Consider the following 111,918-nt stretch of genomic DNA (forward strand, 5'->3'; position numbering starts at 1 on the left):
AAGCGGCGGCATCTACAACAACGCCGCGCAGATCTGGAACCACACCTTCTTCTGGAACTGCATGAAGCCGCAGGGCGGCGGTGCACCGACGGGCGCGCTGGCCAAGGCCATCGACGCCAAGTGGGGCAGCTACGACGCGTTCAAGGAAGCTTTCGTGAAGTCGGCCGTGGGCAACTTCGGTTCGGGCTGGACGTGGCTGGTGAAGAAGGCCGACGGTTCGGTGGACATCGTGAACACCGGCGCCGCCGGCACGCCGCTGACCACTGCGGACACCGCGCTGCTGACCGTGGACGTCTGGGAACACGCCTACTACATCGACTACCGCAACCTGCGCCCGAAGTTCGTCGAGACCTTCCTGGCCAAGCTGGCCAACTGGGACTTCGCGGCGAAGAACTTCGGCTGATCGATCAGCCGTTGATCAGGTTCAGGATGTTCCCATCGGGGTCCTTGAACCACGCGACCTTCATGTCGCCCATGACATGGAGGTCGCCTTCGAGCTTCGTATCGGGCATGTCGTAGTGCTCGAAGCGCACGCCCTTGGCCTTGAGCGCAGCAACGAGGCGCTCGATGTCCGCGCCGACCTGCCAGGTCACTGCCGTCGCCTGGTTCGTGCCGGCGAACGACGAACGGTACACGTTGATGCGCGTGGTGCCGCTGCCGTAGACCACGACTTCGTCGCCTTCCGCGCCGACTTGCGCAAGGCCCAGCGTGCCTTCGTAGAAGCGGCGGGCCACCGCGAGGTCTTTCACCGCGAGGTTGGCCACCGCATCGATGTTTGCGAGCATGGTTGTCTCCTTTGTCTGGATCGACATTTCATGTTCGGCGCCGAAACGGCCCTGTCAAGTCGCCGCCGTCTGATACGGGACCCATCGCGAACCACGAAAACACCGCCGCGGCGCTTGCGGCACACTGCACCCTTGGTGCAGTGAGGCCCAAAGACCTCCATCGCCGCTGCTGCAACCCCGATCCGTCCAGACAAAGAGACAAACCCATGATCCGCAAACTCACCCGCACGCTGGCCCTTGCGCTGGCACTCCCCCTCGCGTTCGCCGCGGCCGCCGCGCATGCGCAGAGCTACCCCGCCAAGCCCATCCGCATGATCGTGCCCTTCCCGCCCGGCGGCGGCACCGACATCCTGGCGCGCCTGGTGGCCCAGAAGCTCACCGAGACCAACCACTGGACGGTGGTGCCCGACAACCGTGGCGGAGCCGGCGGCACCATCGGCATCGCCGAGGCGGCGCGCGCCGCGCCCACGGGCTACGACATCGTGATGGGCCAGAAGGACAACATGGTCGTGGCGCCCTGGCTCTACAAGAACCTGAGCTACAACCCGGTGAAGGACCTGACCGCGGTGGCCCACGTGGCCTACACGCCGGTGGTGATCGTCACGCAGGCCAACTCCAAGTTCAAGACGCTCGACGACGTGGTGAAGGCCGCGCGCGCCGCGCCCGATACCGTCACCTACGGCTCGCCGGGCAACGGCACCACCATCCACCTGGCCGGCGAGATCTTCGACAGCGCCGCCAAGATCAAGATGCGCCACGTGCCCTACAAGGGCTCCAACGCGGCCATGATGGACGTGCTCGCGGGCAACGTCGACCTGATGGTGTCGTCGGTGCCTTCGGCCATGGCGCAGATCAAGTCGGGCAAGCTGCGTCCGCTGGCCGTGACCTCGGCCAAGCGCAGCACCTCGCTGCCCGACACGCCCACCGTGGCCGAGCTCGGCTACAAGGACTTCGACGTGAGCACCTGGTACGGCATCTTCGTGCCGGCCGGCACGCCCAAGGACGTGGTGACCCTGCTCAACGCCGAAATCAACAAGCTGCTGGCCACGCCCGAAATGAAGGCCGCCATCATCGCCCAGGGCGCGGAGCCGCAGAGCATGACGCCGGCCCAGTTCGGCACGCTGCTGAAGACCGACTACGACAAGTGGAAGGGCATCGTGCAAGCCTCGGGCGCGACAATCGAATAAGCCTGCGCACCGCAGAATGGTGTCTCCAGAACAAGCCGCTCCGACGGCATGGAGACACCCATGGTTCATTCGATTTTCCTGAAGACAGCCGCCCTGGCAGCGGCTGTCGCTTTCTTGCAGGGCTGTGCGCAGACGCCTGCCCAGTCCTCTCTTCAGCCGCCTTCCAACGCCAGCGTCGCCGCCCACGTCGCGGCGGCCACCCAAGCGGCGGGCACCGACCTCGGCCCCCTGCTCACGCTGTGCAAGCCCGCGCCCGCCGCGCAGCCGCCGCAGGCCGAGCTCGACAGGGGCCTCACCGCCCTCATCAACCAGCCGGCACCGCCGCCCGGCAAGGCCTTCGACAACCTCTACTTCGTGGGGGCCGACTGGGTCAGCGCCTGGGCGATCACGACCTCGGACGGCATCATCCTCATCGATGCGCTGAACAACCAGGTGGAGGCTGCCGCGCTCATCGAGGGCGGCATGCGCAAGCTGGGCCTGGACCCGGCGCAGATCAAGTACGTGGTGGTCACCCACGGCCACGGCGACCACTACGGCGGCGCGCCCTACCTGGCGCAGAAGTACGGCGCCCGGGTGGTGATGAGCGACACCGACTGGCAAATGACCGAGACCAGGCTCGAGTTCGCCACGCCGATCTGGGGCGCGCCGCCCAGGCGCGGCGCCAACGACATCTCGGCGAAGGACGGCGACCGCGTCACGCTGGGCGACACCACGGTCGCGCTCTACCTCACGCCCGGCCACACCATGGGCACCCTGTCGCCGGTGTTCGACGTGACTTCCGGCGGGCAGAAGCACCGGGTCCTGCTCTGGGGCGGCACGTCCTTCAACTTCGGCAAGAACGTGCCGCGCCTGGACAGCTACATCGACGCCACGCGGCGCATGTCCACGGTGGTCGCGGCACAGAAGATCGACGTGCTGGTGTCGAACCACTCGGCCATCGACAGTTCGCAGGCCAAGCTGGCGGCGCTGCGGCAGCAGCCGGCAGGGGCGGCGAATCCGTTCGTGCTCGGCACGCCGACGGTGGCGCGGGCGTTGAACCTGATGGGGGAGTGCGCGCAGGCGCAGCGCGACCGGTTCACGATGCAGTGAGGCTTACCGTCTTGCTCCTTCCCCCTTTGGGGGAAGGTCGGGATGGGGGCTGACGGCAATCGACAGGCCGACCGCCATTGATACGCCGCTTGCCCCCATCCCTGCCCTCCCCCAGAGGGGGAGGGAGAAATCTCCCCGCTCAGTCCGGCACGAACTTCGTATTGAAGATGTCGACGTCCGACGCCAGCTCGAAGGTCACCACCTGCCCCATCTTCCCGTCGCTCATGCGGCAGGCCGAGAACAGGCTGCTGCGCCCCTTGAAGTAGAACTCGTCCAGCACGATCAGCGCGTACGGGTACGGCACGAAGACCTGGTGTTCGAAGATGACGCGGTGCACGTTGCGCGGCGACGGAAAGAGCTTGTAGTCGTTGGTGTCGATCGACTTGGCGGTGGCCATGGTGTGCTGCCGTTTCTTCTTTTGAGGCTCAGGCCGGGTCGCGCACGTCGGCCACGGGGTTCATGCCGAAGTCCGCGCGCGCCAGGTACTTCAGCACCTTGGCCGCGGCCGTGGCCGGGCTGTCGAGCAGGCCTTCGTTCTTCATCTTCTCGAAGCGCGTGCGGTCCGGGAATTTCTCGGCCGTGGCGCCGCGCAGCTGTACCTGCATGTCGGTGTCGATCACGCCGGGCGCCAGCGAGACGATGCGCGCGCCGTTCGGCGCATGGGCTTCCTCGAGCGCCACGGCGCGCGAGAAGTGGTCCATGCCGGCCTTGGAACCGCAGTACGGCGCCTGGCTGCCCATGGCGTTGCGGCCCAGGCCCGAGGAGATGTTCAGCACCTTGCGCGCGCCGCGCCATTCGCGCGTGGCGCCCAGGAAGGCGGAGGTCAGCAGCATCGGCGCTTCGAGGCCGATGCGCAGGGCCAGCGACAGCTCGGCGGCCACGGCGCCCGACAGCGGCGCGGGGTTGCCGACGGTGCCCGCGTTGTTGATGAGCGTGACGCTGTCGAAGCGCTGCGCATCGACGGTCTGCAGCCAGGCCGACAGGCGCGCCGCGGCGGCGACCGGGTCGGACAGGTCCTGCTCCCATTGCGTGAGCTCGGCGCCCGCGGCCTTGGCCGCCCCGGCCAGCGCGGGGCTTTGCTTGCGCGAAATGCCCAGCACCGTGTGGCCGGCCTGCAGCAGCTGTTCGGCCATGGCCTGGCCCAGGCCGCGCGAGGCGCCGGTGATGAGGGTGAGGTGGGAAGAAGCGGTCATCTGGAAGAAAGTCTTTCTGGAAAGAAGGCGGGAGGTTAAGGGGTAACGAAAAGCCTCGCGGCTCAACCGGTCCTGAATTGCTTGCGCAGGAAAGCGCGATGCCTGGCGATGTGCTGCAGCTGCGCGGGCGCCACGGTGCCGCCCAAGTCGATTTCATCCGCGCCGTTGAGCACCGCGTTGGCGTTCGTCATGGCGCGCGCCACGACCTCTTCCTCGCTCACGCCGAGCTGCGCCGCCAGGTCGAGCGCCACGCGGCGCATGGCGCGCTGCGACAGCATCCACATGGCGCCGAAGCGGTCCCAGGCGAGCGCGGCCTCTTCGGACTTCTCGCGGTCGGCCAGGATCTCGCTGAGCGGCTTGGCAAGCACCGCGTCCAGTTCCTCGAGCCTTTCGGCCAGTTGCTCATTGCGCGCGAGGGCCTCTTCGAGCGTCGGCCCGGCCTCTTCGGCCTTGGGCTTCTTCGATGGCTCCGGCGGGGGAATGAACGCGGCCTCCGCGTTCGCGGGCACGATCTGGATCTGGTCTTTGAGCGTCATGGGGTTTCCGTTTCCGCGGAGGGTTGGCTGTTCTTCTTGTTCGACATCGCGCTCACGCGCAGGCCCGGCAGGTCGAGCACGCGCAGGCCACCGTACTCCACGCGGATCAACCCCTGCGCGGAAAGGCCGTTGAGCGCCTCGTTCACGCGCTGGCGCGACAGGCCGACCAGGTAGGCCAGCTCCTGCTGCGTGATGCGCAAGACTTCGCCCACGCCCGGGTACAGCACCGGGTTGAACAGCGACACCAGGTTGCGCGCCACGCGCGCGTCGGGGTTGTTGAGCCGGTCGATCTCCAGCGCCGCGATGAACTGGCCCAGCCGCTCGTTGAGCTGGTTCATCACGAAGCGGTTGAAGCCGATGGAGTGGTCCAGCAGCCAGTGGAAGCTCTCGATCGGCAGCCCCGCCACCACGCTGCGGCGCAGCGCCTGGATGTTGTAGCGGTAGGGCTCGCGCTTCATCACCGTGCCTTCGCCGAACCAGCCGCCGGGCGGCACGCCGGTGTAGGTGACCGAGCCGCCGTCGGCGTTGTCGTTGCTCATCTTGAGCAGGCCTTCGACCACGCCGAACCAGTAGGTGGGCGAGCGGCCGACGCGGCACACCAGGTCGCCGGGCTCGGCCTCGCCCACCACGAGCGCGGCCTCGGCGCGGCGGCGCTCGGTGGGCGTGAGCGTGAGCAGCCAGGGGATGCCGCCGAGCTCGGCGGCGTTGGCGGGGCGCACGCGGTCCTTGATCGAACCGCCGAGCACGCTGTGAGAACCGCCATGGGAAGGACTGCCTTGAGGCATCGGGAAACTCCGGGGAGTAGTGTCCCTAGGATTGTCGTTGGAACGACACCCGGGCGTCAAAGTGAGACCTACGATCCGCCCACTGTGCAAACAACCGCCCCCACCTTCCCCCGTCTGCTGCTCGCGCATGCCGAAGCCCGACCCGAGTCGCCCGCCGTGCGCGAGAAGGACCTCGGCATCTGGCAAACCTGGACCTGGAACGCCGTGGCGCAGGAGGTGCGCGAGATGGCCTGCGGTCTCGCGAGCCTCGGCTTCAAGGTCAACGACCACGTGGCCATCGTGGGCGCCAACCGCCCGCACCTGTACATGGCGGTGGTCGCCGCGCAAAGCCTGCGCGGCGTGCCGGTGCCGCTGTACCAGGACGCGGTGGCCAGCGAGATGGTGTTCATGCTGGAAGACGCGGGCATCGAGTTCGTCTTCGTCGAGGACCAGGAGCAGGTCGACAAGCTGCTGGAGTGCCGCGAGATCCAGAAGGAGCGCTACCCCGCGATCCGCCACATCATCTACGACGACCCCAAGGGCCTGCGCCACTACGACCAGCCCGGGCTCATGAGCTACGAGCAGCTGCGCGCGCTGGGCCGCGAGTTCGACAAGGCCAACCTGGGCTACTACGACCGCGCGGTGGCCGCCGGCGAAGCGACGGACGTGGGCGTGATCCTCTACACCTCGGGCACCACCGGCCGCCCCAAGGGCGTGTGCCAGACGCATGCGAGCTTCATCGCGGCGGGCCGCGGCGGCGTGGAGACCGACCGGCTCGGCCCCGGCGACAACATCATGAGCTACCTGCCGATGGCGTGGGTGGGCGACCACCTGTTCTCGGTGGCGCAGTGGCTGGTGGGCGGCTTCACGCTGAACTGCCCCGAGTCGGCCGAGACGGTGATGAACGACATGCGCGAGATCGGCCCGAGCTACTACTTCGGCCCGCCGCGCACCTTCGAAGGCCTGCTCACCGCGGTGTCGATCCGCATGGAAGACGCGGCGCGCCCGAAGCGCTGGCTGTATGCGAAGTTCATGGCGCTCGCGCAACGCGTGGGCGCGGACATCCTCAACGGCGCGCCGGTCAGCACGGGCGACCGGCTGATGTACGGCCTGGGCAACCTGCTGGTCTACGGCCCGCTGCGCAACGTGCTGGGCATGAGCCGCATCCGCGTGGCTTACACGGCCGGCGCGGCCATCGGGCCCGACCTGTTCCGCTTCTACCGCTCCATCGGCGTGAACCTGAAGCAGTTCTACGGCCAGACCGAGACCTGCGCCTACGTGTGCCTGCAGCAGGACGGCAAGGTCAAGCTGCAGACCGTGGGCACCGCGGCGCCGGGCATCGAACTGAAGATCGCCGAAGACGGCGAGGTGCTGGTGCGCGGCGTGTCGGTGCTCAAGGAGTACTACAAGCGCCCCGACGCCACCGCCGAGGTGCTCGATGCCAACGGCTACTTCCACACCGGCGACGCGGGCGTGCTCGACAGCGAAGGCCACCTGCGCATCATCGACCGCGCCAAGGACGTGGGCAAGCTCGTGGGCGGCGCGATCTTCGCGCCCAACTACATCGAGAACAAGCTCAAGTTCTTTCCGCAGATCAAGGAAGCCGTGTGCTTCGGCAACGCGCGCGACGAAGTGTGCGCGGCCATCAACATCGATTTCGAGGCCGTGGGCAACTGGGCCGAACGGCGCGGCCTGTCCTACGGCGGCTACGTCGACCTGGCGGGCAAGCCCGACGTGCTGGCGCTCATTGCCGAGTGCATCGGCAAGGTCAACGCAGACCTGGCGGGCGAGGACGGCATGGGCGAGACGCAGATCGCGCGCTTCCTGGTGCTGCACAAGGAACTGGACCCCGACGACGACGAACTCACCCGCACGCGCAAGGTGCGCCGCGGCTTCATCGCCGAGAAATACGCGGTGCTGCTCGAGGCGCTCTACGGCGGCAGGACCGAGCAGTACATCGAGACCCAGGTGAAGTTCGAGGACGGACGTACCGGGGTGGTGAATGCCACGCTCAAGATCGTCGAAGCGAAGACGTTTCCCATCGTGAAGGCCGCGGCATGAGCACTCGCAAGACCGGAGAGGTCATCCTCGACGTGCAGAACATTTCGCTGAGCTTCGGCGGCGTGAAGGCGCTGACCGACATCAGTTTCGACGTGCGCGAGCACGAGGTGCGCGCCATCATCGGGCCGAACGGCGCGGGCAAGAGCTCGATGCTCAACTGCATCAACGGCGTGTACTGGCCGCAGCAGGGCTCCATCACCTTCCGCGGCCAGACCTTCAAGCACATGAACTCGCGCCAGGTGGCCGAGATGGGCGTGGCGCGCACCTTCCAGAACCTGGCGCTGTTCAAGGGCATGAGCGTGCTCGACAACATCATGACGGGGCGCAACCTGAAGATGAAGAGCGGGCTGCTGGCGCAGGCCTTTCGCTGGGGCCCGGCCGAACGCGAAGAGCTCGCGCACCGCGAGTTCGTCGAGCACATCATCGACTTCCTGGAGATCCAGGCGCACCGCAAGACACCGGTGGGCCGCCTGCCCTACGGCCTGCAGAAGCGCGTCGACCTGGGCCGCGCGCTGGCCATGGAGCCGCAGGTGCTCTTGCTCGACGAGCCGATGGCCGGCATGAACGTGGAGGAGAAGCAGGACATGAGCCGCTTCATCCTCGACGTGAACGACGAGTTCGGCGCGACCATCGTGCTGATCGAGCACGACATGGGCGTGGTGATGGACATCTCCGACCGCGTGGTGGTGCTGGACTACGGCAAGAAGATCGGGGACGGGACGCCCGATGAAGTGCGCAACAACGAAGACGTGATCCGGGCGTACCTGGGTGTGGAGCACTGACGCGATGCCAACCGTCGCCAGGAAGCATTGCTCCTTCCCCCTGTGGGGGAAGGCTGGGATGGGGGCACGACGGCCCTTGAGACACAGCAGCACCTCATCGAGCGCCGCGTGCCCCCACCCCAACCCTCCCCCAGCGGGGGAGGGAGAAAAACAAGAAAGAAACTGACCATGGGCTTTTTCCTCGAAACCCTCTTCGGCGGCCTCATGGTCGGCATGCTGTATTCGCTGATCGCCATCGGCTTCGTGTTGATCTACAAGGCCTCGGGCGTCTTCAACTTCGCGCAGGGCGCGATGGTGCTGTTCGCGGCGCTGGCCATGGCGCGCTTCTCGGAATGGTTCCCGCTGTGGTTCGGCTTCCAGAGCCTGGTGCTCGCCAACATCCTGGCCTTCATCGCGGCCATGGCCGTGATGATCGCCGTGGCCTGGCTGATCGAGCGGCTCGCGCTCAGCAAGCTGGTGAACCAGGAAGGCATCACGCTGCTGATGGCCACGCTGGGCATCGCCTACTTCCTGGACGGCCTGGGCCAGACCATCTTCGGCAACGACATCTACAAGATCGACGTGGGCATGCCCAAGGAGCCGCTGATGGTGCTGCAGGGCACCTTCGAAGGCGGCCTGCTGCTGAGCCAGGAAGACCTGGTCGCCGCGCTGGTGGCGGCCGGCCTGGTGGTGGTGCTGGCCATCTTCTTCCAGAAGACCGCCACGGGCCGGGCGCTGCGCGCAGTGGCAGATGACCACCAGGCGGCGCAGTCCATCGGCATTCCGCTCCAGCGCATCTGGGTGATCGTGTGGTCGGTGGCCGGCTTCTCGGCGCTGGTGGCCGGGATCATCTGGGGGTCGAAGCTGGGCGTGCAGTTCTCGCTGTCGCTGGTGGCGCTGAAGGCGCTGCCGGTGGTGATCCTGGGCGGACTCACCTCGATACCCGGCGCCATCATCGGCGGCCTCTTGATCGGCGTCGGCGAGAAGCTGTCTGAAATCTATCTCGGCCCCATGCTCGGCGGCGGCATCGAGATCTGGTTCGCGTACGTGCTCGCACTGGTCTTCCTGCTGGTTCGTCCGCAGGGCCTGTTCGGCGAAAAAATCATCGATCGGGTCTGAAATGAAAAGCCCCCACGCTCATCACTTCGTGTATCGCTGCCCCCCGAGGGGGCGCTCAATGCCCTTCGGGCGGCCGGACGGGCATTGATATGTTTTATAGAGAAAACGGCCAGTTCAAGTCGAGCTACCGGGCCGATCAACAGATATTCCCGATCGCGCAGGACCGCATCGCAATGCTGGTGCTGCTGCTCGTGGCATTCATCGTGGTGCCGCTGGGCGTGTCGGACTACTGGATGCGCGCCATCCTCACGCCCTTCCTCATTCTTTCGCTGGCCGCGCTGGGCCTGAACATCCTGGTGGGCTATTGCGGCCAGATCTCGCTGGGCACCGGCGCCTTCATGGCGGTGGGCGCCTATGCGGCCTACAACTTCCAGGTGCGCATCGAAGGCATGCCGCTCATCGCCTCGCTGCTGCTGGGCGGCCTGTGCGCCACGGTGATCGGCGTGCTCTTCGGCATTCCGAGCTTGCGCATCAAGGGCCTGTACCTTGCGGTGGCCACGCTCGCGGCGCAGTTCTTCACCGACTGGGCGTTCCTGCGCATCCAGTGGTTCACCAACAATTCTTCCTCGGGCTCGGTGAGTGTGGCGGGGCTCAACGTGTTCGGCGTGCCGATCGAATCGCCGGTGCAGAAGTACCTGTTCTGCCTGGCCTTCGTGGTCGTGTTCGCCCTGCTCGCCAAGAACCTGGTGCGCAGCGCCATCGGCCGCGAGTGGATGGCCATGCGCGACATGGACGTGGCCGCCGCGGTGATCGGCATTCGCCCGGTGTACGCCAAGCTCACGGCCTTTGCGGTCAGCAGCTTCATCGTCGGCGTGGCCGGCGCGCTGTGGGGCTTCATTCACCTGGGCGCGTGGGAGCCGGCGGCGTTCAGCATCGACCGCTCGTTCCAGCTGCTGTTCATGGTGATCATCGGCGGGCTCGGCTCGATCATGGGCAGCTTCTTCGGCGCCGCGTTCATCGTGCTGCTGCCGCTCTTTCTGAACCAGCTGCCCGCGTGGCTGGGCTTCTCCATTTCCACCGCGCTGGCCTCCCACCTGGAGACCATGATCTTCGGCGCGCTGATCGTGTTCTTTTTGATCGTCGAGCCGCACGGCCTCGCGCGGCTGTGGTCCACGGCCAAGGAGAAGCTGCGCCTCTGGCCCTTCCCGCATTAGTTCGTTTCCAGCGTTCCCGTTCGTTCGTAAAAAACCCGGCACCGAGGTGCCCACATAAGGAGACAGGCATGAAACTGAAATCGCTCGCTCTGACCGCCGCCCTGGTGGCCAGCACCCTCGGCGCCATGCTCGCGCCATCGATGGCCAGCGCGCAGGCCAAGGAGCAGTTCTTCCCGCTGCTGGTGTACCGCACCGGCCCCTACGCACCCAACGGCACGCCATGGGCCAACGGCAAGCAGGACTACCTGAAGCTGGTCAACGCGCAGGGCGGCATCAACGGCGTGAAGATCACTTTTGAAGAATGCGAAACCGGCTATGCCACCGACAAGGGCGTGGAATGCTACGAACGCCTGAAGGGCCGCCCCGGCGTTGCGTTGTTCGACCCGCAGGCCACCGGCATCACCTTCGCGCTGACCGACAAGGTGCTCGCCGACAAGATCCCGCTGGTCACGCTGGGCTACGGCCTCGCGGCCTCGCAGGACGGGGGCGTGTTCAAGTGGAACTTTCCGCTCATGGGCAGCTACTGGACCGCGGCCGACATCCTGATCCAGCACCTGGGCAAGAAAGAAGGCGGCCTGGACAAGCTCAAGGGCAAGAAGATCGCGCTGGTCTATCACGACTCGCCGTTCGGCAAGGAGCCGATCCCGCTGCTGCAGGAGCGCGCCAAGATGCACGGCTTCGACCTGTCGCTCATTCCGGTGACCGCACCGGGCGTGGAGCAGAAGTCCGCCTGGTTGCAGGTGCGCCAGCAACGGCCCGACTTCGTGCTGCTGTGGGGCTGGGGCGTGATGAATTCCACCGCGCTGAAAGAAGCCGTGGCCACCGGCTTCCCGCGCGAGAAGATGTATGGCGTGTGGTGGGCCGGTGCCGAGCCCGACGTGAAGGACGTGGGCGCCAACGCCAAGGGCTACAACGCGCTGGCGCTCAACGGCTCGGGCACCGAGAACAAGGTGATCCAGGACATCCTGAAGCAGGTGCACGACAAGGGCCAGGGCACCGGTCCGAAGGACGAAGTGGGCTCGGTGCTCTACACGCGCGGCGCGATCATCTCGATGCTCGGCGTCGAGGCGGTCAAGCGTGCGCAGGAGCGCTTCGGCAAGGGCAAGGTCATGACCGGCGAGCAGGTGCGCTGGGGCCTGGAAAACCTGGCGCTCGACCAGAAGAAGCTCGACGCGCTGGGCTTCGCCGGTGTGATGCGCCCGGTGAGCACCTCATGCCAGGACCACATCGGCTCGACCTGGGCGCGCATGGAAACCTGGGACGGCGCCAAGTGGAACATCGCGCCCGAGTGGTACCAGGCCGACGAGCAGATCATCAAGCCGATGGCCAAGGCTGCGGCCGACAAGTACGCCACCGAGAAGAAGCTGACGCGCCGCGAGGCAGCGGATTGCCAGTCTTGATGCACTGACGCACTCGGTCACGGTGGCGGCTCGCAGGAGCCGCCATTCGACAGCGCGGCGCCTTTGCCGCGCTGTCGAATGCTTCGGACCACACCATGAGCGAACCCAACATCCTTCTCAACGTCAACGGCATCGAGGTCATCTACAACCACGTGATCCTGGTGCTCAAGGGCGTGTCGCTCTCGGTGCCCGAAGGCGGCATCGTGGCGCTGCTCGGGGGCAACGGCGCGGGCAAGACGACCACGCTGCGCGCGGTGAGCAACCTGCTCGCGGGCGAACGCGGCGCCGTGACCAAGGGCACCATCGAGCTGCGCGGCGACCGCATCGAGGCGCTGTCGCCGGCGGAGCTGGTCAAGCGCGGGCTGATCCAGGTGATGGAAGGCCGCCACTGCTTTGCGCACCTGACCATCGAGGAGAACCTGATGACGGGCGCCTACACGCGCACCGACGGCAAGGCCGCGGTGCAGCAGACGCTGGACAAGGTGTACGCGTATTTCCCGCGCCTGAAGACGCGGCGCACCTCCCAGGCGGCCTACACCTCGGGCGGCGAGCAGCAGATGTGCGCCATCGGGCGCGCGCTGATGGCCAACCCGACCATGGTGCTGCTCGACGAGCCCTCGATGGGCCTGGCGCCGCAGATCGTCGAGGAGGTGTTCGAGATCGTGAAAGACCTCAACACCAAGGAGCGCGTGACCTTCCTGCTGGCCGAGCAGAACACCAACATGGCGCTGCGCTACGCCGACTACGGCTACATCCTGGAGAACGGCCGCATCGTGATGGACGGCGAGGCGAAGAGCCTGCGCGAGAACGAGGACGTGAAGGAGTTCTACCTCGGCGTCGGCGGCGCGGACCGCAAGAGCTTCCGCGACGTGAAGAGCTACAAGCGGCGCAAGCGCTGGCTGGCCTGAAGTCCCCACCCCACAGACAACGAATCGATTGATGAAGGGTCCGGACATGACCGACCACTACGACCACCTCGAGATCCGCGACCCCGCGGAGCGCGAACGCGACCTGCTGGCCGCGCTGCCCAGGCAGATCGCGCAGGCGCAGAGCGCCGCACCAGCGTTCACGAAGATCCTCGACGGCGTCAAGCCCGCGGACATCACCACGCGCGAGGCACTGGCCAGACTGCCGGTCACGCGCAAATCGGAATTGCTCGACCTGCAGAAGGCACGCCGCGCCGACGATCCCTTCGGCGGGTTTTCGTCCATCGTGCGCGGGCCGCGCATGCCGCGCGTGTTCGCGAGCCCCGGCACCATCTACGAACCCGAGGGCGAGGCGCGCGACTACTGGCGCACGGCGCGCGCGCTGCATGCGGCAGGCTTTCGGGGCGGCGAGCTGATCCACAACAGCTTCAGCTACCACATGACACCCGCCGGCTCCATCATGGAAAGCGGCGCGCATGCCATGGGCTGCAGCGTGTTCGCGGGTGGCACCGGCCAGACCGAACAGCAGCTCGAAGCCATGGCCGACCTCAGGCCCGACGGCTATGCGGGCACGCCGAGCTTCCTGAAGATCCTGCTGGAGAAGGCCGAGGAAAAAGGGCTGACGCTGCCCTCGCTCACCAAGGCGCTGGTCTCCGGCGAAGCCTTTCCGCCCAGCCTGCACGACTGGATCGCCGCGCACGGCGTCAAGGGCACGCAGTGCTATGCCACCGCCGACCTCGGCCTGATCGCGTACGAGACCAGCGCGCGCGAAGGCCTGGTGATCGACGAAGGGGTGCTGGTCGAGATCGTGCGGCCCGGCACCGGCGACCCGGTGCCCGACGGTGAAGTGGGCGAGGTCGTCGTGACCACCTTCAACCCCGACTACCCGCTGGTGCGCTTCGGCACCGGCGACCTGTCGGCCGTGCTCGCGGGCACCTGCCCCACCGGGCGCACCAACCGGCGCATCAAGGGCTGGCTCGGGCGCGCCGACCAGACCACCAAGGTGCGCGGCATGTTCGTCCACCCCTCGCAGGTGGCGCAGGTCGTGCGGCGCTTTCCCGAAGTGCAGCGCGCACGGCTCGTGGTGTCGGGCGAGATGGGCGACGACCGGATGACCTTCAGGCTCGAATGCGCAGGCGCGCCCGAAGGACTCGACACACGCATTGCCGATGCGGTGCGCGAAGTGACCAAGCTGCGCGGCACCATCGAGCTGGTGGCGCCGGGCAGCCTGCCCAACGACGGCAAGGTGATCGAGGACGCGCGCAGCTACAAGTAGCGGCGGTACAGCACGCGCGTGGCGGCGCGCGCAAGCACGACCGCCATCGCCGTGTAGAGCAGCACCACGGCCAGCACGAAGCCGATGATGCCGCCCCCGCTGTAGAAGCTGAACGAGGTCTTCGCGGCCACGAACAGCCATGCGAGCGCCACGACGATGCAGCTCACCTGCACCAGCAGGAAGGCCGACACCGCGGCCGCCACGGCCCTGAACGGGCGCGCGAGCAACAGCCCGGGTCGCGTGCCGAGCCAGCCGCCCCAGGCCGCGAGCGCGAAGGTCACGAGGGCCGGCAGCACCCAGGTCAGCAGCAGCATGCCCACGCCCAGGTCGCTGGACGGCGGCGCCCAGCGGGCCACGGCCAGGCCGCTCCAAAGCTGCAGCGCCGCGAAGAGCGCGCCCACCAGCAGCGCGACGGCGCGGCGCGGCGACCCGGGGACCGGCTCCCCGGCTGCGCCCTCTTCCTGCGCGGGTGCCCCTGCAACGCGGCTCTTCATCAGCGCGATGCGTGCCGCCAGCCACAGGCCGAGCACCAGCACCACCATCTGCACCAGCGACTGCAGCATCATGGCCACGCCCATGTACATGCGAGGCGAATAGGCGAAGACGCCCTCCAGCCGGCCGCCCGGCATGAACATCACCTGGAGCTCGTAGAACAACGGGGTCAGCGCGTAGTAGTTCAGCACCATCGCCAGCACCCACACACCGCCGAAGCGCAGCCGCGCATCGTGGGCCAGGGCCACGCGGGCCGCGCCCTGGCGCTCGAGCGCATGGCGCCCGTGGCTCCACGACAGCGCCGCGGCCAGCAGCCAGGACATCGCCATGCCCGCGAGCAGCGTGACCCAGACGCCGGGCATGGTGTACGCGCCGCGCATCTGCTCGGCCTCGGGCGTGGAAGGCGCCAGCAGCAGGGCCATGTTGATGACGAACATGACCGCGTCGAGGCCCACCGCGATGAGCGCGAAGTCGCGGGGCAGGCGCAGTGCGCGTTGCAGGGAGGGATTCGCCGTCATATTGGAGTACTTTCGTTGATTCGCGCATGCCGCAGCGGCATGCGAAGACAGCGAGGGTATCGGATGACGGCGCGCGCGCCGTGCAGGCTCAGTGCGCGAGCGCGGCTTCGGCCGCCTCCCTGGGTGCGGGGCCCACATACACCGACTGCGGCCGGATCAGCCGCCCCTTCTTCACCTGCTCGCGCGCATGCGCCAGCCAGCCGCCCACGCGGCCCGCGGCGAACACGCAGGTGAAGCTCTCGCGGCCGAAGCCCAGGGCCTCGAGCAGCAGCGCCGTGTAGAACTCGACGTTGGTCTCCAGCGCGCGGCCGGGCTTGGTCTCGCGCAGGATCGCGAGCGCGGCCTGTTCGGCCGCCTCGGCCAGCGCGAACCGCGCGACGTTGACGCTGCCTTCGTCGCCCAGCCTGCGCAGCGCCCCCTTGAGCGCGTCGGCGCGCGGATCGCGCACGCGGTAGATGCGGTGGCCGAAGCCCATCAGCCGCTGTCCGCCGGCCACCGCCTCCTCCAGCCAGGGGCGCGCGTTGGCGGCCGTGCCGATGGCGTCCAGCGCGTCGAGCACCGGTCCGGGTGCGCCGCCATGCAGCGGGCCCTTGAGCGCGCTGATGCCCGCGAGCACGGCCGAGGCGAGCCCCGCGCCGGTCGATGCCACCACGCGTGCGGCGAAGGTCGAGGCGTTGAGCCCGTGGTCGCACACGGTGACGAGGTAGGTGTCGAGCGCGGCGGCCTGCACGGGCGCGGGCATGCGGCCGTGCAGCATGCGCAGCATGTCGGTGGCGTGCGGCAGGGCCTCGTCGGGCGCGAGCGCCTGCACGCCCAGGCGCCAGCGCATGACGGCTGCGGTGTAGACGGCGGGTGCGGCCACCAGGCGCAGGGCGGTGGGCAGGTCGTCGCCGTCGGGCAGGCGCGCGAGCAGCGCGCGCACGGCCTCGATGGGCGGCATGCGGCGCAGCACGGCGTCGTCGTTGGGTTGCAGGCGCTCGAAGGCTTCGCGGCGTGCGCGGCCGATGGCGGCACGCAGGCCGTCGGCGGGCGGCGGCGTATCGAAGAAGCCGTCGAACAGCAGGGCGACCACGTCTTCATAGCGCCAGCGTTGCGCGATCTCGTCGAGCTCATGGCCGCGGATCACCAGCCGGCCGGCGGCACCGTCCACCTCGGACAGCACCGTGCGTGCGGCCACCACGCCTTCGAGGCCGCCATCGTCTTCGTTCATCGTCTTTGCTCCTGGGTTTGTCACGATGCGATGGATTCTGTCCCTTCGAATATTGACGTCAATCTTGATCTATTCTGTCAACATGACCTTGACGAAAGCACCGCTTTGGCTGCCCGCCGCCGACGCCCTCGAACTGATGCAGGTACGCCCGCAGACGCTCTACGCCAGCGTGAGCCGCGGGCGCATCCGCGCCAAGCCCGATGCAACGGACCCGCGTCGCAGCCTCTACCACCGCGACGACGTGCAGCGCATCGCGGCGCGCACGCGCGGGCGACGCAGCACCGAGACGGTGGCCAGCGAAGCGATCCAGTGGGGGGAGCCGGTGCTGGCGTCGGGTGTGTCCACGGTGGCCGGGGGACGGCTGCTCTACCGGGGGCAGGATGCATGCGAGCTGGCCGAACGCGCCACGCTGGAACAGGTTGCCGGGGTGTTGTGGGAGAGCGCGGTGGTGAGCTTTGCCGCCGCCACGCCTGCGGCGCCGGCACCGAAGGACTCGGCGCCGCTCCAGGCCGGCCTGGTGGCGCTCGCATCGCGCGCCACGACCGACCTCCCCACGCGCGGCCGCTCGCGCACCGCGCTGCAAGCCGAGGCGGCCGACGTCATCGGCACGCTGGCCGATGCACTGCTGGTCGGCGGCGGCGCGCCTGCGCGCGCGATGCCGCTGCACCTGCGCATGGCCAACGCATGGCGGCGCCCGCGCGCAGCGGACGACCTGCGGCGCGCACTGGTACTGCTGGCCGACCATGAACTCAACGCGTCCACCTTCGCGGCGCGCGTGACCGCATCGACCGCTGCTTCGGTGGCCGCCTGCCTGCTCACGGGCCTGTCGACATTGACGGGCCCGCTGCACGGTGGCGCTTCCGCCGCGGTGCAGGCGCTGATGCGCAACGCGGCAGCCATCGGCACCGAGGCCGCCGTGCGCGAATGGCTCGCGCACGACAGGCCGTTGGTGGCCTTCGGTCATCCGCTCTATCCGAACGGCGACGTGCGCTGCGGCGCACTGCTCGCCGGCATCGAGCTGCCCGCGGCGTTCACCGAGTTGCGCGCCATCGGGCAAAAGCTGTTGGGCGAGGCCGTCAACATCGACTTCGCACTCGCCGCCATGGCGGCCGTCCACAGGCTGCCCGCGGGCGCACCGCTCATCCTGTTCGCGCTGGCACGCAGCGTCGGCTGGACGGCCCATGTGCTGGAGCAGCAGGCCACGGGGCAGTTGATACGCCCCCGCGCGCGCTACACCGGGCCTGCCGCCGCGGTCACTGAAGCTGAGCCTCGTGCGCCACTTCGAAGAGCTTCGTCATCTCGCGGTTGAAGGCCGGCAGGTCGTCGGGCTTGCGGCTGGTCACGAGCAGGTGATCGACCACCACGTCCTGGTCGCTCCAGGTCGCACCCGCGTTCTGCAGGTCGGCGCGCAGCGATGGCCACGAGGTCATGTGCCGGCCCTGGACGCCGCCCGCGTCGATGAGGGTCCACGGTCCGTGGCAGATGGCGGCGATGGGCTTGCCCGCATCCACGAAGGCCCGCACGAAGGCAACGGCCTTCTCGTCGATGCGCAGCGCGTCGGGGTTGACGACGCCACCCGGCAGCAGCAGGGCGTCGAAGTCTTCCGCGCTGGCACTCTGCAGCGGCACGTCGACCGTGAAGCTGTCGGCCTGGTCGTGGTGATGCCAGCCGCGCACGCTGCCGTCCATGGGCGAGACGATCTGCGTCTGTGCGCCGGCGGCGTCCAGCGCCTTGCGCGGGTCGGTCATCTCGACCTGCTCGAAGCCGTCCGACACGAGGATGGCGACCTTCATTCCGTCGAGGGAAGATGAGGTGATGGGCATGGGTGGTTCACTCCTGGGTTGGTGGTTTCATGGCAATGAAGACCCACCCTAAGCCCCGCCCTCGCGAGACGCATCGTCCTGCGCCGGGTCCGCCTGTCGGACAAATCGACGGGCAGGCCCGAACCCTGAAACCCTACTTGCGGCAGCCCTTGGGCAGCGCCTTCTCCGGCAGGTCGTCGCCCGCCACGCAGTGCCAGGCGATGCCGCTGTCGGCCTCCGAGGGCTCCATGCGCAGGGTGCCCTTCACGCCCTTGGGCAGGGTCGCCTCGACGACCATGCTCTGCGGGTCGAGCGTGAGGGTGGCACCGCCGGGCAGCGTGTCGGGCAGGCGGGCGGCGGCCAGGGACTCGGGCGTCTCTTCCTTCTCGGTGTAGTAGTTGCCAAGCGCCTCGCGCACCGAAGCGCCTTCGTACCAGGCCTGCGCCACGACCGCGCGGCTCGTGTACTCCTGGTAGGCCGGAATGGCCACGGCCGCCAGCACGCCGATGACGGCCACCGTGATCAGCGCGCCGAGGGCGCCGCCGCCGGCACGCCCGGTGTAGGGCACGAAGATCGCCAGCACATAGGCCAGCGGGTTGCGGCTGGGCAGCCGCGCTTCCCGGTCGAGCACGCGCGCCACGCGCTTGGTGAGCCAGGGGTAGCCGGCGATCAGCTCGTGGAACGAGGCCCAGAAGCCGCTGTTGCCCACCGACTGCGCCGCATAGGCCTGCAGGTTGACGTTGCGCCACTGGTGCGCGCCGGCAGCCAGCGCCACGAGCGCGCGCGGCGCGGAGTCTGGCTCTTCGCAGCAGGCCTCGCCGTGCAGGTCGCAGGTGTATTCCTTGGCGCGCGCATAGGCCGCGCCCAGCAGCGGCAGCCACAGCACGGGGGCGCGCCAGATGTGGCCCGTGAGGTGGCCGCGCCGGATGTGGCCGAGCTCATGGCCGATATAGAAATTGACGCCGTCAGGCTGCCGCTCCATGGCGTCGACCACGTCGGACAGCAGCACCACGAAGTTGCGGCCGAAGAAGCGCGTGGCGAAGGCATTGAACATGCCGTCGCCGTGCAGCAGGTAGGCCTCGGGCGGCTTCTCGATGCCCAGGAAGCCGCAGCATGCCTCGAAGCGCGCATGCAGCTCGGGCAGCTGGGTGGGCGAGAGCTTCACGCCCGTGCCCTTGATCCAGGCGATGACGGCCGACTGTGCGAACACATAGCCGATGAAGCCCAGCAGCACGTAGACCAGCGCGATGCCCAGCGTGCCGACGACCAGCAGCAGCCAGACCAGCAGGCCGAGCCACAGCGTGATGTTGCCGAGCCAGCGCTCGCGCGGATAGACCCATGGATCCATTGGAATTTCCTCCTCGTTGCGGCCTGGAAGACCGCTTGGTTTGTGGTTCTTTTTGCGCGCCCCCCGGCGCGGCCTGCAGGCGTCGATCATGCCCCAGCACTGTGCAGATTTCGATGCAGCTCTAAGGGCTATTCGCTATAGGTCAGGTCGTGGTCAGCCGATAAGATCGCGGCCGTTTGATACCCCCATCACGGAAATCGGAGACCCCATGAAGAAACTGTTCGCCCTCGCGGCGATTGCCGCCGCAGCTGCCGGAGCCCACGCCCAGGACTTCCCTGCGGGCAAGACCGTCACGCTCGTGGTGCCTTTCGCAGCCGGCGGCCCGACCGACCGTGTCGCGCGCGACCTGGCGGAAGCCATGCAGAAGACGCTCGGCACGACGATCGTGGTGGACAACACCGCCGGTGCGGGCAGCTCCATCGGCACGGCCAAGGTGGCGCGCGCCAACCCCGACGGCTACACGCTGCTGCTGAACCACATCGGCATGTCGACCATGCCGGCCCTCTACCGCAAGCTGCCCTTCAACGTGGAGACCGACTTCGAGTACCTGGGCATGGTCAACGAAGTGCCCATGACGCTCATCGGCAAGCCCACGCTGCCGGCCAACAACTACAAGGAACTGACCGCCTGGATCGAAGCCAACAAGGGCAAGATCAACCTGGGCAACGCCGGCCTGGGCGCCGCGTCCCACCTGTGCGGCCTGCTGTTCCAGAGCGCGCTGAAGGTCGAGATGACGCCGGTTCCCTACAAGGGCACGGCGCCCGCCATCGCCGACCTGCTGGGCGGCCAGATCGACCTGCTGTGCGACCAGACCACCAACACCACCTCGCAGATCGAGGCCAAGAAGGTCAAGGCCTACGCCGTGACCACGGCCAAGCGCCTGACCACGCCGGCCCTGAAGGACCTGCCCACGCTCCAGGAAGCGGGCGTCAAGGGCTTCGAAGTGTCGATCTGGCACGGCGTGTACGCGCCCAAGGGCACGCCGGCACCGGTGCTGAAGAAGCTCAACGAGGCCATCAACGCCGCCATGAAGGACCCGGGCTTCATCAAGCGTGAAGAGGCGCTGGGCGCGGTGATCACCACCGACAGCCGCACCCAGCCGGCGGACCACAAGAAGTTCGTCTCGGCCGAAATCGCCAAGTGGGGCCCGATCATCAAGGCCGCGGGCGTGTACGCCGACTGACCTTTCGGTCGCGAGGCAAAAAACCCGCCGGTCCTTGCGACCGGCGGGTTTTTTCATGGCGGCGACGCCAACAATGTTCAAGGCAGCGTGACGGTCCAGGCCTCGAAGCTCTTGCGCACGTCGACCTGGCGCGCCGTGCGTGCCGAGAAAGTGAAGGTGCTGATCGATGCCCCTTGCACGTACTGGAAGCCGTTGTTGCTCGCCGGGGCGCAATGGGCATCCTGCTGGGACACGGGCACGCAATCGACGATCGCCTTTCGATTCGTGGTGCGCACCGTGACGGTTTCGCTGAAGCGGGGACCGTTCGCTCCAGCCTCCCGACCGAACACGCCGAACGAGGTCGGCGCCAGCGCGCCGTTGGGAACCACCCAGGCGTCCATATCGCCTTCGGCGCTGAAGTCGATGCGGTTGGGGCCCGTCAGGCTCGTCGGCCCGAAGACGATGCCGCGCGGGCTGCCCTGGGCGGCCGAGAGCAGCTCTGCGCGCATGGCGGGCACGAGTTCGACGAGCGGCGTCTGCACAGCCTCGGCGATGGTCGGCACGCGCGAGAACGTGCGCACGTACTGCACCACGTTGGGCGAAGCGTCGGCATGGAAGAACTCGAGCCGCCAGACCGACTGGTCGGGGATTGCCGACAGATCGGCGTCGCTGAACTGCGGTGACGCGAACAGGTTGCCGGTTTCGAACGAGCTCGGGTTTCCCGATTGGGCCGGGTCCTGGTAGCGCGCGGCCATGCGCCAGAGCGGCGAATTCAGCTTGGTGCCGCCTGCGGTGCCGTCCGCGGTGAGGACGAGCGAGGTCAGGTTGCCATTGGGCACGAGCACCAGCGATTTGCCCGGGAGCGCGTCGGTGGTCGCCACCACCTTCGTGAAGATCGGCGTGCCACCGCTCAGCACGTTGTCGACGGACAAGGTGTAGCCCACCGACTGGTAGACCAGGTTCTGGTGCTTCAGGAAGTCTTTCTTGTCCAGCTGGGGCCGCACGAAAGCACGGTAGGCGTTGGTGTTCCCTGTGAGCTTGAGCGCACCGTCCACCACCCTGGCGTTGAACACGTCGTTGTCGGTGTTGCCCAGCACGTCGGTCCAGCGGTAGGTCAGCGCGATGTCGCCGTTGGCGTAGAAATACTCGAAGTTGCCGCGGTCGTGCTTCAGGTTGGTGGGACCGAAGCGGAACAGGCTTTCGAACGAGCGGCGCGCGCCGTTGCTCGCGCGCCCGATGGGCACGCCGGCCGCCAGGAAGGCCTCGGGGCTGTCGCCCACGAACAGCGTGCGGCATTCGGGCGCGACCACGTTGGCCGCGGTGCCGAAAGCGTTGCCGTCCGGGTTGATGGGGCTGTTCACGCGCTGTCCGACCGGCAGCGCGTAGCAGGCGTTGATGCGCTCCAGCAGCGCCTGCACCATGGCCGGCGTGGGCGGCTGCACCAGGGCCGCCGCATCGACGGCGGGCAGCGGCGTGATGCTGGCGTCGCCGCTGCGGAACACGATGGACACGGGCGCGCTCTGCTCGCTGGCCGGCTGTGCCTTGACGGTGATCTCGATGTTGGCGGCCGCGCCGTCCGGGCGCACCGAAACGTTGATCGTGTCCAGCACGCGGTCTTGCCCCGTGCCGTTGGCCACGAACACGCCGCTCATCGGGTCGATGCTGAGGTTGAGCGCGTCCAGCAGCGGCTGCAACGCGGCCACGAGCTTGCTGACCTGCGCGCTGATGGAGCCCTGCGTGACGGCACCGGCGTCGGCCTGGATCGCCGCGGCCAGCTTCGACGGGTCGCCGTTGGGCGAGAGCTGCGCCACGATGACGGTGGTCAGCGGCGTGACGTTGGTGGTGCCGGTGGCCGTGCTCGCGGTGGTGCTGTAGAGCGTGAGGTCGTCGCGCACGGCCTGGATGACCAGCGGCGCCTTGGTGCCCGCGGGCAGCGAGCAGGTGTAGGTGCCGTCGGGGTTGGTCTTCACCTCGCAGACCTTGGCACCGGTCTGGTCGAACACGGTGAGCGTGGCGTCGGCGAAGGCCGCGCCGGTGGCGGCGGTGCCGCTCAGCATGGTGGCCGGCGCCGCGGGCTGGTCGCCGCCGCCACCGCCGCCCCCGGTCGAGGTGGCCGGAACGAACCCGAAATTGCCGCCGCTGCCGCCGCCGCCACCTCCCCCGCAGGCGGCCAGGAGCGCCAGGGTGACGATAGACAAGGCATGGGGAATTTGCTTCACGAAGGGGGTCATGGATGGGCTCTCTGAAGAATGGGCCTCGGGCAACCGGGGGCGTGCTGCAAACGATATCTTTCGTTCACAGAAATAAAATGATGCAAATGCATCATTCGCACGCCGGTGCGCACAATCACGGAAAGAGGGGATGCGGTACCCCCCGGCAGGTGAAAGACTGTGTCGATGCGCAAGCCCGACCTGCCCGACTTCAGTGCGCTGCTGCTGCAGCTGTACCGGCTGTCGCACGAACTGCCCATCCAGGCCTTCCAGGACGCCGCGCTCGACCTCATCAAGCCGGTGCTGCCCTTCGACTCGTCGATGTGGGGCACGGCCACCACGGCGGCCGAAGGCATCGACGTGCACACCCTGCACCTGCACCGCAAGACGCCCGAGATGATGGCCGAGTACGACACGTACAAGCACCTCGACTCAGCCGCGGCGAGCTTCTTCGGCAAGGGCCACGGCACCCGGGGCTTCAACTCAGCGCAGTGGTGGAGCGGGCCCAAGTACGCGCCCTTCCTGGACTACGTGCGGCGCTACGACCAGAACAACATCTTCATCACCATGGACAGCGACCCGCGGTCCAACTTCATGCAGTGGGTGTCGCTGTTTCGCGCCGACCCCGACGCGCATTGCAAGCCCGAGGAAGAGCACCTGCTGGCCAGCCTGTCACCGCACCTCATGCAGGCGCTGGCGCTCAACCGCGTGATGCACCTGGACCGCACGCTGGCGCCGGCACCCAGCACGCAGCGGCGCGGCGCGGCCATTGCCGACCTGCGCGGCGCCATCTACCACTGCGACGTGAACTTCGTCGCGCTGATGCAGGAAGAGTTCGCCGGCTGGGCGCGCCAGTCGCTGCCGCCGCCGCTGCTCGAGCATTTCATGACGGCGCAGTCGGCCTTCCAGGGGCGGCAGGTCGTGATGACGTACCGGCTCGAACAGCGCCTGCTGTTCCTGAGCGTGCGCCCGCGCTGCCGCGCCGACGGCCTCACGCCGCGCGAGCGCACCATCGCCGAGCTGCTGGCCAAGGGCGACACGCACAAGGAGGTCGCTGCGCTGCTGAACCGCTCGCCCGCCACGGTGCGCAACCACATCCAGTCGATCTACGACAAGCTGGAAGTGGGCAACGTGGCCGGGCTGATCCACGAGCTGCGGCTGGCGGACTGAGCGGCCGCGCCGCGCCGCCCCGCGCCCATGTGAACTCAGGGCGCAGGCACCCTGAGCCGACCCGCGATCAGCGGCTCCTCACCCCGTCACCCGTCACTTCGGCCGCACGGCGTCCGCCGTTCCCTGGATGAAGGCCTTGATGCTCTCGATGTCGTCGCCCGAGAGCTTGCCCGTGAAGTCCGGCATGCCGCGCGCCATGGCAGGGCCCTTGAGGATGAACTTGTCCAGGTTCTCGATGTAGGCCGCGTCCATGTAGCCGAGGTTGGGAATGTTGCCCCCGCGGTCCACGCCCGGCACGCCGTGGCAGAACACGCAGTTGCTCACGTAGAGCATGGTGCCGGCCTGGACCTTGGCGGGGTCGTACTTCACGCCCTGCACCAGCTTGTCCATGCGGTACTGCACGAAGTCCGGCATCTTGGCGGTGCCGCCCACCGCGAAGGTGTAGACCGTGCCCGGGCCCTGCTTCTCGGTGGCGCGCTGCGCCAGGCCGTACACGCCGCCCCAGCCCACGGCCACCGACACGTACTGCTTGCCGTCGACCATGTAGGTCGAGGGCGCCGCCACCACGCCGGTGCCGGTGGGCGTTTCCCAGAGCTTCTCGCCGGTCTTGGCGTTGTAGGCCAGCAGGCGGCCGTCGGCCGTGCCCTGGAACACCAGGTTGCCGGCGGTGGTGAGCGTGCCGCCGTTCCAGGGCGACACGTAGTCCACGCCCCAGGCCTCCTTCTGCGTCACCGGGTCCCAGGCCACCAGCCGACCCGAGGGCTTGCTCTTGGGCGGCTCGGCGTTGGCGAACTTGGCCGTGTTCCATCCCAGCGCGGAATGCGGGCGGCCGGGCACGTCCTCGTTGAACTTCCAGTCCTTGTCGTCCATCAGGTTGATCGGCACATGCTGCGAGGGCAGGTAGGCCAGGCCGGTCTGCGGGTTGAACGACATCGGGTGCCAGTTGTGCGCGCCGAAGGGGCCGGGGATGGCGTCGTTGGGCTTGGTGCCGTCGCGCGCGGACGCCACCACGTCGGGCCGGCCGTTCTTGTCATAGCTGGTGGCCCAGTTCACTTCGGTGAAGTTCTTTGCCGAGATGAACTTGCCGTTGGTGCGGTCGATGACGAAGAAGAAGCCGTTCTTCGGCGCATGCAGCAGCACCTTGCGCGGCTTGCCGTCCACCTTCATGTCGGCCAGGATCATCGACTGCGTGGAGGTGTAGTCCCAGTTGTCGCCGGGCGTCTCCTGGTAGTGCCACTTGTACTTGCCGGTGTCCGGGTCCAGCGCCACCACCGAGCCCAGGTAGAGGTTGTCGCCGCCCTTGGGGCTGCGCGCCTTGTGCGACCACGGCGAGCCGTTGCCGGTGCCCACGTACATCAGGTTGAGCTCGGGGTCGAAGGCAAAGCTGTCCCATGCGGTGCCGCCGCCGCCGACCTCCCAGTATTTGCCGCTCGGGTCCCAGGTCTTGGCGGCGCGCGCCATCGATGCGTCCTCGAAGGGCTTGCTCGGGTCGCCGGGCACCACGAACCAGCGCCACTTCTGATCGCCCGTCTTTGCGTCGTAGGCGGTCACGAAACCGCGTACGCCGTACTCGGCGCCGCCGTTGCCGATGATGACCTTGCCCTTGAACACGCGCGGCGCGCCGGTGATGGTGTAGCTGCCCTTCTGGCCGTCGAGCGTGTTCTTCTCCCACACCGTCTGGCCGGTGGCCGCGTCGAGCGCGATCAGGCGGCCGTCGTAGGCCGCCACGTAGACCTTGCCCTCGTAGAGCGCCACGCCGCGGTTCACCACGTCGCAGCAGCCCCTGTAGCCTTTCGATTTGTCGACCTGCGGATCGAAGGTCCACAGCTTCTGCCCGGTGCGGGTGTCGATGGCGTGCACCACGCTCCACGAGGCGGTGACGTACATGATGCCGTCCACCACCAACGGCGTGGCCTCCACGCCGCGCGTCGACTCGAGGTTGTAAGACCAGACCAGCCCCAGGTCCTTCACGTTGGCCGCGTTCACCTGGTCGAGCCTGCTGAAGCGCGACTCGGCGTAGTCGAGGCCGACGCTGGGCCAGTCGGGGGTTTTCTTCTGCGCGGCATTGGCACGGATGAAGCCGCCGTCGACGCGTTTCGTGGCGGCGGCCGCCCGGTCCTGGGCATTCTGGGCCGTGGCCGCGGTCGATGCGCCCAGGCACAGCAATGCGCCGGCGAGCACGAGCAGCCCGGTGGGTGTTTTTGTCATCGCAGGTCTCCTTTGTGCCGCAAGGATCGTTCGCGCGGGCCTTGCCTTCATCTTGGGGATTTCCCCAGTCCGGCGATGTTCCATTGCGGAACACATTCGACGCTGGTCCCGAACCGGGAGGCAACGAACCCATGGCCCTCGACAGAATCGGCACGGCGGATGCGCCGCGCCAGCTCTTTGCCAGCACGCCGGCGCAGCGCGTGGCGCTCGCGCGGCAACAGTTCTTCGAGGAAGGCGTGCGCCCCTCGGGCCTCGTGGGCGAGGCGGTGATCCAGTCGTGGCTGCGCTGCAGCCGAACGCACGCCGACCGCCAGCGCATCGTGCCCTTCGACGCCGTCACGCCGAGCCGGCTGCATGCCACGCTGGGGCGCAACCGCGAGCTGCTCGAGGTGGCGCGGCAGGAACTCGCGCAGATGGAAAACATGCTCGCGGGCACCGACTGCCGCGTGATCCTGACCGACAGCGAAGGCGTGGTGGTGCACGTCACCGACCAGCCCGCCGCCGCGCACCAGCCGGTGCTGCGCAAGACGGCGCGCGTGGGCGTGAACATTTCCGAGCGCATCGTCGGCACCACGGCGCCGGGCATCGTGGCGAGCACCGGGCAGGCCTGCACGGTGGACGGCGCGGAGCACTACTTCGACGTGCTGTGCCACATGCAGTGCGCGGCCGCGCCGATCCGCGGCGTGAACGGGCAGCTTGCCGGCGTGCTCGACCTGACGGCGGAGGCGCGGCGCTTCGGCTTCGACGCGGCGTCGGTGGTGGCGCTCTATGCCACGACCATCGAGAACCGGCTGCTGCAGGCGCAGTCGCGCGACCACCTGATCCTGCGCTTCCAGGCCAGCCCCACGCTGCTGGGCACGCCGCTCGAAGCCCTGGCGGGCATCGCGCCCGACGGCACCATCGCATGGCTCAACAACGCGGGCGCGCGGCTGCTGGGGCGGCTGCCCGAGGCGGCGCACGAGCGCGACGTCGAATGCCTGCTGGGGCACGACCTGGCGAGCCTGCTGCGGCTGGGACGGCCCGGCCGATGCGAGGCGGCGCAGCCCCTGCGGCTGGCGAGCGGCCTCGGCGTGTGGGTGCAGGCGCACCTGAAGGGCTCTGACGGCGTGGACTTTCGGCACGCGGTGGCGATGCCGGGCGAGGCGGCACCGATCGGCATCGAACGCGGCGCGCATGCGATGGCCGCCGAGGCCGGCGCATGCGGCGGCGACAGCGCGCCCGTGGCGCACGCCGCGCACGCGGAAACGCTGCGCGCGCACAGCCGCAAGCTGATCGAGGACACGCTCGCGGCGCACGGCGGCAATGTGTCGCAGGCGGCGCGGCAGCTGAACGTGTCGCGCGGCACGCTCTACCGGCGGCTGCGCGGCTGGCGCGATGGGGAGGAACGCGAAGAAGGCGAAGACGCCGCCGCGCCGGCTTCGGATTGAAGGATCAGACCGCCGCGCGGGCCAGCGCACGCGCGCGGCGCGCCTTCGCGTCGGGCTGCAGCGGCCGCAGGTACTCGTGCAAGGCCAGTGCGGCCGCGCCCACCGCGGGCGCCAGCGCGTCATAGCGCGCGGTGCGCAGCTCCGGCGGCGGCATGCCCGCGCCGTCCGCATGGCGCTTGACGCTTTCGAACGCCGCCTGCGCAAAGCCGCGGTGGTCTGCGCAGGCCTTGCCGCCCAGCACGATTGCGCGCGGATTGAAGGTGACCCACAGGTTCTGCAGCAGCACGCCGAAGAAGGCCGCGGCGCGCGGCATGTCGGCGCCCGGGCGTTCCAGCACGCGCGAGCCGAAGAAGGCCTCGGCGCAGCCGCGGCGCCCACACGAGCACAGCGGCCCGTCGAGCTCGAGGATGGTGTGGCCGATCTCGCCCGCCATGCCCTGCGCGCCGGTGAAGAGCCGGTCGTTCAGCACCACGCCCGCGCCCACGCCCACGTCGCAGTTGACGAAGATGAGCGGGTCTTCGCCGTCCTTGCCGGCACCGGCCGCGAACTCGTACTCGCCGAGCGCGGCGGCGTCGGCGTCGTTCTGCAGTTGCACCGTGACGCCGGGCAGGCCGACGGCGGCAAAGGCCTTCTCGAGCGCGGGCAGCAGGCTCACGTTGCGCCAGCCGAGGTTGGGCGCGAAGCGGACCACGCCGGTGCAGTCGTCCACCGCGCCGGGCACGCACACGCCGATGCTCGACAGGCGCAGCGCGAGCTTCTTCAGCTGAGCGTGGGCGGCCGATGCCATGCGCGCGACCTGCGCGCACACGCCGGCCGGCGAGCCGTCGGTCAGCGCGTGAGTGTCCGCGTACAGCACCTCGCCCTGCAGCGAGACGCACACGAGGCGCACGGTTTCGACGGCGATCTCCACGCCCATCAGCGCGCGCACGCCGACGTTGATCTGCAGCGGCGTCGAGGGGCGGCCCAGCCCGTCGTTCACGGCCGCATCGGATTCCTTCAGCCAGCCTTCGTCGAGCAGTTCGCGCACCAGCAGGCTCACGGTCGACTTGGTGAGACCGCTCTCGCTGGCGAGCCGCGCGCGCGAGAGACCTGGCTGCGCGCGCAGCAGCCGCAGCAGCACGCTGCGGTTCATGCGCTTGAGCAGCTGCTGGTCGCCGATGGTGGTCACGTCAGGCCGCCGTCGCCGTCGCCTTCGCCGTGGCTGTGGTTGCGTGAGGCGCCTGTTCCCTGCCCTCGGGCCGCTTGCCCGCGATGATCATGCCGAGCACTTCGTCTTCGGTGACGTCGGCGGTGCGGTAGGTGCCCACGAGCTTGCCGTTCTTCATGACGGCGAGACGGTCGCTCAGCGAGAACACGTCGGGCATGTCGTGGGTGATCAGGAAGATGCCCACGCCGTCGTCCTTCAGCTGCTTCACGAGCCGCCCGACCATGGCGGTTTCTTCGGGGCCGAGGGCGGCGCAGGGCTCGTCCATGATGAGGATGCGCGCGTTGAAGTACAGCGCCCGCGAAATGGCCACCACCTGCCGCTGCCCGCCCGACAGTCGCCGCACCGGAATGCGGATGTTGGTGAAGTTCTTGTTCAGGCGCTGGAACACCTTGCGCGCCTGCACTTCCATGAAATGGTCGTCCAGCGTGTTCCAGCGGGTCATCTTCTCGCGGCCGAGGAACAGGTTCGACACGGAGTCCAGGTTGTCGGCCAGCGCCAGCGTCTGGTAGATGGTCTCGATGCCTTGCGACTGGGCCTCGGCGGGGCTGCGGATGTTGACCCTCTCGCCGGCGATGAGCGTGTCGCCGGAGTCGATGGGGTAGGCGCCCGCGAGCATCTTCATGAGCGTGGACTTGCCTGCGCCGTTGTGTCCCAGCAAGGCCACCACTTCACCCGGGTAGAGGTTGACGCTCACGCCGTCCACGGCCTTGACGCCGCCGAAGGATTTGCGGATGTCTTTCAGTTCCACCAGCGGGCTGGATGTGTCGATGTTCTCGATGGCCATGTCAGTTCTCCCCGAACTTGCGCCGGTACAGCACATCGAAGACGACAGCCACGATCAGCACCTGCCCGATGATGACCATGCGCTTGCCGATGGGCACGTCGAGCAGCAGCATGCCGCTGTCCAGCGACTGCATGATCAGCGCGCCCAGCACCGAGCCGAAGATCGAGCCGCTGCCGCCCGCCAGCGCCGTGCCGCCAATGACGGCCGCCGCAATCACGTACAGCTCCATGCCCGTGCCCAGCGAGTTGGTGCCCGCGTTGAGCCGCGCGATCGACACGATGGCCGCGATGGTCACCAGCACCGCCAGCAACGCGAACAGCATCAGCGTGACGCGCTTGACCGGAATGCCCACCAGCGCCGCCGCATCGGGGTTGCCGCCCATCGCGAAGATGTAGCGCCCGAAGCGGGTGCGGTGCACGATGAACGACAGCGCGATCGCCACCACCGCCCAGATCAGCACCGGAATCGGAATGCCCTGCGGCGCGTCCTTCGAATCGATCTTGTAGTGGTTCATGACCGCCGCGAAGGCAATGACCACCGCCGCCGGCACCGCCGTGAGCAGCACCTCCAGCCACAGCGGCTCGTTGGGCATGTCGTGGCGGGCGCGCGCGCGGCGCTTGTGCACCATGCGCGCGAACAGCACCAGCGTGACCAGGCCCGCAATGATCCAGCTGGCCGTGACGCCGATGCCACCGTCGTAGCCGCCGCCCAGGCGCTGGAAGAACTCGTCGTTCACCGGCTGCGTCTTGCCGTCGGCCACCAGGAACGCCGCACCGCGAAACGACATGAGGCCGCCCAGCGTGACCACGAAGGAAGGCACGCCCAGCACCGCCGTGAGCCAGCCCTGGTAGACGGACACCAGCAGCGCCACGGCCAGGCCCGCGAGGCAGGCCGTGGGCCATGACCAGCCCGAGGTGTATTGCAGGTACGCGATGAGCACGCCCACGAAGCCCATCACCGAGCCGACCGACAGGTCGATGTGGCGCGCCACGATGATCAGCACCATCACGGTGGACACGATGCCGACCACCGCCGTCTGCTGCGCCACGTTGTACAAATTCTCGGGCGAGAGGAACACGCCGCCCGACATCACGCTGAACGCCACGGCCATGACGACCAGCAGCAAGCACATCAGCACCAGCCGCAGGTCGATGCCCGTGCGGCGCCACCAACCCGGTGTCGGATCGCTCATTTTCAAAACCCCTCGGGACTACAGGTGCGCAACCGGCCACCCGCCGCGCCCTTGCGGGCCGGCTGGCAGCTGTGTTGCGGGGATGGAGAGACGCGCCGCCTTCAAGACGATCGCGCCGGTTGCATTACTTGCAGGCCGCGGGCGCGCTCGCGCCCGTCACGCCCTTGCAGAGCTCGTCCTTCTTGATCCAGCCGGCCTTGACCACCACGTCGAGGTTGTCGCGCGTGACGGGCACGGGCGTCAGCAGGCGGGACTGCAGCGAGACCTTCTTCGGGCCGCTGGCCCAGGTCGCGGCCTTGTCGACCGGCTTGCCCTGCGACATGGCGACGGCCGCCGTGGCGGCTTCGCGGCCGAGTTCGCGCGAGTCCTTGAAGATGGTCGCGGTCTGCGTGCCCAGCGCAATGCGGTTGAGCGCCGCGAAGTCGGCGTCCTGGCCCGACACCGGAATGCCGCGCAGGCCCTTGGCCGTGAGCGCCGCGACCGCACCGCCGGCCGTGCCGTCGTTGGCAGCCACCACCGCGTCGACCTTGTTGCCGTTCTTGGTGAGGATCTGCTCCATGTTCTTCTGCGCGACCTCGGGCTTCCAGCCTTCGGTGTATTCGTCGCCCACGATCTTGATGTCGCCCTTCTTGATGGCGGCGTCGAGCACTTCCTGCTGGCCCGCGCGCAGGAAGTCGGCATTGGGGTCGCTCGGCGAGCCCTTGATGATCACGTAGTTGCCCTTGGGCTTGACCTTGAGCACCTCGCGCGCTTCCATGCGGCCGACCTCGACGTTGTCGAAGGTGATGTAGAACACGCCCGGCGCCTCGATGAGACGGTCATACGCCACCACGGGCACCTTCTGGCGCGTGGCCTTGGTCACGGCGGGCAGGATGGCGTCCTTGTCCATGGCCAGCACGATGAGCGCCTTGGCGCCCTTGGACATCAGGCCCTCGATGTCGCCCAGCTGCTTCTCGGGCGAGCCGCCCGCGTCGGCACTGATGTACTTGGCGCCCAGCTTCTCGAGCTGGGCCTTGATGGCGGCCTCGTCGGTCTTCCAGCGTTCTTCCTGGAAGTTGGACCAGCTCACGCCGACCACGGTCTGCGCCATGGCGCCCACGGCCGTGAAACCGAAGGCCATGGCGGCCAGGGTGTGTTTCAGTTGCATCGATGTCTCTCCAGTGTTGGTGCGCCCCGCAGCCATCAACCGTGTAAGAAATTAGTTAGTTTGAAGGGCGAACTAACTATCCCATCGCGGCAGGACTCTGGGCATCCGGGAATTCCCGGAGCGGCGGGAGGGCACTCCGAAGACATCGCCAAGGCGCTCTGGGCAGCGTGTTTCGTGCTGCGCGTTTTGCCTGCGCGCGGCTGGATGCGGTCCTACGCGGGTCACCTGGGGCGGTCGGTATGTTTCGCATCCGCCAGACCTACTCACGCTCAGCCAACAAGAAGGAAAGCCCCATGTCGACCGAAATGCTCAAGCAGATTGCCGCCTCGCGGCTGCCCCTCGTCATGTCTTCGCCGAAGGACGTCGATGCGGTGTTGAAGCTGCGCGCCGCCGGCTTCGTGCTCGCACTGGTGCCCTCGGCCGCCGACATCGCAAAGATGCCGGGCCTGCGCGTGGTGCAGGTTCTGGCCGTGACGCAGAAGGGCTGCGAGGAACTGCAACGCGTGCGCTACCCCGGCGAGGGCGCACACGGCAACGCCCATGAAAAAGGCCGGGGAACCCCGGCCTATTCCTGAAGCAGGTGGCGGCGCGAGCCGCCGCGCCTGCGATGGATCAAGAAGCGTCGCGTGTGCGTGCGGCGTTGCGCAGGTCGCGAATCTGGTCGTGGTTGCGCTGAGCGCCTTCGGCCTGCAACGCGATCACGCTGCGCACATCGGCCGGCAGGTTCTGCTTCATCGCCTTGCGATAGCGCGCCACGCCGGTGTCTTCGCCGCGTTCGCACGATTCGAGGATCGACAGTTCGCTGTTGGCGCCCAGCGAGCCCTTCACATGCACCCAGCCGCGGTGCAGCGCACCGCTGGCTGTGCCGCCGTCGGCGGGGGTGCCGCCATAGGCCCTGATCAGCGCAACCAGTTCGGCCTCGGCCTTCTTGCATTCTTCGGCGCGGCTGGCGAACAGCTGCTTGGCGGCCGGGCTCTTCACTTCCTCGGCGCAGGCGCGAAAGCCGTATTCGCCGTCGCGGGAGTTTTCGAGCAGTTCGTTCAGCACGCCCACGACCTCGTCGTTGGCGAGCACGGGGCCGGTGTTGAGGGTGTCTGCGGTGGTGTCGTTGTAAGCCATGTCTGGAGTCCTTTCGTTGCCTGTCTGCGTGGTTTGCGTGACAGGAAGGGTTGGGGTTTCAGCCTTTCGTTGTTGTGTGGCTGATCGAAGACCCATGGTTGAAAGGTTCGCGTCGCACCGGCGTCGTCCCATCGGGCAACCGGGCGTAGGCGAATGACGACCCCGCGCGTGCGACCTGGAATCAGCCGATGCGCCAGGCCTGCATCCACACGGCGATGCCGTCGAGCAGGTCGTCAAGCGCTTCTTGGTCGGTGCGCCCGGAACGCTTCAGCACGTGGAACCCGTGGTCCGCGCCATCGATTTCCAGCACGGTGGCCAGGGCACCCAGCGCCTGCGTGGCAGCGCTGAACGCGTCGGGTTCGGCCAACGCGTCGCGCGGGCCGTGCGCGAAGAGCATCGGCAGCTCGACGTCCTGCAGATGCGCCGCCCGCGCCTCGGCGGCGGAGGGCTTGCCCGACGGGTGCAGCGGAAAACCGAGGAACACCAAGCCTTGCACGCCGGGCAACGGCGCCAGCGCCTGGGCTTGCGAGGTCATGCGGCCGCCGAAGGACTTGCCGCCGGCAAAGAGCCGCAAGCCTTCGAAACGTGCCGACGCGCAGGCCACCGCCGCGCGCACGGTTGCATGCGCCAGGGCCGGCGCGTCCGTGCGTCGGCCGCCCTGTTCCATGTAGGGAAACTGGTAGCGCAAGGTGGCGATGCGGCGCTGCGCGAGCCCGTCGGCCACGGCGTGCATGAACGGATGCGTCATGCCCGCGCCGGCGCCGTGCGCGAGCACGCAGCAGGCCTCCGGCGTCGGCGGTGACACGGCAAGCGCGGACACGGCGAGGTCCGGCGCCACGGCAATGGAGAGCTTCTGGGGGGTGATCACAGCCCTAGTTTGCCGAAGAGATGCGGTCGTGGGACGCTGCCTTCGGCGCCGTCCGACACGCGCCGGACCGCGTTCGCTGTAAATTGATGTTTCCGCACCGGCTTCCCCACCGGTTTCTTGGGACTTTTTCTGGAGTCACGGTTGTGAGGCACTGGTTGATGGCGATCGGCATGGTCGGCTGCGTGGCGCATGCGCAGCCGGGCTGGTTCACGGTGGTGGGCGATCCGCTGGACGAGGTGGCCGACACCGTCCAGGTCGATCCCGACAGGGTCGCGTCCCTGGAAAGCCCGAAGGCGATGAACCTGCGCGTGAACCGCGCGGCCAGGCGCCTGAACTGGGACGGCATTGCCTACCGCTCGTACGAGTCGCGCGTGGTGTTCGACTGCCAGGCAGGCCGCGCCAGCTATGTGGCGGCCCGCTACTACATCGAGCCGCGGTGGCAGGGCAAGCCGCACCATGAGGCGGACTACACCGATGCGCCCAAGCCCGTGGCGTTTCGCGACATGAAGCCCAACCCGACCGCGCGCATCGTGCGTGCCGCCTGCCGGCCGCGCACCAGCTAAAGCTGCGCCGACAACAGCGCGGCCAGCTGCTCCATCGCCTTCTCGTGCAGGGGGCGGTCTTGCCACTGTTCGTACGTGAGGCGCTTCGACTGTTTCAGGTCGGCCTCGAACTGCACCGTCTGCGCGGCGGCGAAGGCCTCGTCGTAGATGTTGAGGTTGGCCTCGTCGTTCAGGCGGAACGACCGGTTGTCGAAGTTGGTGGAGCCCACCGACACCAGCAGGCCGTCGACCGTGAAGACCTTGCAATGGAACATGGTCGGCTGGTATTCGCTGATCTGCGCACCCGCTTCCAGCAGCGGACCCCAAGCCGCGCGCGAGGCGCCGCGCACGGTCTGCGAATCGATGATCGGCCCCGGCGTGATGATGCGCAGCCGCACGCCGCGCTTCATGGCCGCCACCAGCGCGCCCACGGTCAGGTCGTCGGGCACGAAATAGGCGCTCGACAGGTCGATGGTCTTGGTGGCCGCGGCGATCGACAGCAGGTACATCAGGTGCATGCTCTCGCTGCCGCCCGAGGGCGAGCTGCTGAACACCTGCGCGCGGCCCTCGCCCACGGCAGGCAGCGCCGGAAAGTAGCGCTCGCCGTGCAGCACGTCGCCCGACACCTTCACCCAGTTGTCCATGAACACGGCCTGCATCTGCGCGACCACCGGCCCCTCGACCTTGTAGTGCGAGTCGCGCCAGTGGTCCGGGTCCTGCGCATGGCCGGTCCACTCGGGCGCGATGCCCACGCCGCCGGTGAAGCCGGTGCGCCCGTCCACCACCAGCAGCTTGCGGTGGGTGCGGTTGTTCATGCGGGCGATGTCGTACCAGCTGGGCTTGTGGAACTTGCGGATCTCCACGCCGGCCCCCTCCATCTCGCGGATGAAGTCGGCGTCGACCTTGGCGCTGCCGACCCAGTCGAGCAGCACGTGCACCTTGACGCCCGCGCGGGCGCGCTCGGACAACGCGTCGGCGAAGGTGCGGCCGATGTCGCCCGACCAGTAGATGTAGGTCTCGAAGGTGATGCTCTTCTGCGCGCCGCGGATGGCGGCAAGCATCGGCGGAAAGATCTGGTCGCCGTTCTGCAGTGCCTCGAAGCGGTTGCCGCCGGTGATGGGCGGCCCGAGCATCACGCCCAGCGCGCGCTGGTACTGGGCGTCGTGCAGCGCATATTCGCGCCGGACCTGCTCGTCGAGCTTTTTCTCGCCGCTGCTCAGGTTGAGCACCAGGAGTGTGGCGGCCAGCGTCAGGACGAAGGTCCAGACAACTGTCTTGATCGTCCCTCGATGGACCACGTCTGGACGCCGCGCCTGCTCAGTCGATCAGCTGCGTCTTGATCGCGTAGTACGTCAGGTCGCTGTTGGTGGACAGGTTCATCTTCTCCATGAGGCGCGTGCGGTAGGTGCTGATGGTCTTCACCGAGAGCGACAGCGCCTCGCCGATGGAGCCCACCGACTCGCCCTTGGCGAGCTTCAGGAACACCTGGAACTCGCGTTCCGAGAGATGCTTGTGCGGCGGCGCGTTGTCCTTGCGCTCCAGCTGGCCGGCCAGCAGTTCGGCCACCGAGGGCGAGATGTAGCGCCGGCCCAGCGCCACGGTGCGGATCGCCTTGGCGATTTCTTCCGGCTCGCACTCCTTGTTCAGGTAGCCCGAGGCGCCCTGGCGGATCAGGTTCACCGCGTAGTGTTCTTCGGGGTAGCCGCTCAGGATGAGCACGCCCAGGTCCGGCGCCTTGGCGCGCACCATGGCAAGCGCGTCGATGCCGCTCTGGCCGGGCATCGACAGGTCCATGACGAGCACGTCGATGTCCGCGGTGCGCACGAGATCGATGGCCTCCCGGCCGGTGGCGGCCTCGCCGACGACGCGGAAATCGACGAAGGTGGAGAAGAACGCCTTGAGGCCTGTGCGGACGACGGCGTGGTCGTCAACGATGCCGATCTTGATCATGGTGTGCTCCTGCTGCTTGAACGGTGAGCGCCGGCGGTTCGGCGCGATAGGGTGGGGACGATGCCACAGGCCCGTGCACCCGGGAGGCCCGAAAAGCAGGAAGCGGCCTTGTCCTGCACGGCAATGCAGCATTCGCTGTCGCTCGCGTCGGACACGGGCGATGCGCAACCACCCGAAGGGGGGCTAAGGGAATCCGCCAAGGGTGGGGTGGCAGGTGCCTTTGGTACATTTTTTGCGACGGTGTGCGTTGCACCTGCAGCAGCCAGCGTACGGCTCAGGGCCCATGTTCCTTCGGAAGGCACCCATGCACTTCAACTACTCGACAGCGGACGTTTCCGGCTCCCGCAGGCTCGACTACTGGGCCGAGTCGGTCTGCAAGCGCCTGATTCCGGCGGCCGGCAAGTTCAGCCATGCGGGCGACTTCCAGGGCTCGCTCACCGGCCACACGCTGGGCAACCTCACGGTGTGCCGCATGAGTTCGCAGCCGCACACCTTCGACCGCACGGCCCACCACGTGCGCGTGGCACCCGAGGAAGACTTCGTGGCGGTGCTGATGCAGGAGGGCTCGGCCCTGCTGCAGCAAGGCGGGCGCGAGGTGCAGGTGCGCCCGGGCGACATCGTGCTGTACGACGCGGCGCGCCCTTTCGTGCACCACCTCGCGCCGGCCTCGGCGCTGCTGGTGCGCATGCCGCGGCAGCAGCTGCTGTCGCGCTTCGCGCGGGCCGAGTCGATGGCCACGGTGCGCATTGCCGAGGGCCGCTCGATGGCCACCCTGCTGATGCGCATGGCGGAAGAGGCGTTCGACTTTTCCTCCGGCGGCGCGCCGGGCGCGGCGCAGGCGCGGCTGGCGGGCGCTTTCCTCGACACGCTGACCGCCGCCATGGAAATGCAGGACGGCCACGGGGCCGACGGCGCGCAGGGGTCGCGCTACGGCTCGGTCTACCAGCGCGCCGGCCAGTACATCGACGCCCACCTGGACGACAGCGAACTCGACAGCGACGGCATCGCGGCGGCGGTGCACATTTCGCCGCGCACGCTGGCGCGGGTGTTCGCAACGCACGGCACCACCGTCATGCACCACGTGTGGCAGCGGCGGCTGGAAGCCAGCTTTCGCGTGCTCGAGGAGGGCCGGGTGCACCAGGTGTCGCAGGCGGCGCTGCAGTGCGGCTTCAACGACCTGTCGCACTTCTCGCGGGCGTTCAGAAACGCCTTCGGCGTGACGCCCAGCAGCCTGCTGCCGGGCCCGGGAGACCACTGAAGGCGCCCTGCGCCCTCAGGCGATGGAGGGGGCGCCAACGGGGGCGTCGATGGGGGCATAGTGCCCCGGTCCGTCCGGCCAGGCCGTGAGCAGTTCGAAACCGGTGGGCGTCACCGCGACCATGTGCTCCCACTGGGCCGACAGCGAATGGTCGCGCGTGACGACGGTCCAGCCGTCGGGCAGTTCGCGGGTCTCGCGCCGCCCGGCATTGATCATCGGCTCGATGGTGAAGACCATGCCGGCCTCCAGGCGCAGGCCCTGGCCGGGCTGCCCATAGTGCAGCACCTGCGGGTCGTCGTGGTAGACCTGCCCGATGCCGTGCCCGCAGTACTCGCGCACGACGCTGAAACGTTCGCGGTGCGCGACGCTCTGGATCGCATGGCCGACGTCGCCCAGCGTGGCGCCCGGGCGCACCTGCAGGATGCCGGCCCGCATCGCCTCGTAGGCGGTGTCGACCAGCCGGCGCGCCAGCGCGCTCGGCTCGCCCACGAAGTACATGCGGCTGCAGTCGCCGAACCAGCCGTCCTTGATGACCGCCACGTCGATGTTGACGATGTCGCCCTTCTTCAACACCTTCTGCGCTGAGGGGATGCCGTGGCACACCACCTGGTTCACCGAGGTGAGGATGGTCTTGGGGTAGCCGTTGTAGCCGATGTTGGCCGGAACGGCGCCCTGCACGTTCACGATGTGGTCGTGGCAGATGCGGTCGAGCGCCTCGGTGGTGACGCCGGGCTTCACGTGCTCGCCGATCAGGGCCAGCACCTGCGCGGCGAGGCCGCCCGCCGCGCGGGACATGGCGATCTCCGCGGGCGACTTGAGCGAGACGCCCGCCCTCATGCGGGCGCCCCGGCCTTGCGGCGTGCGGCGGCCGGGCGCGCCGAGGGGCCAGAGGGGCCAGAGGGGCCAGAGGGGCCAGAGGGGACAGAGGGGACAGGGGGGACAGAGGGGTCCGAAGATTTCGCAGAAGCCGGCGCCACCGGCGCGGCCAGCGAGGCCGACACCGTCGCCAGATCGAAGCCGCCGGCCTGCTCGGCGCGAATCAGCAACTGGCAGATCTCCCGGTGATCGAGCGCGGGATGCAGTTCGGCCAGCATGCCGATGCGCATCCAGTGCTCGGCCTGCGCGTTGATGGAACGGCTCAGCGCATTGCCCGCGACGCGCAGGTTCTCGTGCATGAGGTCTGAAATCTTGACGATGCCCATGATGGAATTTATATATGAAACGTATATGAATCATATCGTGCGCAGTCCCGGTTGTAAAACCCTGGGGACAGTTCCCGCACAAGACCGCCGCTCCATCGAACAGGAACACGCGGCGAAGCGGGTTGGCTTTGACAGGTGCGGTCGGTGGCTCTTGATTGGAGTGAACCCCTGTGGCTGGACCACCGGGCGAGGTCCATCTGTCGCTTGTGATCGACTGCTTCGATGGCAGGGTGGTCGGTTGGACGGTCGGCCGCAGCCTTACGTCTGGAGGGCGCGCATGCAAGACCGTTCTCCAGTGTCGGCCTACGTCTTTCTAGATAGGCTGTTTGGAGGTTTCAGACCGTGTTTCGATGAACTAGATTCGGCGCGAGTATCGAACCTCAGGTCTCGGGGTCCGCCCCCACCTGAAACACGCGGGTCACGTCTTTCAAGGGAGCCAACAGCCGCTGCACGCATGCAGCGCTGACCTCATCCGTGGAAAGAAGGCGTGCCATGAACAGGATATTTGCGACGGTCTGGAACTCGTCCCTGTGCGCGTGGGTCGCGGTTCCCGAGACCAGCCGGCGGCGCGCCGAGGGCGGCCGCGACACCACCCGCCTGCACCTGAAGCTGGTCGTGACCACCGCGGCACTGCTCGTGATGCAGGCCTGGCCCCGGTCGGCATTGGCCGATGCGATCTCCATGAACACCTCGTGCACTACCGGCAGTTCAGGGCAGCCGGGGCGGATAACCACGGGCCCGACGACCGACGGTCCTGGCGGCACGGGCACCCCCACGCAGGACGGATCGGGCACCTACTCGGCCGTCGCGGGATGCAATGCAAACGGAGGCGGGTTCAGCGCCGTCACGTTGTACGGGACCTTTGCCAGCGCCCTGGGCCCCGGCTCGGCGGCATTCGGGTTTTTGGCGCAGGCCCAGCATTGGGGGTCTGCGTTCGGCCTCGAGGCATCGGCCGGCGGCAATGCGAGCGTGGCGCTGGGCTTCGGCGCCAATGCCTCGGCCCTCAACTCGGTCGCCATCGGTGGCGCCGGCGGCAACGGCACGACGCCGCTGAGCATCGCCAACTCCACCACCGCATCGGGCGCGGGCTCGATCGCCATCGGTGCCAACGCCACCAAGGGCGCGCAGGCCGCCGCCGCGGACGGCATCGCAGTGGGCGGGCAGTCTTCAGTGGCCGCGGGGGCGACCTCGGGCATTGCCGTGGGGCGCGGTGCAACCGTGAACGCGGCGTTCGGAATTGCCCAGGGCGACGGCACCGTCAGCGGCGCCACGGGTCAGAACGTGGCCATCGGCTCGGGTGCAACCACGGCCAACGCCGGCACGGCGGCGGGCGGGGCCGTGGCCATCGGGCGTGCGCAATCGGCCACCGGCAACGGCGCGGTGGCGATCGGCGACCCCAACACGGTCAACGGCACGGGCGCCGTCGCCGTGGGTGCGGACAACACCGCAGCGGGCAGCGCGGACGGCACGACGGCCGCGAATGGCGCCGTGGCGATAGGCAACGCCAACAACGCGGTCGGACAGGGGGCCGTGGCCCTGGGCAACAACTCGAACGCAGCCGCCGCGGGCACCCTGGCACTGGGCGATGGCGCGACGGCGGCGGCTTCGAATGCCATCGGGCTCGGCACGGGCGCCAGCGCCAATGGCGCAGGGGCCGTTGCCATTGGCAGCGGCGCAACCGCCGTCTATGCCAACAGCGTGGCGCTGGGCAACGCGAGCCAGACCATGGCCTCGCTGGCGGCACTGCAGGCGGTGGCCGCCTACACGCCCTTCGCGGGCGCCGCCATCGCAGGCGCGACGCCGGCAGGCGAGGTGTCCGTCGGCGCCAGCGGCAGCGAGCGCCGGTTGACCAACGTGGCCGCTGGCGGTGCGCCGACGGATGCGGTCAACGTCAGTCAGCTTTCCACCACCACGGCATCGCTGTCGACGGGGCTGAGCACGACGAACAGCAATGTGGGCAGCCTGTCGACTTCCACATCGACGGGCTTGAGCACCGCGACGAGCGGCATCACGAGCCTGTCCACCGGACTGAGCACGACCAACGGCAACGTCGGCAGCTTGTCGACTTCCACGTCGACCGGGCTGAGCACTGCGACGAGCAGCATCGGCAGCCTGTCGAGTTCGACCTCGACGGGCCTCAGCACTGCAACCAGCGGCATCACAAGCCTGTCCACGGGCTTGAGCACGACGAACAGCAATGTCGGCAGCCTGTCCACCGGCCTGAGCACGGCGACAAGCAGCATAGGAAGCCTGTCGACTTCGACCTCGACGGGCCTCAGCACTGCAACCAGTGGCATCACAAGCCTGTCCACGGGCTTGAGCACCACGAACAGCAACGTGGGCAGCCTGTCCACTGGGCTGAGCACGGCGACAAGCAGCATAGGAAGCCTGTCGACTTCGACCTCCACGGGCCTCAGCACTGCAACCAGTGGCATCACAAGCCTGTCCACGGGCTTGAGCACCACGAACAGCAATGTGGGTAGCCTCTCCACCGGCCTGAGCACCACGAACAGCAACGTCGGCAGCCTGTCGACTTCCACATCGAGCGGCCTGAGCACCGCCACGAGTGGCATCGCCAGCCTGTCCACCGGCCTGAGCACGACGAACAGCAACGTGGGCAGCCTGTCGACCTCGACCTCCACCGGGTTGAGCACCGCGTCCAGCGGCATCGGCAGCCTGTCCACGGGCCTGAGCACCACCAACAGCAGCCTCAGCAGCCTGTCCACGAGCGTGATCGGCGCGAGCACCGGCTTCAACAGCCTCTCGACCGGGCTGAGCACCGCCAACAGCAACGTCGGCAACCTCAGCACGACGATCAACAACATCAACGACTCCGGCACCAAGTACTTCCATGCGACCTCGACCGCGGCCGATGCCACGGCCAGCGGGCAGGAGGCGGTGGCGATAGGCCCGCAGTCGACAGCCAGCGGCGCGAGTTCGTTCGCGGCCGGCAACGGCGCCAGGGCCACCGCCAATGGCGCGGTGGCCGTGGGCTTGGGCGCGCAGGCCACGGGCGCGAACGCGATCGCCATCGGCTCCGGCGCATTGGCCACGGGCTCGCAGGCCATCGGTGCCAACGCGCGCGCGGGCGGGGGCGGGGTGGCCCTCGGCGACAACGCCGATGCAGGCGGCACGCCTCTGAGCAAGGCGCCGGCCGTGGCGCAGGGCACGGCCATCGGCTTCGGCGCGGTGGTGCAGCAGACCGGCGGCGTGGCGATCGGCGCGAGCTCGGTGGCGTCCACCGCGGCCGGCGTGGCGGCCTACGTGCCGGCCAGCGCCACGCCCCCGCAGGCAACGGCCATCCGTGCGACCAACAGCACGCAGGCGGCGGTGTCGGTGGGCGACCCGGCGAGCGGGCAGTTCCGGCAGATCACCGGGGTGGCCGGCGGCACGGCCGACAGCGACGCGGCCAACGTCGCGCAGCTGAAGGCCACGGCCAACGCGGTCGTCGCCGGCAGCGCGCAGTACGCGAGCAACCCCGACGGGTCCGTCAACTACAACCAGCTCACGCTGGGCAACGGCCAGGCGCCCATCGGCACGCGCGTGAGCAACGTCGCGCCGGGCGTGCTTCCGGGCGATGCGGTCAACCTCGGACAGTTGCAGGGTGTGCAGGGCCAGTTGGGCGACGTGGCGCGCGTCGCCTACTCTGGCACGGCCATGGCCTTTGCGATGTCAGGCACCTACCTGCCCACGCTGTACGCCGGTGAGAAGACGGTCGGCGTGGGCCTGGGCAGCTACAAGGGCTACACGGCGCTTGCGCTGACCTTCAAGACGCTGTCGGACGACGGCAAGATGTCCTGGGGTGCGGGGGTGACGACCACCGGGAAGGAATGGGGCATCAACGCCGGCATCGGCTGGAAGTGGAACTGACGACCTGACAGGAGTGGCCAGCACGCTGGCCACCCCGGTGCCTGTTACCACTCGAAGCCGATCCCGACCGCGGCGCCGACGTTGCCGCGTGTCGTCGTGGTGCCGGTGGCGCGATAGGACCAGGCGCCGCTGGCGGAGCGCGCCGAAAAGCCCACCGCAATGGCCGTCTGGCCACCATAGGTCGCCGTGCCCAGGGCCAGCATCGATTTTCCGGGTGACGGCGCCGTCGGCAGCACACCGGCGGCCATTGCCGATGCGATGCCCGCGTTGGCTTCGCGTCGCAGCTGGCTGATGCGGCTGTCGGTGTAGTTGTTGGCCTGTGTCAGCGCGCGGCCGGCGGCCTGGTTCGACAGGCCTCTGGCCTGGCCGAGGTTCACTGCGTCGGTGTCCTCGGTGCCCGGCGCCACGTTGGCAATCTGGCGTTCGGCGCCGACCGACCCCACGGACACCGTGCGGGCCCGCGTGGCTTGCGAGCCTTCGCCGATCGCCACGCTGCCTTCTGCCGTTGCGTAGGCGTTGGCACCCAGCGCGATGCTGCCGGGGGCCGGGGCCCGGGCGCCCGCACCAACCGCGACGCTGTTCTGCCCGGTGGCCTGGGCGTCGGCGCCTGCCGCCACGGCCCGGCTGCCAGGGGTCACTGTGGCGCGGTCGCTGCCGTCGCCCAGGTTGTCTGCCGCGAACATGCTGCCCTTCAGGTCGAGCTGGTCGAGCCGCTTGCCGACACGGCCGTCGAGTGCAACGAGGTCTCCGGCCGTCTTCACCGTGGCGGCCTTGTTGTCCGCGATGTCGGCGGTGTTCTGCGTTACGCGGCCGTCGAGGCCTTGGATGTCGTGGGTGTTCCTTGTCGTCACGGCCTTGTTGTCGGCGATGTCGATGGCGTTCTTGGTGATGTCGCCGGTGTTCTTTGCGATATCGCTGGTGTTCTGCACCACGCGGCCGTCCAGCCCTTGGATGTCCTGGGTGTTCTTTGTCGTCGCGGCCTTGTTGTCGGCGATGTCACCTGCGTTCTTCGCAATGTCTCCAGTGTTCTTCGCGATATCGCCCGTGTTCTTTGCGATGTCACCCGTGTTCTTCGTGATGTCGCCAGTGTTCTTCGCAATGTCGCTGGTGTTTTGCGTCACGCGACCGCCCAGGCCTTGGATGTCCTGTGCGTTCTTTGTGGTCGCCGCTTTGTTATCGGCGATGTCGCCAGCGTTCTTCGTGATGTCGCCAGCGTTCTTCGCAATGTCTCCAGTGTTCTTCGCAATGTCGCTGGTGTTTTGCGTCACGCGACCGTCCAGGCCTTGGATGTCCTGGGCGTTCTTTGTGGTCGCAGCCTTGTTGTCGGCGATGTCACCGGCGTTCTTCGTGATATCGCCCGTGTTCTTTGCGATATCCCTGGCGTTCTGCGTCACGCGGCCATCCAGGCCCTGGAGGTCCTGAGCGTTCTTGGTAGTCGCAGCCTTGTTGTCCGCGATGTCGCCGGTGTTCTTTGCGATGTCGCCAGTGTTCTTTGCAATGTCACCCGTGTTCTTCGTGATATCGCTGGTGTTCTGCGTCACGCGGCCATCCAGGCCCTGGAGGTCCTGAGCGTTCTTGATGGTCGCAGCCTTGTTGTCGGCGATGTCACCTGCATTCTTCGCAATGTCTCCGGCGTTCTTCGCGATATCGCCAGTGTTCTTTGCGATGTCTCCAGCGTTCTTTGCAAGGTCACCCGTGTTCTTTGCGATGTCGCTGGTGTTCTGCGTCACGCGACCGTCGAGGCCTTGGATGTCCTGTGCGTTCTTTGTCGTCGCGGCCTTGTTGTCGGCGATGTCTCCGGTGTTCTTGGCGATGTCGGTGGTGTTTTGCTTCACGCGACCATCCAGGCTTTGGATGTTCTCGGCGTTCTTCGTGGTCGCGGCCTTGTTGTCAGCGATGTCGGTGGCGTTCTTGGCGATGTCGCCGGTGTTCTTGGCGATATCTCCGGTGTTCTTCGCGATGTCTCCGGTGTTCTTTGCAATGTCAGTGGTGTTTTGCGTCACGCGCTCATCGATGCCAGCGAGCTTTCCATTGGTGGAGAACAGTTGCGCGCCGGTCACCGCTTCCGTGCTGTCCTTTGCAAGAGTGGCGTCCTTCAGGCCCTTTGCGGTGCGCACACCCTGTTTGCCGGCGAGGTCGACCACGGTGCCGTCGGTGTCCTTGGCCACGGTGATGTTGCGGCTGCTGGCGTCCTGGCGCACGAGGTTTTCGCTTCCTTGGGTAGCAACCTGCCGTTCGAGTGCCTCAATGGCGCTGGTGTTCTTCGTCGTCGCTGCCTTGTTGTCGGCGATGTCACCCGTGTTCTTTGCGATGTCGCCAGCGCTCTTTGCGATATCGGCGGTGTTCTGCGTCACGCGGCCGTCCAGGCCCTTGATGTCCTGCGCGTTCTTGGTGGTCGCGGTCTTGTTGTCGGCGATGTCCTTGCCGTTCTGGGTCACACCTGCTTCGACGACAGCGAGCTTTTCATTGGTCGAGAACAGCTGCGCGCCGGTCACCGCTTCCGTGCTGCCCTTTGCAAGCGTGGCGTCCTTCAGGCCTTTGGCGGTGCGCACACCCTGGTTGCCGGTGAGGTCGACCACGGTGCCGTCGGTGTCCTTGGCCACGGTGATGTTGCGGCTGGCGGCGTCCTGGCGCACCAGGTTTTCACCTCCCTGGGTGGTGATCTGCCTTTGCAGGGCTTCGATGTCGGTGGTGTTCTTCACCGTCGCCGCCTTGTTCTCGGCAATGGCACCGGCATTCTTGGTAGCAGCACCTTGTGCGGTGTTGGCGGCTGCAAGGGCGGTATTGGCGGTGCCTTGCGCGCCATCGGCGGCGGCCTTCGCAGCGGCGGCAGTGGTCGAGGCAGTGTTGGCCGTGCCTTGGGCGGCGTCGGCAGCTTTCTTCGCATCGCCGGCAGCCGTCAAAGCGGTGTTGGCGCTGCCTTGGGCGCCATCGGCGGCAGTCTTCGCAGCAGCGGCCGCGGTCGAAGCAGTGTTGGCTGTGCCTTGGGCTGCGTCGGCAGCTCTCTTCGCATCGCCGGCAGCCGTCAATGCGCTGGTGGCCGTGCCTTGGGCGCCATCGGCGGCGGTCTTCGCAGCAGCGGCCGTGGTCGAAGCAGTATTGGCTGTGCCTTGGGCGGCATCGGCCGCCTTCTTCGCATCGCCGGCAGCCGTCAATGCGGTGGTGGCCGTGCCTTGGGCGCCATCGGCGGCAGTCTTCGCAGCAGCGGCCGTGGTCGAAGCAGTATTGGCTGTGCCTTGGGCCGCGTCGGCAGCTGTCTTCGCAGCAGCGGCAGCCGTCGTCGCCGTGTTGGCCGTGCCTTGCGCGCCATCGGCGGCCTTCTTCGCATCGCCGGCAGCCGTCAACGCGGTGCTGGCAGTACCTTGGGCGCCATCCGCGGCGGTCTTCGCAGCAGCAGCCGTGGTCGAAGCGGTATTGGCCGTGCCTTGGGCTGCATCGGCAACTTTTTTGGCATCGGCGGCAGCAGTCGAAGCGGTGTTGGCAGTGCCTTGCGCCGCATCGGCCGCCTTCTTTGCCTCGGTGGCAGCTGTCTGTGCAGCGGTGGCTGAACTCTGGGCTGCGTTGGCGACAGCGCTCACTGCCTTCAGTTGACTGACGTTCACCGCATCCGCCTCGGCCTCGCCAGCAGCCACATTGGAGATCTTGGTCGTCGCCTGGTCTGCACGGCGGGCGTCGTAGGTCTTGGTGAGAGGGTTGTAGCGCAGCGCGGCGTCGAAAATCAGGCCCAGCGACTCGTTGGTCTTGGCCAATTCACCGTCCAGGGCGCCGATGGCACCGAGCACCGTCGTGGGTTGATTGGCAGGTTGGCCGTTCGCGCTATCGCCCAGACTGGCCAGCTTCAGCTTTGGCAGCACCAGTTCGCCAGTGGGGCTGACGGTGGTGCCGGGGCCCATTGCCGCGAGCACCGATTCGGCGCCGCCCCCTTTCGGGAGCTTGTTCAAGCGCGCCTCAAGTTCGACGTCCTTGGCGCCGAGCTTGTTGATCTCGGTATACGCCGCATGCAGCTGCTGGCCAACGACCACGTCGGTGCTGGTCGCATTCACGGAGCCGGGTCCCGCGTTGATGATTTGCCGAGGCTGCGCGGCGGTGCCCACGCTGACAACGGACCCTGGGGTCTCGCCTCGAGGGGCATAGGTCGTACCGTTCAGGACCACCGGGGCAACCTTACGTACATCGTCGGTGACGGCGCCGGTGCCCAGCGCAACGCCGGACCCGTGCTCCACCCTCGCACCGCTGCCCAGGGCCACGCCAGCAATGGCACCGGGAACCACCTTCGCCGACGCCCCGAGCGCCACGCCTTGTGCGGCGTCGGCAAGGGCGCCGCGCCCGCCTGCAAATGCATCGGCAGCGCTTGCCGTTGCCAACGTACCAATCGCAGTACCTTTGGAGCCATTTGCGACTGCTTTGAAGCCAATTGCCACTGCCTGGGGGCCCGAAGCCTTCGCTGCGCCCAGCCCATTGCCGTCTGCATTGAAACCCGAGTCAGCGCCAATGGCCACTGAATTCTCGCCGCTGGCATTTGCACCCTGCCCCATCGCAATAGCTCCGTTCGCGGACGCGATCGACTGCCGGCCCATCGACATCGCGGACACGCCCGAGGCGGCCGAAGAGTTGCCAACCGCGAACGAGCCGTCGCCGGAGGCGATGGCCGAGTAGCCGAAGCGTCCTCCTAGAGCAAGCGAATTGCTGCCCGTCGCCTGAGCGCCATGTCCCAAGGCCGTCGAGGTACCGCCGTCGACGTTATGTGTGACTGCCCCCTCCCCTATTGCAAGGCCACCATTGTTCGCCTGCGCACCATTTCCGATTGCCAGGCCACCCCGAACGCCTGCGCTCGGCCCAGCAAAGTTATTGGTTCGGCCTACAGCCTTGGCGTTTTGACCAATCGCGATGCTGCCCTCGCCAATTGCCAGGGTTCCGTTGTTGCCTATCGAGATCGGAGCTTTGGCAACACCGACCCCGATAAAACCGCCATTGACGAACAACTCGCCGCCCAAGGAAAGCGATTTCGGGCCAGATGAGGGCACACCCGCCACCCCACCGGTGCCATAGAACAGAACGCGGCCCGTCTGCGTCGCCGCATCTGCGGGAGAGCAATTGCCGGTCGTCAGAACTCTCATATGAGTGGCAGGATCAGCCGCAACATCCGAGCTCTGATTGAGAAGCGTCCTGTCGGAGAGGTAGTGGATGCAGCTGTTACTGCCGCCGGCATTGATGTAGACGCCCGGCAGGGCTTGCGCCATCGCGGGCGAAACAGCCGAAAAGCCGGCTGCCGCCACAATTCCCAGCAGTCCGAGGCCGGTTCCTCCACGGTGCTTCATGCCGAGCACCCGGCAGGCCAGGCGCATCAATGCGCTGATGCGTTTGCGCTGCGAGCGGCTCTGTCCCGCTGCGGATACGGCGCCTGCCGCCAGGAAGGGCGCCTTGAAGTTGAAGAGAAAGTTGCGCTTGGTGGCCGCGATCGATCGGGTGTTCACAGAAAAAGCTCACTGGGTCGTGGTTCGCTCGGCACCGCTCGAAGCGGAAGGCCCCGCCCTGCATGAAGGGAGAGGCCGAGCGAAGGTCGAAGAATTCGCCTGACTGACTGATTCGGCTCAGCCGGTCGGCGATCGGAGTGGGATTCCCGCGAGCAACCCGGTCTGCGACCGGTTGCCACGGCGCTGGCGCCGCGCTGGAAATCACTGGCCGCGACTTTATTGACCGCACCTTTTTAGTGAAATAGGACTGGTCTGAAAAAACAAGACGGGCTGAAATCTTGGCATTTAATGGCTCACATCCGTGAAAAATTACCGTTTCCATGACGTTCGCGCGGACGCTTTTCGCCTTTCATCAAACCATTCAGGCTTGCAATCAGACCAGTCTGAAACTGCCTGGCATTAATTCACAGAAATTCTAAAAAATTATCCAGGTCAACGGTTCCCTGATTTTTAGTCCCAGTCTGATTTCCTGCATTCGACGACGTTGGTAGATTCGCCGCCGTCACAGCAGGAGAAATCATTGAAATCGGAAAAACCGGCGAGCAGCCCCTCTGCGCCATTCAGCTCGATGCGCGTCGCAGCCTTGAGCGATACGCCCGCGAAGGCTCTCGATCTGGAACGCGCTTTGCGCGATGTGGGTGTTGTCGATGTCACCTGCATCCATACCCTCGACGCATTGCACCGCCAAGTGTGCAAAGGGTTGGTGGACGTGGTGGTGGGCGATGTGTCCCACGACCTCTGCAATGCATTGGGTGCGCCCGAGGTGCTGAAAAAGGCACGGTCGCAGGGCGGAGCTCATCCAATTCCGAATTTGCTGTGGTTTGGGAAATCGACCACCAGTGCCGGCCATGCCTGGTGGGACGAACCGACCGGAGGCAGGGTCAATTCAAGGCACGGAAAAATCAAGCTGATTGGCGGCGTTCCTGTTTCCGCTTTGCGCCTTTACGGAAAACTGCTTCGCACGTCCGGCATTTACGTCGCAATTTCCCATGAGGAGGGATTGGCCGGTCTTTCGGATGCATTGGCAGCCTTGTCAAAAATCAAGCGTGTCTGCATGGCGCCATTTGTAGCGCCCGCGTGCATCTTGCCGACCGAGGAAGAAGTGGTCGAAGCGCTGGCAACGGGCGAAGGGCTCCGCGTGGTCTTCCAGCCTCAATTCAACCTGTCGAGTCACGAAATTGTCGGCTGCGAGGCGCTCGTTAGGTGGCGGCATCCGCGTTGCGGCGACGTGTCGCCGGCGCTGTTCGTCGAAATGGCGGAGCGGCTCGGGCTGGATCTTCTGCTGTTCAGTTTTGTGAAAACCAGGGCCGTCGGCATGTTGACGCGCCTTGTTGCCGCCTCGGCCGAGATCCCTGTTGCAGTCAATGCTTCGGTTCGCACGCTGTGCACGCCAGCCTTGGCCGAGCGGGTCGCGCAGCGGATGCAGTTGGCCGAGCTTTTGCCGCAATTGCTGAAGATCGAATTGACGGAGGACATCGTCATTTCAGATCTACCGGCCCTCGGCGCTGCCGTGCCCACCCTTCAGGCCAAAGGCATTCCCGTTTCTCTGGACGATTTCGGGAGTTCCGGCTCCACGCCGCTGGTGCTTTGCAAGGCGAATTTCAATGAAGTGAAGATCGACGCGGCGCTGGTGCACAGCGCCCTGCGCTCCGCAAACTCGCGTGAAAGCCTGCGCGACCTGGCCAATGCGGCAGCTCAAAGAAATTTCCGGCTCGTTGCGGAAGGCATCGAAACGCAAGAGGCCGTGGCGATGCTCAAGGAAGTCGGCTGCAATTTCGGTCAAGGCTATTTTCTTTCCGCACCGATGGAGGCCGAGGCCTTTTTTCAGGCCCTGACCGCACAGTCCGTCGCTTGATCCATCCATCCATTTCGGCAAACATATTTCACGGGCAGCCAAATGAACAACCTCGAAAAGCTAGAACTGTGTCTGATCGACGATGAAGGGCAAAGGAAGCAGTTGCTCAACAACCTGATTCACGCAGGCTATACCTCGACAATCAAATGCGACTCCAATGCCTTCATCGAGCAGGTCATCGACAGGAAGAAATACGACGCCGTGCTGATGGATGTGCAGGATTTCAAATGGCGACTGGTCTTGAAGGTGTGCGACGCGGCCAAGATTCCCGTCATTTTCATCATGAATTCGAAGAAGCTGGAAATCTTCGATTTTCCGTGCCGCGACTGCATTTATTTCGATGTAGTTTCAGGTTCCGAATTCAACTATTTAGAGCTTCAATGGCGCCTGAGCGCTTTGCTAGCCCGCGCACCGCGCGCCAAAGATTTTGAAATACCTACCAACGGCTATTCCTGGGGCGACTACCGGTTCATCAATGGCGCACGAACGGTGGTGCACCACAAGGGCGTCGAAATTCCCCTGCAACGCAGGCAATTCATTTTTGCCCTCGCGCTTTTCCAGAACGTCGGAACGGTAATTTCGCGCGATCACATGGCGCGGTGTTTCGGCGAGAGTCCGAAGCTGGGATCGCGCTCGATGGACGTGTGCGCCGTCAACGTCCGAAAGAAGCTCCAGCTCAGCGAACAGAACGGCCTGATCCTGCGCGCCGTCTACGGCCGCGGCTACCAGCTGGTTTCGCTTTCGGGCAACAGAATCCCAGCCACGCTGGCCTGAATTCGCTGGCTTGAAATGAAGACATCCAACGCCCGGCGCGAAGCCGCGCCGAAGACTAGACTGAGCCTCCCAGGGCGGTGTCACAGAAAAGGCCTAGGCCTTTGGAGCGCTCGCACAGCGCGACACGAAAGCTGATCAGCATGGAACGTTTACGCATTGCGCTGCTGGACGATCACGCCGTCGTTCGCCACGGCCTTGCCAGCAGACTGCAGGCAGAGCCCGACTTTCTCGTCGTTGGTGTCTATGGAAAAAGCAGCGACGCCATGCGGGGCCTGGGGGAAAGCCCGGCCGACCTGCTTCTGCTGGACTTTGCGCTGAGCGCGGACGAGCTCGACGGCGTCTCGCTCATTCGCGCCTTGCGCGTCAAGTTCCCGCAATGCCGCATCCTGGTTCTCTCGTCGCATCACGACCCGGCCACCGTTGCCCTGGCGCTGCGCGTGGGTGCGCGCGGGTTCGTCGGCAAGGGCGAAGACATGGTCGACCTCATCAAGGCCATCCGAACCGTCACGGAGGGCGCGATCTACCTCAGCTCGGACATGTCCTACCGGGTCGCAGAGGCGTCCATCGAGCTGGCGTCGGACGAGAAGACGAACGCGCTCGACGGCGCCTCGCTCACGGCGCGCGAGCAGGAGGTCATACGCTGCTATCTGGCGGGCATGACGGTGACGGAGATTGCAGAGAAGTTCAATCGCAGCATCAAGACCATCAGCTCGCAAAAAGCTGCCGCGTTCCGCAAGCTGGGCGTCACGTCCAACAACGGCCTGTTCAAGATCAAGCACACCATCGACATCGATCTGCAATGAAGCTCTTCGGGCCGCGCCTGCTTGCCGTGTCGGCGGCCTTGTCCGCGCTGGCGTCATTCGGCTGCGCGGCCGCCGGGAGATCATTGCTGAGCGAGGAAGAGAACGCCTGGATCGCGCAGCACCCAACCCTGCGCGTGGCGCTGTCGCCGACCTCGCTGCCTATCGAGTACTTCGACAAGGGCGTCGTGCGCGGCCTGTCCGTCGAGTACGCCAACTTGATCGCAAGCCGGACCGGGCTCGGGTTCGTCTATGTCAGCGTGGCGGACAAGTCGAAGCGCGACATGCTCAGGGATGGTGAAGCCGATCTGTGCTTCGTGATCGCATACGACGACGCGCCTTCGACGTTGTCCGGAATCTCGTCGGTTCCGGCGAAGGGTGCGTATCCGTTGTTGACCATTTCCAGGCCGGGACAGGCCTTGGTGAAGGACCTTCGTCAGCTGGAAGGCAAGACCGTCGTGGTCGTCAAGGGCTGGCCGTTCGAAGACGAACTGAAGGCTTCTGTCCCCGGTGTCACGCTGGTGAACGGCGCCAACGCCCCGGACGTGCTGGCAAAGCTGGTGGCCGAGCAGGCCGACTTTGCGATCGGCAACGAGCTCCTCTTTCTGCCCTACCTGCACCGCCGCTGGGGGGGACAGCTCCAGACCGCCGGCATCTACGGGACCCGGCTGGGCAGGACCACCGCACTGGTGCGGGAAGACGACGTGGTGCTGCAGTCGATCCTGCAGAAGACGCTGGCCTCGTTCTCGAATGAGGACACCCACGTCCTGTACGAGAACTGGATGGACCGGGACTCGCCGGACGTGCCTTCGGCCGGGGCGCTCGGGCGCCACTTCGCGCTCGAGCTCGGGCTGGCGGGCCTGCTCGCGCTGCTGGCTTGCATCGTGCTCGTGCAGTTCTACCGGCAGCGCAGGGCCGCGATGCGCAACGAGCGCGAGAAGGCGCGCTTTCTCGCCATCGTGAGCCACGAGATCCGCTCGCCCATGAATGCGGTGCTGGCCGCCCTCGAGTTGTTGCGCAACACGCCACTGAACGAGCAACAGCGGCATTTCGCGCAGTTGGCCAACAGCGGCGGGCTCACGCTGCTGCGGCTGGTGGACGATGTGCTGGACATTTCCAAACTGGAGGCTGGCCAGTTGAGGCTCGATCGCGAGCCGGTGGACTTGAACGCGCTGGTTCGCAACATCGCGGATCTGCATCGCCTGCGTGCGCACGAGAAAAAGATCGCCCTCGATGTCACGGCAAGTCCGCTTCCTTCCTGGTTGATGCTGGACGAGGCGCGCGTCGCTCAGATCTTGCACAACCTGATCTCCAACGCGATCAAGTTCACGGAAGCGGGCGGCGTGACCGTCACCGTGTCCGCCTCCGCCGCGAGACCTGGGTGGTCGGACGTGGTCGTGGACGTTGCCGATACGGGCATTGGCGTGTCGCCCGAGACGCAGGCCCGGCTGTTCCAGCCCTACGTGCAGGCCGCCAACACCTACAAGCGCTCCGGCGGAACAGGCCTGGGGCTGGCGATCTGCCGCGAGCTCGCGACATTGATGGAGGGCAGGATCGAGCTGGCCAGCGAGCTGGGAAAGGGCACGACGGTCACCTTGTCGTTGACAGCCGAAGTCGTGGCGGACGATGACCCTCGCCTGGCCACGAGGACTTCGGACGCCGGCCTTCAGGATGTCGCTGCGCGCGCACGGCTTGTCGAGTCCCAGGGTCGCTTGCGGGTTCTCGTCGTCGAGGACACCCCCGTCAACCAGCAGGTCCTGCAAGCACAGATCGAATCGCTGGGATGCGAGGTCGAGATGGCCGTGGATGGCGCGCAGGCGGAGACCGCGTTCGCCGAAGGCTCGTTCGATCTCATCCTCATGGACTGCGATCTTCCGGACACTGACGGCTACACCCTTTCCAGGGTGTTGCGAGAAGTGGAGGGCGAACTGGAGCGCGCGCGCACACCGATCATTGCCATTTCCGCATCCAATGACGAGGCTCACGTCGAGCGCTGCTTCGCATCGGGAATGGACGGCGTCCTGAGCAAGCCCATCCGCACCAGCAAGCTTCAGAACGTCATTGAGCTCTGGTGCGCCCCCCACGATGCAACGCCAGCAAGCGCGCATGCGCCCGAGGCATTGCCCGACGTCCCCGCCGCCACTTGCAGCACTGTGCGCGACCACTTGCAGGCAGACCTGAACGCCGTGCGCGACGCCATGGCCTCGAACGACACGGACGCCGCCCGCCGCGCGGCGCATCGACTCCACGGGGCAGCGCTCACGCTTGGATTGGACACACTCGCACAGCCGGCCGGACAGCTCGAGGCATTGCTGCGAGCCGGCGCAGGTGACGAGAGCCGATCGGCCTTGGCGTCGCTCCTGGAATGCTGGCATCTGCAATTCCCGTCTCCTTAGCTTTCTGTCAGCAAGCGCTTCGTGGCGCGGCGGCGGGTAAGTCCGGTACGCCGATTCCCTCTCGCTTGATACGATTTTCTCCAAAGCGCCTGTTCCATGGGCGATGGAGACAAGATGGACCTGCACACATCCAGCGTCGCTGCCCAGGCGCTGTACCGCGTCATGGTGCGCATCCGCGCCTTCGAGAACGCCGCCGAGACGGCCAGCCAGGGCGGCGTGAGCGCTTATGGCCAGCAGGCCGCCGGCGCCGCCAAGGTCCGCGGGCCGCTGCACCTGTCGACCGGCCAGGAAGCGGTGCCGGCCGGCGTGTGCGCGCACCTGCGCACCACCGACTACCTCACCTCCACCCACCGCGGCCACGGCCACACGCTGGCCAAGGGCGCCGACCTCGCGCGGATGATGTGCGAGCTGTTCGGCAAGGCCACCGGCTTCAACGGCGGCAAGGGCGGCTCGATGCACATCGCGGACTTCTCGGTCGGCATGCTGGGCGCCAACGGCGTGGTGGCGGCAGGCCTGCCGATCGCGGTGGGCGCGGCGCATGCGCAGAAACTGCTGAAGAAGCCGGGCGACATCACGGTCTGCTTCTTCGGCGACGGCGCCATCAACCGCGGGCCATTTCTCGAAGCGCTGAACTGGGCACGGGTGTACGCGCTGCCCGTGCTCTTCGTCTGCGAGGACAACCGCTGGAGCGCGACCACGGCGAGCGGGCCGATGACGGCGGGCGACGGCGCGTCGGCGCGCGCCGCGTCGATGGACATCGCGGCCACGCAGGTCGACGGCAACGACGTGTTCGCGGTGCACGAGGCCGCCGCCCGGCTGGTGGCCGAGGTGCGGGCCGGCAGCGGGCCGCGCCTGCTGCATGCGCTGACGTACCGCGTGAAGGGGCATGTGTCGGTCGACCTGGCCGCCTACCGCGACCCGGCCGAACTGGCCGCCGCGCTGCAGACCGACCCGATCGCCCGGGCGCGGGACCGTCTGCTGGGTTCGGGCATCGCCGCCGCGACGCTCGACGCCATCGAGAACGCGGCGCGCGACGAGGTCGACACCGCCCTGGCGGTGGCCGACGCGGCACCCTGGCCCGACGCCGGCGCCGCCTTCACCGACGTGCAGACCACCGGCGCAGGCCAATGGAAATGAAGGCAATGAACGCAATGAACGCCACGACGAAGGACCTGAGCTACGCCGAAGCCGCCGTGCTCGCCCTGCAGCGCGAGATGCAGGCCGACCCGCGCGTGGTGGTACTCGGCGAGGACGTGGGCCGCGGCGGCATCTTCGGCCAGTACAAGGGACTGCAGGACCACTTCGGCCCCGAGCGCGTGATCGACACGCCGATCAGCGAGGCCGCGATCATGGGCGCCGGCGTGGGCATGGCGCTGGCCGGGCTGCGCCCTGTGGTCGAGATGCGGGTGGTCGACTTCGCCCTGTGCGGCATGGACGAGCTGGTGAACCAGGCCGCCAAGAACCGCTTCATGTTCGGCGGCCAGGGCCGGGTGCCGCTGGTGGCGCGCATGCCGGGCGGCATCTGGGACGCCTCGGCCGCGCAGCATTCGCAGTCGCTGGAGGCGTGGTTCGCGCACCTGCCGGGCGTGGTGGTGGTGTGCCCGTCGACCCCGCAGGACAACCACGGCCTGCTGCGCTCGGCGCTGCAGTGCGACGACCCGGTGGTCTACATCGAGCACAAGACGCTGTGGGGTGTGCGCGGCGAGGTCGACGAAGACGTCGCCGTGCCGCTGGGCAAGGCAGCGCGCGTGCGCGAGGGCAACGCGCTCACGCTGGTGAGCTGGAGCAAGCAGATGCAGGCCTGCGCGGCCGCCTGCGACGCGCTGGCGGCCGAGGGCGTTGCGGTCGACCTGATCGACCTGCGCACGCTGTGGCCGTGGGACCGCGACACCGTGCTGTCGTCGTGCGCGCGCACCGGGCGCCTGCTGGTCGTGCACGAGGCGGTGCAGGCGGCGGGCTTCGGCGCCGAAATCGCGGCCAGCGCGGCGGAGGCCACGGGCTGCCGCATCGCGCGGCTGGGCGCGCCGCGCATTCCGGTGGGCTATGCGCCGGTGCTGGAGGCACAGTCGCGCGTCGGGGTCGAAGCGATCGTGGCGGCGGCGAAGAAGCTGGCCGGCTGAAGCCGAGACCACCGATCTGCATGGACCCGCTCTTCTTCAAGCTGGTGCGGGTGGTCAACCTCACGGCGCGACCGTTTCATGAGCGCGTGGGCCGCGACCATCAGCTCACGCTGAACGAGTGGCGCGCCATGGCCGTGCTGGCCGTGCAGCCCGGGCTCAACGCCACGCAGGTCGCCGACCAGACCGGCCTCGACAAGATGGCCGTGAGCCGTGCGCTGACCGGCCTGAAGCGCCACAAGCGCGTGCAGCGCCACGACGACCCGACCGACCAGCGCAGCCGCCGGCTCTATCTGACGGCTGCCGGCAAGACGCTGCACGAAACCGTGAGCGCCCTGGGCCGCGAACGCGAAGCCGCGCTGTTCGCGGGCGTCGATGCCGATGAACTGGCTTGGCTGGACGCAACGCTCGACAAGCTCATCGACGCCGTCCAGCGCACCCACTGACCAACGAAACGGCCGCCCTCTCCCGCCCCTTCCAGAAACACCGTGGAACCGGCTCCGCCGGGCCACCGGTGTTGCCCCCGGTAGGGGGAAGGAGAAGCGACACGAAGTGCGCGGAGCCTGGGGGCGAGCCTTATGCCGCGAAGCCGCCGTCGATGTTCAGCCCGGCGCCCGTCACGAACGCCGCTTCCGGGCTGGCCAGGTAGGCCACCATGCCCGCGATCTCGTCGGCATGGCCGTGGCGGTCGATGGCCATGAAGCTGTGCATGGTGGCGGCCATCGGGCCGTTGGCCGGGTTCATGTCGGTGTCGACCGGGCCGGGCTGCACGTTGTTGACCGTGATGCCGCGCGGGCCCAGGTCGCGCGCCAGGCCCTGCACCAGGCCAGTGAGCGCCGACTTGCTCATGGCGTACACGCTGCCGCCGGCAAAGGGCATGCGCTCGGCGTTGGTGCTGCCGATGTTCACGATGCGCCCGCCCGTGCCCATGTGCGCCAGCGCGGCCTGGATGGCGACGAACACGGCGCGCACGTTGACGGCAATGGTGCGGTCGAAGTCGGCCAGGCTGAACTGGTCGACGGGGCCCAGGTGCAGCACGCCCGCGCTGTTGACCAGGATGTCGATGCGCCCGCCGAAGTGCCGGGCGGCCTGGTCGATGCCGGCCTTGAGCGCGTCGGCGTCGGCGCTGTCGATCTTCAGCGCCAGCGCGCGGCCGCCTTCGGCCTCGATGGCGCGCGCCAGTTCGTCGGCGGGGGCCTGCGAGGCGCTGTAGCTGAAGGCCACGGCCGCGCCGTCGCGCGCCAGGCGGCGCACGATGGCCGCGCCGATGCCGCGCGAGCCGCCGGTGACGAAGGCGACCTTGCCGGCCAGGACGGCAGAAGAAGAAGAAGCGATGTTCGAGGTCATGATTTTTCCGATCGGTTGGAGGAAGAAGGCCTTCAGTGTCGGCATTCCATTCCCTTCGCGGTAGCCACCAATTGGCGCAATCAACTTCAACCCATGGTTGAAGATGCGCGGGAGAATGCACGGCATGGAACCGCTCAACCACCTCGAATCCTTCGTGCAAAGTGCCGAGGGCGGCAGCTTCTCGGCCGCCGCCCGGCGCCTGGGGCTGACGCCGGCCGCGGTCAGCAAGAACGTCGCGCGGCTCGAGGCCCGGCTGGGCGTGCGGCTGTTCCAGCGCAGCACGCGCCGCCTGACGCTGACCGAGGGCGGCGAGCGCTTCCTGGCGCAGATCGGCGGCGCACTGGCCACGCTGCAGGCGGCCGTGGCGGGCGTCGACACCGACGACGGCCAGCCGGCGGGCACGCTGAAGGTGAGCATGGGCCAAGCCTTCGGGCGCGAGCATGTGCTGCCGATGCTGGGCGACTTTCTGGCGCGCTACCCGGGCATCGTGCCGGACTGGCATTTCGACAACCAGCAGGTCGACCTGGTGGGCGAGGGTTTCGACGCGGCCATCGGCGGGGGCATCGAGCTGCCGGCCGGGCTGGTGGCGCGGGAGCTCTCGCGCATCCACGTGGTGGCGGTGGCCTCGCCCGCCTACATGCAGGGGCGCAAGCGGCCGCGGCACCCGTCGGAGCTGGCCTCGCTCGACACGCTGCTGCGCCGCTCCTCGCCCACGGGACGGGTGCGAAGCTGGACGCTGCGGCATGCCAAGGGCAAGGGCCAGGACGGCCAGGAGCGCCAGGAGCGCCAAGACCGCGAGGAGGCCACCGTCGAGCTGCCCCGGCCGCGCGCCATCTTCAACGACCCCGAAGCCATCGCGCATGCGGCGCTCATGGGGCTGGGTGTGGCTATGCTGCCGATGCCCTTCGTGGAGCGCGGACTGCGCAGCGGCGCGCTGGTTCGGCTGCTGCCCGAGTGGTATCAGGATGCGGGCGCGGTGTGGCTCTACTACCCGAGCAAGAAGCTGTTGCCGCCCAAGACGCGCGTGTTCATCGACTTCGTGCTGCAGCGCTTTCGCGACGAGCGCTTCGCGCAGCGGATGCAGGTGGGCTGACCTGGCGAACGGCCGGCCCGTCAGGTCACGGGGTTTTCACCCGCGACGCCCGCGGCGCGCCCCTGTACAAACGCGCGCATGACTTCTTTCTCATTTCAATCGAATCGCCGCACCGTGCTGGCCGCTTCCCTCGCAACCGCCCTCACCGTGATGGCCGCTCCTTCGTGGGCCCAGGCCACCTGGCCGACCAAGCCGGTGCGCATCGTCGTGCCGTTCGCGGCCGGCGGCACCACCGACATCCTCGCGCGCGCCATGGCGCCCGAGCTCTCCAAGGCCTTCGGCCAGCAGTTCATCGTGGACAACCGCGCGGGCGCCGGCGGCAACGTGGGCGCCGAGCTGGTGGCGCGCGCGCCGAACGACGGCTACACGCTGCTGATGGGCACCGTGGGCACGCACGGCATCAACCGCGCGCTGTACCCCAAGCTGCCCTTCGACCCGATCAAGGACTTCGTGCCGATCACGCTGGTCGCCGCCGTGCCCAACGTGATGGAAATGAACGCCGAGAAGGCCAAGGCGCTGAACATCCACAACGTGCAGGACTTCATCAAGTACGCCAAGGCCAACCCCGGCAAGCTGAACATGGCGTCCAGCGGCAGCGGCACCTCGATCCACCTGGCGGGCGAGCTGTTCAAGAGCATGACCGGCACGTTCATGGCGCACATTCCGTACAAGGGCTCGGGCCCGGCGCTTCTGGACATGGTGGGCGGCAACGCCGACGTGATGTTCGACAACCTGCCGTCGTCGATGGCGCAGATCAAGGCCGGCAAGCTCACCGCGCTGGCCGTGACGAGCGCGCAGCGTTCGCCGGCGCTGCCGGACATTCCGACGGTGGCGGAGGTGGGTGGCCCGACGCTCAAGGGCTTCGAGGCGAGTTCGTGGTTCGGGCTGCTGGCGCCGGCCGGCACTTCGCCCGATATCGTCAACCGGATTCAGCAGGAGGTGGCCAAGTCGCTGAACACGCCGGCCATCAAGGAAAAGATGCTCGCGCAGGGCGCGCTGCCCAGCGGGAATTCACCCGCCGACTTCACGAAGCTCATTGCGAGCGAACACGTGAAGTGGGCGAAGGTCGTCAAGGACTCCGGCGCGAAGGTGGACTGACCCGAAAGCTCAGGTCTTCCAGGTCACGTCCTTCTTGTCGGCCAGGGAGTCCTTGAGCATGTGAAGCAGGGGGGCTGCACGCTGGTGCAGTCCTACATGCTGCTTCTCTGCATCGGCGGCATGGCCTTCGACGGCGTAGTCGTCGTGGTTGTGGGCGTTGCCGCCCTCGCGGGCCAGCGCGGCCTCGAGCGCGGAGATGGCGCCGGGAATCTGCTCGACGGTGATGATGCCTTGCGGCGCGACCGACTTGCCGACGATGTCGAGCAGCTGGCGTGCGTGCACTTCGAGCATGACGAAATCAGCGGAAGCCCGGGACTGGAAACGATAGAGCATGGTGTTCCTCACTCACTTGTAGATGTAATCACGGGCAAAAGGGTACACCGACTGCGCGCCGCGCAAGACGCCTGCGCGCCCTACATTGCCGTCAGGCTTTGTCGACAACATCTGGTGCAAGGAGATCCAGCCCTGCTCGAAGCTCATGGCCGAGCCCGCCAGGTACAGGCGGTAGGCGCGCAGCACGCGCTCGGCGTTCTCGGCCTGGCGCCCGCCGTTGCGCTGGAGCACCTCGAGCGCGGTGCCAAGCTGCGCCTCCAGCGCATCCGACCAGGCCCACAGCGTGCGCGCATAGTGCGGACGCAGGCTTTCGGTATCGACCATCTCCAGGCCCGCAGCCGCGGTGTCGCGCAGCACGTGCGTCACGTGCAGCAACTCACCGCCCGGGAAGATGTACTTCTCGATGAAGTCGCCCATGCCCGCGCCCAGCTGGCGGTAGTTCAGCTCGCCCGAGGTGATGCCGTGGTTGAGCACCAGCCCGCCCGGCTTGAGCAGCGCGTGGATCTTGCGGAAATAGGTCGGCATGTTGGCAGCGCCGACGTGCTCGAACATGCCCACCGATGAGATCTTGTCGAAGGGCTGCGCGTCGGGCAGCTCGCGGTAGTCGCGCAGTTCCACGCGCACCCGGCCCTGCAGGCCTTTTTCCTCGATGAGCCGCTGCACGTACGCATGCTGGTTCTTCGACAGCGTGATGCCGGTGGCGTCCACGCCGTAGTGCTCGGCCGCCCAAATCAGCAAGGCGCCCCAGCCAGAGCCGATGTCCAGGTAACGCTCGCCCGGCTGCAGCATGAGCTTGCGGCAGATGTGGTCGAGCTTGGCTTCCTGCGCCTGCGCGAGCGTGAGCTCGGGCGTGCGGAAGTAGGCGCACGAATACACGCGGCGCGGGTCGAGCCACAGGGCATAGAAATCGTCTGAAACGTCGTAGTGGAACTCGATCTGGGCCGCGTCCTTGCGCAGCGAGTGCGAGCCGCGCGACTTGGCGCGGTGCTGCAGGCGGCTCCACCAGCTGGTGTCGGTCTCGGCCGGATTGCCGGGCAGCATGCCCACGGTGGCGTCGATCAGGTCGCGCATGGCGCCCTCGATCTGCACCTTGCCTTCGACGTAAGCCTCGCCGATGGCGCCCACCTGGTGGGCGGCCAGCTTGGCAAGCACCTTCCACTCCTTGAAAGCCAGCGTGACGCGGGCTCCCGCCTGGGCAACGCGCCGGCCGTCCGGCAGTTCCAGGGCAATGGGAACAGGCAGCGAGGCCAGCTGCGACTCGATCTTCAGTATCAAGTTTTGCATGGGGGCCATGGTATTGATTTTTCAAAGTTTTTGCATGACTCCCCGCGCCGGCGGGGGCGTCGAGCGGCGCGCCGGCCCCGTTGCGAATCCTCATTGACAGCAGATTGTTTATGCCTAAACTATTCAACCATGAACAGCCTCAGCACGGTCAAAACCGCTCCCGCCTCGGACCTCCAACGCATCCTGTGCATCGGCGGCGGGCCGGCGGGCCTGTATTTCGCCTTGCTGATGAAGGCGCGCAACCCGCAGCTCCAGATCACTGTGCTGGAGCGCAACCGCCCCTTCGACACCTTCGGCTGGGGCGTGGTGCTGAGCGACCAGACGCTGGGCAATCTGCGCGCGGCCGACGGTCCCACCGCGGCGCTCATCGGCAACGAGTTCCACCACTGGGACGACATCCAGGTCTTCTTCAAGGGCGGCCAGGTGCGCTCGGGCGGTCACGGCTTCTGCGGCATCGGCCGCAAGCGGCTGCTCAACATCCTGCAGGAACGCTGCCTCGCGCTCGGCGTCGAGCTGGTCTTCGAGACCGATGCCGCCGACGACCAGGCGGTGGCCGCCAAGTACAACGCCGACCTGGTCATTGCCAGCGACGGCCTGAACAGCCGCATCCGCCAGCGCTACGCCGAGGTGTTCAAGCCCGACGTCGACCTGCGCGAGTGCCGGTTCGTGTGGCTGGGCACGCACCAGACCTTCGACGCCTTCACGTTCGCCTTCGAAGAGACCGAGCACGGCTGGTTCCAGGCGCACGCCTACCAGTTCGACGACAAGACCTCGACCTTCATCGTCGAGACGCCCGAGGCCGTGTGGAAGGCCCACGGCCTGGACCAGATGGAGCAGCCCGAGGCCGTCGCCTTCTGCGAGAAGCTGTTCGCCAAGTACCTGGGCGGCCACTCGCTCATCAGCAACGCCACGCACCTGCGCGGCTCGGCCAACTGGATCCGCTTTCCGCGCGTGGTGTGCGAGCGCTGGACGCACCGCATCGACGTCGAGGGCCGCTCGGTACCCGTCGTGCTGATGGGCGACGCCGCGCACACGGCGCACTTCTCCATCGGCTCGGGCACCAAGCTCGCGCTGGAAGACGCGATCGACCTGGCCAACGAATTCGCGCAGGGCGGCACCGTCGACCATGTGCTCGAAGGCTACGAAGCGCGCCGCAGCGTCGAGGTGCTGAAGATCCAGAACGCCGCGCGCAACTCCACCGAATGGTTCGAGAACGTGCCGCGCTACACCGGCATGCAGATCGAGCAGTTCGCGTACTCGCTGCTCACGCGCTCGCAGCGCATCAGCCACGAGAACCTGCGCGTGCGCGACACGCAATGGCTCGGCGGCTACGAGCAGTGGCTGGCCGGCGGCAAGGCGATGCCGCCGATGCTCATGCCCTACACCGTGCGCGGGCTCACGCTGAAGAACCGCATCCTGGTGTCGCCGATGGCCACCTACAGCGCGGTCGACGGCGTGCCGCAGGACTTCCTGCTGGTGCACCTGGGCGCGCGCGCACTCGGCGGCGCCGCGATGGTGTTCGTCGAAATGACGAGCCCGACGCCCGAAGGCCGCATCACCCCCGCCTGCACCGGTCTCTACAACGACACGCAGCAGGCCGCGTTCAAGCGCATCGTCGATTTCGTGCACACGCAGTCCAGCGCGAAGATCGCGATGCAGCTCGGCCACAGCGGCCCCAAGGGCTCCACGCGCGTGGGCTGGGAAGGCACTGACGAGCCGCTCGAAAGCGGCAACTGGCCGGTGCTGGGCGCGAGCGCCGTGCCCTACGGCGAACAGAACCAGCTGCCCGCCGCGATCACGCGCGAACAGATGGACACGCTGCGCGACCAGTTCGTCGACGCCACGCGCCGCACGCTGGAGGCCGGCTTCGACTGGCTCGAACTGCACTGCGCGCACGGCTACCTGCTGTCGGCCTTCATCAGCCCGCTGACCAACCTGCGCACGGACGAATACGGCGGCGACATCGAAGCGCGCTGCCGCTATCCGCTCGAGGTGTTCCGCGCCATGCGCGCCGTGTGGCCCGAAGACAAGCCCATGAGCGTGCGCATCTCCGCGCACGACTGGGCCCCCGGCGGCAACACCGACGCCGATGCGGTGGCAATCGCGCGCCTGTTCAAGCAAGCCGGCGCAGACTTCATCGACGTGTCGTCCGGCCAGACCACGCGCACCGCCAAGCCGGTGTACGGCCGCATGTACCAGACGCCGTTCTCCGACCGCATCCGCAACGAGGTCGGCATTGCGACCATTGCGGTCGGCGCCATCACCGACGCCGACCAGGCCAACAGCATCATCGCGGCCGGCCGCGCCGACCTGTGCGCCGTGGCGCGCCCGCACCTGGCCGACCCGGCGTGGACGCTGCACGAGGCGGCCAAGCTGCAAAGCCGCTACGTCGACTGGCCGAAGCAGTACCTGAGCGGGCGCGACCAGATGTACCGCGAGATCGCCAAGCAACAGCAGATTGCCGCGGCCACCGCATCGGCTGCCGCCGCGAACACTGACGAGACGCACTGACATGGACCTCGAAGCGCGCGCGCACAGCGAACATCCGGAAGCCTTGCGGCTCTGGCTGCGGCTGCTTACATGCACCCAGCTGATCGAGAAGCAGGTGCGCAACGAACTGCGCTCGCAGTTCACCACCACGCTGCCGCGCTTCGACCTGATGTCGCAACTCGAGCGCTCGCCCGAGGGCCTGAAGATGAACGAGCTCTCGCGCCGCATGATGGTCACGGGCGGCAACGTCACCGGCATCACCGACCAGCTGGTGACCGAAGGCCTGGTGGAGCGCATCAACGTCGAAGGCGACCGCCGCGCCTGGCGCGTGCGCCTCACGGCGCGCGGACGCAAGCTCTTCAACGAGATGGCGCAACAGCACGAAGACTGGATCGTCGGAGCCTTCTCCGGCCTCAGCACCAAGGAGATCGCGCAGCTGCACAAGCTGCTCGGCAAGGTCAAGCAACACTCACACAACCAATCGATGGCGGAGACCGAATGAAGCACTACATCGGCGCAGGCAATCCCATGCGCGCGCAATTCGAGGCAAAGGCAGCCTACAAGGCCGAGCACTTTGCATGGAGCTACGACAACGGCATCGGCACCGTCACGCTGAACCGGCCCGAGCGCAAGAACCCGTTGACCTTCGACTCGTACGCCGAACTGCGCGACCTGTTCCGCGCGCTGAACTACGCCACCGACGTGAAGGTGATCGTGGTCACCGGCGCGGGCGGCAATTTCTGCTCGGGCGGCGACGTGCACGAGATCATCGGCCCGCTCACCGGCATGCGCATGCCCGAGCTGCTGGAGTTCACGCGCATGACGGGCGACCTGGTGAAGGCCATTCGCGCCTGCCCGCAGCCCATCGTCGGCGCCATCGACGGCGTGTGCGCCGGTGCCGGCGCGATGATCGCCTTGGCCTGCGACCTGCGCTACGGCTCGCCTGCCACGCGCACCGCGTTCCTGTTCACGCGCGTGGGCCTTGCTGGTGCGGACATGGGTGCGTGCGCGCTGTTGCCGCGCGTGATCGGCCAGGGCCGTGCGTCGGAGCTGCTGTTCACCGGCCGCGCCATGACGGCGCAGGAAGGCCATGCCTGGGGCTTCTTCAATGCGCTGCACGAAAGCGATGCGCTGCTCGAGGCCGCCACCAAGGTGGCGCGCGACCTGGCCGAAGGCCCGACCTTCGCGCACGGCATGACCAAGACCATGCTCGCGCAGGAGTGGTCGATGACCATCGACCAGGCCATCGAAGCCGAGGCCCAGGCCCAGGCCATCTGCATGCAGACCGAAGACTTCAAGCGTGCGTACGAAGCCTTCGCGGCCAAGCGCAAGCCGGTGTTCGGCGGAGACTGACGCGATGATGACCAAAGCACCCGCGCCGCCCTCGACCGCGCACCTCGCACTGCCCTTCTTCGACGACGCGCATCGCGCGCTCGCCGATGGCCTGCTGCCCTGGGCGGCAGCACAGGAGGTGGACGAACATGACGATCGCGCCGCATGCCGCGACTGGGTGCAGCGCCTCGGCGAAGGGGGATGGTTGCGCTACTGCGTGCCGGGCACCTCGGGCGGGGCGCTGGAGCGCCTCGACTCGCGCGCACTCGTGCTGCTGCGCGAAACGCTCGCCTTCCATTCGCCGCTTGCCGACTTCGCCTTCGCGATGCAGGGTCTGGGCAGCGGCGCGATCACGCTTGCTGGCACGCCCGAGCAGCATGCGAACTACCTGACTGCAGTTGCGAAGGGCAGCAAGATCGCGGCCTTCGCGCTCAGCGAGCCCGAAGCGGGCTCCGACGTGGGTGCGATGGCGATGCGCGCCGAAGCCACGGCCGATGGCTGGAAGCTGAACGGCGAGAAGACCTGGATCAGCAACGGCGGCATCGCCGACTTCTACTGCGTGTTCGCGAAGACCGACCCGAACGGCGGCACGCGCGGCATCACGGCCTTCATCGTCGATGCGACGACACCGGGCCTCGACACCTCCGAGCACATCGACGTGATGGCGCCGCATCCGCTCGCGACGCTGCGCTTCGAGAACTGCGTCGTGCCGCGCACCGCGCAACTCGGTGAGCTCAACGGCGGCTTCAAGCTGGCGATGCGCACGCTCGACATCTTCCGCGCCTCGGTCGCTGCCGCGGCACTCGGCATGGGCCGACGCGCGCTGGCGGAAGCCATCTCGCATTCGAAGAACCGGCGCATGTTCGGCCAGACGCTCGCGGACTTCCAGCTCACGCAGGCCAAGCTCGGCGAGATGGCCGCGCTGATCGACAGTGCCGCACTGCTCACCTACCGCGCGGCATGGATGCGCGACGACGCGGAGCAACGCGGTGCACCCGCGGTCGGCGACGTGTCCGCTGCCGCCGCCATGGCCAAGATGTGCGCCACCGAGAACGCGAGCCGCGTGATCGACATGGCGTTGCAGATGCACGGCGGCCTGGGCGTGAAGGTTGGCACGAAGATTGAAAGCCTCTACCGCGACATCCGTTCGCTGCGCATCTATGAAGGCGCGACGGAAGTTCAACAACTGATCATTGGCAAATCCGTTCTGCGGGGATAAATACCGTGTCTGCCCAAGTCGACCGCTTCGTTCACGACCGCCTGCCGCCTGCCGAGCAGCTGCCCGTCTTTCGCTATGAGCTCCCCGAGCTGCAGTTGCCCGACCAGCTCAACCTGGTCGAGGAGCTGCTCGACAAGGCCGCCGCGAAAGGCTTCGGCGACAAGCCGATGCTGCGTTCGCCCGCGGGCACGCTGACGTACGCGCAAGCGGCCGTCGAGGTCAACCGCATCGCGCAGGTGCTGACGGAAGACCTCGGGCTGGTGCCGGGCAACCGCGTGCTGCTGCGCGGCGGCAATTCGGTGGCAATGGCGCTGTCGTGGCTGGCAGTGGTGAAGGCGGGCCTCATTGCCGTGGCCACGATGCCTTTGCTGCGTGCGAAGGAACTGGGCGAGATCATCGACAAGGCACGGCCCGTGGCCGCGTTGTGCGACGGGCGCCTGCTCGACGAACTCCTGATCGCCCAGCGCGAGTACCCGGTGCTTGCAACGGTGCTCGCGTTCAACAAGCCCGATGCACCCGACTCCCTCTCTGCACGCGCAGCAACGAAGAGCGGCGTGTTCAAGGCCTGCCCCACGGCATCGGACGACATCGCGCTGCTCGCGTTCACCTCGGGCACCACCGGCAAGCCGAAGGCGCCCGTCACCACGCACCGCGACGTGCTCGCGATGTGCGAGACATGGCCGCGCCATGTGTTGCACGCGCACAGCGACGACATCGTGATCGGCTCGCCGCCGCTGGCCTTCACCTTCGGGCTCGGCGGGCTGCTGGTATTTCCGATGTGGGCTGGTGCCTCGGTCTACTTCGCCGATGCGCCGTTCACGCCCGAAGGGCTCGTGAAGCTCATCAATGAGGTCGGTGCGACCATCTGCTACACCGCGCCCACGTTCTATCGCCAGATGGCGCCGTTCGTGAAGCAGCACGGCCTGCCCACGCTGCGCATCAGCGTGAGCGCCGGGGAGGCGCTGCCCGACGCGACGCGCCAGCTGTGGAAGGAAGTCTCGGGCATCGAGATGCTCGACGGCATTGGCGGCACCGAGGTGTTCCACATCTACATCTCGGCCGCCGGCGACGACGTGCGCCGCGGCGCGGTCGGCAAGGCGGTACCCGGCTTCATCGCGAAGGTGGTGGACAACGCGGGCAACGAAGTGCCGCGCGGCACCGTCGGCAAGCTCGCGCTGCAAGGCCCCGTGGGCTGCCGCTACCTCGAAGACCCGCGCCAGACCGACTACGTGAAGAACGGCTGGAACTACCCCGGCGACTCCTTCGTGCAGGACGACGACGGCTATTTCTTCTACCAGGCGCGCGCCGACGACATGATCATCACGGCCGGCTACAACGTCGGCGGCCCGGAGGTCGAAGACGCGCTGCTCAAGCACCCGGCGGTGGCCGAGTGCGGCGTGATCGGCAAGCCCGATGCGGACCGCGGCATGATCGTGAAGGCCTTCTGCGTACTCAAGCCCGGCCAGGAGGGCGATGCCGCCCTGGTGAAAGCGCTCCAGGACCACGTGAAGGCGACCATCGCGCCGTTCAAATACCCGCGCGAGATCGAGTTCGTGACGGTGCTTCCGCGCACCGAGACCGGCAAGCTCCAGCGATTCAAACTGAGACAACTCAACACCACACCATGATCAACAAACTCCTGCAGCCTGAAGGCTGGTTGCCTCCCAAGGGCTATGCGAACGGTATTGCCGCGCGCGGCACGATGCTGTTCGTCGGCGGCCAGATCGGCTGGAATGCGCAGCAGCAGTTCGAGTCGGACGACTTCATCGAGCAGTGCGGGCTCGCACTGCGCAACATCGTCGAGGTGCTGCGCGCGGGCGGAGCGGGCCCTGAGCACATGGTGCGCATGACCTGGTACGTGACGGACCGCGACGAATACAGCCGCCGGCTCTCCGAGCTCGGCCCCGTCTATCGCGATGCGATGGGCCGCAACTTCCCGGCCATGACCTGCGTGCAGGTGGCGGCGCTGGTCGAGCACCGCGCGAAGGTCGAGATCGAGGTGACGGCGGTCGTTCCGGACTGATGCCGTTCCCGCGCACCGCCGTCGTGTATCACACGATGGCGTGCGCGAAACGCTTGCGGTACTCCGCGGGCGTGATGCCGACCTGACGCCGAAACGCACGGCGCAGCGTGTCGGCATCGGCAAAGCCGCACAGCGACGCCACCTGCTTGGGTGCGGCGTCCCCCACCTCCAGCAGGCGGCGCGCGGCAGCCACGCGAATCTCTTCCACCCATGCCGCGGGCGTGACCCCCACTTCCTGCCTGAACAGCCGCGCGAAATGGCGCTCGCTGAGGCCCATGCGCGCAGCGAGATTCGCGACGCCATGGCCCATGGCGGGGTTCGCCGCGATCCAGCGCTGAACCTCCTGCAAGGCCGAACGCCCCGTGGGTGCGGCTTCGCCCTTGCGGCTGAACTGCATCTGGCCACCGGGGCGCTTGAAAAACATCACGAGCTGCGCGGCGACCTTCATCGCGATTTCGCGGCCCAGGTCTTCTTGCACCAGAGCGAGCGCCAGGTCGAGGCCCGCGGTCACGCCGGCGGCGGTGCGTACGCGGCCGTCACGAACGTGGATGGCGTCTGCATCGACGGTGACCGAAGGAAAATCCAGTGCGAGTTGATCGGCCACCGCCCAATGCGTGGTCACACGACGGCCGTTCAGCAAGCCGGCCTGCGCCAGCACGAAGGCACCGCTGCAGACGGAGCCGAAGCGGCGCACCTTGGGTGTGCGCTGGCGCAGCCATGCGGTCACGTCGAGGTCGAACAAGGTGCTTGCCGCATGCGGCGTGCCGGCGACGAGCAGCGTGTGGATGGGCTCGTTCATCTCGTCGCCTATCACCGCGTCGGGCATCAGCCGCACGCCTGACGAGCTGCGAATGGCGCCGCGACGGCTCGCGACGACCCGCATGCGATAGGCCTCCGCACGGGCTTGTACGTTGGCTTCGGCGAATACATCGAGCGGGCCCGACACGTCCAGCAGCTGGACGCCGGGCATGGCGAGGATCGCGATGGTCTTGGCGCTGCGTGCGATGTCGGTGTCTCCTTCAGTCGTGGAATGGCCGGATTCGTCGCTTCATGGCGCTTCAGGACACTCTATCCGAAACCTAGAGTCATGCTTACACGCACAGGAGAATCCACATGGCTTTGACGACGACAGACATCGAAGGGGTGCGCATCCCCGACAGCAAGCTCGCACACGAGATCACCGAACTGGTCCGGGACACGGCACCGCCGCTGCTGTTCCACCACTCGAGCCGGGTCTACTACTTCGGCGCATTGGCCGGCAAACGCCGCGGGCTCACGTTCGATCCGGAACTGCTGTACGCGGGCGCGATGTTCCACGACATGGGCCTGCTGAAAAAGCACAGCAGCGCGCAGGAGCGCTTCGAGGTCGACGGCGCGAACGTGGCGCGGGACTTTCTGCGGGGACACGGGATCTCGCAACAGGACATCGACCTGGTGTGGGCGGCGATCGCGCTGCACACGACGCCCGGGATTCCACAGCACATGCATCCGGTGGTGGCGCTGGTCACGGTCGGTGTCGAAATGGACGTGCTGGGGCTGGCCTACAAGGAGTTCAGCGAGGCCGAGCGCACACGGGTCGTGCATGCGCATCCACGCACGGAAAACTTCAAGGAAGACATCATCCAGGCCTTCTACGAAGGCGTCCGGCACAAGCCGCAGAGCACGTTCGGCAACGTCAAGGCCGACGTGATCGCGGACAAGGAACCGCACTTTCACCGGGGCAACTTCTGCAGCGTGATCCGATGCTCGGCCTGGCACGGCTGAGGTTCATCTTCAGAAACTCTGGAAAGAAAAAAGCCCTCATTGCGAGGGCTTTTTCAATTCATTTACCTGGCCAAGAAAAAAGGCCCTTTGAAATTCAAAGGGCCTTTTAAATTGGTTGCGCGAGCAAGATTTGAACTTGCGACCTTTGGGTTATGAGCCCAACGAGCTACCAGGCTGCTCCATCGCGCGGCAAGTATAAATTATAGCTTATTCAGCAGCGTTTTGCTCAGCTGCGTCGTCTTTAATTTCAGCACGGTCGACCAGTTCGACGAGCGCCATCGGAGCGTTGTCGCCCACGCGGAAACCCATCTTCAGGATGCGGGTGTAGCCGCCCGGGCGCGCGGCGAAACGCGGGCCGAGTTCGCCGAAGAGCTTGACGACGCTGTCGCGGCTGCGCAGGCGGTCGAAGGCCAGGCGCTTGTTGGCCAGCGTGGGCTTTTTGGCGAGCGTGATCATCGGTTCGATGACACGGCGCAGTTCCTTGGCCTTGGGGACCGTGGTCTTGATGACTTCGTGCTCGATGAGCGAATTCATCATGTTCTGCAGCATCGCAAGGCGGTGCGAGCTGGTGCGGTTGAGTTTGCGGAGTCCGTGACCGTGACGCATGGTGCTTTTCCTTTACTTTATAAAAACAGGCAGCCGTATCAGGTACTGCCCGGTGCACTGGCCCTTTTCCGGGCCAACCTTCAAAAATTCAAATCAACGCTTGTCGAGGCCGGCCGGTGGCCAGCTTTCGAGCTTCATGCCCAAGGTCAGGCCGCGCGAAGCGAGGACTTCCTTGATTTCGTTGAGCGACTTGCGACCCAGGTTAGGGGTCTTGAGCAACTCGTTCTCGGTGCGCTGGATCAGGTCACCGATGTAGTAGATGTTTTCGGCCTTCAGGCAGTTGGCCGAGCGCACCGTCAGTTCGAGTTCGTCGACAGGACGCAGCAGGATCGGATCGAATTGCTGTGCGCTGCGCGGTGCGGGTGCATCGAATGCAGCGAGTTCGCCGCCTTCGAGCTGCGCAAACACGGCGAGCTGCTCGACCAGGATTTTAGCCGATGCGCGCACGGCGTCTTCGGCGGTGATCGCACCGTTGGTTTCGATCTCGACCAGCAGCTTGTCCAGGTCGGTACGCTGTTCGACACGGGCGCTTTCGACCGTGTAGCTCACGCGCTTCACGGGCGAGAACGACGCGTCCAGAACGATGCGGCCGATCGACTTGGTCGGCTCGTCCGCATAGCGGCGCATCGTGCCGGGCACGTAGCCGCGACCCTTTTCGACCTTGATCTGCATGTCGAGCTTGCCGCCTTGCGACAGGTGCGCGATCACGTGGTCAGGGTTGATGATCTCGACGTCGTGCGGGGTCTGGATGTCCGAGGCCAGGACAGGGCCTTCGCCGTCCTTGCGCAGGCTCAGCGTGACTTCGTCGCGGTTGTGGAGCTTGAACACCACGCCCTTGAGGTTCAGAAGGATGTTGACGACATCTTCCTGCACACCGTCGATCGACGAGTACTCATGCAGAACGCCAGCGATCGTGACTTCGGTGGCAGAGTAGCCCACCATCGACGACAGCAGAACGCGACGCAGCGCGTTGCCGAGCGTGTGGCCGTAGCCGCGCTCGAAAGGTTCGAGCGTGACCTTGGCCTTGTTCGGCGCAAGTTGCTCGACCTGAATGGTCTTGGGTTTCAGCAGGGTGGTTTGCATGCAGACTTCCTCTCAATACCCCCGGCTCGTTACACCGGTAAGGCTGGTGAAGCACCTGACCCGCAGCAGAGTGCGGGGCAGGAACGTGAACAACAATAACAATCTCCCGCATGCGCCGAAGGGCGGATGCGGGAAGAAAAAATCAACGCGAATAGAGTTCGACGATCAGCGATTCGTTGATGTCGGCTGCGAATTCGTCGCGATCGGGCACCTTCTTGAACGTGCCTTCGGCCTTGTCGGCGTTCACATCGACCCATGCCGGAATACCGACTTGCTGGGCGAGCTGGAGCGCTTCGACGATGCGGTTCTGCTTCTTCGACTTGTCGCGCACGGCGATCACGTCACCGGTCTTGACCAGGTACGACGGGATGTTGACCGACTGACCGTTCACCGTGATCGCCTTGTGCGACACGAGTTGACGCGCTTCGGCGCGGGTCGAGCCGAAGCCCATGCGGTAGACGACGTTGTCCAGGCGCGATTCGAGGATGAACAGCAGGTTGGCACCCGTGTTGCCACGGCGACGATCGGCTTCTTCGAAGTAGCGGCGGAACTGCTTTTCGAGCACGCCGTACATGCGCTTGACCTTCTGCTTTTCACGCAGTTGGAGGCCGTAGTCGGAAGTGCGCTGACCCGAGGTGCGACCGTGTTGGCCGGGCTTGGAGTCGAACTTGGCCTTGTCCTGGATCGAGCGGCGGGCGCTCTTCAGGAACAGGTCGGTGCCTTCACGGCGGGAAAGTTTGGCCTTGGGGCCGAGGTAACGTGCCACGATTTTTCCTTTGTGTATCTGCCGCAGTTGCCTGCGGGAGCCACCTGCGAGACGCGGATGGCGGTGGGCTTAGATAAAAAACAAATGCGCAGCCGCTATTCAAAGCCGGCTGCGCCTTGCAGACTGACGCTCAGATGCGGCGACGCTTCTGGGGGCGGCAGCCGTTGTGCGGAACGGGCGTCACGTCGGCGATGGAATTGATCCGGATGCCGAGCGCAGCCAGTGCGCGCACCGACGATTCGCGACCGGGGCCGGGGCCCTTGATCTCGACGTCGAGGTTCTTGATACCTTGTTCAACAGCAGCACGGCCGGCAACTTCGGAAGCCACCTGCGCAGCGAACGGCGTCGACTTGCGCGAGCCCTTGAAGCCCTGGCCACCCGACGAAGCCCACGACAGGGCGTTGCCCTGGCGATCGGTGATCGTGATGATGGTGTTGTTGAACGAGGCATGCACGTGGGCGATGCCGTCCGCAACGTTCTTGCGAACCTTCTTGCGAACGCGCTGTGCGGCGTTGTTTGCAGGTGCTTTAGCCATGCTGGTCTATCCTTATTTCTTCAGGGACTGCGCAGCCTTGCGCGGACCCTTGCGGGTGCGGGCATTGGTGCGCGTGCGCTGGCCGCGCATCGGCAGGCCGCGACGGTGACGGAAGCCGCGATAGCAACCGATGTCCATCAAACGCTTGATGTTCATCGTCGTTTCGCGACGCAGATCGCCTTCGATGGTGAAGAGAGCGATCTGATCGCGGATCTTCTCGAGATCGCCGTCGGTCAGATCCTTGATCTTCTTCGAATATTCGATGCCGCTCGCTTCGCAGATTTGACGGGCGCGGGTGCGACCGATACCGAAAATGGCGGTCAGGCCGATTTCAGCGTGCTTGTGCGGCGGGATGTTGATGCCAGCAATACGTGCCATGTGCGTCCTCTAATACTCTTCAATCAACCCTGGCGCTGCTTGTGGCGCGGGTCGGTGCAAATCACACGCACCACACCTTTACGGCGGATGACCTTGCAATTACGGCAGATGGTTTTGACCGAAGCCGAAACTCTCATTTCATTCTCCTAAAACTGTTTAACGTGGCGGTCTACCGCCCGGACTCAATACTGAAAAACACAGCCCTACGATGTCTTGAAGTTAGCCTTCTTCAGCAGCGATTCGTACTGCTGGGACATCATGTAGTTTTGCACCTGGGCCATGAAGTCCATCGTGACGACCACGATGATCAGCAGGGAGGTACCACCGAAGTAGAACGGCACGTTGTACTTCAGGATCAGGAACTCTGGCAGCAGGCAGACGAAGGTGATGTACACCGCGCCGGCCAACGTCAGGCGAACCAGAATCTTGTCGATATAGCGAGCGGTCTGGTCACCCGGGCGAATGCCAGGAATGAATGCACCACTCTTCTTCAGGTTGTCGGCCGTTTCCTTGCTGTTGAACACGAGAGCCGTGTAGAAGAAGCAGAAGAAAACGATCGCAGCGGCATACAGCAGCACATAGATCGGCTCACCCGGACGCAGCGCGCCAGCGATGTCCTTGATCCAGCGGAAACCACCTTCACCCGTGCTGAACCAGCCAACCACCGTTGCGGGCAGCAGGATGATCGACGAAGCGAAGATCGGCGGAATCACGCCAGCCATGTTCAGCTTCAGCGGCAGGTGCGAAGACTGGCCACCATAGACCTTGTTGCCCACCTGTCGCCGCGCATAGTTCACGAGGATCTTGCGCTGGCCGCGTTCCACGAACACCACGAAGTAAGTGACCAGCACCACGACCGCGATGATGAAGAGCGCAATGATGGGGTTCATCGCACCGGTCGTCACCAGGGACGCCAGGCCGCCGATGGCGTTGGGCAGGCCAGCTGCGATACCTGCAAAGATCAGGATCGAGATGCCGTTGCCCAGGCCGCGTTCGGTGATCTGCTCGCCGAGCCACATCAGGAACATCGAACCGGCCGTCAGGCTTACCATGGCGGTCAGGCGGAAGCCGAAGCCGGGTGCGATGACCAGGCCGGCCGACGACTCGAGCGCCACCGAGATGCTGAACGACTGGAACAGTGCCAGACCCAGCGCGCCGTAGCGCGTGTACTGAGTGATCTTGCGGCGGCCAGCCTCGCCTTCCTTCTTCAATTGCTCGAAGGTAGGAATCACGTAGGTCATCAACTGCATGATGATCGACGCCGAGATGTACGGCATGATCCCCAACGCGAACACGGTGAAACGCGACAGCGCCCCGCCCGAGAACATGTTGAACAGGCTCAGAATGCCGCCCTGCTGGCCCTGGAACAACGCTGCCAGCTGGTCCGGGTTGATACCCGGCACAGGAATGTGAGCGCCGACCCGGTAGACCACGAGCGCGAGCAGCAAAAACACGAGCCGACGACGAAGGTCGCCGAACTTGCCTGTTTTTGCGATCGTTGCCGCGTTAGTTGCCACGAAGAACTTCTTTCAGTCCGAGGGTGATCAGGCGAAGCTGCCGCCGGCTGCTTCGATAGCAGCCTTGGCGCCAGCCGTTGCACCCACGCCCGTCAGCTTGACGGCCTTGGTGAGTTCACCGGTCTTGATGATCTTGACGACCTTGGCGAGCTGGCCCACCAGGCCGGCTTGCTTCAGCGCCAGGACGTCCACTTCGGCCAGGCCGAGCTGCTCGAGGGCAGTCAGCGTGACTTCGGCGTTGAACTTCAGCAGGTGCGACTTGAAGCCGCGCTTGGGCAGGCGACGCTGCAGAGGCATTTGACCGCCTTCGAAGCCCACCTTGTGGAAACCGCCTGCGCGCGACTTCTGGCCCTTGTGACCGCGACCTGCGGTCTTGCCGATGCCAGAGCCGATACCACGGCCAACGCGACGCTTAGCGTGCTTGGCGCCGGCTGCCGGCTTGATGCCATTGAGTTCCATATCAGTCTCTCTTACAGAACTTTGACCAGATAACTGATCTTGTTGATCATGCCGCGCACCGCCGGGGTGTCTTGCAGCTCGCTCACGCTGTTGAGCTTGCGCAGGCCGAGGCCACGCACGGTCGCGCGATGCGATTCCTTGGTGCCAATCGGGCTTTTGACCAATTGCACCTTGAGGGTTTGTTGTTGCGTCGTCATTTGAATGCTTCTTTCAGGCTTGCGCTCAAGCGAAGATTTCTTCGACGGTCAGGCCACGCTTGGCAGCCACCGCGGACGCGGTCGTCGAGTTCTTCAACCCGTCGAGCGTGGCGCGAACCATGTTGTAGGGATTCGACGAACCATGGCTCTTGGCCACGATGTCGGTGATGCCCATGACTTCGAACACGGCGCGCATCGGGCCGCCGGCGATGATGCCGGTACCCTTCGGGGCGGGGATCATGACGACCGAAGCGGCGCCGTGATGACCCGTCACGCGGTGATGCAGCGTGCCGTTCTTGATCGAGATCTTGGCCAGGTTGCGACGGGCTTCTTCCATTGCCTTCTGCACGGCAGCAGGCACTTCCTTCGACTTGCCCTTGCCCATGCCGACGCGACCTTCGCCGTCACCCACCACGGTGAGTGCTGCGAAACCGAGGATACGACCACCCTTCACCACCTTGGTGACGCGGTTGATCGCGATCATCTTCTCGCGCAAACCGTCTTCAGGGCCTTCGTTCTGCGTTCTTGCTTGAATCTTTGCCATTTTGAATCTCGTGTCCGGTTAGAACTGCAGACCGGCTTCGCGGGCGGCCTCGGCCAGCGCCTTGACGCGGCCGTGGTATGCGAAACCAGCGCGGTCGAAAGCGACCTTCTCGACGCCTGCAGCCTTCGCCTTTTCAGCGATGCGCTTGCCGACTGCGGTGGCTGCGGCGGCATTGCCGCCCTTGCCCGAACCGCCGAGCGAGGTACGCACTTCGGCTTCTGCCGTCGATGCGGTTGCAATCACCTTGGTGCCGTCGTCGGAGATGACGGTGGCGTAGATGTGCAGGTTGGTGCGGTTCACCGTGAGACGGGCCACGCCCTGCGTCGCGATGCGAATGCGGGTCTGGCGCGAGCGGCGAAGACGCTGTGCTTTTTTGGTCAACATCATTTTGCTGCCCCTTACTTCTTCTTGGTCTCTTTGATCACGATCTTCTCGTCCGAATAACGGATGCCCTTGCCCTTGTAAGGCTCAGGCGGACGAACAGCGCGGATCTCAGCGGCGATTTGACCAACGCGCTGACGGTCAGCACCCTTGATCACGATTTCGGTCGGGGTCGCAGTGGCCACCGTGATGCCTTGCGGCATTTCGATGTTGACCGGATGCGAATAACCGACTTGCAGGTTCAACTTGTTGTTGGAGGCTGCAGCCTTGTAGCCGACGCCGACCAGGTTGAGCTTCTTTTCGAAGCCCTTGGTCACGCCAACCACCATGTTGTTCACCAGCTGACGGATCGTGCCGCTCATCGCGTTCGCTTCACGCGATTCGTTGGCGGGCTCGAAGCTCAGCTTGCCGTCATTGCTGACGACCTTGACCAGTGCATTGCGATGCAGGACGAGCGAACCGCCCGTGCCCTTCACGCTGATCTGGTCTTCCTTGATCGACACATCCACGCCTGCGGGGATGGTGATCGGCATTTTTCCTACTCGGGACATTTCAGTAACTCCTCGATGTCTCGGTTAGGCGACGTAGCACAGAACTTCGCCGCCGACACCGGTGGCGCGAGCCTTGCGGTCGGTCATCACGCCCTGGGGGGTCGTGACGATCGCAACGCCAAGGCCGTTCTGGACTTGCGGAATGGCTGCACTGGCCTTGTAGACGCGCAGGCCGGGGCGGCTCACGCGTTCGATACGTTCGATGACCGGACGGCCAGCGTAGTACTTCAGCGTGATGACGAGTTCGGACTTGCCTGCATCGGTCTTCACTTCGAAGCCGTCGATGTAGCCTTCGTCCTTCAGGACTTGTGCAATCGCAGCCTTCACCTTGGAAGACGGGATCGACACAGTGGGCTTCGCCACCATCTGCGCGTTACGGATACGCGTCAGCAGGTCGGCAATGGGATCACTCATGCTCATGTTGTTTGCTCCTGCCTGGCTTACCAGCTGGCCTTGGTGACACCGGGGATGTCGCCAGCGAAAGCCAGTTCACGGATCTTGGCGCGAGCCAGACCGAATTGACGGAAGGTACCGCGCGGGCGACCGGTGATCGCGCAACGGTTGCGTTGGCGGGTCGGGTTCGCATTGCGCGGGAGCTTTTGCAGGCCCAGACGGGCAGCTGCGCGCTCTTCGTCGCTCTTCTTCAGGTCGTTGGAAGCCGCCTTCAGTTCAGCGTGCTTCGCAGCGAACTTGGCAACCAGCTTGTCGCGCTTGAGTTCGCGCTGGATCAAAGATTGTTTAGCCACAGTTCGCCTCAGTTCTTGAACGGGAAACGGAAACCAGCCAGAAGCGCCTTGGCTTCTTCGTCGGTCTTGGCCGTCGTCGTGATGCTGATGTTGAGACCGCGCAAGGCATCGACCTTGTCGTACTCGATCTCGGGGAAAATGATCTGTTCCTTGACGCCGATGTTGTAGTTGCCACGGCCGTCGAACGCACGGCCGGAAATGCCGCGGAAGTCGCGAACACGCGGCAGCGCGATGGTCACGAAACGGTCCAGGAACTCATACATCTGCACGCCACGCAGCGTGACCATGCAGCCGATGGGCTGGTTTTCGCGGATCTTGAAACCGGCGATAGCCTTCTTCGACTTGGTGACCACGGGCTTCTGGCCGGCGATCTTGGTCAGGTCGGCGACAGCGTTGTCGAGAACCTTCTTGTCGGCGACTGCTTCACCCACGCCCATGTTGAGCGTGATCTTGGTGAGGCGCGGGACCTGCATCGGCGACTTGTAGCCGAACTTTTCAGTCAGGTCTTTCGCGATCTTTTCGCGATAGTGTTGTTGGAGACGTGCCATGTGAGTACCTCTTAGGCGAACTTGATTTCGTCGCCGCTGGACTTGAAGACGCGAACAGCCACGCGCTTGCCGTCAGCACCCTGGGTGACCTTGATGCCCACGCGATCGGCCTTGCCGGTCGCGGCGTTGAAGATCGCCACGTTGGATTGGTGAATGGGCATGGACTTCTCGACGATGCCACCGGTCGTACCCTTGAGCGGGTTCGGCTTGGTGTGCTTCTTGACGAGGTTCAGGCCGTCGATGACGATGTGCGAATCGTCCTTGCGGAGCGAAACGGTACCGCGCTTACCCTTGTCACGACCGGCCAACACGATGACCTGGTCGCCTTTGCGAATCTTGTTCATGGCGTTGTGTCCTTAGAGAACTTCGGGTGCCAGCGACACGATCTTCATGAACTTCTCGGTGCGCAGTTCGCGCGTGACCGGTCCGAAGATGCGGGTGCCGATAGGCTCCAGCTTGGCGTTGAGCAACACTGCAGCGTTGCCGTCGAACTTGACGAGCGAGCCGTCAGCGCGACGGATGCCCTTGGCGGTGCGGACCACCACTGCGCTGTAGATCTCGCCTTTCTTGACGCGACCACGCGGAGCGGCTTCCTTGATGCTCACCTTGATGACGTCGCCCACGCTGGCATAACGCCGCTTGGAGCCACCGAGCACCTTGATACACAGGACGGATTTCGCGCCCGTGTTGTCGGCCACTTCGAGCCGGGATTCAGTTTGGATCATTTCTTGATATTCCCAACTTGTACCGATGAGCCTCCAGGAGGGAGACACCGCGGTCAGTCTTGGTCCCGTCGTCCACACCCCGAACCACTCGGGGCGCTTCCGCTTTGGGCTGAAAGCTTCGCCTTTTAGAAGCGAAGCCCGCGATTGTTGCACGCTCTCAGGGCGATGTCAACAACCCCATTCCGCCATTTCGCACTGGCACTAGACTTCAGGGCGTGCGCTCCCCCGAGAACTCCCTTTCGAACGCCCCTTCGCCGCCTTCGCCGCCCTTGCGCCGGCGCCTTCTGGCGGGCGCGGCCGGCCTGCTGGCGCTGAGCCTGGCCGCCTGCAGGAGTGCCTCCCCGACTTCCAGCCCCGGAACTGGCCGGCTGCGCCGTATCGCCGAAGCGCGATGGCCGCACCGCTTCAATATAGAGGGCACCACGGCAGGCGGCCTCTCGGGCATCGACTACGACCCGATCCAGGGGGAGTACCTGCTGATCAGCGATGACCGGTCGGACCTCGCCCCCGTGCGCTGCTACACGGCCCGGTGGCCGCAGCCCCGGCTGGCGCAGCCCGAGCCCGTCGGCGTGGTGCAGCTGCAACGCCCCGGCGGCGGCCCCTGGCCGAACCGGCGCCATGCGGTCGACGGGCTCCCCGTCCCCGACCCGGAAGCCCTGCGCCTGCGGCCGGCGACCAATACCCTGCTCTGGACCAGCGAGGGCGACGTCGCACGCGGCTTCGGGCCCGCGCTGTACGAGTCGGCCCGCGACGGCCGCTTCCTGCGCCAGTTCCCGATGCCAGCGATGTTCCAGCCCGATCCGGCGCAGCGCCGCGGCCCGCGCGACAACCTCGGCTTCGAGGGCGTCACCCTCACGCCCGACGGCCGTTTCGCCTGGCTGGGCATGGAGAACGCCCTGGTCCAGGACGGTCCCGAGCCCACCGTCGGTGCGCCCGGCGGCCCCTGCCGCTTCACCCGCATCGACCTGCAGACCGGCCAGGCCGACCGCCAGGTGGCCTACGTGCCCGACGCCATCCCGCTGCGCCCGCTGGTTCCCGGCACGTACGCGGACAACGGCGTGAGCGAGATCCTGATGCTCGACGCCGACCGCATGCTGGTGCTGGAGCGCGCCTACGCCACTGGCACGGGCAACTCGCTGCGCCTGTACGAGATCGACACCCGCGCGGCCAGCGACGTGCTCGCCGTCGACGCGCTGGCGCCGGGCAACCACCGCCCTGCGGCCAAGACCCTGGTGGCCGACTTCGCCACGCTCGGCCTGTCCCGCCTCGACAACACCGAAGGCATGTGCTGGGGGCCGCCGCTGCCCGACGGCCAGCGCGTGCTGGTGGTCGTGAGCGACGACAATTTCAACCCGCTTCAAGTGACCCAGTTCGCCGCCTTCGCCTACACAGACCGCACCGACCGACCATGACCATCGCCGTCACCTTCCTCCCCCGCACCGGCCCCGCGCCGCTCCCGCCGTTGCCGCCCGTGGCCTTCATCGGCGGCGGCAACATGGCGAGCGCCATCATCGGCGGCCTGATCCAGCAGGGCACACCGGCGGAAGCGTTCGAGGTGGTCGAGCCCTTCGAGGAGGCCCGCGCGAAGCTCGCCCATTCTTTCGGCATCACGGCGCAGGCAGAGGCCGGCGAGGCCCTGTCGCGCTGCGGCGTGGTGGTCTGGGCGGTCAAGCCCCAGACCTTCGCGGACGCGGCCCGCCCGGTGCGCGAATTCGCGACCGACGCCCTGCACCTGAGCGTGGCCGCGGGCATTCCGTCGGACAGCATCGCCCGCTGGCTAGGCACCGAGCGCGTGGTGCGCGCCATGCCCAACACGCCCGCACTCGTGGGCAAGGGCATGACGGGCCTGTACGCCCGCCCCGGCGCCGAGAGCGCCGACCGCGCGACGGTCGGGCAGTTGCTGGCGCCCACCGGCGAACTGATCTGGGTCGACGCCGAATCGGCGCTGGACGCCGTCACCGCCATGTCAGGCTCGGGTCCGGCCTACGTGTTCTATTTCATCGAGGCGATGACCGAAGCCGGTGTCGAGATGGGCCTCACGCCCGAGCAGGCGCAGCAGCTGGCCATCGGCACCTTCACCGGCGCCTCGGCGCTGGCGCACAGCGCGACCGAACCGCCTTCGGTGCTGCGCGAGCGCGTCACCTCCAAGGGCGGCACGACCTACGCAGCCATCACCTCGCTGCAGCAGGCCGACGTGAAGGCGCAGTTCAAGACCGCGATCCGCGCGGCGCAGAAGCGCGCCGCCGAACTGGGCGAGGAATTCGGCCGCAGCTGAAGGTGCTCAGGCCGGCGGCAGTGCGCGCGGCCCGAGGAAGAACAGCCATTCGGCGGCCAGCGTGACCGTGCCGTCCTCCAGCTCGAGCAGCACTTCCTCTTTCAGCAAGAAGCTGTCGTCCGGCTTGGGCGTCACTTCCAGGATGCGCACCCGTGCCCGGAAGCGCGCGCCCACCGGCATGGGCCGCACAAAGCGCAGCCGGTCGAAGCCGTAGTTCAGCGCGTGGTTCGAATCGAAAAGCAGCAGCGTGCGCATGGCCTCGCCGGTCAGCCGGATCAGGTGCGAGACCTGGAAGAAGCCCTGCACGATGGTGCCGCCGTAAGGCGCCTCACGCGCCGCGCGCTCGGGGTCGAGGTGGATCCACTCGCCCTCACCGTCGCCCGACAGCTCCGAGTAGCGCTCGACCATTTCCTGCGTGATGCAGTGCCATTCGGAGAAGCCCGCCTGGCCGATCTTCTGCGTCAGTCTCTCCAGCATCGAAGAAGCCCTCAGCGCACCGCGTAGCCGGCCACGATGCCGGCGAACACGGTGAAGCCCAACCAGTGGTTCAGGCGGAAGGCCTTGAAGCAGCCGTCGCGCGTGCGGTCATGAATCAGCCGCCAGTGCCACACGGCCTGCGCCGTCGCCAGGGCGATGCCGGCATAGAACAACACGCCCAGCGCGTGACTCGCGCCGGCCCAGCCCCAGATCGCCAGAAAGATCGCGTAGCTCGTCATCACCGCGGCCACGTCGAGGCGCCCGAAAGTGATGGCCGAGGTCTTCATGCCGATCTTCAGGTCGTCGTCGCGGTCGACCATGGCGTACTCGGTGTCGTAGGCCAGCACCCAGAACAGGTTGCCGACCAGCAGCCACACGACCAGCACCGGCACCGTCGACTGCACCGCCGCGAAGGCCATCGGAATGCCGAAGCTGAAGGCGATGCCCAGCACCGCCTGGGGCACCGAGACGAAGCGCTTGGCGAAGGGATAGGCCAGCGTGATGGCCAGCGCCGCGAACGACCACAGCACCGTGAGCCGGTTGGTGGTGAGCACCAGGGCGAAGGCCGCCAGCGCCAGCACGGCGCCGAGCCCCAGCGCCTCCTTGACCGACATGGCACCGCTGGTCACGGGCCGTTGCGCGGTGCGCTTCACGTGGCGGTCGAAGTCGCGGTCGGCCACGTCGTTGATGCAGCAGCCGGCACTGCGCATGAGGAAGGTGCCCAGCGTGAACACCACCAGCAGGTGCCAGCCGGGCCAGCCGTCCGCCGCGAACCACAGCGCACCGAGCGTGGGCCACAGCAGCAGCAGCCAGCCGGCGGGACGGTTCCAGCGGATCAGGTCTAGGTACAGCGCGAAACGGCGGGCAAGCATTGCGATTGCGGCGGGCAAAAAAAGAGCGGCCATTGTGCCGCTCGTTTCGGGTTGCCCAGGTCCGAAGGACGGGGATCAGTCCTCCAACAGCGAACGCAGCATCCAGGCCGTCTGGTCGTGCACCGTGCAGCGCGCGGTCAGCATGTCGGCCGTCGGGTCGTCGCCGGCTTCTTCGGCCACCGGAATGAATTCGCGCGCGATGCGCGACACGGTCTCGTGGCCCTTCACCAGGATGCGCACCATCTCCATCGCCTTGGGCGGGTTCTGCGGCACGTCGGGCACGGTGGCGATCTTGCTGAACTCGGCGTACGAGCCCGGCGCGTAGTGACCCAGTGCACGAATGCGCTCGGCCAGCACGTCGGTCGAATTCCAGAGCTCGGTGTACTGGCCCATGAACATCGCATGCAGCGAGTTGAAGTGCGGGCCCGTCACGTTCCAGTGGAAGTTGTGCGTGGTGAGGTACAGCGTGTAGGTGTCGGCCAGCACGCGGCTCAGGCCTTCGGCAATGGCGGCGCGGTCCTGGCGCTCGATGCCGATGTTGATGATCGGCGCGTTGCGGCTGCCCGACTCCTGCGCGACCACCGCGCCGCCCTTCTTGGGCACCTTGCCGGCGGAGGAAGCTGACGACGATTTCTTCGGGGCTTTGGCCATGGCGAGAACTCTTTCTTCAAGTTGGGGGAACACCGGAATTCTGGAAGCCGGCGCGCGGCTTCGCAACAGCGTCACTCTATCTCAGCGATGAACGATTCCGAACCGCGGCGGCGTAGGCCGATTCCGCGAACTGCTAGGACAGCCGCTTCACGCCCGGCAGCTCGCACGCATAGATGGCATTGCGCAGCGCCGCAATGGCCTCGTAGCGCGTGAAGGTGCGCCGCCACGCCAGCACCACGCGGCGCGTGGGCGGCTCGCGGTCGTGCGCGTCGCGCACGGGCAGGTAGCGCACCATCTGTTCGAATTCCTTGCGGCCCTTGACCCTGGGCTTGAGCGCCTCGGCCGGCACCGACAGGCGCGGCACCAGGGTCACGCCCATGCCCGAGGCCACCATGTGCTTGATGGTTTCCAGCGAGGAGCCCTCGAAGCTCTTGCGGATGCCTTCGGCATTGCTGGAAAAGCGCGCGAACTCGGGGCACACCTCGAGCACGTGGTCGCGAAAGCAGTGGCCCGTGCCCAGCAGCAGCATGGTCTCGCTCTGCAGTTCTTCGGAGGTGATCGATTCGCGGTCGGCGAACTTGTGCTTGACGGGCAGCGCCGCCATGAAGGGCTCGTCGTACAGCGGCGCCATGGCAAGGCCGGTGTCGGGAAAGGGCTCGGCCATGATGGCGCAGTCGATCTCGCCGGCGCGCAGCATCTCCAGCAGCTTGGCCGTGAAGTTCTCCTGCAGCACCAGCGGCATCTGCGGCGTGCGGGCGATCACCTGGCGCACCAGGTCGGGCAGCAGGTAAGGGCCGATGGTGTAGATCACGCCCAGGTTCAGCGGACCGGCCAGCGGGTCTTTGCCCCGCTTGGCGATTTCCTTGATGCTGGCGGCCTGATCGAGCACGCTTTGCGCCTGCTGCACGATCTGCTCGCCCAGCGGCGTGACGGTCACTTCGCCGGCGCTGCGCTCGAAGAGCTTGACCTCGAGTTCGTCCTCGAGCTTCTTGATGGCCACCGACAGGGTCGGTTGGGAGACGTAGCAGGCCTCGGCCGCCTTGCCGAAGTGCCGTTCGCGGGCTACTGCGACGATGTATTTGAGTTCGGTGAGAGTCATAGCTTGCGTCAATTATGCGCAAGGGGCCGCAACCGGGCTGGCCCGGGGCCGCAAGGCCCTGCCAAAGTGCCGGAACTGCCGCTGCGCCCCTCAGCGCAACGCTTCCACGTCCTCGACCATCTCGACGAGCATCGGCGCCGTCATCGGCCGGCCCAGCAGGAAACCCTGCACTTCGGCGCAGTGGTCCTCGATCAGCGTCTGGAGCTGGCCGTCGGTCTCCACGCCCTCGGCCGTGACCGACAGGCCCAGCGCCTTGCCCAGCGCCAGGATTGCCTTGACGACGTCGCGGCTGCCGTCGCGCTGCTCGATGTCGGCGATGAACTGCCGGTCGATCTTGATGACGTCGAACGGGAAGCTGCGCAGCGAGCTCAGCGACGCGTAGCCGGTGCCGAAGTCGTCGATGGCCAGCTTCACGCCCAGCGCCTTGAGCTCGCGCAGCACGATGCCCGCGCCCTCGGCGTCGTCCATCAGCACGCCTTCGGTGATCTCGATCTCCAGCCGCTCGGGCGCAAGGCCGGCACCCGCCAGCACGTCGCGCACGCGCTGCACCAGGCGGCCGTCGCGAAACTGCACCGGCGACACGTTGACCGACACGCCGATCTCCGGCCACTGCACCGCGGCCTCGCAGGCCGTTTGCAGCACCCAATCGCCCAGCGGCAGGATCAGCCCGCTCTTTTCCGCCAGCGGAATGAAGTCGTCCGGCCCGATGCGCCCGCGCTGCGGATGCGCCCAGCGCACCAGCGCCTCGGCGCTGCGGATCGATTGCGTGCGTGCGTCGAAGCGCGGCTGGAAGTCGAGGTAGAACTCGCCGGCCACGATGCCGCGGCGCATCTCCTCGATCATGCGGCGGCTGGCCGTCACGCGGTCGTTCATCTCGTTGGCGAAGAAGCAGTAGGTGTTGCGGCCGTTGTGCTTCGAGCGGTACAGCGCGGTGTCCGCCGAGCGCAGCAGCTCGTCGGGCGTGGTGCCGTCGGCCGGCGACACCGCCACGCCGATCGACGCGCCGACCTCCAGCATGCCCACGTCGTTGCGGATGGGCGCGGCAATGGCCTCCAGCAGCTGCTGGCAGAAGGCGTCGATCTCCTCGTCCGCCAGGTGGGGCGCGGCAATCACGAACTCGTCCCCGCCGATGCGCGCGGCCAGCTGGTCGCTCTTGAGCGAACGGCGCAGCCGGTCGGCCACCTCGCCCAGCACCTTGTCGCCGACCGGGTGGCCGTAGGTGTCGTTGATGGGCTTGAAGCGGTCCAGGTCCAGGTACAGCACCACCAGCCGCGCCTGCGGATGCGTCAGCGCAGCCGCCATGAAGGCCGACAGGCGCGTGCGGTTGGGCAGCGAGGTGGCCGCGTCGTGCTGCGCCTGGCGCTGCGCGTCCTCGAACGCCTGGGCCAGCGCCACGTCGGCAGTGACGTCGATCGCGAACTTGATGATGCGCGTGAGCTGGCCGTTCAGGTCGTACACCGGGTTGTACGAGGCCTGCAGCCAGAGCTCGCGCCCGTCCTTGCCGATGCGCTTGTGGCGCCCCGAGACGAACTTGCCCGAGCGCAGCGTCTGCCAGAACTGGGCATACGCCTCGGTGTCGGCCACGCCGGGCTCCATCAGCATCCGGTGGTGGCGGCCCACCACCTCGTCCAGCGCGTAGCCGAAGGTCGCGAGGATGTTCGCGTTGGCATCGAGGATGGTGCCGTCGACGCGGAAGGTGATCACGCCCTGCGACTTGCCGATGGCCTCGATCTGGCTCTGGAAATCGGCCTGGCGCAGCTTTTCCTGCGTGATGTCGGTGGCGTACTTGACCACCTTTCGCACACGGCCCGCGGGGTCGAAGATCGGGTTGTAGGTGGCCTGCAGCCAGACCTCGCGGCCGTGCTTGCCCAGGCGCCGGTACTCCGCTGCGTGATGGTTGCCGCCAGCGAGCGCGGCCCAGAAGGCTGCGTACTCCGCGCTTTCGGCGTAGGCCGCGTCGACGAACATGCGATGGTGCCGCCCCGCCACCTCGTCCAGCCGGTAGCCCATGGCGTCGAGAAAGCGCGCGTTGGCATCGAGCACCGTGCCGTCGAGCGCGAACTGGACCACCGCCTGCGACAGGTTGATGGCCTGGATCTGGCCGCGGTCGTCGGCGGCCTTGAGCACGCGCGACGAGATGTCGTTCGAGGTCTCCACCACCTGCCGCACCACGCCGTTCGCGTCCGCCAGCGCGGTGTAGAAGGCCTGGACCCAGCGCCGGGTGCCGTCCTTGTGCAGGCGCATGCGCTCGACGACGCGCCGCTCGCCGCGCAGCACCTCGTCCCAGATGGCGGACAGGCTGTCCGGCAGGCCGTCCGCGGGGCTGATGTCGAGCAAGTCGCGCCCTTGCAGCTCGTCGAGCGTGTAGCCCCAGGCACTCAGGAAATGGTTGTTGGCCCGCAACACGCGGCCCCGGACGTCGAGCGTCAGCGTGGCGAAAGCGCCGTCGAGCGCCCGCAAACCGGCCGGTGCAGTCGGCACCTCCCGCCCCCCTTCGGGCCCTGTGAAAGCCCCGCCCCTGTCAGCATTGATCCACGCGTCTTGCATCTTGCACACCGGCATTCATCGAACCGAAGAACTGCAGAAAGAGCCATTCCCCTGGACCTGCGGTCTCGTGTTGCGTTGTCGTTGCCTGAAGCGACTTGCGGGTGTCTTTTGCTCGGAAATGCAGGGTAAAACCCGAAGATGATACGAGGATTTGAAACAAAAGTTAACTGATTCAGCGCTTGTCGAAGTACGGAACGAACACATCGTTGGCCCCCACGCCCACCTGCTTGACCCAGTCCAGCGAGAAATGCTCGCCCAGCCGCTGGAGGTCGCGGCTGAACAGGTAGGGCACCGGTTCGATCCTCACGCCATTGCGCCGCAGTTCGTCCATGGCGCGGGCCGCGGCGGCGGCGCTGGCAGCCCAGCCGCGCGACTCGGCGGCCGCGCTGGCCGTCTCCAGCGCGGCGCGCGAGGCCGCAGGCAATGCGTCCCAGGCCTTTGCGTTGGCGAACACGAGGTTCTTGGGAAACCACGCGTCGATGTCGTAGAAGAAGCGCATCGACTGCCACACCCGGCTTTCCACGCCCGTGACGGCCGAGGTCATCATGCAGTCGATGCGCCCGTCCGCCAGCGCGCGGTCGAGCTCGGTGGCCGGCACGTCGACCGGCACCGCGCCCATCAGCGTGGCGATGCGTGCGGTGGTGGCGTTGTAGGCGCGCATGCGCAGGCCGCGCAGGTCGCTCATGCCGCCCAAGGGCCGGTTCGCATACAGGCCTTGCGGCGGCCACGCCACGGCATAGAGCACGCGCAGGCCGCGCTGCGCGAACGACCGCTCGATCAGCGGCCGCTGGATGCGCCACAGCCGCATCGCGTCGGCGTAGCCGTGGGTGATGAACGGCACCGAGTCGGCGCCGGCCATCGGCACGTCGGCAACCAGGCTGCTCATGATCGCTTCGCCGGCCTCGACCTTGCCGTCCTGCACCGCGGCGCGGATGGCATTCAGGGCCACCAACGTGTTCTTCGGATGGACCTCGATGCGCAGCTGCCCCTGGGTGGCCAGCTCGACCTGCTGGGCCATCGCCAGCAGGTTGACCGTGTGGAAGTTCTCCGCCGGATAGCCGCTGGCCAGCCGCCACACGGTGGCACCGGACGCGGCCGAAGCGGGGGACAGCGCCGACATCGCCCCCGCACCGCACGCCAGCAACGTGAATGACCGGCGGCTGATGACGGGGGAGCGGTTCATGGCATCAGCCGATGGTCGCCAGCATGGCGCCCGCCGCCACATAGCCGCCCGCCGCCACCGCGAAGGCGATGCGCCCCGCGCGGTGCGCGACGACCTGCATCTCCATCTTCATCGCCTCCATCACGGCGACGACCGTGCCCTGCGCCACCTCGTCGCCGTCGGCGACCTTCCAGCCCTGCAAGGTGCCGGACACCGGCGCGGCCACGGCGGCGGCATCCGCCACGGCCGCTTCGGCGGGCGCCATGCCCGCAGCACCGGCGGCCGACGACAGCCCGCTCAACAGCACCGCCGGCAGGCCCAGCGCCATGCGCCGGCCGTCCACTTCGATCGCCGTGCGCAACAGCGCCGTGTCGGGCAGCGGGTCGGGCCGCATCGCCGCGGCCTCGCCATTGGCGAAGTCGGTCTCGATCCAGCGCGTGTGCACCTTGAACGCGTCGCCCGACACGAAGTCGGGGTGCGCCATCACCGCACGGTGGAACGGCAGCACCGTGGGCAGGCCCTCGATGCGGAACTCCTTGAGCGCGCGGCGCGCCCGCGCAATCGCCTGCTCGCGCGTGGCGCCGGTGACGATGAGCTTGGCCATCAGCGAATCGAAGGTGCCCGGCACCTGCGACCCCGCGTCCACGCCCGTGTCCACGCGCACGCCCGGGCCCGAAGGCGCGTCGAACACCTTCACCGGCCCCGGCGACGGCAGGAAGCCGCGCCCCACGTCTTCGGCATTGATGCGGAACTCGAAGGCATGGCCGCGCGGGGCGGGCGTCTGCGTGATAGACAGGGGCAGCCCTTCGGCGATGCGCAGCTGCTCGATCACCAGGTCGATGCCCGTGGTTTCCTCGGTCACCGGATGCTCCACCTGCAGCCGCGTGTTCACTTCGAGGAAGGAGATCGCACCGCTCGCGCTCAGCATGAATTCGACCGTGCCGGCGCCCGTGTAGCCGGCCGCCGCGCAGATGTCGCGCGCCGACTGGTGGATGCGCTCGCGCTGTGCGTCGCTCAGGAAGGGGGCGGGCGCCTCCTCCACCAGCTTCTGGTTGCGCCGCTGCAGCGAGCAGTCGCGCGTGCCGACCACCACCACGTGGCCGTGCGTGTCGGCCAGCACCTGCGCCTCGACGTGGCGCGGTCGGTCGAGGAACTGCTCGACATAGCACTCGCCGCGCCCGAAGGCCGTCACGGCCTCGCGCACCGCCGACTCGTAGAGCCCCTCGACCTCGTCGAGCCGCCATGCCACCTTGATGCCGCGCCCGCCGCCACCGAAGGCGGCCTTGATCGCGACCGGCAGGCCGTGCGTCTCGGCGAAGGCGAGCACCTCGCCGGCGCTGCTCACCGGGTCGGCCGTGCCCGCCACCAGCGGCGCGCCGACCTTGAGCGCGAGCTTGCGGGCCTGCACCTTGTCGCCCAGCATCGCGATGGCGGACGGCGACGGGCCGACCCACGTCAGGCCGGCATCGATCACGGCCTGCGCGAACGCCGCGCTCTCGGAGAGGAAGCCGTAGCCCGGGTGCACCGCGTCGGCACCGCTGCGCCTGGCCACGGCCAGCAGCTTGGCGATGTTCAGGTAGGTGTCGGCGGGCTTGTCGCCCTCCAGCCCGTAGGCCTCGTCGGCCATGCGCACGTGCAGCGCGTTCAGGTCGGCATCGGCATACACCGCGACCGACTGCACGCCGTGGTCGGCACAGGCGCGCGCAATGCGCACGGCGATTTCGCCGCGGTTGGCGATCAGGAGTTTTTTCATCGGGGGGCTTTCACGGTGCGCTGGGCGCGACGGGGCCGGGAGCGGCAATCGGGTGGAAGCGGACGCGCGCGTTCACGGGGATCTGACCCGCGCGGTCCAGGTGGTGGGTGGCGACGGAAGCGATCACGGGGTAGCCGCCGGTCAGCGGATGGTCGGCCAGGAACAGCACGGGCTGGCCGCTGGGCGGCACCTGCAGTGCGCCGTACGCCGTGCCCTCGCTGGGCAGTTCGGCGGGGTTGGCGCGCGCCAGCGGCACCTCGCCCGACAGGCGGATGCCGACGCGGTTCGACTGCGGCGTGACCACCCACGACTGGCTGCACAGCAAGGCGACCGCCTCGGGCGTGAACCAGTCGGTGCGCGGGCCGAGCACGATGTCGAGCACGACCTCCTGCTGCACCGTGGGCAGGTCGTCCGGCGACGCTTCGGCGGCGCCCACCAAGGCGCCTGCCGCCACCGCGCGCACGGGCAGCACGTCGCCCGTGGCCACGGCCGGCGGACCGATGCGAGCGAGCGTGTCGGTCGACAGGCTGCCGAGCACCGGCGCCACGTCGAAGCCGCCGCGCACCGCCAAGTAGCTGCGGATGCCGGCCTGCGGCTCGCCCAGCGCCAGCGTGTCGCCGTCGGCCAGCGCGACCGGCTGGTAGCGCGGCAGCGGCCACGCCACGCCATCGGCGCGGGTCACGGTGACGGGGCCCTCGGCACCGGTGACGGCCACCACCGCATCGCCGCGGCAGACGAACTGGAAGCCGCCATACGCGATCTCGATGCAGGCCGCGTCCGAAGGGTTGCCCACCAGCCGGTTGGCCGCCTGCAGCGAACGCCGGTCCATCGCGCCGGACGCGGACACGCCCTGCTTCGCCTGGCCGTGGCGGCCGCCGTCCTGCAGCAGCGCCTGCAGCCCGGCGGCACGGATCTCGAAGGCGCAGCCGTTCGCCGCGACAGGGCGGGAAGGCGCGGCCTCCACCGCCGCGGGCTCTGCCTTCGGCAACGCCGTGGCATCCACGAAGCGCACCGTGTCGCCCGGCTGCAGCAGCGCCGGTGTTTCGCGCGACAGGTCCCACATCGGCGCATCGGTGATGCCGATGATCTGCCAGCCGCCCGGGCTGGCCTGCGGATAGACACCGCTGAAGCTGCCCGCCAGGCCCACCGCGCCCGCCGGAATGCGGGTGCGCGGCACCGACCGGCGCGGCACGTTCAGGCTGGCGTCGCCGCCCGAGAGGTAGGCGAAGCCGGGCGCGAAGCCGGTGAAGGCCACGGTGTAGTCGCTGCCGGTGTGGCGTCGCACCACTTCCTCGGGCGCGATGCCCAGCAGTCCGGCCACCTCGGCCAGGTCTTCGCCGTCGTAGCGCACCGCAATCTCGATGCGCTTGTCGATGCGCGTCTCGCGGGCGTCGAGGCTGCGCTGGCCGATCTGCCGCACGAGTTCGTCCGCGCCGATGGCGGCCGGACGGAACGTGACCAGCAGCGTGCGCGCGGCGGGCACCAGCTCCTCGATGCCCGCAATGGGTTCGGCGCGCAGCGAGGCCAGCAGCGCCAGCGTCTGCGGCAGGTCGTCGAGCTCGACCAGCAGCGCATTCAGGTTGACCGGAAGAAAGCGCATCGTCATCAGTCAGCGCTCGCAAGGCCGTCCACGAAAGGCCGAATGGTCACGCCCGCCTGCTCCAGCCGCGCGCGCACCTGGCGCGCCATCTCGACCGCGCCGGGGCTGTCGCCGTGCACGCAGACCGATTCGGCCTCGATGCGCACCGTGCTGCCGTCGATGGCCGTGAGCACGCCGTCGGCGGCCAGCCGCAGCATGCGCTCGGCCACCTCGCCGGCGTCGTGCAGCACCGCACCGGGCTCGCGCCGCGACACCAGCGTGCCCTGGGGCGTGTAGGCGCGGTCGGCAAAGGCCTCGGCCACGGCGCGCAGGCCTTCGCCGCGCGCCCAGCCCAGCAAGGGCGAGCCCGCCAGCGCCACCAGGCACAGCGTGGGGTCGGCCTCCTGGATGGCGGCGATCACGTCGCGCGCCTGGCGCTCGTCGTGGGCGATGGTGTTGTAGAGCGCGCCGTGCGGCTTCACGTAGCGCACCGTGGTGCCGGCGGCGGCGGCCAAGCCCTTGAGCGCGCCGATCTGGTAGATCACGTCGGCGCGCAGGTCGGCGCTTTCCACGTCCATGTTGCGGCGCCCGAAGCCCACGAGGTCGCGGTACGACACATGCGCGCCGATGGCGACGCCGCGCTCCCTGGCCTGGCGCAGCGTGCGCAGGATGCCGGCGGGGTCCCCCGCATGGAAGCCGCAGGCCACGTTGGCGCTGCTCACGAGGGCGAGCATGGCCGCGTCGTCGCCCATGCGCCACACGCCCAGGCTCTCGCCGAGGTCACTGTTCAAGTCGATGTTCATCGTGTTGGTCTCCGGCGCGCGCTGCGCGCGCCCTGGGTGTCAATGCAAGGTCAATGCAGGCGGCCGCCGGTCTCGCGCACGTCCTGGCGCACGGTGAGCGCGGTGCGTATGCCCACACGAAAGGCTTCCACCTGCGCGGCCAGCGCCATGCTCGCCACGCCCGGCTTGGGCGCGGCCTGCTCGGGCAGGTAGGGCACGTGGACGAAGCCGCCGCGCGTGTGCGCAAGGGCCGGCTGCGTCGCCAGCCGGTGCATCAGCGCATAGAAGATGTGGTTGCACACGAAGGTGCCGGCGCTGTTGGACACCGCCGCCGGCAGCCCCGCGGCGCGCACGTCGCGCACCATGGCCTTGATGGGCAATGTCGAGAAGTAGGCCGCCGGGCCGCCGGCCACCACCTCGGTGTCGATGGGCTGGAAGCCCGCATTGTCGGGAATGCGCGCGTCGTCGACGTTCAGCGCGGCGCGCTCCATCGAGATCTCGGTGCGCCCGCCCGCCGCGCCGATGCACAGCACCAGCGGCAGCGGCGCCTTCTTGCCGAGGATGTCCGCCAGCGCCGCGTCGAGCGTGTCGATGGCGCGCCCGAACACGCACGGCAGCTGCAGCGCCTGCACCACGGCGCCTTCGCAGGCCCAGCCGTCGAGCACGCGGGCAATCTCCCATGCGGGGTTGACGGGGTCGTTCTCGAAGGGCTCGAAGCCCGCGAGCAGCACCCGGGGTGCGCTCGGCTGCCTGGCTTTGGTGGTCATGCGCGGCGCCTTAACGGAACATCAGGAAGTACAGCAGGAAGATGTTGACCACGAGCAAGGCAGCGGCAGTGGGTATCTGCACCTTGATCACCGCGTTCTTGTCGGGCAGCTCCAGCAGCGCCGCCGGCACGATGTTGAAGTTGGCCGCCATCGGCGTCATCAGCGTGCCGCAGTAGCCCGAGAACATGCCGATGGCTGCCATCACCGCCGGGTCGCCGTGGTAAACGCCCACCAGCACCGGCACGCCCACGCCGCCCGTCATCACCGGGAAGGCCGCGAAGCCGTTGCCCATGATGATGGTGAACAGCGCCATGCCCAGCACGTACACCACCACCGCCACGAAGCGGATGTCCATGTTGATGTAGCTGGTGGTGATGTACGCCACGGCCTTGCCCACGCCCGCGTCGGAGAACACCAGGCCCAGCATGCCCAGCATCTGCGGCAGCACCACGGCCCAGCCCAGCGCGTCGGTCAGGCGCCTCGACTCGCGCATGCCCTGCATCGGCGTCTCGCGCGTCAGCCAGCAGGCCAGCGCCAGCGCCACCACGCAGCCCACGCCAAGGCTCACCAGGGTGGTGTTCTTGGGGTCGAGCAGGAAGGCGTCGCCGATCTTCACCTTGCTCATGAGCACGGTGCCGATCACGGTGACGAGCGGAATCGCCAGCGCGGGCATGAAGAGCTTGTTGCCCAGGCGCGCGGCACTGGCCTGGTATTGCCCGGGCGTGGGCTCGCGGTGCTTGCCCGCGCCGACGCCGCGCAGGCCGGCAATGACGGCCATGACGATGGCGCCCCCGCCGACCACGGCCGGCGGCAGCTTGTCGCCGATCAGGAAGACCAGCGCATAGAGCGCCCAGAACAGGCCGCTGGTGTAGCGCTTGGGATGCTGGCGGTCGGTCAGCGTCATGATGGCCGTGACCGCGAGGATCAGGCCGACCAGGATGTAGAGGTGCTGGATCGAGAGAATCATGATCAGCGGCCTTCCTGGGTCGCAACAGGTGCGACGACAGCGTCTTGGGCCTTCTCACCGGCCATTTCGCGCGCGATCGACTGGTCGAGCCGGCGCAGGCGCCACGAATGGATGATGAAGGCGGCAATGGCCGTCGGAATGCCCCACAGCGCGATGTGCAGCGGCTCCACGTCGATGCCGGCCTCGTGCAGGAAGGTGCTCATCAGCACGATGGCGCCGAAGGCCACGAAGATGTCCTCGCCGAAGAACAGGCCCACGTTGTCGGTGGCCGCGGCATAGGCGCGCAGCTTGTGGCGCAGGCGCTCGGGCAGCTTGCCGTAGCGGGTCTCGGTGGCGCCTTCGGCCATGGGTGCGAGCAGCGGGCGAACCATCTGCGGGTGGCCGCCCAGGCTGGTGAGGCCGACGGCGGCGGTGAGTTCGCGCGCGGCGAGGTAGACGATCAGCAGGCGCCCGGCGGTGGCCGACTTGATGCGGCTGATCCAGTTCTGCGCGTGCTGGCGCAGGCCGTGGCGCTCGAGCAGCCCGATGACGGCCAGCGGCAGAAGAATGATCAGCGGCAGGTTGCGCGTCTTGATGAACCCGTTGCCGATGGCCGTGAGGATGGCCATCGGCCCGAAGCCCGCCGCGGCCGCCGTCACGATGGCCGTGACGATCACCACCAGCATCGGATTGAAGCGCAGGATGAAGCCCGCAATGATCACGGCCACGCCGATCAGCGGCCACAGATGAGGGATGTCAGGAGTCATGTTGGTCTTTCGTTATGGATTCAGAGACACCTTGCGCGGGAGCGCCGGCCCTTCGCTTGATGCAAACCTCGTGCCAATGAATGAGCAATTGATTTCACCTGAATCACTCATTAATCAGAGATTGTTGAACAATCATGGCGAGTGTGCCCAACAACAGTGCCTGAGTGACCCCATGAAAACCCTGATCGCGCCCGCTCCGGGTGCATCGGCTGTGGCCTGAAACCTGCCATCCGGGAGCGGAATCTGCTGCAAACTCTGCTGGGCCCGGTTCGCCCGGGTTCACCCGGCTTTCCCGCCCCTTCCATCCTCCCCTTCCTGGAATGACTTCACTGGCCTCCCCGACTTCCCCCGCATCGCCGGCCGCCGGCACGCAGACGCTCAACGACCGGGTCGCCGAACTCATCCGCCAGAAGATCGTGAAGGGCGAGTTCTCGCCCGGGCAGCGGCTGTCGGAGGCCGCGCTGGCCGACAGCTTCGAGATTTCGCGCAACACCTTGCGCGAGGTGTTCCGCACGCTGACCAAGGAAGGGCTGCTCAAGCACGCGCCCAACCGCGGCGTGTTCGTGGCGGTGCCGAGCATCGCGTCGATCATCGACATCTACCGGGTGCGCCGGCTCATCGAATGCCAGGCGCTGGCGCAGGCCTACCCGCGGCATCCGGCCAAGAAGCACATGCGCGAGGCCGTGGAAACGGCGCTGAAATGCCGCGACGCCGGCGACTGGCTGGGCGTGGGCACGGCCAACATGGAGTTCCACAAGGGCATCGTGGAGTTGGCGGACAGCGAACGGCTGAACATCTTGTTCGCGCACATCCTGGTCGAGCTGCGGCTGGCCTTCGGCCTGCTGAAAGACCCGGAGTTCCTGCATGCGCCCTACGTGGACATGAACACCAAGCTGCTCGAACTCATCGAGGCCGGCAAGTTCGCCGAGGGCTCGGCGTCGCTCAACGAGTACCTCATCCACTCCGAACGCATCGTGCTTGCCGTCTATGCGCGGCAGATGCCCGAAAACGGCCTCGACAACTGACCACTCCAAGGAGACGCCATGACCCTGTCTGCCTACCTGCTCTTCCTGCCGGCCTGCTTCGCCATCAACATGGCGTTCGGCCCCAACAACCTGCTGTCGGTCACCAACGGCGCGAAGCACGGCGTGGCGCCGGCCGTCATGGCGGCCAGCGGGCGGCTCGTGGCCTTCGCGATCATGATCGCCATCGCGGGGCTGGGCATGGGCGCGGTGCTGGTGGCGTCGGAGATGGCCTTCGACGTCATCAAGTACATCGGCGCGGCCTACCTGGTGTGGATCGGCATCCGGCTGCTGCGTGCGCCGGCGCCCACGGCCGAGGTGCAGTCGCGCGACGCTTCGGCGCCGCTGTCCATGCGCGCGCTGGTGCGCCAGGAATTCACCGTGGCAGCGGGCAATCCGAAGGCCATCCTGGTGTTCACCGCCTTCTTTCCGCAGTTCGTGGTGCCCGGCGCGTACGCCTCCAGCTACCTGCTGCTGGGCGTGACCTTCCTGGTGTTCGAGATGGTCGCGATCGCGCTCTACGCGATGCTCGGCGCACGCATGCGCCGGCTGGCCGATGGCAGCCGGGCCATGCGCTGGTTCAACCGCGTGAGCGGCAGCATGATGGTCGGCTTCGGGCTGATCCTGGCGTTCACGCGCCGGCCGGCGGGCTGAGCGTCTTCAGGCTTTCAGGTACTCGGCCTTGGTGCCGAGCCAGCGGTCGATGTGCCGCTGGGCCAGCTCGGGGTGCTTGTGCAGCATCACCGGCGCCAGTTCGCGCGCCCAGTCGAGCAGCAGCGTGTCGGTCGCCAGGTCGGCGAAGCGCAGCAGCGGCGCGCCCGACTGGCGCGCGCCCAGGAACTCGCCCGGGCCGCGAATCTCCAGGTCGCGCCGCGCGATCTCGAAGCCGTCGCCCGTTTCCGCCATGGCCTTGAGCCGCGCGCGCGCCGCCTCGCCCACGCGCCCGCTGTCGCCCGGCGCATAGAGCAGCACGCAGGCCGAGGCCGCCGCGCCGCGCCCGACGCGCCCGCGCAACTGGTGCAGCTGCGACAGGCCGAAGCGCTCGGCATGCTCGATGACCACGAGCGAGGCGTTGGGCACGTCGACGCCCACTTCGATCACGGTCGTGCTCACCAGCACCTGGATTTCATTGGCGGTGAACGCCGCCATCACGGCCTGCTTCTCGGCCGTGGGCATGCGCGAATGCAGCAGGCCGACATGGATGGCATCGCCCAGCGTGCCGGCCAGTTCTTCGCGCGTTTCGGTGGCGTTGCGCAGGTCGACCGCCTCGCTCTCCTCGATCAGCGGGCACACCCAGTAGACCTGCCGGCCCTGCGAAATCTGCGACTGGATGCGGTCGATGACCTCGTCGCGCCGGTGGTCGGCCACCAGCTTGGTGACGATGGGGGTGCGGCCCGGGGGCAGCTCGTCGAGCGTGGAGACGTCGAGGTCGGCGTAGTAGCTCATGGCCAGCGTGCGCGGGATGGGGGTGGCGCTCATCATCAGCAGATGCGGCTCCAGGTCGCCGCTGGCCTTGCCGCGCAGGGCGAGGCGCTGCGCCACGCCGAAGCGGTGCTGCTCGTCGATGATCGCCAGCGCGAGCTTTTTGAAGCGCACCTTCTCCGAGATGACCGCGTGCGTGCCGATGACCAGCGCGGCCTGGCCGCTCTCGACGGCGGCCGACATCTCGTCGCGCTCCTTCTTCTTCTGGCTGCCCGTGAGCCATGCCACGCGCAGGCCGCGTTCGGCCAGCAGCGGGTCGAGCCAGCCGACCAGCTTGCCGAAATGCTGCGCCGCGAGGATTTCGGTGGGCGCCATCAGCGCGCACTGGAAGCCTGCGTCGATGCAGCGCGCCGCCGCCAGCGCGGCCACCACCGTCTTGCCCGAGCCCACGTCGCCCTGCAGCAGGCGGTGCATGGGAATGGGACGGCCCAGGTCGGCCGTGATCTCTTCGCCCACGCGTTGCTGCGCGCCGGTCAGGCCGAAGGGCAGCACGGCCAGGAACTGCGCATGCAGCGAGGCCGCGGCCGGCTCGGCGGACGAGGGCAGCACCGGCGCGCGCTGCGCCGCGCGCTCCAGCCGGGCCTGCAGCTGCGACAGCTGCTGCGCCAGCAGTTCCTCGGCCTTGATGCGCTGCCACGCCGGGTGGCTGTGGTCTTCGAGCGCGGCGATGGACACGTCGGGCGTCGGGTAGTGCAGGAAGCTCAGCGCGGCGCGCAGGTCCCACGCGCCGCGCAGGCCGATCTGCACCGGGATCGTCTCGTCGAGCACCGCGCGCGCCAGGCCCGAGCGCACTTCGCGCCGCAGCACCGGCTGCGCGAGGCCGGCCACGGTCGAGTACACCGGCGTGAGCGCGTTGGGCAGCGAGGTGCCGGCCGCCTTGACCGTCGGGTGCATCATCTGCCGCCCCACGAAGCCGCCGCGCATCTCGCCGCGCACGCGCACCTTGGCGCCGACCGCCAGCTGCTTCTGCTGCGACGGATAGAAGTTGAAGAAGCGCAGCTCGCAGGTGTCGGAGCCGTCGTCGAGGGTGGCGATGAGTTGGCGGCGCGGGCGGAACACCACCTCGCAGTCGGTCACCACGCCCTCGACCTGCGCCATGTCGCCGTCGCGCGTGTCGGCCAGCCGCACGATGCGCGTCTCGTCCTCGTAGCGCATCGGCAGGTACAGCGCGAAGTCGATGTCGCGCACCAGGCCGAGCTTGCGCAGCGCGCGCTGCACCAGGCTCAGCCCGCTGCCGGGCGGCCCTGCAGGCGCAGGTGCGGCGGCGGCGGCAGCGGGGGAAGGGGCTTTCTTGGCGGGCACAGGCAGGGCTTCTAGCGCGGGCGGCAAAGGTCCGTCAAGGCGCTGCGGGCATCGGGAAACGCGAAGCGAAAGCCGGTCTGCAGCAGCCGCGCCGGCACCACGCGCTGGCCTTCGAGCAGCAGGTCGGCCTGTTCGCCGAGCAGCAGCTTGACGGGCGCGGCGGGCGTGGGCATCCAGCAGGGGCGGTGCAGCACGCCGGCGGCCACGCGGGTGAATTCTTCCTGGCTCAACGCGCCGGGCGCGGTGAAGTTCCAGGCTCGCGCGGTCGCGGGCCCGGCGGTGCCTTCCGCCACGGTCCACACATGGGCCATGGCGCGGACCAGGTCGTGCACGTGCACCCACGACAGCCACTGCCGCCCGCTGCCCAGCCGACCGCCCATGCCCAGCGAAATCGGCAGCAGCAACTGCGGCAGCGAGCCCTGGTGGCCCAGCACGAAGCCGAAGCGCATGCAGGCCACCTGCACGCCGTGCGCCACCGCCGCATGCGCGGCCTGCTCCCAGCGCCGGCACAGCTGCGACATGAAGATGTCCTGCGGCGGCGCGTCTTCGGCCAGCTCGGTGGCGTCGCCCTGCGGCTGCACGCCGTAGTAGCCGATGGCCGAGCCCGAGAGCAGCAGCCACGGCTTGCGCGGGCGCGCGGCGATCCACGCGACCAGCTGCTGCGTCAGACCCTCGCGGCTTTGCAGCAGCTGCTGCTGGCGCCGATCGCTCCAGCGCATGCCCAGGATGCGCGCGCCCGCGAGGTTGACGACCACGTCGATGTCGTCGGCCGCGGGCACCTGCGCGAGCGACTGCACGCAGCGCACCGCGCCGCCGAAGCCCCAGGCGGCCGAGCGCGCGTCGCGCGTCCATACCGTCACTGCATGGCCGTCGGCGAGCAGCTGGCGCACGAGCAACTGGCCGATGAAGCCGGTGCCGCCCGTGACCAGCACGCGCTGCGGCTTCGAACCGAAGCGCACCGGCGCCTGCGCATCGCGCGCGTGCGCCTGCTTCTGGCGCTTGAAGATCGCGCGCGCCGCAAGCCCGTCGCGCAACCCGGACACGCCCACGCCCACGCCGCACAACGCGAGGAAGGCACTGAGCCAGCCGTACGGCTGCCACACCATGGCCGTCGGCTGCGCGGCCCAGTCGACCGCATTCATCGCCAGCAGCGCGATGAACGCACCCGCATTGATGGCCAGCACCGTGTGCGTGACCCGCTCCGTCGGCGGCAGCAGGCGGCTGCCGTCCTCGACCACGAAGTCCCACAGCGTGAGCACGATCTCCACGCCGAACACCGCCAGCAGCACCCACGCCCAAGCGCCGTGCCAGGCCCACGACGACAGGCCGATGAACAGCGCGCAATAGATGGAAGAGCGCGTGGCGTGGATCGACAGCTCGCGCCCCGCCGTGGCGCGCCGCGGCAGCGCCTCGGTGCCCTCGTGGTGGTAGAGCGTGTCGAAGGCGCCGAGCGCGCCCTGGGCGGCCATGAGCTGCAGGGCCAGAAGGTGGGTGTCGATCATCGGGGGGCTTTCGGTTCCGGCACTTCCTCGAACACGCCGACCTGGGTGAAGGTGGTGCCCATCAGGCAGTGGCGGATCTCGATGCGGATGTTGAAGCGCTCGGGCGTTTCGTTGTGGTGCCAGAGAAAGGTCTTGCCCGGCGTGAGCAGGCCCGGCAACGGAATACGCCAGCCGAACAGGTCCCAGAAGTAGCCGTCGCTCTGGAAATGCAGGCTGCCGTTTTCCACGCTCAGCACCAGCTTCATGCCCAGGCCCATGCCCACGTACTCCAGCACCTCGCCGCGCTCGCTCTCGCGCATGAAGCTGGTGAACTGGATGGGCTTTCGGCCGTGCAGGCGGTAGATGCGCTGCTTGTAGATGGCCGGGTCATCCGGCTTCGCGTAGACCTGGATCTCCACGGGAAAGTGGCTGTCGCTGTAGGGAATGAGCGCGCCCTGGATCAGCGGTTGCGTCAGGTGGCCGAGCAGCCGGCCGAAGCGCGAGCATCGCAGCTCGCTGAGCGCGCCCAGGTAGTGCAGCGCCTTGCCCGGCGAGGGGTTCTTGTCGAAGCGGCGGCGAATGTCCGGGTGCAGGCCCTGCCAGGCATGGCCGAGAATTTTCTTGAAGAGCTCGCCTTCGGAGGGGCCGGGGGCAACGCCCGGTTCGGACCCCGAAGAAACGCGGGCTGCTTGTGAATCGACCATCCGCTGATTCTGCCTCGGCAACCCCGTGCAGCCTCACGCCGCGGCCCGGTTTTCTCGGCATGGGAGAATGCCGGCCGTCTTCCTTGGAACGGGCCCGTCCGGCCCTCAAGCACCATGCGCGCTTTCACGCTCTCCGATTTCGATTTCGCCCTGCCCCCCGATCTGGTGGCGCAACACCCGGCCACCGAACGCACCGCCTCCCGTCTGCTCGACGGCACAGGCCCCGCCCCGGTCGACCGCATCTTCAAGAGCCTGCCTTCGCTGCTGCGCGCGGGCGACCTGCTGGTCTTCAACGACACGCGCGTGGTCAAGGCGCGCCTGTTCGGCGAGAAGCCGACCGGCGGCAAGCTCGAACTGCTGGTCGAACGTGTACTGCAGGGCCAAGAGGTCGTTGCCCACATGAAGGTGAGCAAGAAGCCGCCCGTGGGCACCACGCTGCAGATGGTCGGCGGGTTCCGCGCCACGCTGCTGGGCCGCTGGCCCGAGGAAGACGGCGCGCTGTTCCGCTTTGGTTTCGAAAGCGACGCGGGCGAAGACCCGTACGCGCTGATGCAGCGCTGCGGCCACGTGCCGCTGCCGCCCTACATCACGCACACCGATTCGGCCGACGACGAAAGCCGCTACCAGACCGTGTTCGCGCGCGTGCCCGGCGCGGTGGCCGCGCCCACGGCCGCACTGCACTTCGACCAAGGCCTGCTGGACGAACTCGAAGCACGCGGCGTGCAGCGTGCGAGCGTCACGCTGCACGTGGGCGCGGGCACCTTCCAGCCGGTGAAGACCGAGAACATTGCAGAGCACACGATGCACGCCGAGCGCTACGAAGTGCCCGAGGCCACGCAGCGCGCCATTGCCGAGTGCAAGGCGCGCGGCGGGCGCGTGGTGGCGGTGGGCACGACCACCGTGCGCACGCTGGAGTCATGGGCCAAGACCGGCGAGGCCGCGGGCGACACCCGCATCTTCATCACGCCGGGCTTCGCGTTCCAGCACGTGGACCTGCTGGTGACGAACTTTCACCTGCCCAAGAGCACGCTGATGATGCTGGTCTCGGCCCTTGCGGGCTACGAGCGCGTGATGGCGCTGTATGCCCACGCAATCTCCGGCGGCTACCGCTTCTTCAGCTACGGCGACGCCATGCTGCTCGCACGACACACGGACTGAACGACATGCTGAACTTCGAACTCCTCAAGACCGACCCCGACAGCCACGCGCGCCGCGCCACGCTCACGCTCAACCACGGCAAGGTGCAGACGCCGATCTTCATGCCCGTGGGCACCTACGGCACCGTCAAGGGCGTGATGCCGCGCAGCCTCGAAGAAATGGGCGCGCAGATCATCCTGGGCAACACCTTCCACCTGTGGATGCGCCCGGGCCAGGACGTGATGCAGAGCTTCGGCGGCCTGCACCAGTTCGAGAAGTGGAACAAGCCCATCCTCACCGACTCGGGCGGCTTCCAGGTGTGGTCGCTGGGCGCCATGCGCAAGATCAGCGAAGAGGGCGTGAAGTTCGCCTCGCCCGTCAACGGCGACAAGCTGTTCCTCACGCCCGAGGTCTCGATGCAGATCCAGACCGTGCTGAACAGCGACATCGTGATGCAGTTCGACGAGTGCACGCCCTACGACACCCAGGGCCACATCACGACCGAGGCCGAGGCGCGCGTCTCGATGGAGCTCAGCCTGCGCTGGGCCCGGCGCTGCCAGACCGAGTTCGCACGGCTGGAAAACCCGAACGCCCTCTTCGGCATCGTGCAGGGCGGCATGTTCGAGAACCTGCGCGAGGAGTCGCTGGCGGCGCTGGTCGACATGGACTTTCCGGGCTATGCCGTCGGCGGCGTCAGCGTGGGCGAGCCCAAGGAAGAGATGCTGCACATCATGGGCCACACGCCGCACCGGTTGCCCGCGAACAAGCCGCGCTACCTGATGGGCGTGGGCACGCCCGAGGACCTGGTGCAGGGCGTGGCCGACGGCGTGGACATGTTCGACTGCGTGATGCCCACGCGCAATGCGCGCAACGGCACCATGTTCACCCGCTTCGGCGACCTGAAGATGCGCAACGCGCGCCACAAGACCGACCCGCAGCCGGTGGACCCGAGCTGCACCTGCCACGCCTGCGCGGGCACGTCGGGCGTGAGCTGGAACGACGGCGGACGCGAAGGCTTCAGCCGCGCGTACCTGCATCACCTGGACCGCTGCGGCGAAATGCTCGGGCCGATGCTGTGCACCATCCACAACCTGCACTACTACCTGAACCTGATGACCGAGATCCGCGCGGCGCTGGACGCGGGCACGTTCACGGAATTCCGCGCGCGGTTCAAGTCGGAGCGCGCGCGCGGCGTCTGAGGGGCGTGCGGGCCGCGGCCCGTCGGCACCAATCTGGAACCAACCTGGCATTGGCCCGGCACCGGCCTGGCCGGGGGCATTCGCATCCGGTAGGCTCGCTGTCCGTCCCCACTGCTGCTGCCGCACGCCCATGACCAACGCATCCTCTCCCTACACTGCCCGCTACCCCTCGCTGGCCGGGCGCACCGTGTTCATCTCCGGCGGTGCCAGCGGCATCGGCGAATCGCTGGTGCGGGCCTTTCATGCGCAGGGCGCGAAGGTCGGCTTCTGCGACCTCGACACCGCCGCCGGCGACGCGCTCGCGGCGCAGTTGCAGGGCGAACACCCGGCCCTGTTCGTGGCCTGCGACGTGACCGACACGGCCGCGCTCGCCGCCGCCATCGACGCGGTGCGCCAACGCTTCGGCCCGATCGCCGTGCTGCTGAACAACGCCGCCAACGACCGCCGCCACGAGATGGCCGATGTGACCAGCGACGACTTCGACCGGCTCGTGGCCGTCAACTTCAAGCACCAGTTCTTCGCCGCGCAGGCGGTGGCCGACGACATGCGCGCGCTGGGCGGCGGCTCGATCGTCAACTTCGGCTCGATCAGCTGGATGATCAAGGGCAAGGGCTACCCCGTCTACCAGGCCTGCAAGGCCGCGGCGCGCGGCCTCACGCGCTCGCTGGCGCGCGACCTGGGCAAGCAGAACATCCGCGTGAATTCGATCGTGCCGGGCTGGGTCATGACCGAGCGGCAGATCAAGCTGTGGGTCAAGCCCGAGTCGGGCGCGGAAATCGACGCGGCGCAATGCCTGCCGGGCCGCGTGATGGCCGAGGACATCGCGGCGATGGCGCTGTTCCTGGCGGCGGACGACTCGCGCATGTGCACCGCGCAAGACTATGTCGTGGATGCCGGCTGGACCTGAAACAGGCTCGCCCCCAGGCTACGCGCACTTCGTGTCGCTTCGCCAACCCCCTGCCGGGGGCAACACCTGCGGCCCGGCGAAGCCGGTTCCGCGGTGTTCCTGAAAAAATCTCGCTATTGCCTTTTGCTCAGTCGCGCAACTCTGCGGGCACCTTGCCGCCGTTGGCGGCCAGCTTGGTCATCACCTGGCGATGCAGCCAGATGTTCATCTTGGCGCTGTCGCTGGTGTCGGCGCCGTAGCTCAGTTCGGCGGCGAGTTGCTTGCGGGCGTCCAGGCTGCTGTCCAGGCCCAGCAGCTTCATCAGGTCGACGATGGAGGTGCGCCAGTTCAGGCTGCTCGCGCCGGGCATGCCGTCGAGCAGGGCCTCGACGTCCACCACCGTGATGGCGGGCGGCGGCGCGGCGGCCGCGGGTGCGCCGGCGGGAGCAGGCGCGGCAGGCGCGGCAGGTGCGGGTGCAGGCGCGGCGTTCGCGGACGGGAAGATCTTGGAGAGGATGCTGCCGAAAATGCTCATGCGAGTGCTCCGTGGAATGAGGGATTGATAACCTGCGGCAACATTCGTGTCGCAGCCGCAGGTTGTAGCACGGGCCTGCGGCGCTCCCGCTACACGGTGTGTCGAAGCGGCGCGGTGCGTGACCTAGTTCGCAGGCTGCGCCGCCAACGGCGGCAATTCGGGCGCGGCCGCCGAGGTGCCGCAGGCGTGGCAGAACTTGGAGAACGCGCTCTTGCGCGTCTCGCACACGCCACAGTGGTCGTACAGGCCGATGCCGCAGTGCGGGCAGAAGTCGATCTCGCCGTTCTTCAGGTCCACCGGCCGCTCGCAGCCAGGGCACACGCCCTTGCCCAGGCGCGCGAGCGCGGTGTCGTAGCTGAGCTCTTCGCGCCGCACCTGGTCGGGCTGCTGCTCGGCGAGCTTCTGGCGCGCCAGGTAGCGGTTGAGCGCGACGATGGCATAGCGCCCCACGATCACCGTCAGCACGATGCCCACCACGTAGCGCACATAGCCGCCGTAGCTCGGCAGGTAAGGCACCAGCTCGACGAAGAAGGCGAACAGCGCGAAGAAGATGAAGCCCCACACGAACGGCCAGTAGGTGCTCTTGCGCTTCCTCGCGAACAGCCAGCCGGCCACCACCAGCAGCGGCAGCGTGAGCGCCAGGCGGTAGCCGAACACGCGCAGTTCGATGCGGCGGTACTCGGCGTCGAGCTTGACCTGCGCGTCGCGCTCCAGGTCGGCGAGCGAGGTGCGTGCGCGCTGCTCGGCCTGGCGCGCGTCCAGCGTGATCTGCTGCTGCGCGTTGACCTGGCGCTGCACCTCCTCTTCCTTGCGCTTGAAGGCGTCGAGCGCCTTGGTTCGCGCGATGAGCTCGGTGTCCTGGTCGGGCTGCGCGGTGGCGCGGCGCGTGGCGAGCCAGTTGCCGAAGGTCTCGCGCGCATTGGCATTGGCCTGCTGCGCGGCCTGCAGCTGCAGGCGGATCTGGTCGAGGTCGCGCGCGGCCTGCAGTTCGGTGGCTTCCGAGGCCGCGATGGTGGCGCGCAACGGCTGCGCGGCGCGCAGGTCGATGAAGTCGTCGATGCCGCGCACGCGCTCGACCTGGGGCAGGTCGCCCACGATGGTGCTGCCCAGCCCGATGAGGAAGCTCGCGAACACGAACGCCACCAGCCACAGGCCGCGGCGAAACCACTTTTCTGACAGACGCAGGGATTTGCTCATGCCGTTCTTTCTTGCTTGTTCATTGAATCCTGAGGGTGACGGGCGCCGCGCCCAGGCCGGCGCGCGGCAGCCATGCGAACACCGAGTCGACCGTCACGGTCTCGATGCGGTCGCTGAAGCGCTTGTCGTTCGGGTGGTCGTCGAAGGCCACGTTGGCCGAGCCCACGCGACCGCCCAGCCGCGTGAGCGGCCCGAGCTTCAGCGTGGTCGGCTCGTAGCCCTTGAACTGCAGCCACGCCTGCGCCTGCGCGCGGCTGTTGACGGTGGCGGGCTCCATGGCGGCGGCCAGCGTCTCGACCGCCCACTGGTTCGACTGCTGGTACTTCTGGCCCCAGGCGTAGCCCACGATGCTGTACGGCGCGGTGTGCAGCCGCACGATGCGCGCGGGCGGCTCGTTGAGCGCGGCCATCAGCTGCGCCTGCACGGCAGGTGCAGGCACCACCCAGGCGGCCTCGTAGCGCCACAGGTCGTCGAGGAAGAACTCGCCCAGCCCCTGGCGGTAGACGTCCGCCACCGCGGTGCCGCACTGGTTGAGCTTGTGCACCACGCGCCACGTGCCGGCGTCGGTCTTGTAGGCGATGCCCAGGTGCGAGTAGCGCAGGCCGTACTTGCCCAGGTCCTGCCCGGCGCGCGCCAGGATCACCACGCGCGCGCCGCTGGCGTCGAGCGCCTGGGAGGTGCGCTCGGCCAGCTGCATGCCCTTGACGATGACCGCGAGCGTCGGCCTGGCCTGCTCGCAAGAGCGCCCGGCCTGCGCCTGCATCGGCAGCGCCGCCGCGGCAACGACGACGGCAAACACGGCGGCGGCGGAAAGGGAAGACGCGCGCTTCACGACAGTCTCTCGTTGTGGAGCAGCGCCCGGCCGATGGCGTTGGGCACGAAGGCCAGCACCTCGCCGGCGGCCGACAGCACCACACCCGCGCCGATCACGCTGACCAGCACGCTGGTGCCCACGGCATTCGACACGCCGTTGGCCGCGCGTCCGGCCACCTTGATGCTGGCGCGTGCACCGTCCGAGGCGCGTTCGAGCACGTACACCGTGCCGTCGACCGAGGCTTCGACCGCGACCACCACGAGCGTGGCGCCGCCCACCGACAGCGCGGCAGGCACCGCGACCACCGCCGTGGCCGACGCGCCGACCGCCGAGCCGGCGACCAGCACCGAGGCGACCGGCATCATCGACAGGGCCGCGGAGGCGTCGCTCTGCGCCTGGGCCTGCAAAGGCAACGCGACACCGGCGAAGGCCGTGCAGGCAGCGAGCAGGACGGCGGCAATGGACTTTTTCATGACGGTCTTTCGTTGTTCGGGCACTGCTTATTCCGTGGTGCCGGCAGCTTCGGCACGGGCCAGGCGGCGGCCTTGCAGGCGGGCCTCGGCCATGTCGGCTTCATGGCGGTCGCGCAGCGTCTTGGCCAGCGTGAAGGCCGAGCTCACGAGGAACAACCAGCTCACGCCCAGGAAGGCCTTGTAGGCGTCATTGATCTCCATGCGCACGAGGCCCCACACGGTCAGGCCCATCGCGGTGAAGAAGCTGCCCCAGACCACCAGGCGCCACAGGGGCACGTCGCGGCCAGTGGCGGAGCCAGCGGCGGCCGCGGCGGCCTGCTCGCCGTCGCGGATGAACTTGGACAGCATGAACGCCGTGCTCAGGCAGAACACGTAGCCCATCACCATGAACGCCCGGTCCAGCGCCTCGCCCGGCAGCCAGCTCAAGCCGGTGGCGCACAGGAAGACGGCGATCGCGAAAGAGGCCCAGGTCTGGAACTGCCAGGCCCGCGAATCGCGCTGGATGGAAACGGTCGTGGATGAAAGGGGTTGCATGTGTGCCTCGCGGCGTAGTGAAGGTGGGCGAATGATGGTTCGCTCCCGCACCGCGAGGCTTGAATGCTTGCACCGGTGGCGGCTTGCGGCGCCACCGGTATCTCAGAGAGCTACTTTCAGGCGCCGAGCAACCCGCTCACGCGCTGGTGCAGCGACGCCGGTTGCACTTCGAGCGGCGGCACGGCCGTGCCCACGTTCAGCCCGACGCGGCTGTAGAAGCCGCGGCGGAAGGGCTTGGCCATGGCCACGTTCTGGCCGCCGCGCAGCTCGATGCGGCTGAAGTACGAGCCCCACAGGTTGGTCAGCGCCATCGGGATCACGGGCGGCTCCAGGCCCTCGGCGCGCGCGCTCTCGATGATCTTCATCACGCCGCCCTTGAAGGGCTGCAGCGTGCCGTCGCGGGTGATGGCACCCTCGGGAAAGATGGCGAGCAGGTCGCCCTCGCGCAGCACGCCCAGCGCCTTGGCGAAGGCCGCTTCGTAGGCGGCCGGGTCTTCCTTCTGCGGCGCGATGGGAATGGCCTTGGCCAGCTTGAACAGCCAGCCCAGCACCGGCACCTTGAAGATGCGGTGGTCCATGATGAAGCGGATGGGCCGCGGGCTCGCCGCCATCAGCAGCACCGCGTCGATGAAGCTCACGTGGTTGCACACCAGCACGGCCGCGCCCTCGGTGGGAATGTGCTCGTCGCCCTTGATGTCGAAGCGGTAGACGAAGCGCGACAGCACCCACGCCACGAAGCGCAGCAGGTACTCGGGCACCAGCATGAAGATGTAGAACGCCACCACCGCGTTGGCGATGCCCGTGAACAGGAAGATCTGCGGAATGGTGAAGCCCGCGCCCAGCAGCGCGCCGGCGATGACCGAGCTGCCGATCATGAAGAGCGCATTGAGGATGTTGTTCGCCGCGATGATGCGTGCGCGGTGCGTGGGCTGGCTGCGCAGCTGAATGAGCGCGTACATCGGCACGCTGTACAGCCCCGCGAACAGCGACAGCAGCCCCAGGTCGGCCATCACGCGCCAGTGCGCGCCCTGGTGCACGAAGCTGCCGATGCCCATCTCGGGCACCTGCGGCAGGCCGCGCGAGGCGAAGTACAGGTCGATCGCGAACACGCTCATGCCGATGGCCCCCAGCGGCACCAGGCCGATTTCGACCTGCCGGCGGCTCAGCGTCTCGCACAGCAGCGAGCCGACGCCGATGCCGATCGAGAACACCACCAGCAGCAGCGAGGCCACCTGCTCGTCGCCGTGCAGCACTTCCTTGGCGAAGCTCGGAAACTGGCTCAGGAACACCGCGCCGAAGAACCACATCCACGAGATGCCCAGCAGCGAGCGGAACACCACCACGTTCTGGTGCGCCAGCTTCAGGTTGCGCCAGGTCTCGCTGAACGGGTTCCAGTTGATGACCAGCGCGGGGTCGGTGGCCGGCGCCTGCGGAATGGCCTGCGCCACGCCGCGCCCCACCAGCGCCAGCAGCACGCAGGCCACGGCCACGCTCATGTGGCCGACCTGCGGCACCGCCACCAGCAGCCCGCCTGCCACCTGGCCCAGCAGGATGGCCACGAAGGTGCCCATCTCGACCATGCCGTTGCCGCCCGTGAGCTCGCGCGCGTCGAGCACCTGCGGCAGGTAGGCGAACTTGACCGGCCCGAACAGCGTGGAGTGCAGCCCCATCAGGAACACGCAGCCCAGCAGCACCACCGCATTGGCGGTGACGAAGCCCCAGGCCGCGATGAACATGATCGCGATCTCGAGGTTCTTGACGAAGCGGATCATCTTCGTCTTGTCGAACTTGTCGGTCAGCTGGCCGGCCGTGGCCGAGAACAGCAGGAACGGCAGGATGAACAGCGCCCCGATCGCCAGGCCCGCCATGGCCGGCGGCATCCAGCTGAGCTGCAGCTGGTAGGTGACCATGACGGTGAAGGCGAACTTGAAGAGGTTGTCGTTCGCCGCGCCGGCAAACTGGGTCCAGAAGAAAGGCGCGAAGCGCCGCTGCTTGAGGAGGGCGAACTGGTTGGCGTGGGCGTTCGCTTCGTGGACCACGGGGGTGGCTGCAGCAGCGGCGGGGTTTGTCATTCGAAGAATTCTCCTCAGGCTGCCACGGCGGCGGCGCCCGGATTGTGCCGCAGCGCGGCTTGCCAGCGCATTTCGAGCTTGCGCAGGGCGAACACCACCGGCAGGCCGGCGAGCGCCGCCGTCAGGTGCTTGAGCGAGTGGCCCGACACCGTGTGCCGCGTGAACTCGTAGATCTGGTGGTCGGCCAGCTCGAACCCCTTGGCCACCACATAGAAGAAGATCACCCAGCCCAGCTTCAGCCCGACCGACTTGCGCATCGGCGTGGACAGCGCCAGCGTGAGCACCAGCGCCATGCCGCCGAACTGCACCAGCGCCCAGGGCAGCACGTTGCCGCTCTCCTGGAACACCTCGGCCGACAGCAGGCCCGCCGTGAGCACGAACCAGGCGGCGGGCCAGCCGGCGCGCTGGCTCACCCGCTCGCACACCGCCACGCCGATCAGCCCCGCGAAGGCCACCGCCATGCCGGCGCGGTCCGCGGCGAGCCGGGGGGCGTCGGGCACGAGATGGTAGAAGGCCGAGCCCGCGGCGGCGGCGATCAGGCCGGCGAAGAACAGCCAGGCGCAGTCGAGCGTGTTGTCGGGCGGGTCGCTGGCCGGCGGCGCCAGCGGAAAAGCCGACAGCGCCTGCTGGTGCGAGCGGTCGATGCGGTTGAGCCGGTACAGGCCCCACAGGCCGACCACCACGAACGGAATGTTGCTCAGCACGTCCATGGCGTTGGGCAGCCCGTGCCAGCCGCGGTCGTCGGCGAACACCGAGGCGATGGCGACGTCGGCGGCCGGCAGCTCGGGGCCGAAGATGGCGATCAGCGTGAGCAGCGCGAAGGTGAAAAGCAGTCCGCGTTCGCGGCGGCTGAGAGAGGGCAGATGCATGGCGGACCTCGGTGGGTGGGGTAACAAGCCGCGGATTCTGGTTGCCAGCCTCCCTGCAGGCATCGAGAATCGATACGAGGTACTAATTCACACCCTTGGGTATCTTCTTTCAATACCTTCCGCCTGACCTGAACCTTCATGAGCACCACCGTCGACCTCGTCCAAGCCCTCAAGAACGAACTCAAAAGCGCCCGCATGACCTACGCCGACTTGGCCCGGTCGCTGGACATGGCGGAGTCCAGCGTCAAGCGCATGCTGGCCAAGAGCGACATGCCGCTGTCGCGGGTGGACGCCATCTGCCGCGCGCTGAAGATCGACTTTGCCGAGCTGGCCCGCCGCGTGGCCGACGCCCAGCCGCTGCTCAAGGAGCTGACGCAGGAGCAGGAAAAGGCGGTGGTGAAAGACAAGAAGCTGCTGCTGGTGGCCATCAGCGTGCTGAGCCAGTGGACGCTGGAGCAGATCGTGACGGCCTACCGCATCAGCGAGGCCGAGTGCATCGGCTGCCTGGCGCAGCTGGACCGCATCGGCATCATCGAGCTGCGCCCGCTGAACCGGTATCGCCTGAAGCTGGCCAAGACCTTCCGCTGGCGCCCGCACGGCCCGGTGATGGAGTTCTTCCGCGAGAACGTGGTGCTCGACTACTACCGCGGCGGCTTCGACGGCCCGGCCGAGGGGCTGCTGCTGGTGCACGGCTCGATCAGCCGCTCGCTGGCGCCCGCTTTCCTGGAGCGCCTGCAGCGCGTGGCACAGGACTTTGCGCAGCAGCACCAGACCGACCAGAAGCTGTCGGCCAAGGACCGCGAGGGCTACACGCTGCTGCTGGGCATGCGCAACTGGGAGTTCGAGCTGTTCACGCGGCTGCGCCGCGCCTGATGTCGCTCAGGCCTTGGCGGCTTCCAGCGCGTCGCGCGTGCCGCGCGCCGCGTTCTTCGCCGCATCGGCGAAGTCGTCACCCGACGACGCATAGATGATCGCGCGCGACGAGTTCACGATGATCGGCGCGTCCGCGCGCCAGCCGGCGCGCACCGTGGCCACCGCGTCGCCGCCCTGGGCGCCGACGCCCGGAATCAGCAGCGGCACCGTCGGCGCGAGTTCGCGCACGCGCTCGATTTCCGCCGGATAGGTCGCGCCCACCACCAGGCCGAGCTGGCCGTTGAGGTTC

Annotated in this window: 107 protein-coding genes, 1 tRNA gene and 1 pseudogene (1 of these 109 only partly in view); 42 read left to right on the top strand and 67 right to left on the bottom strand. The window is 67.3% G+C overall.

Annotated elements, in window-relative coordinates; all coding sequences use genetic code 11:
* Window positions 1-403, top strand: a 403-nt coding sequence (locus AC1DJH_RS09295) for a superoxide dismutase (RefSeq protein ID WP_478185497.1), incomplete at its 5' end; no start/stop codon positions are given.
* 4 nt (window positions 404-407) lie between these two features.
* Here the strand turns inward: AC1DJH_RS09295 and AC1DJH_RS09300 are convergent.
* A complete protein-coding gene (locus tag AC1DJH_RS09300; RefSeq protein ID WP_435487491.1) occupies window positions 408-785 on the bottom strand; it encodes a VOC family protein in 378 nt (125 codons plus the stop codon).
* 206 nt (window positions 786-991) lie between these two features.
* On the opposite strand from AC1DJH_RS09300, the gene AC1DJH_RS09305 reads away from it, so the two are divergent.
* On the top strand, window positions 992-1,972 hold the full coding sequence (locus tag AC1DJH_RS09305) for a Bug family tripartite tricarboxylate transporter substrate binding protein (protein ID WP_435487492.1): 981 nt from the start codon (window positions 992-994) through the stop codon (window positions 1,970-1,972).
* Window positions 1,973-2,032: 60 nt separating this feature from the next.
* Window positions 2,033-3,061 (top strand): MBL fold metallo-hydrolase, encoded by a 1,029-nt coding sequence (locus tag AC1DJH_RS09310; protein WP_478185498.1) that lies wholly within the window; start codon window positions 2,033-2,035, stop codon window positions 3,059-3,061.
* Window positions 3,062-3,200: 139 nt separating this feature from the next.
* Here AC1DJH_RS09310 and AC1DJH_RS09315 read toward each other — a convergent pair whose 3' ends face one another.
* From AC1DJH_RS09315 to AC1DJH_RS09330, 4 genes are all read right to left on the bottom strand, one after another.
* A complete protein-coding gene (locus tag AC1DJH_RS09315) occupies window positions 3,201-3,458 on the bottom strand; it encodes a hypothetical protein (RefSeq protein WP_435437561.1) in 258 nt (85 codons plus the stop codon).
* A gap of 28 nt (window positions 3,459-3,486) precedes the next feature.
* Window positions 3,487-4,254, bottom strand: a complete 768-nt coding sequence (locus AC1DJH_RS09320) for an SDR family NAD(P)-dependent oxidoreductase (RefSeq protein ID WP_478185499.1) — start codon at window positions 4,252-4,254, stop codon at window positions 3,487-3,489.
* Window positions 4,255-4,316: 62 nt separating this feature from the next.
* Window positions 4,317-4,790: a hypothetical protein gene (locus tag AC1DJH_RS09325; RefSeq protein WP_435487494.1), complete on the bottom strand. Its 474-nt coding sequence runs from the start codon at window positions 4,788-4,790 to the stop codon at window positions 4,317-4,319.
* Window positions 4,787-5,575: a Crp/Fnr family transcriptional regulator gene (locus AC1DJH_RS09330; RefSeq protein ID WP_478185500.1), complete on the bottom strand. Its 789-nt coding sequence runs from the start codon at window positions 5,573-5,575 to the stop codon at window positions 4,787-4,789. The genes AC1DJH_RS09325 and AC1DJH_RS09330 overlap by 4 nt, the downstream gene beginning before the upstream one ends.
* A gap of 84 nt (window positions 5,576-5,659) precedes the next feature.
* On the opposite strand from AC1DJH_RS09330, the gene AC1DJH_RS09335 reads away from it, so the two are divergent.
* The 7 genes from AC1DJH_RS09335 to AC1DJH_RS09365 all read left to right on the top strand — a co-directional run bounded on the left by AC1DJH_RS09335 (window position 5,660) and on the right by AC1DJH_RS09365 (window position 14,251).
* Window positions 5,660-7,615, top strand: a complete 1,956-nt coding sequence (locus tag AC1DJH_RS09335; protein WP_478185501.1) for an AMP-dependent synthetase/ligase — start codon at window positions 5,660-5,662, stop codon at window positions 7,613-7,615.
* Window positions 7,612-8,397, top strand: coding sequence for an ABC transporter ATP-binding protein (locus AC1DJH_RS09340; RefSeq protein ID WP_435437556.1), 786 nt, complete (start codon window positions 7,612-7,614; stop codon window positions 8,395-8,397). Before AC1DJH_RS09335 ends, AC1DJH_RS09340 begins: the two co-directional genes overlap by 4 nt.
* A 168-nt stretch (window positions 8,398-8,565) precedes the next feature.
* On the top strand, window positions 8,566-9,495 hold the full coding sequence (locus AC1DJH_RS09345; protein WP_435487497.1) for a branched-chain amino acid ABC transporter permease: 930 nt from the start codon (window positions 8,566-8,568) through the stop codon (window positions 9,493-9,495).
* 89 nt (window positions 9,496-9,584) lie between these two features.
* The gene (locus tag AC1DJH_RS09350) at window positions 9,585-10,649 is read left to right on the top strand and encodes a branched-chain amino acid ABC transporter permease (RefSeq protein WP_435487498.1); all 1,065 of its coding nucleotides are present in this window, start codon (window positions 9,585-9,587) and stop codon (window positions 10,647-10,649) included.
* 68 nt (window positions 10,650-10,717) lie between these two features.
* Complete coding sequence (locus AC1DJH_RS09355; protein ID WP_478185502.1) at window positions 10,718-12,049, top strand: ABC transporter substrate-binding protein; 1,332 nt, start codon at window positions 10,718-10,720, stop codon at window positions 12,047-12,049.
* A gap of 95 nt (window positions 12,050-12,144) precedes the next feature.
* Entirely contained in the window at window positions 12,145-12,957 is an 813-nt protein-coding gene (locus AC1DJH_RS09360; RefSeq protein ID WP_435487500.1) for an ABC transporter ATP-binding protein, read from the top strand.
* Window positions 12,958-13,003: 46 nt separating this feature from the next.
* Window positions 13,004-14,251, top strand: a complete 1,248-nt coding sequence (locus AC1DJH_RS09365) for a phenylacetate--CoA ligase family protein (protein WP_478185503.1) — start codon at window positions 13,004-13,006, stop codon at window positions 14,249-14,251.
* Here the strand turns inward: AC1DJH_RS09365 and AC1DJH_RS09370 are convergent.
* Together AC1DJH_RS09370 and AC1DJH_RS09375 are read right to left on the bottom strand one after the other, a co-directional pair.
* The gene (locus AC1DJH_RS09370; protein ID WP_478185504.1) at window positions 14,242-15,261 is read right to left on the bottom strand and encodes a hypothetical protein; all 1,020 of its coding nucleotides are present in this window, start codon (window positions 15,259-15,261) and stop codon (window positions 14,242-14,244) included. The two genes, AC1DJH_RS09365 and AC1DJH_RS09370, sit on opposite strands and share 10 nt — an antisense overlap.
* A gap of 88 nt (window positions 15,262-15,349) precedes the next feature.
* Window positions 15,350-16,471 (bottom strand): citrate synthase/methylcitrate synthase, encoded by a 1,122-nt coding sequence (locus AC1DJH_RS09375; protein WP_472124940.1) that lies wholly within the window; start codon window positions 16,469-16,471, stop codon window positions 15,350-15,352.
* A gap of 82 nt (window positions 16,472-16,553) precedes the next feature.
* On the opposite strand from AC1DJH_RS09375, the gene AC1DJH_RS09380 reads away from it, so the two are divergent.
* Complete coding sequence (locus AC1DJH_RS09380) at window positions 16,554-17,780, top strand: citrate synthase (protein WP_478185505.1); 1,227 nt, start codon at window positions 16,554-16,556, stop codon at window positions 17,778-17,780.
* Here AC1DJH_RS09380 and AC1DJH_RS09385 read toward each other — a convergent pair.
* Both AC1DJH_RS09385 and AC1DJH_RS09390 read right to left on the bottom strand, forming a co-directional pair.
* A complete protein-coding gene (locus AC1DJH_RS09385; RefSeq protein WP_478185506.1) occupies window positions 17,725-18,294 on the bottom strand; it encodes a type 1 glutamine amidotransferase domain-containing protein in 570 nt (189 codons plus the stop codon). The genes AC1DJH_RS09380 and AC1DJH_RS09385 overlap by 56 nt on opposite strands.
* 133 nt (window positions 18,295-18,427) lie before the next feature.
* The gene (locus AC1DJH_RS09390; RefSeq protein ID WP_478185507.1) at window positions 18,428-19,621 is read right to left on the bottom strand and encodes a M48 family metalloprotease; all 1,194 of its coding nucleotides are present in this window, start codon (window positions 19,619-19,621) and stop codon (window positions 18,428-18,430) included.
* A gap of 208 nt (window positions 19,622-19,829) precedes the next feature.
* On the opposite strand from AC1DJH_RS09390, the gene AC1DJH_RS09395 reads away from it, so the two are divergent.
* Window positions 19,830-20,804 (top strand): tripartite tricarboxylate transporter substrate-binding protein, encoded by a 975-nt coding sequence (locus AC1DJH_RS09395; protein WP_472124952.1) that lies wholly within the window; start codon window positions 19,830-19,832, stop codon window positions 20,802-20,804.
* Window positions 20,805-20,881: 77 nt separating this feature from the next.
* Here the strand turns inward: AC1DJH_RS09395 and AC1DJH_RS09400 are convergent, their stop codons facing one another.
* Window positions 20,882-22,981, bottom strand: a complete 2,100-nt coding sequence (locus AC1DJH_RS09400) for a carboxypeptidase regulatory-like domain-containing protein (RefSeq protein ID WP_478185508.1) — start codon at window positions 22,979-22,981, stop codon at window positions 20,882-20,884.
* A 198-nt stretch (window positions 22,982-23,179) separates the two neighbouring features.
* Between AC1DJH_RS09400 and AC1DJH_RS09405 the strand changes: the two genes are divergently transcribed.
* Window positions 23,180-24,163 carry a helix-turn-helix transcriptional regulator gene (locus AC1DJH_RS09405; RefSeq protein WP_478185509.1) on the top strand — a complete coding sequence of 328 codons (984 nt, stop codon included), beginning with the start codon at window positions 23,180-23,182 and terminating at the stop codon, window positions 24,161-24,163.
* 93 nt (window positions 24,164-24,256) lie between these two features.
* On the opposite strand, the gene AC1DJH_RS09410 is transcribed toward AC1DJH_RS09405, so the two are convergent.
* A complete protein-coding gene (locus tag AC1DJH_RS09410; RefSeq protein WP_478185510.1) occupies window positions 24,257-26,371 on the bottom strand; it encodes a PQQ-dependent dehydrogenase, methanol/ethanol family in 2,115 nt (704 codons plus the stop codon).
* Window positions 26,372-26,502: 131 nt separating this feature from the next.
* Here AC1DJH_RS09410 and AC1DJH_RS09415 point away from each other — a divergent pair, with 131 nt between their 5' ends.
* A complete protein-coding gene (locus AC1DJH_RS09415) occupies window positions 26,503-27,798 on the top strand; it encodes a helix-turn-helix domain-containing protein (RefSeq protein WP_478185511.1) in 1,296 nt (431 codons plus the stop codon).
* Window positions 27,799-27,802: 4 nt separating this feature from the next.
* Here AC1DJH_RS09415 and AC1DJH_RS09420 read toward each other — a convergent pair whose 3' ends face one another.
* The 4 genes from AC1DJH_RS09420 to xylF all read right to left on the bottom strand — a co-directional run bounded on the left by AC1DJH_RS09420 (window position 27,803) and on the right by xylF (window position 32,128).
* Entirely contained in the window at window positions 27,803-28,966 is a 1,164-nt protein-coding gene (locus AC1DJH_RS09420) for an ROK family transcriptional regulator (protein WP_472124959.1), read from the bottom strand.
* 1 nt (window position 28,967) lies between these two features.
* On the bottom strand, window positions 28,968-29,789 hold the full coding sequence (locus tag AC1DJH_RS09425) for an ATP-binding cassette domain-containing protein (RefSeq protein WP_478185512.1): 822 nt from the start codon (window positions 29,787-29,789) through the stop codon (window positions 28,968-28,970).
* Between the two features lies 1 nt (window position 29,790).
* On the bottom strand, window positions 29,791-30,981 hold the full coding sequence (locus tag AC1DJH_RS09430; protein WP_478185513.1) for a sugar ABC transporter permease: 1,191 nt from the start codon (window positions 30,979-30,981) through the stop codon (window positions 29,791-29,793).
* Between the two features lie 124 nt (window positions 30,982-31,105).
* On the bottom strand, window positions 31,106-32,128 hold the full coding sequence (gene xylF / locus AC1DJH_RS09435) for a D-xylose ABC transporter substrate-binding protein (RefSeq protein WP_472124967.1): 1,023 nt from the start codon (window positions 32,126-32,128) through the stop codon (window positions 31,106-31,108).
* 293 nt (window positions 32,129-32,421) lie between these two features.
* Here xylF and AC1DJH_RS09440 point away from each other — a divergent pair, with 293 nt between their 5' ends.
* On the top strand, window positions 32,422-32,703 hold the full coding sequence (locus tag AC1DJH_RS09440) for a hypothetical protein (RefSeq protein WP_472124970.1): 282 nt from the start codon (window positions 32,422-32,424) through the stop codon (window positions 32,701-32,703).
* A gap of 37 nt (window positions 32,704-32,740) precedes the next feature.
* Here the strand turns inward: AC1DJH_RS09440 and AC1DJH_RS09445 are convergent, their stop codons facing one another.
* Window positions 32,741-33,247: a ferritin-like domain-containing protein gene (locus tag AC1DJH_RS09445; protein WP_478185514.1), complete on the bottom strand. Its 507-nt coding sequence runs from the start codon at window positions 33,245-33,247 to the stop codon at window positions 32,741-32,743.
* Between the two features lie 181 nt (window positions 33,248-33,428).
* Entirely contained in the window at window positions 33,429-34,115 is a 687-nt protein-coding gene (locus tag AC1DJH_RS09450; RefSeq protein ID WP_478185515.1) for an alpha/beta hydrolase family protein, read from the bottom strand.
* A gap of 143 nt (window positions 34,116-34,258) precedes the next feature.
* On the opposite strand from AC1DJH_RS09450, the gene AC1DJH_RS09455 reads away from it, so the two are divergent.
* The gene (locus AC1DJH_RS09455; RefSeq protein ID WP_472124978.1) at window positions 34,259-34,678 is read left to right on the top strand and encodes a surface-adhesin E family protein; all 420 of its coding nucleotides are present in this window, start codon (window positions 34,259-34,261) and stop codon (window positions 34,676-34,678) included.
* On the opposite strand, the gene AC1DJH_RS09460 is transcribed toward AC1DJH_RS09455, so the two are convergent.
* Both AC1DJH_RS09460 and AC1DJH_RS09465 read right to left on the bottom strand, forming a co-directional pair.
* Window positions 34,675-35,955: a phospholipase D-like domain-containing protein gene (locus tag AC1DJH_RS09460; protein ID WP_478185516.1), complete on the bottom strand. Its 1,281-nt coding sequence runs from the start codon at window positions 35,953-35,955 to the stop codon at window positions 34,675-34,677. The two genes, AC1DJH_RS09455 and AC1DJH_RS09460, sit on opposite strands and share 4 nt — an antisense overlap.
* A 19-nt stretch (window positions 35,956-35,974) precedes the next feature.
* Entirely contained in the window at window positions 35,975-36,607 is a 633-nt protein-coding gene (locus AC1DJH_RS09465; RefSeq protein ID WP_435437533.1) for a response regulator, read from the bottom strand.
* Between the two features lie 304 nt (window positions 36,608-36,911).
* Here AC1DJH_RS09465 and AC1DJH_RS09470 point away from each other — a divergent pair, with 304 nt between their 5' ends.
* Complete coding sequence (locus AC1DJH_RS09470; protein ID WP_435487518.1) at window positions 36,912-37,865, top strand: AraC-like ligand-binding domain-containing protein; 954 nt, start codon at window positions 36,912-36,914, stop codon at window positions 37,863-37,865.
* A 15-nt stretch (window positions 37,866-37,880) separates the two neighbouring features.
* Here AC1DJH_RS09470 and map read toward each other — a convergent pair whose 3' ends face one another.
* Together map and AC1DJH_RS09480 are read right to left on the bottom strand one after the other, a co-directional pair.
* Window positions 37,881-38,702, bottom strand: a complete 822-nt coding sequence (gene map, locus AC1DJH_RS09475; protein ID WP_478185517.1) for a type I methionyl aminopeptidase — start codon at window positions 38,700-38,702, stop codon at window positions 37,881-37,883.
* Window positions 38,703-38,830: 128 nt separating this feature from the next.
* Window positions 38,831-39,067: pseudogene (locus tag AC1DJH_RS09480) on the bottom strand (ParD-like family protein); the annotation flags it as partial.
* Between the two features lie 492 nt (window positions 39,068-39,559).
* Here AC1DJH_RS09480 and AC1DJH_RS09485 point away from each other — a divergent pair.
* Window positions 39,560-42,937: an ESPR-type extended signal peptide-containing protein gene (locus tag AC1DJH_RS09485; RefSeq protein WP_478185518.1), complete on the top strand. Its 3,378-nt coding sequence runs from the start codon at window positions 39,560-39,562 to the stop codon at window positions 42,935-42,937.
* A gap of 44 nt (window positions 42,938-42,981) precedes the next feature.
* Here AC1DJH_RS09485 and AC1DJH_RS09490 read toward each other — a convergent pair whose 3' ends face one another.
* Entirely contained in the window at window positions 42,982-48,411 is a 5,430-nt protein-coding gene (locus AC1DJH_RS09490; protein WP_478185519.1) for a YadA-like family protein, read from the bottom strand.
* Window positions 48,412-48,931: 520 nt separating this feature from the next.
* Here AC1DJH_RS09490 and AC1DJH_RS09495 point away from each other — a divergent pair.
* The 7 genes from AC1DJH_RS09495 (at window position 48,932) to AC1DJH_RS09525 (ending at window position 56,799) form a co-directional block, all read left to right on the top strand.
* Complete coding sequence (locus tag AC1DJH_RS09495; protein WP_478185520.1) at window positions 48,932-50,266, top strand: EAL domain-containing protein; 1,335 nt, start codon at window positions 48,932-48,934, stop codon at window positions 50,264-50,266.
* Window positions 50,267-50,308: 42 nt separating this feature from the next.
* Window positions 50,309-51,040 (top strand): winged helix-turn-helix domain-containing protein, encoded by a 732-nt coding sequence (locus AC1DJH_RS09500; protein WP_435487523.1) that lies wholly within the window; start codon window positions 50,309-50,311, stop codon window positions 51,038-51,040.
* 101 nt (window positions 51,041-51,141) lie between these two features.
* Complete coding sequence (locus tag AC1DJH_RS09505) at window positions 51,142-51,843, top strand: response regulator (protein ID WP_478185521.1); 702 nt, start codon at window positions 51,142-51,144, stop codon at window positions 51,841-51,843.
* Window positions 51,840-54,236, top strand: a complete 2,397-nt coding sequence (locus AC1DJH_RS09510; protein ID WP_478185522.1) for an ATP-binding protein — start codon at window positions 51,840-51,842, stop codon at window positions 54,234-54,236. The genes AC1DJH_RS09505 and AC1DJH_RS09510 overlap by 4 nt, the downstream gene beginning before the upstream one ends.
* A gap of 114 nt (window positions 54,237-54,350) precedes the next feature.
* Window positions 54,351-55,373, top strand: a complete 1,023-nt coding sequence (locus tag AC1DJH_RS09515) for a thiamine pyrophosphate-dependent dehydrogenase E1 component subunit alpha (protein ID WP_478185523.1) — start codon at window positions 54,351-54,353, stop codon at window positions 55,371-55,373.
* Between the two features lie 5 nt (window positions 55,374-55,378).
* Complete coding sequence (locus AC1DJH_RS09520) at window positions 55,379-56,356, top strand: alpha-ketoacid dehydrogenase subunit beta (RefSeq protein WP_478185524.1); 978 nt, start codon at window positions 55,379-55,381, stop codon at window positions 56,354-56,356.
* Between the two features lie 20 nt (window positions 56,357-56,376).
* Window positions 56,377-56,799: a MarR family winged helix-turn-helix transcriptional regulator gene (locus AC1DJH_RS09525; protein WP_478185525.1), complete on the top strand. Its 423-nt coding sequence runs from the start codon at window positions 56,377-56,379 to the stop codon at window positions 56,797-56,799.
* A gap of 130 nt (window positions 56,800-56,929) precedes the next feature.
* Here AC1DJH_RS09525 and AC1DJH_RS09530 read toward each other — a convergent pair whose 3' ends face one another.
* Window positions 56,930-57,700 (bottom strand): SDR family oxidoreductase, encoded by a 771-nt coding sequence (locus tag AC1DJH_RS09530; protein ID WP_478185526.1) that lies wholly within the window; start codon window positions 57,698-57,700, stop codon window positions 56,930-56,932.
* Window positions 57,701-57,824: 124 nt separating this feature from the next.
* Here AC1DJH_RS09530 and AC1DJH_RS09535 point away from each other — a divergent pair, with 124 nt between their 5' ends.
* Complete coding sequence (locus AC1DJH_RS09535; protein ID WP_478185527.1) at window positions 57,825-58,793, top strand: LysR family transcriptional regulator; 969 nt, start codon at window positions 57,825-57,827, stop codon at window positions 58,791-58,793.
* 78 nt (window positions 58,794-58,871) lie between these two features.
* Entirely contained in the window at window positions 58,872-59,891 is a 1,020-nt protein-coding gene (locus tag AC1DJH_RS09540; protein ID WP_478185528.1) for a Bug family tripartite tricarboxylate transporter substrate binding protein, read from the top strand.
* 9 nt (window positions 59,892-59,900) lie between these two features.
* On the opposite strand, the gene AC1DJH_RS09545 is transcribed toward AC1DJH_RS09540, so the two are convergent.
* Both AC1DJH_RS09545 and AC1DJH_RS09550 read right to left on the bottom strand, forming a co-directional pair.
* Window positions 59,901-60,224, bottom strand: a complete 324-nt coding sequence (locus AC1DJH_RS09545) for a DUF1840 domain-containing protein (protein ID WP_435487532.1) — start codon at window positions 60,222-60,224, stop codon at window positions 59,901-59,903.
* Between the two features lie 12 nt (window positions 60,225-60,236).
* Window positions 60,237-61,508, bottom strand: coding sequence for a class I SAM-dependent methyltransferase (locus tag AC1DJH_RS09550; RefSeq protein WP_472125029.1), 1,272 nt, complete (start codon window positions 61,506-61,508; stop codon window positions 60,237-60,239).
* 129 nt (window positions 61,509-61,637) lie between these two features.
* Here AC1DJH_RS09550 and AC1DJH_RS09555 point away from each other — a divergent pair, with 129 nt between their 5' ends.
* The 6 genes from AC1DJH_RS09555 to AC1DJH_RS09580 are packed head-to-tail and all read left to right on the top strand — an operon-like array spanning window position 61,638 to window position 68,572.
* The gene (locus AC1DJH_RS09555; RefSeq protein ID WP_472125032.1) at window positions 61,638-64,019 is read left to right on the top strand and encodes a bifunctional salicylyl-CoA 5-hydroxylase/oxidoreductase; all 2,382 of its coding nucleotides are present in this window, start codon (window positions 61,638-61,640) and stop codon (window positions 64,017-64,019) included.
* Window position 64,020: 1 nt separating this feature from the next.
* A complete protein-coding gene (locus AC1DJH_RS09560) occupies window positions 64,021-64,500 on the top strand; it encodes a MarR family winged helix-turn-helix transcriptional regulator (protein WP_435437515.1) in 480 nt (159 codons plus the stop codon).
* Window positions 64,497-65,351, top strand: a complete 855-nt coding sequence (locus tag AC1DJH_RS09565; protein WP_435487535.1) for an enoyl-CoA hydratase family protein — start codon at window positions 64,497-64,499, stop codon at window positions 65,349-65,351. The genes AC1DJH_RS09560 and AC1DJH_RS09565 overlap by 4 nt, the downstream gene beginning before the upstream one ends.
* A 4-nt stretch (window positions 65,352-65,355) precedes the next feature.
* The gene (locus AC1DJH_RS09570) at window positions 65,356-66,549 is read left to right on the top strand and encodes an acyl-CoA dehydrogenase family protein (RefSeq protein ID WP_478185529.1); all 1,194 of its coding nucleotides are present in this window, start codon (window positions 65,356-65,358) and stop codon (window positions 66,547-66,549) included.
* A gap of 5 nt (window positions 66,550-66,554) precedes the next feature.
* Entirely contained in the window at window positions 66,555-68,177 is a 1,623-nt protein-coding gene (locus AC1DJH_RS09575; RefSeq protein ID WP_478185530.1) for an AMP-binding protein, read from the top strand.
* Window positions 68,174-68,572: a RidA family protein gene (locus tag AC1DJH_RS09580; RefSeq protein WP_435437511.1), complete on the top strand. Its 399-nt coding sequence runs from the start codon at window positions 68,174-68,176 to the stop codon at window positions 68,570-68,572. Before AC1DJH_RS09575 ends, AC1DJH_RS09580 begins: the two co-directional genes overlap by 4 nt.
* A 28-nt stretch (window positions 68,573-68,600) precedes the next feature.
* On the opposite strand, the gene AC1DJH_RS09585 is transcribed toward AC1DJH_RS09580, so the two are convergent.
* On the bottom strand, window positions 68,601-69,578 hold the full coding sequence (locus tag AC1DJH_RS09585) for a GlxA family transcriptional regulator (protein ID WP_478185833.1): 978 nt from the start codon (window positions 69,576-69,578) through the stop codon (window positions 68,601-68,603).
* A gap of 107 nt (window positions 69,579-69,685) precedes the next feature.
* Between AC1DJH_RS09585 and AC1DJH_RS09590 the strand changes: the two genes are divergently transcribed.
* The gene (locus AC1DJH_RS09590) at window positions 69,686-70,336 is read left to right on the top strand and encodes an HD domain-containing protein (protein ID WP_478185531.1); all 651 of its coding nucleotides are present in this window, start codon (window positions 69,686-69,688) and stop codon (window positions 70,334-70,336) included.
* 112 nt (window positions 70,337-70,448) lie between these two features.
* Here AC1DJH_RS09590 and AC1DJH_RS09595 read toward each other — a convergent pair.
* The 18 genes from AC1DJH_RS09595 to rplN all read right to left on the bottom strand — a co-directional run bounded on the left by AC1DJH_RS09595 (window position 70,449) and on the right by rplN (window position 79,372).
* Window positions 70,449-70,525: transfer RNA gene (locus tag AC1DJH_RS09595), tRNA-Met, on the bottom strand.
* Window positions 70,526-70,543: 18 nt separating this feature from the next.
* Window positions 70,544-70,942 (bottom strand): 50S ribosomal protein L17, encoded by a 399-nt coding sequence (gene rplQ / locus AC1DJH_RS09600; protein ID WP_116910279.1) that lies wholly within the window; start codon window positions 70,940-70,942, stop codon window positions 70,544-70,546.
* Between the two features lie 93 nt (window positions 70,943-71,035).
* Window positions 71,036-72,025, bottom strand: coding sequence for a DNA-directed RNA polymerase subunit alpha (locus AC1DJH_RS09605; protein WP_093059385.1), 990 nt, complete (start codon window positions 72,023-72,025; stop codon window positions 71,036-71,038).
* 142 nt (window positions 72,026-72,167) lie between these two features.
* Window positions 72,168-72,791, bottom strand: coding sequence for a 30S ribosomal protein S4 (gene rpsD / locus AC1DJH_RS09610; protein WP_009124826.1), 624 nt, complete (start codon window positions 72,789-72,791; stop codon window positions 72,168-72,170).
* A gap of 130 nt (window positions 72,792-72,921) precedes the next feature.
* The gene (gene rpsK, locus AC1DJH_RS09615) at window positions 72,922-73,326 is read right to left on the bottom strand and encodes a 30S ribosomal protein S11 (RefSeq protein ID WP_009124825.1); all 405 of its coding nucleotides are present in this window, start codon (window positions 73,324-73,326) and stop codon (window positions 72,922-72,924) included.
* Between the two features lie 12 nt (window positions 73,327-73,338).
* Window positions 73,339-73,704 carry a 30S ribosomal protein S13 gene (rpsM, locus tag AC1DJH_RS09620; RefSeq protein WP_093243005.1) on the bottom strand — a complete coding sequence of 122 codons (366 nt, stop codon included), beginning with the start codon at window positions 73,702-73,704 and terminating at the stop codon, window positions 73,339-73,341.
* A 23-nt stretch (window positions 73,705-73,727) separates the two neighbouring features.
* Window positions 73,728-73,841 carry a 50S ribosomal protein L36 gene (gene rpmJ, locus AC1DJH_RS09625; protein ID WP_013544106.1) on the bottom strand — a complete coding sequence of 38 codons (114 nt, stop codon included), beginning with the start codon at window positions 73,839-73,841 and terminating at the stop codon, window positions 73,728-73,730.
* A gap of 66 nt (window positions 73,842-73,907) precedes the next feature.
* Window positions 73,908-75,221 (bottom strand): preprotein translocase subunit SecY, encoded by a 1,314-nt coding sequence (gene secY, locus AC1DJH_RS09630; protein WP_435437510.1) that lies wholly within the window; start codon window positions 75,219-75,221, stop codon window positions 73,908-73,910.
* Window positions 75,222-75,248: 27 nt separating this feature from the next.
* The gene (gene rplO / locus AC1DJH_RS09635; RefSeq protein ID WP_101491466.1) at window positions 75,249-75,680 is read right to left on the bottom strand and encodes a 50S ribosomal protein L15; all 432 of its coding nucleotides are present in this window, start codon (window positions 75,678-75,680) and stop codon (window positions 75,249-75,251) included.
* A gap of 11 nt (window positions 75,681-75,691) precedes the next feature.
* Window positions 75,692-75,877, bottom strand: a complete 186-nt coding sequence (rpmD, locus tag AC1DJH_RS09640; RefSeq protein ID WP_009124818.1) for a 50S ribosomal protein L30 — start codon at window positions 75,875-75,877, stop codon at window positions 75,692-75,694.
* 25 nt (window positions 75,878-75,902) lie between these two features.
* Window positions 75,903-76,421, bottom strand: coding sequence for a 30S ribosomal protein S5 (gene rpsE, locus AC1DJH_RS09645; protein WP_013544109.1), 519 nt, complete (start codon window positions 76,419-76,421; stop codon window positions 75,903-75,905).
* Window positions 76,422-76,439: 18 nt separating this feature from the next.
* Entirely contained in the window at window positions 76,440-76,805 is a 366-nt protein-coding gene (gene rplR / locus AC1DJH_RS09650) for a 50S ribosomal protein L18 (RefSeq protein WP_042672913.1), read from the bottom strand.
* A 14-nt stretch (window positions 76,806-76,819) separates the two neighbouring features.
* Window positions 76,820-77,353 carry a 50S ribosomal protein L6 gene (rplF, locus tag AC1DJH_RS09655; RefSeq protein ID WP_435437508.1) on the bottom strand — a complete coding sequence of 178 codons (534 nt, stop codon included), beginning with the start codon at window positions 77,351-77,353 and terminating at the stop codon, window positions 76,820-76,822.
* 24 nt (window positions 77,354-77,377) lie between these two features.
* Window positions 77,378-77,773: a 30S ribosomal protein S8 gene (rpsH, locus tag AC1DJH_RS09660; protein ID WP_056516708.1), complete on the bottom strand. Its 396-nt coding sequence runs from the start codon at window positions 77,771-77,773 to the stop codon at window positions 77,378-77,380.
* A gap of 20 nt (window positions 77,774-77,793) precedes the next feature.
* On the bottom strand, window positions 77,794-78,099 hold the full coding sequence (rpsN, locus tag AC1DJH_RS09665) for a 30S ribosomal protein S14 (RefSeq protein ID WP_093436359.1): 306 nt from the start codon (window positions 78,097-78,099) through the stop codon (window positions 77,794-77,796).
* 8 nt (window positions 78,100-78,107) lie between these two features.
* The gene (gene rplE, locus AC1DJH_RS09670) at window positions 78,108-78,647 is read right to left on the bottom strand and encodes a 50S ribosomal protein L5 (protein ID WP_013544114.1); all 540 of its coding nucleotides are present in this window, start codon (window positions 78,645-78,647) and stop codon (window positions 78,108-78,110) included.
* A gap of 11 nt (window positions 78,648-78,658) precedes the next feature.
* Entirely contained in the window at window positions 78,659-78,991 is a 333-nt protein-coding gene (rplX, locus tag AC1DJH_RS09675; protein WP_435437507.1) for a 50S ribosomal protein L24, read from the bottom strand.
* A gap of 12 nt (window positions 78,992-79,003) precedes the next feature.
* Entirely contained in the window at window positions 79,004-79,372 is a 369-nt protein-coding gene (rplN, locus tag AC1DJH_RS09680) for a 50S ribosomal protein L14 (RefSeq protein WP_009124801.1), read from the bottom strand.
* 269 nt (window positions 79,373-79,641) lie between these two features.
* On the opposite strand from rplN, the gene AC1DJH_RS09685 reads away from it, so the two are divergent.
* Window positions 79,642-80,784: an esterase-like activity of phytase family protein gene (locus AC1DJH_RS09685; RefSeq protein ID WP_478185532.1), complete on the top strand. Its 1,143-nt coding sequence runs from the start codon at window positions 79,642-79,644 to the stop codon at window positions 80,782-80,784.
* Entirely contained in the window at window positions 80,781-81,647 is an 867-nt protein-coding gene (gene proC / locus AC1DJH_RS09690) for a pyrroline-5-carboxylate reductase (RefSeq protein ID WP_478185533.1), read from the top strand. The genes AC1DJH_RS09685 and proC overlap by 4 nt, the downstream gene beginning before the upstream one ends.
* A 6-nt stretch (window positions 81,648-81,653) precedes the next feature.
* On the opposite strand, the gene AC1DJH_RS09695 is transcribed toward proC, so the two are convergent.
* The 12 genes from AC1DJH_RS09695 to AC1DJH_RS09750 form a co-directional block, all read right to left on the bottom strand.
* A complete protein-coding gene (locus tag AC1DJH_RS09695) occupies window positions 81,654-82,124 on the bottom strand; it encodes a MaoC/PaaZ C-terminal domain-containing protein (RefSeq protein WP_478185534.1) in 471 nt (156 codons plus the stop codon).
* Window positions 82,125-82,135: 11 nt separating this feature from the next.
* The gene (ubiA, locus tag AC1DJH_RS09700) at window positions 82,136-82,996 is read right to left on the bottom strand and encodes a 4-hydroxybenzoate octaprenyltransferase (RefSeq protein WP_478185535.1); all 861 of its coding nucleotides are present in this window, start codon (window positions 82,994-82,996) and stop codon (window positions 82,136-82,138) included.
* 75 nt (window positions 82,997-83,071) lie between these two features.
* The gene (locus AC1DJH_RS09705; RefSeq protein WP_435437502.1) at window positions 83,072-83,647 is read right to left on the bottom strand and encodes a Dps family protein; all 576 of its coding nucleotides are present in this window, start codon (window positions 83,645-83,647) and stop codon (window positions 83,072-83,074) included.
* Between the two features lie 133 nt (window positions 83,648-83,780).
* On the bottom strand, window positions 83,781-84,746 hold the full coding sequence (locus tag AC1DJH_RS09710) for a LysR substrate-binding domain-containing protein (protein WP_472125055.1): 966 nt from the start codon (window positions 84,744-84,746) through the stop codon (window positions 83,781-83,783).
* A 90-nt stretch (window positions 84,747-84,836) separates the two neighbouring features.
* On the bottom strand, window positions 84,837-87,227 hold the full coding sequence (locus tag AC1DJH_RS09715; protein ID WP_478185536.1) for a sensor domain-containing protein: 2,391 nt from the start codon (window positions 87,225-87,227) through the stop codon (window positions 84,837-84,839).
* 238 nt (window positions 87,228-87,465) lie between these two features.
* Window positions 87,466-88,476, bottom strand: coding sequence for a TRAP transporter substrate-binding protein (locus tag AC1DJH_RS09720; RefSeq protein WP_478185537.1), 1,011 nt, complete (start codon window positions 88,474-88,476; stop codon window positions 87,466-87,468).
* Between the two features lie 4 nt (window positions 88,477-88,480).
* A complete protein-coding gene (locus AC1DJH_RS09725; protein ID WP_478185538.1) occupies window positions 88,481-90,208 on the bottom strand; it encodes an acetyl/propionyl/methylcrotonyl-CoA carboxylase subunit alpha in 1,728 nt (575 codons plus the stop codon).
* 10 nt (window positions 90,209-90,218) lie between these two features.
* Window positions 90,219-91,808 carry a 5-oxoprolinase subunit B/C family protein gene (locus AC1DJH_RS09730; RefSeq protein WP_478185834.1) on the bottom strand — a complete coding sequence of 530 codons (1,590 nt, stop codon included), beginning with the start codon at window positions 91,806-91,808 and terminating at the stop codon, window positions 90,219-90,221.
* 5 nt (window positions 91,809-91,813) lie between these two features.
* Complete coding sequence (locus AC1DJH_RS09735) at window positions 91,814-92,590, bottom strand: LamB/YcsF family protein (RefSeq protein WP_478185539.1); 777 nt, start codon at window positions 92,588-92,590, stop codon at window positions 91,814-91,816.
* A gap of 50 nt (window positions 92,591-92,640) precedes the next feature.
* Window positions 92,641-93,336, bottom strand: a complete 696-nt coding sequence (gene pcp / locus AC1DJH_RS09740) for a pyroglutamyl-peptidase I (protein ID WP_478185540.1) — start codon at window positions 93,334-93,336, stop codon at window positions 92,641-92,643.
* A gap of 10 nt (window positions 93,337-93,346) precedes the next feature.
* Window positions 93,347-94,303, bottom strand: a complete 957-nt coding sequence (locus tag AC1DJH_RS09745; RefSeq protein ID WP_472125070.1) for a DUF979 domain-containing protein — start codon at window positions 94,301-94,303, stop codon at window positions 93,347-93,349.
* A 2-nt stretch (window positions 94,304-94,305) separates the two neighbouring features.
* Window positions 94,306-95,049 carry a DUF969 domain-containing protein gene (locus tag AC1DJH_RS09750; RefSeq protein WP_472125073.1) on the bottom strand — a complete coding sequence of 248 codons (744 nt, stop codon included), beginning with the start codon at window positions 95,047-95,049 and terminating at the stop codon, window positions 94,306-94,308.
* Window positions 95,050-95,369: 320 nt separating this feature from the next.
* Here AC1DJH_RS09750 and AC1DJH_RS09755 point away from each other — a divergent pair, with 320 nt between their 5' ends.
* Window positions 95,370-96,074: a GntR family transcriptional regulator gene (locus AC1DJH_RS09755; protein ID WP_478185541.1), complete on the top strand. Its 705-nt coding sequence runs from the start codon at window positions 95,370-95,372 to the stop codon at window positions 96,072-96,074.
* An 18-nt stretch (window positions 96,075-96,092) separates the two neighbouring features.
* Window positions 96,093-96,725, top strand: coding sequence for a LysE family translocator (locus tag AC1DJH_RS09760; RefSeq protein WP_478185542.1), 633 nt, complete (start codon window positions 96,093-96,095; stop codon window positions 96,723-96,725).
* 6 nt (window positions 96,726-96,731) lie between these two features.
* Here AC1DJH_RS09760 and recG read toward each other — a convergent pair whose 3' ends face one another.
* The 3 genes from recG to AC1DJH_RS09775 are packed head-to-tail and all read right to left on the bottom strand — an operon-like array spanning window position 96,732 to window position 101,040.
* Window positions 96,732-98,855: an ATP-dependent DNA helicase RecG gene (gene recG, locus AC1DJH_RS09765; RefSeq protein ID WP_478185543.1), complete on the bottom strand. Its 2,124-nt coding sequence runs from the start codon at window positions 98,853-98,855 to the stop codon at window positions 96,732-96,734.
* 11 nt (window positions 98,856-98,866) lie between these two features.
* A complete protein-coding gene (locus AC1DJH_RS09770) occupies window positions 98,867-100,357 on the bottom strand; it encodes a TIGR01777 family oxidoreductase (RefSeq protein ID WP_478185544.1) in 1,491 nt (496 codons plus the stop codon).
* Window positions 100,354-101,040 carry a DUF4166 domain-containing protein gene (locus AC1DJH_RS09775; protein ID WP_478185545.1) on the bottom strand — a complete coding sequence of 229 codons (687 nt, stop codon included), beginning with the start codon at window positions 101,038-101,040 and terminating at the stop codon, window positions 100,354-100,356. The genes AC1DJH_RS09770 and AC1DJH_RS09775 overlap by 4 nt, the downstream gene beginning before the upstream one ends.
* Window positions 101,041-101,154: 114 nt before the next feature.
* Here AC1DJH_RS09775 and queA point away from each other — a divergent pair, with 114 nt between their 5' ends.
* From queA to AC1DJH_RS09790, 3 genes are all read left to right on the top strand, one after another.
* The gene (queA, locus tag AC1DJH_RS09780) at window positions 101,155-102,198 is read left to right on the top strand and encodes a tRNA preQ1(34) S-adenosylmethionine ribosyltransferase-isomerase QueA (protein ID WP_478185546.1); all 1,044 of its coding nucleotides are present in this window, start codon (window positions 101,155-101,157) and stop codon (window positions 102,196-102,198) included.
* 5 nt (window positions 102,199-102,203) lie between these two features.
* Complete coding sequence (tgt, locus tag AC1DJH_RS09785; protein ID WP_435437474.1) at window positions 102,204-103,376, top strand: tRNA guanosine(34) transglycosylase Tgt; 1,173 nt, start codon at window positions 102,204-102,206, stop codon at window positions 103,374-103,376.
* 130 nt (window positions 103,377-103,506) lie between these two features.
* Complete coding sequence (locus tag AC1DJH_RS09790; protein WP_435495863.1) at window positions 103,507-104,283, top strand: SDR family NAD(P)-dependent oxidoreductase; 777 nt, start codon at window positions 103,507-103,509, stop codon at window positions 104,281-104,283.
* A 127-nt stretch (window positions 104,284-104,410) separates the two neighbouring features.
* Here the strand turns inward: AC1DJH_RS09790 and AC1DJH_RS09795 are convergent, their stop codons facing one another.
* From AC1DJH_RS09795 to AC1DJH_RS09825, 7 genes are all read right to left on the bottom strand, one after another.
* Window positions 104,411-104,797 carry a DUF3597 domain-containing protein gene (locus AC1DJH_RS09795; RefSeq protein WP_435437472.1) on the bottom strand — a complete coding sequence of 129 codons (387 nt, stop codon included), beginning with the start codon at window positions 104,795-104,797 and terminating at the stop codon, window positions 104,411-104,413.
* Window positions 104,798-104,920: 123 nt separating this feature from the next.
* Complete coding sequence (locus AC1DJH_RS09800; RefSeq protein ID WP_478185547.1) at window positions 104,921-105,994, bottom strand: serine endopeptidase; 1,074 nt, start codon at window positions 105,992-105,994, stop codon at window positions 104,921-104,923.
* A gap of 19 nt (window positions 105,995-106,013) precedes the next feature.
* Complete coding sequence (locus AC1DJH_RS09805; protein ID WP_478185835.1) at window positions 106,014-106,757, bottom strand: DUF2145 domain-containing protein; 744 nt, start codon at window positions 106,755-106,757, stop codon at window positions 106,014-106,016.
* 65 nt (window positions 106,758-106,822) lie between these two features.
* Window positions 106,823-107,281, bottom strand: a complete 459-nt coding sequence (locus AC1DJH_RS09810) for a hypothetical protein (RefSeq protein WP_472125096.1) — start codon at window positions 107,279-107,281, stop codon at window positions 106,823-106,825.
* A 27-nt stretch (window positions 107,282-107,308) separates the two neighbouring features.
* Window positions 107,309-107,815, bottom strand: a complete 507-nt coding sequence (locus tag AC1DJH_RS09815; RefSeq protein ID WP_478185548.1) for a YiaA/YiaB family inner membrane protein — start codon at window positions 107,813-107,815, stop codon at window positions 107,309-107,311.
* 116 nt (window positions 107,816-107,931) lie between these two features.
* Window positions 107,932-109,887, bottom strand: a complete 1,956-nt coding sequence (locus AC1DJH_RS09820; RefSeq protein ID WP_478185549.1) for an MFS transporter — start codon at window positions 109,885-109,887, stop codon at window positions 107,932-107,934.
* A 14-nt stretch (window positions 109,888-109,901) separates the two neighbouring features.
* Window positions 109,902-110,756: a hypothetical protein gene (locus AC1DJH_RS09825; RefSeq protein WP_435437467.1), complete on the bottom strand. Its 855-nt coding sequence runs from the start codon at window positions 110,754-110,756 to the stop codon at window positions 109,902-109,904.
* A gap of 138 nt (window positions 110,757-110,894) precedes the next feature.
* On the opposite strand from AC1DJH_RS09825, the gene AC1DJH_RS09830 reads away from it, so the two are divergent.
* Window positions 110,895-111,629 carry a helix-turn-helix domain-containing protein gene (locus tag AC1DJH_RS09830; RefSeq protein ID WP_435437466.1) on the top strand — a complete coding sequence of 245 codons (735 nt, stop codon included), beginning with the start codon at window positions 110,895-110,897 and terminating at the stop codon, window positions 111,627-111,629.
* 6 nt (window positions 111,630-111,635) lie between these two features.
* On the opposite strand, the gene pyrF is transcribed toward AC1DJH_RS09830, so the two are convergent.
* Window positions 111,636-111,918 carry the end of an orotidine-5'-phosphate decarboxylase gene (pyrF, locus tag AC1DJH_RS09835; protein ID WP_478185550.1) on the bottom strand. Its footprint extends 542 nt past the window's final position, so the window shows 283 of its 825 coding nt (coding positions 543-825); the start codon falls outside the window, past its right edge — the gene reads right to left on this strand; its stop codon occupies window positions 111,636-111,638.

This window comes from Variovorax sp. 10N412 (assembly GCF_056394985.1).

Bases quoted from the DNA above. Each gene is read 5' to 3' on its own strand.
- rpsH (WP_056516708.1), bottom strand. From the start codon at position 77,773: ATGAGCATGAGTGATCCCATTGCCGACCTGCTGACGCGTATCCGTAAC.
- AC1DJH_RS09395 (WP_472124952.1), top strand. From the start codon at position 19,830: ATGAAGAAACTGTTCGCCCTCGCGGCGATTGCCGCCGCAGCTGCCGGA.
- rpsM (WP_093243005.1), bottom strand. From the start codon at position 73,704: ATGGCACGTATTGCTGGCATCAACATCCCGCCGCACAAGCACGCTGAA.
- AC1DJH_RS09580 (WP_435437511.1), top strand. From the start codon at position 68,174: ATGATCAACAAACTCCTGCAGCCTGAAGGCTGGTTGCCTCCCAAGGGC.
- AC1DJH_RS09815 (WP_478185548.1), bottom strand. From the start codon at position 107,815: ATGCAACCCCTTTCATCCACGACCGTTTCCATCCAGCGCGATTCGCGG.
- AC1DJH_RS09465 (WP_435437533.1), bottom strand. From the start codon at position 36,607: ATGATCAAGATCGGCATCGTTGACGACCACGCCGTCGTCCGCACAGGC.
- AC1DJH_RS09790 (WP_435495863.1), top strand. From the start codon at position 103,507: ATGACCAACGCATCCTCTCCCTACACTGCCCGCTACCCCTCGCTGGCC.
- AC1DJH_RS09445 (WP_478185514.1), bottom strand. From the start codon at position 33,247: ATGGCTTACAACGACACCACCGCAGACACCCTCAACACCGGCCCCGTG.
- AC1DJH_RS09470 (WP_435487518.1), top strand. From the start codon at position 36,912: ATGCACTTCAACTACTCGACAGCGGACGTTTCCGGCTCCCGCAGGCTC.
- AC1DJH_RS09315 (WP_435437561.1), bottom strand. From the start codon at position 3,458: ATGGCCACCGCCAAGTCGATCGACACCAACGACTACAAGCTCTTTCCG.
- rplX (WP_435437507.1), bottom strand. From the start codon at position 78,991: ATGAACAAGATTCGCAAAGGCGACCAGGTCATCGTGTTGGCCGGTCGT.
- AC1DJH_RS09755 (WP_478185541.1), top strand. From the start codon at position 95,370: ATGACTTCACTGGCCTCCCCGACTTCCCCCGCATCGCCGGCCGCCGGC.
- AC1DJH_RS09710 (WP_472125055.1), bottom strand. From the start codon at position 84,746: ATGACTCTCACCGAACTCAAATACATCGTCGCAGTAGCCCGCGAACGG.
- AC1DJH_RS09770 (WP_478185544.1), bottom strand. From the start codon at position 100,357: ATGATCGACACCCACCTTCTGGCCCTGCAGCTCATGGCCGCCCAGGGC.
- AC1DJH_RS09385 (WP_478185506.1), bottom strand. From the start codon at position 18,294: ATGCCCATCACCTCATCTTCCCTCGACGGAATGAAGGTCGCCATCCTC.
- AC1DJH_RS09540 (WP_478185528.1), top strand. From the start codon at position 58,872: ATGACTTCTTTCTCATTTCAATCGAATCGCCGCACCGTGCTGGCCGCT.
- proC (WP_478185533.1), top strand. From the start codon at position 80,781: ATGACCATCGCCGTCACCTTCCTCCCCCGCACCGGCCCCGCGCCGCTC.
- AC1DJH_RS09355 (WP_478185502.1), top strand. From the start codon at position 10,718: ATGAAACTGAAATCGCTCGCTCTGACCGCCGCCCTGGTGGCCAGCACC.
- AC1DJH_RS09370 (WP_478185504.1), bottom strand. From the start codon at position 15,261: ATGACGGCGAATCCCTCCCTGCAACGCGCACTGCGCCTGCCCCGCGAC.
- AC1DJH_RS09570 (WP_478185529.1), top strand. From the start codon at position 65,356: ATGATGACCAAAGCACCCGCGCCGCCCTCGACCGCGCACCTCGCACTG.
- AC1DJH_RS09775 (WP_478185545.1), bottom strand. From the start codon at position 101,040: ATGGTCGATTCACAAGCAGCCCGCGTTTCTTCGGGGTCCGAACCGGGC.
- AC1DJH_RS09530 (WP_478185526.1), bottom strand. From the start codon at position 57,700: ATGACCTCGAACATCGCTTCTTCTTCTTCTGCCGTCCTGGCCGGCAAG.
- AC1DJH_RS09310 (WP_478185498.1), top strand. From the start codon at position 2,033: ATGGTTCATTCGATTTTCCTGAAGACAGCCGCCCTGGCAGCGGCTGTC.
- AC1DJH_RS09345 (WP_435487497.1), top strand. From the start codon at position 8,566: ATGGGCTTTTTCCTCGAAACCCTCTTCGGCGGCCTCATGGTCGGCATG.
- AC1DJH_RS09590 (WP_478185531.1), top strand. From the start codon at position 69,686: ATGGCTTTGACGACGACAGACATCGAAGGGGTGCGCATCCCCGACAGC.
- xylF (WP_472124967.1), bottom strand. From the start codon at position 32,128: ATGCAACTGAAACACACCCTGGCCGCCATGGCCTTCGGTTTCACGGCC.
- rplN (WP_009124801.1), bottom strand. From the start codon at position 79,372: ATGATCCAAACTGAATCCCGGCTCGAAGTGGCCGACAACACGGGCGCG.
- rplR (WP_042672913.1), bottom strand. From the start codon at position 76,805: ATGTTGACCAAAAAAGCACAGCGTCTTCGCCGCTCGCGCCAGACCCGC.
- AC1DJH_RS09525 (WP_478185525.1), top strand. From the start codon at position 56,377: ATGGACCCGCTCTTCTTCAAGCTGGTGCGGGTGGTCAACCTCACGGCG.
- AC1DJH_RS09425 (WP_478185512.1), bottom strand. From the start codon at position 29,789: ATGGCCATCGAGAACATCGACACATCCAGCCCGCTGGTGGAACTGAAA.
- AC1DJH_RS09305 (WP_435487492.1), top strand. From the start codon at position 992: ATGATCCGCAAACTCACCCGCACGCTGGCCCTTGCGCTGGCACTCCCC.
- AC1DJH_RS09830 (WP_435437466.1), top strand. From the start codon at position 110,895: ATGAGCACCACCGTCGACCTCGTCCAAGCCCTCAAGAACGAACTCAAA.
- AC1DJH_RS09820 (WP_478185549.1), bottom strand. From the start codon at position 109,887: ATGACAAACCCCGCCGCTGCTGCAGCCACCCCCGTGGTCCACGAAGCG.
- AC1DJH_RS09695 (WP_478185534.1), bottom strand. From the start codon at position 82,124: ATGCTGGAGAGACTGACGCAGAAGATCGGCCAGGCGGGCTTCTCCGAA.
- AC1DJH_RS09360 (WP_435487500.1), top strand. From the start codon at position 12,145: ATGAGCGAACCCAACATCCTTCTCAACGTCAACGGCATCGAGGTCATC.
- AC1DJH_RS09805 (WP_478185835.1), bottom strand. From the start codon at position 106,757: ATGCAGGCGCAGGCCGGGCGCTCTTGCGAGCAGGCCAGGCCGACGCTC.
- AC1DJH_RS09365 (WP_478185503.1), top strand. From the start codon at position 13,004: ATGACCGACCACTACGACCACCTCGAGATCCGCGACCCCGCGGAGCGC.
- AC1DJH_RS09330 (WP_478185500.1), bottom strand. From the start codon at position 5,575: ATGCCTCAAGGCAGTCCTTCCCATGGCGGTTCTCACAGCGTGCTCGGC.
- AC1DJH_RS09730 (WP_478185834.1), bottom strand. From the start codon at position 91,808: ATGCGCTTTCTTCCGGTCAACCTGAATGCGCTGCTGGTCGAGCTCGAC.
- rpmD (WP_009124818.1), bottom strand. From the start codon at position 75,877: ATGACGACGCAACAACAAACCCTCAAGGTGCAATTGGTCAAAAGCCCG.
- rplQ (WP_116910279.1), bottom strand. From the start codon at position 70,942: ATGCGTCACGGTCACGGACTCCGCAAACTCAACCGCACCAGCTCGCAC.
- ubiA (WP_478185535.1), bottom strand. From the start codon at position 82,996: ATGCTTGCCCGCCGTTTCGCGCTGTACCTAGACCTGATCCGCTGGAAC.
- AC1DJH_RS09705 (WP_435437502.1), bottom strand. From the start codon at position 83,647: ATGGCCAAAGCCCCGAAGAAATCGTCGTCAGCTTCCTCCGCCGGCAAG.
- AC1DJH_RS09725 (WP_478185538.1), bottom strand. From the start codon at position 90,208: ATGAAAAAACTCCTGATCGCCAACCGCGGCGAAATCGCCGTGCGCATT.
- AC1DJH_RS09735 (WP_478185539.1), bottom strand. From the start codon at position 92,590: ATGAACATCGACTTGAACAGTGACCTCGGCGAGAGCCTGGGCGTGTGG.
- AC1DJH_RS09510 (WP_478185522.1), top strand. From the start codon at position 51,840: ATGAAGCTCTTCGGGCCGCGCCTGCTTGCCGTGTCGGCGGCCTTGTCC.
- AC1DJH_RS09605 (WP_093059385.1), bottom strand. From the start codon at position 72,025: ATGCAAACCACCCTGCTGAAACCCAAGACCATTCAGGTCGAGCAACTT.
- AC1DJH_RS09800 (WP_478185547.1), bottom strand. From the start codon at position 105,994: ATGAGCAAATCCCTGCGTCTGTCAGAAAAGTGGTTTCGCCGCGGCCTG.
- rplE (WP_013544114.1), bottom strand. From the start codon at position 78,647: ATGGCACGTCTCCAACAACACTATCGCGAAAAGATCGCGAAAGACCTG.
- AC1DJH_RS09810 (WP_472125096.1), bottom strand. From the start codon at position 107,281: ATGAAAAAGTCCATTGCCGCCGTCCTGCTCGCTGCCTGCACGGCCTTC.
- queA (WP_478185546.1), top strand. From the start codon at position 101,155: ATGCGCGCTTTCACGCTCTCCGATTTCGATTTCGCCCTGCCCCCCGAT.
- AC1DJH_RS09535 (WP_478185527.1), top strand. From the start codon at position 57,825: ATGGAACCGCTCAACCACCTCGAATCCTTCGTGCAAAGTGCCGAGGGC.
- AC1DJH_RS09410 (WP_478185510.1), bottom strand. From the start codon at position 26,371: ATGACAAAAACACCCACCGGGCTGCTCGTGCTCGCCGGCGCATTGCTG.
- AC1DJH_RS09500 (WP_435487523.1), top strand. From the start codon at position 50,309: ATGAACAACCTCGAAAAGCTAGAACTGTGTCTGATCGACGATGAAGGG.
- AC1DJH_RS09380 (WP_478185505.1), top strand. From the start codon at position 16,554: ATGACCTTGACGAAAGCACCGCTTTGGCTGCCCGCCGCCGACGCCCTC.
- AC1DJH_RS09825 (WP_435437467.1), bottom strand. From the start codon at position 110,756: ATGCATCTGCCCTCTCTCAGCCGCCGCGAACGCGGACTGCTTTTCACC.
- AC1DJH_RS09515 (WP_478185523.1), top strand. From the start codon at position 54,351: ATGGACCTGCACACATCCAGCGTCGCTGCCCAGGCGCTGTACCGCGTC.
- rplO (WP_101491466.1), bottom strand. From the start codon at position 75,680: ATGGAACTCAATGGCATCAAGCCGGCAGCCGGCGCCAAGCACGCTAAG.
- rplF (WP_435437508.1), bottom strand. From the start codon at position 77,353: ATGTCCCGAGTAGGAAAAATGCCGATCACCATCCCCGCAGGCGTGGAT.
- AC1DJH_RS09405 (WP_478185509.1), top strand. From the start codon at position 23,180: ATGCGCAAGCCCGACCTGCCCGACTTCAGTGCGCTGCTGCTGCAGCTG.
- AC1DJH_RS09565 (WP_435487535.1), top strand. From the start codon at position 64,497: ATGAAGCACTACATCGGCGCAGGCAATCCCATGCGCGCGCAATTCGAG.
- AC1DJH_RS09550 (WP_472125029.1), bottom strand. From the start codon at position 61,508: ATGCAAAACTTGATACTGAAGATCGAGTCGCAGCTGGCCTCGCTGCCT.
- AC1DJH_RS09745 (WP_472125070.1), bottom strand. From the start codon at position 94,303: ATGATTCTCTCGATCCAGCACCTCTACATCCTGGTCGGCCTGATCCTC.
- AC1DJH_RS09430 (WP_478185513.1), bottom strand. From the start codon at position 30,981: ATGAGCGATCCGACACCGGGTTGGTGGCGCCGCACGGGCATCGACCTG.
- pcp (WP_478185540.1), bottom strand. From the start codon at position 93,336: ATGACCACCAAAGCCAGGCAGCCGAGCGCACCCCGGGTGCTGCTCGCG.
- tgt (WP_435437474.1), top strand. From the start codon at position 102,204: ATGCTGAACTTCGAACTCCTCAAGACCGACCCCGACAGCCACGCGCGC.
- AC1DJH_RS09795 (WP_435437472.1), bottom strand. From the start codon at position 104,797: ATGAGCATTTTCGGCAGCATCCTCTCCAAGATCTTCCCGTCCGCGAAC.
- AC1DJH_RS09555 (WP_472125032.1), top strand. From the start codon at position 61,638: ATGAACAGCCTCAGCACGGTCAAAACCGCTCCCGCCTCGGACCTCCAA.
- rpsE (WP_013544109.1), bottom strand. From the start codon at position 76,421: ATGGCAAAGATTCAAGCAAGAACGCAGAACGAAGGCCCTGAAGACGGT.
- AC1DJH_RS09375 (WP_472124940.1), bottom strand. From the start codon at position 16,471: ATGAACGAAGACGATGGCGGCCTCGAAGGCGTGGTGGCCGCACGCACG.
- AC1DJH_RS09300 (WP_435487491.1), bottom strand. From the start codon at position 785: ATGCTCGCAAACATCGATGCGGTGGCCAACCTCGCGGTGAAAGACCTC.
- AC1DJH_RS09440 (WP_472124970.1), top strand. From the start codon at position 32,422: ATGTCGACCGAAATGCTCAAGCAGATTGCCGCCTCGCGGCTGCCCCTC.
- rpmJ (WP_013544106.1), bottom strand. From the start codon at position 73,841: ATGAGAGTTTCGGCTTCGGTCAAAACCATCTGCCGTAATTGCAAGGTC.
- AC1DJH_RS09340 (WP_435437556.1), top strand. From the start codon at position 7,612: ATGAGCACTCGCAAGACCGGAGAGGTCATCCTCGACGTGCAGAACATT.
- AC1DJH_RS09520 (WP_478185524.1), top strand. From the start codon at position 55,379: ATGAACGCAATGAACGCCACGACGAAGGACCTGAGCTACGCCGAAGCC.
- rpsK (WP_009124825.1), bottom strand. From the start codon at position 73,326: ATGGCTAAAGCACCTGCAAACAACGCCGCACAGCGCGTTCGCAAGAAG.
- AC1DJH_RS09485 (WP_478185518.1), top strand. From the start codon at position 39,560: ATGAACAGGATATTTGCGACGGTCTGGAACTCGTCCCTGTGCGCGTGG.
- AC1DJH_RS09415 (WP_478185511.1), top strand. From the start codon at position 26,503: ATGGCCCTCGACAGAATCGGCACGGCGGATGCGCCGCGCCAGCTCTTT.
- map (WP_478185517.1), bottom strand. From the start codon at position 38,702: ATGAGGGCGGGCGTCTCGCTCAAGTCGCCCGCGGAGATCGCCATGTCC.
- AC1DJH_RS09560 (WP_435437515.1), top strand. From the start codon at position 64,021: ATGGACCTCGAAGCGCGCGCGCACAGCGAACATCCGGAAGCCTTGCGG.
- AC1DJH_RS09545 (WP_435487532.1), bottom strand. From the start codon at position 60,224: ATGCTCTATCGTTTCCAGTCCCGGGCTTCCGCTGATTTCGTCATGCTC.
- AC1DJH_RS09390 (WP_478185507.1), bottom strand. From the start codon at position 19,621: ATGGATCCATGGGTCTATCCGCGCGAGCGCTGGCTCGGCAACATCACG.
- AC1DJH_RS09320 (WP_478185499.1), bottom strand. From the start codon at position 4,254: ATGACCGCTTCTTCCCACCTCACCCTCATCACCGGCGCCTCGCGCGGC.
- AC1DJH_RS09325 (WP_435487494.1), bottom strand. From the start codon at position 4,790: ATGACGCTCAAAGACCAGATCCAGATCGTGCCCGCGAACGCGGAGGCC.
- AC1DJH_RS09350 (WP_435487498.1), top strand. From the start codon at position 9,585: ATGTTTTATAGAGAAAACGGCCAGTTCAAGTCGAGCTACCGGGCCGAT.
- AC1DJH_RS09750 (WP_472125073.1), bottom strand. From the start codon at position 95,049: ATGACTCCTGACATCCCTCATCTGTGGCCGCTGATCGGCGTGGCCGTG.
- AC1DJH_RS09760 (WP_478185542.1), top strand. From the start codon at position 96,093: ATGACCCTGTCTGCCTACCTGCTCTTCCTGCCGGCCTGCTTCGCCATC.
- AC1DJH_RS09720 (WP_478185537.1), bottom strand. From the start codon at position 88,476: ATGAACCGCTCCCCCGTCATCAGCCGCCGGTCATTCACGTTGCTGGCG.